Origin of the sequence: Undibacterium sp. Tian12W, assembly GCF_049339405.1 — a bacterium.
Lineage (GTDB): Bacteria > Pseudomonadota > Gammaproteobacteria > Burkholderiales > Burkholderiaceae_D > Undibacterium.
This window is the reverse complement of sequence record NZ_JBMPPK010000002.1, coordinates 346,029-461,371: the sequence shown is the minus strand read 5'-3', so window position 1 is coordinate 461,371 and position 115,343 is coordinate 346,029. Positions and strand designations below refer to the sequence as shown.

Genomic DNA, 115,343 nt, shown 5'->3' with positions numbered 1-115,343 from the left:
AACAACATTTCACCGGGCCGCAAGCGCAAATGTTCACATGCGGCTAACATGGTCTTGCGGTCTGCTAACGGCAAGCTGGCGAACCAGGAGTCGGCCAGCAGGATAGCCATTGAATTTGCTTGTGACACCATAAAGGATGCTCGCGTGATCAGATATGGTCAATTGTAAAAGATTTGACAGTTTAAGGTGAAACACGCGTAGTAAGGTACAGGAATGCAAAACTTCAGGGAGTAGCTAAATGCAACATCGTGCGCAATTTGTCCGCATGGAGGACAGTACCCAGCAAGACTGGCAATTGATCGGCGGTGAGTTCAAGGAGTTTGCCAAGGCTTTGCCAGACCGCGTCATGAAACACTTGCGCCTGCTTGAAGGGGATTATGGCGGCTTCCCGATAGATCGCTTCACCCATTCGCTGCAAACCGCCACACGTGCGCTGCGCGATGGCCGTGATGATGAATATGTGTGCTGCGCCTTGTTGCATGACATAGGTGACACACTGGGCTCATTCAATCACCCGGATATTGCGGCTGCCATTTTGAAGCCTTTTGTCAGTGAGGAGAACCTGTGGATGGTGCAACATCATGGCATATTCCAGGGCAATTATTTTTTCCACCACATAGGCATGGACAGGGATATGCGCGAGCAATTCCGGGCACACCCGCATTTTGAACGCACGGCAGAATTTTGCGCGCTGTACGACAACCCGTCTTTTGATGCGCATGCAGAAACTTTCCCGCTGGTGGAATTTGAACCCATGCTGACCAAGCTGTTCAGCCAGCCGCGCAATACCATCTATAAAGCTGCTGTCAGCGCCAACAACGACAAGTAATCACAAACCCGAGTCACAAAAAAACAACACCGGAGACATTATGCATATCCCCTCAGTCAAAGATCAAGTCAGCGCAGAAGAATGGCAAGTACGCGTCGACCTGGCCGCCTGTTACCGCCTTGTCGCATTGTATGGCTGGAGCGACTTGGTATTTACCCATATCAGTGCACGCATACCTGGGCCTGAGCATCATTTCCTCATCAACCCCTATGGTTTGATGTTTGATGAAATCACGGCGTCCTCTCTGGTCAAGGTCGATCAGCAGTGCAACAAGGTGATTGATTCACCGTTTCCGGTGAATCCGGCTGGCTTTGTCATTCATAGTGCAGTACATGCCGCAAGGGAAGATGTGCAATGTGTTTTGCATACGCATACACGTGCCGGTGTTGCTGTCAGCGCACAAAAATGTGGGGTGCTGCCGCTGTCGCAGCAATCGACTTTTGTGCTGGCTTCGCTGGCTTATCATGATTATGAGGGCGTTGCATTCAGGGAAGATGAAAAGCCGCGCTTGCAAGCTGACATGGGACAGGCTAACTTCCTGATGTTGCGCAATCATGGCTTATTGACAGCAGGCAAGTCGATCGCCGATGCCTTCCTGTCGATGTATACCTTTGAAGCAACTTGCCAGATACAGCTGGCAGCGCAGGCTGGGGGTGAGTTGGTGCATGTGAACCCGCTTATCGTCAAAGGGGTGGCAGAGGCCATGCGCGTACAGACTGGTGGTTTGGGTGGCGCCTTTGTCTGGCCTTCCCTGATACGCAAACTTGACCGAACGGATGAAAGCTACAAACTATGAAGGCAAAGCACAAGGTCGTTGTCATTACTGGCAGTTCAGATGGGATAGGGGCAGAAATCGCGCGTCAACTGGCTAAAAAATATGGCCCCAGCCTGGCATTGGTGCTGGCGGCGCGCAATGAAGAAGCACTCAAGAAAGTGGCAGCAGAATGCAAGGCCTTTGGTGCTGTGTCACACGTAGTAAAAACCGATGTCGGCATGGAAGCCAATTGCCGTCACTTGATAGAAGCAGCAGTGGAACAGTTTGGCAGTATCGATGTGCTCATCAATAATGCGGGTAAATCTGCCCAGGCCCTGCTCGAAGAAGTGGATAACCTGGGCTGGTACCAGGAGCTCATGCGTATCAATTTCTGGGGCAGTGTCTGGTGCACGCATGCAGCACTGCCCCATCTCAAACGATCACGCGGCACTATCGTCGCGGTATCTTCCCTGGCTGGCCTGATCGGTGTACCGGGACGCACCGCGTACAGCGCGAGCAAGTTTGCCATGGGCGGTTTTTTTGAGAGCCTGCGTTCAGAACTGAAAGAGGCTGGCGTCAGGGTGACTGTGGCCTACCCTGGCGTAGTGGCGACCCAGATACGCTATCACGGTTATAACGCGGCTGGAGAAGCAGCGGGCAAGAGTGGCTTGAAAGAAGATGATGCGATGTCGATAGAAGAATGTGCATCGCTGATCATACGTGGCTATGAACGTGGTGACCGTGACGTCGTCATGAGCTTCAAGGGCAAGCTGGGACGCTGGCTGAAACTGATCGCACCTGGTCTGGTCGAAAAGATGGCAATGGCGGCTTTGAAGAAAGACGTCAGGCCGCATTGAAGCAACCACATCGAAACACAAAAGCCCTGAACTGTATGACAGCTCAGGGCTTTTGGTTTTTACAGCATCACGCGATACGATTAAAAGCGGTGCTGGATACCAACAGTTGCGGATGTCTGATTCGTCGCGAAACCTGCATCATCACGAGAGACGCCAGTCAGCTTGTTATTGCTGGCCTTGGCATAGCCGGTGGCGACATAGATGTCAGTGCGTTTTGACAGCGCATATCTGGCGCGCAGCACCAGCAAACCCGGGTCAGCATCTGCGCCTGGCGCGACATTCTTGATGTCTTGATAGTAGTAGATACCGGTCAAAGTCCATGCAGGTGCGATCGCATAATTGGCACCCAGCCACAGTGTGTCACTGCGCTGGTCTGCTGCACCTGTTGCCAGGGTTTTCTTGAAGTTGCGGTAACCGGCAAACAGCTTGACGTCACCCAGTTCGTAAGAGCCAGCCAGATGCAAGACCTTGGCCTGGTCGTAAGAACCATTGGCTATCGGTGCGCTATTGTTTTGCTCATAGGTGATAACGGCAGCCCATGGCCCGTCGAATGCGCTGGCAGCAACAATGTATTTGGCATTGCCTGAAGTATTGCCTGCCACTTCACCAAAGCCATAGGTCGCACCAAGTTTGTAACCTTTACCGTCATACTGATATTTAACCAGATTGGAAATGGTGGTCAGCATGCCGTCTTTGCGGTTGCCAGTGGCACCAGCAGATGTTGCCCAGGAATATTGCGGCGCATAACCCATAGGGTCAAATGGCAAAATGAAATCATAGGTAGTGCTGTAAGAGCGGCCTGCAACGATGCGGCCAAAATCACCTTGCAGGCCGACATTGGCCTGACGGCCAAAGATGTCACCATCAGAAGCACCGGTGTCGAGCAGGATACCGCCTTCGAGTTGCATGATGGCTTTCAAACCGCCGCCCAGGTCTTCACTGCCACGCAGGCCAAAACGAGAGGTATTCATGCCCCCGCTATTGAGTTTGAACTGGCTGCCTTTATTGGCATCTGCATTATTGTTGTAAGTAATGTTGGCATCAATGAGGCCATAAATGGTGACGCTGGTTTGGGCATGCGCTGCTGTTGCCATGCAGGCCAGCGTGGCTGCGCCGAGTAACTTCTTCATCGGTGATCTCCTGTAGATTTTTTGTTGTGCAGACAACATGCGTGTCATGTAGTCAGGTCACATGCTAAGGAGTACAAGCTTTCAGTTGCCTTTCTAAGCCCGGTTCACTTATCAAACCGGCATCATACTGTTGTGAAATTGCCTCCCGGTGCACTCTTCGCAACTCTCATACACCATAGGCAGAAATTTTCTGTTTTGCCAGAACTCATTTCACGCCAGTTTTTTCAGGCTTCACACCAGATTCCTGCCACTGATCTCATACCGGTGGTGACTTGCGCGACCAGCCCTTAATCTGACATTGCCGTACCGAACAACAAACAAGCACACAGCTTATTAACTTACTGAATAACTTACTGGAGTCCATCATGAAAAACCTCTTTACTACAACTACCATCAAAACTCTTTTGCTTACCGCCGGCATCGCCACCCTGACGGCCAGCAATGCCATGGCTTTCTCGGAAACTGAATTCAAAACTGCCGTCAAACAACTGGTCAGTACACCGACCATCAGCCAGGAACAATATGTCGCCAATACTGTTACTGCATGGTTGAATCAGGATTACATCAACTCACTCGCCCAGGCTGAAATAGATGCCAGCAGAACAGAGAATTTACAAGCAGCAAACACCTTCAACAATTTGCTGAAACAAGAACCAGGCAATCCTTTGCTGATGTCTTATGCCGGTGCAGCAACTGCCAAGTCTTCACTCGACAAATTCGCCAAAGGTGAAAAAACTACGGCACTGGAAGATGGCACGGCGATGGTAGAACAGGCTTTGCAACTGGCTGACAATAGCCCCGCCATGCATGGCAGCGTGCCTGTGGCACTGGAAGTACGTTTTGTCGCTGCCAGCACTTATCTGGCCGTACCAAAAATAATGAACCGCCACGACAAGGGTGAGCAATTGCTGAAAGATATTATTGATGCCCTGCAGTTTGCCCAGACTGATATAAATTTCCGTGGTGCGGTGTGGATGCGTGCGGCGACTTTGGCAGCAGAGAAAAACCATGCAGATGAAGCAAAAAAATACTTGAACGAAATAGTCAAAAACAATGCGCCGCAAGCCCAGAAAGCTGCGCAGTTATTGCAAACATTGTCCTGATTTTTGATGTGTATTACTGTGTAGCGGCCAGCCGAGATAATTGACACAGCTGACCGCTACACCATGAATGTTTACTTCTTGATTTTGACTGGCCGTTGCCAGCCATCTATCGTGATTTGTTTTGCGCGTGAGACGGTGAGCTTGCCTTCCGGTGCATCCTTGGTCAGTGTGGTACCTGCGCCCAAAGTCGCGCCCCTGCCTACCCGCACTGGTGCCACCAGTTGTGTATCACTGCCGATAAAGGCATCGTCCTCGATGATGGTACGCGATTTGTTCACACCGTCATAATTGCAGGTGATCGTGCCGGCACCAATATTGACGCGGCTGCCTATAGTGGCGTCACCAATATAAGCCAGGTGATTGGCCTTGCTGTGTGCGGCGATCTGGCTATTTTTTATTTCAACAAAATTACCGATGTGCACATCCTCTGCCAGCTCTGTACCCGGGCGTAATCTTGCATAAGGGCCTATCTGTGATTTGGCACCGACGATGGCATCTTCAATGTGACAAAAGGCCTTGATCACACTGCCTGCCGCAATGCGCGCATTATTGATGACGCAGTTCGGGCCTATCGTGACGCCATCTCCGAGTTGCACGTCACCGATAAAGACGCAGCCTACATCAATCGATACATCACGCCCGCATTGCAGGCTGCCGCGTACGTCGATGCGCGCCGGGTCGTACAAGCCCACACCTTGTTCCAGTAATTTGAGAGCGATATTTTTTTGATGCGTGCGTTCGAGCTCGGCCAGTTGTACCTTGCTGTTGACACCCAGGGTTTCCCAGACAGCATCGGGCTGGGCCGAGACAACTTCCACGCCATCGGCCACTGCCTGGGCGACGATGTCGGTCAGATAATATTCGCCCTGTGCATTCTTGTTGGATAAATTGCCCAGCCATTTTTGCAGGTGAGCAGTTGGTATGGACATGATGCCGGTATTGGTTTCTGTGATCTGACGCTCAGCCTCATTCGCATCTTTTTGTTCGACGATGCGTTTGATGATGCCATCTTCCCTGACGATGCGGCCAAGACCAGTGGGGTCTGCCATGTCCACCGTCAATATACCGAGCTTGTCTTTACCCGCAACCGCAATCAGGCGTGTCAGGCTGGCTTGCGTTGTCAGTGGCACATCGCCGTACAAGACCAGCGTGGGTTGATTGATATTCAGCACAGGCAAAGCCTGGGCGACGGCGTGGCCTGTACCCAGTTGCGGCTCTTGTAGTGCAAAGCGCAAATCTTCCGCGGCAACGGTTGTTGGTACTTGTTCACCACCATGGCCATAGATCACGCAGATAGTGCTGGCCTGCAGTTGCCGCGCCGTGGTGATCACATGGTTCAGTAAAGGCTTGCCTGCCAGCGCATGTAAAACCTTGGGCAGGGAAGACTGCATGCGTTTGCCCATGCCTGCAGCAAGAATGACGACGTTCATAATGGGTGAATATAAGTTGAAATCCTCAAAAGTTTATCACGTGCGGCTTTGCTGAATTGTATGAAAGTCTTAGCAAAGACTCATCAAAGACTTGTCAAATTGTTTATCGCTCTCTATACAGGAAACAAAAATGTACAATTCCCAGTGCTTTTCCGGCACGACTCCATGTACAATTGAGAATAGTTATCATTTAGAATGAACAAGAATAAATTCATGCAAGCAGGTACGGACAATTTATCGCAACAACAAAGCCGGGCTTTCTGGTTGCGCCATTTACATCAATGGCACTGGATCAGTTCAGCACTTTGTCTGATTGCGATGATCCTGTTTGCCGCGACAGGCATCACCCTGAATCATTCGGCCCAGATAGAAGCGCATCCTGTGGTTAGCAAGAAAGAAGGCAAGCTGCCATTTGCCTTGTTGTCGCAGTTGAATGCTTTGAAAAATATCGATGATGCCGCCATACCCCGCGATGTCAGTGAATGGCTGGCACAGGATATGGGAGTAAAACTGGGTGACCAGGCACCGGAATGGTCACCGGAAGAAGTCTATATAGGCTTGCCCCGACCCGGTGGCGATGCCTGGTTGCGCATAGAACTGGACAATGGGGAAGTGGAATATGAGCTGACCAGCCGTGGCTGGATTGCCTATTTCAATGACTTGCATAAAGGCCGTAATACCGGCACAGCATGGAACTGGTTTATCGATGCCTTTGCCGTGGTCTGCCTGATTTTTTGTGTGACTGGTCTGTTCCTGCTGAAGATGCATGCAGGCAAACGGCCAAGTACCTGGCCGGTGGTGGTGTTTGGACTTGTGCTGCCTCTGATACTTGCCCTGATGTTTATCCATTAATTATCTAAAACCGTTCATTCTTTGTTCTTACTTTGTTCTCAATAAGGTTGTCTATCCATGCGTAAATTGCTCCCGTTTGCCATCACCAGTCTGCTGGGCGTCCCGGCCATGAATGCTGTCGCGGCTGACCTGACTTTGAAAGTCGAAGTACCGCGTCTGAATGTGGCTGAATATCACAAGCCCTATGTTGCCATCTGGCTGGAAAAACCAGACCAGACATTTGCTGGCAACCTGGCTGTCTGGTATGACTTGAAGAAAAAGGACAATGAAGGTACGAAGTGGCTCAAGGACATGCGCCAGTGGTGGCGTCGTAGTGGCCGTGAATTACAAATGCCGGTCGAAGGCGTCAGTGGTGCTACCCGTACTACCGGTGAACAAACCCTGAGTTTTGCGGGTGACAAAGGTATATTGGCGAAACTGCCAGCAGGTGACTATCAGCTTATCGTTGAAGCTGCACGTGAAGGCGGTGGCCGTGAAGTGGTTAAAGTACCGTTCCAGTGGCAAGCCAAAGGCGAGCAAAACCTCAAAGCCCAGGGCAGCCATGAGCTGGGAACTATTGCTGTGACGATCAAATAAGACTGGCTCAAGGATAATCATGAAAAATTTTAAAAAAATCGCTCTGTTCTCGGCACTGGCTTGCGCAGCATTCACGGCGCAGGCGCACCGCGCCTTCCTGGTACCGTCCTCAACTGTGGTGGCAGGCAATACCCCATGGGTGACCGTCGATGCAGCTGCTGCTACCGATGTGTTTGTGTTTGATCACAATGCGCTGAAACTTGATAATCTGTTTATCACAGCACCAGACGGCACTGCGCTGAAACCGGAAAATGCCAATACCGGCAAATACCGCAGCAGTTTCGATGTCAAGCTCAGCCAGATTGGCAGCTATAAAATTGGTCTGTTGAATGAAGGCCTGTTCGCCAGTTACAAGGAAGAAGGCAAGGTCAAGCGCTGGCGCGGTACGGCAGAAACTTTTGCCAAAGAAGTGCCAGCCAATGCAGAAGAACTGCAAGTCACACAACGCAGTGGCCGCGTTGAAACCTTCGTCACGAATGGCAAACCCGGCGGTAAAGCGATGGAAATTACCGGCAGCGGCCTGGAACTTAGTGGTGCCACTCACCCGAATGATCTGGTCGCCGGTGAAACAGCACAATTCCGCCTGACCCTGGATGGCAAACCGGCAGCCAAGGTTAGTGTCACCCTGATAGCTGGTGGCGTACGTTACCGTCAGAAGCTTGATGAAAAAACTTTCGTCACTGATAGCGATGGCAAGTTCAGCGTGACCTGGGCAAATGCAGGCCTGTACTGGATGGAAGCAGAAATCAAGGACGACAAGCAAGTCAAGGCCCCGGCCAAATCCAGGATAGCCAGCTATGTAGCCACACTGGAAGTGTTGCCGCAATAATAGTCATCAATACTAAGCAATAATACTAAGTAATACATACTGAGCAATATGCGTCGTGTTTTTATACCGCTGGATGTGGCGGAACCGCAAATCCCGCCTGCCCATGCGATCAGCCATACACTCAGTGGGCTGAGCATGGGCACCAGCTGGACTGTGCAGCTACTCTGCCTGCCAGCCCACGATGTGCACGAATTGCAGGCGGGTATAGAAGCCGAGCTGAACCAGGTCGTCATGCAGATGAGTACCTGGGACACAGCGTCACATCTATGCGAGTTCAATCGCACAGCGGCCAATGACTGGCAATCCTTGCCAGCAGAATTTTTCAAGCTGGTCGATTACAGTTTGTATCTTTCCCAGCAAACAGCCGGAGCTTACGACATTACCGCAGGCAAGCTGGTTGATCTGTGGGGCTTTGGTCCTGCGGGCAAACGCGAAGACGTTCCCTCACAAACCGAGATCGACCTTGCCCTGAGCTGTGGCAACTGGAAATCACTGGAGTTGGATCACCTGAACCAGCGCATACGCCAGACTGGCACGGGCACCAGCAGCGTTGCGCTGGACTTATCCTCAATTGCCAAGGGCTTTGCGCTGGACCAGATTGCCCGTTATCTCGATGCGAATAAAATCAGCAGTTACCTGATAGAACTCGGTGGAGAATTACGCGGACTCGGCATGAAAAAAGACCAGTCACCCTGGTGGGTCAGGATAGAAAGCCCTGCAGAAAATACAAAAAAACTGGACAAGGAATATCTGGTCGCCCTGCATGGCCTGTCGATTGCGACTTCTGGCGATTACCGCCAGTATTTTGAACAGGATGGCCGCCGCTATGCGCATACGCTTGATCCGCGCACTGGTTATCCGGTAGAGAATGATCTTGCCTCGGTCACGGTGCTGCACCCTGAATGCATGGTGGCAGATGCCATGGCTACTGCGCTGACGGTGCTGGGTTGCGCTGCCGGTCTGGAGTATGCCGAACAACATCAGATCGCGGCCCTGTTCCTGCAAAGAACCGCGTCTGGTTTTGAAGAAAAAATGAGCAAGGCCTTGCGTGCCATGCTGGATTAATCGCGTATGCGCCTGCCCTCTTTAAGCTGGATGAACCGTATCTGCCTGGCCTTGACGCTCTTGTGCCTGGCCAGCTTTTTTCTTCCTTCTCCAGCACAAAAACAATACAGCACTGCACTGGTCGCTATCAGCTACCTGAGTTTTTGTCTGCAAACCCTGCGCAGGCATAAAGATGAACTGGCCACACAACACCATGGTTTTGGTGCTGAACCAAATCAGGCAAATGCACAGAACGTCCTGATCGCCTATGCGAGCCAGACTGGTTTTGCAGAACAAATCGCCGTCAAGACTGCACAGCATTTGCAGGATGCCGGTATGAGTGTTGCTGTGAGCAGCCTGGCCGCTATCAAGGCAGAAACTTTAAGCAAGACCAGCCGCATTTTATTCATACTCAGCACTACTGGCGAAGGTGATGCGCCTGACAATGCAGCGTCATTCACACGTCTGCTCATGAGCCAGAAAATCGATTTATCGCATTTGCATTTCGCCGTACTGGCACTCGGTGACAGGCATTATCAGCAATTCTGCGCATTTGCCCACAGGGTAGATCTGTGGCTCAAGCACCAGCACGCACATAGCCTGTTTGACATGATAGAAGTCGATAATGGCGATGAAGCAGCCTTGCGACACTGGCAGCATTATCTGGGCTTGCTCAGCGGCCATACAGAAATGGCTGACTGGAGCAAACCGGCTTATCAGGAATGGATACTGACTGAGAGAGAATTGCTCAATCCTGGCAGCCTCGGTGGGCCCGCTTACCGCATCGCCTGTGTTCCAGAGCAAGACGCAGGTAGCGGTGAATATATCTGGCAGGCCGGTGATATCGCAGAAATTGGCCCTGACTATCCGCCCCAGACAGCGAATGAAAATACCTCTGAAGAACGCCCTGCCCTGCCACATCGTGAATATTCGATTTCTTCCCTGCCTGCCGATGGCAAGCTGGAATTGCTGGTGCGGCAAATGCGCCGCCCGGATGGCAGCCTGGGCATAGGTTCGGGCTGGCTGACAGCCCATGCAGAAATAGGACAAAGCATCAAACTGCGCATACGCGAAAACCGTAACTTCCACACGCCATCGCAAGACCATCCCCTGATACTGATAGGCAACGGCACAGGCCTGGCAGGCTTGCGTGCCCATATCAAAGCGCGCGCTGCCCGTGGTCATTTACGCAACTGGTTGTTTTTTGGTGAAAGAAACGAGGCGCATGATTTTTTCCATAGTCAGGAAATACAGGACTGGCAAGCCAGTGGTGTGCTTAACAAACTGAACCTGTGCTTTTCCCGCGACCAGGCCCAACGCCGGTATGTACAGCATACCTTGCAAGAGCAACAGGCAGACATAGTGGCATGGGTAGAAGAGGGCGCAGCCATTCTGGTGTGCGGTAGCCTGCAAGGAATGGCAGAAGATGTGCACCAGACCTTGAGTAATATGCTGGGTCTGGATAAACTGGAACAGATGGCTGAGTCGGGATTGTACAAACGGGATGTCTATTAACAGCTGGACATGCTTGTTTGCGCAGACCGCCAGCGCCAGAAAATGAACCGTCAATGCCGCCGTTCAATTTTGCAACACTTGTTGCAAATCCCTACATGAAATACGTGTCTTTTTACATAGACATTGTTGTACGATAGCGTTTGCCTGTTTTTGGTTAATATATTTACGGGCTTATTCTTGACCTGGCGACGCACTTATCCGTGTCGCTGAAAAACTCGCTACTATCTACAAGGCTCACCCATCATGGCAGACGTCACCCCCTTACTGAATACCGGCAGCAGCAAAAACCGCGTTGATATCGTCTTCGTTGCCGAAGGTTATACGGCTGCGGAGCGCGCCAAGTTTTTGGCAGATGCGCAAAAATTTCTCGACAATATGCTGGGTGATTCGAATGCCAAACTGAATGCGCCATTCTCGCCATACAAAAACCTGTTCAATGCCAGTGCCATTTTTGTCGCCTCAACCCAATCAGGAACTGACCAGCCCAACCAGAATATCAGCGTCAATACCTATTTTGATGCGAGCCAGCATGGCAGTGATGGGCGTTTGCTGTATGGTGATATTTCCAAGGTCACTTCTTACGTCAACAGCGCCGTCGCCAGTGATGCGCATGAGTTGGTCGTGGTGCTGGTCAATACGGCGCTGTATGGTGGCGCCGGCGGTTCCATCGCCTGGGCATCTGCCGGAAATATTTCATCGGCTGAAGTCGTACTGCATGAGATAGGCCACAGCTTTGCCGGTTTGCAGGATGAATATGTAGATACATCCATTGCCAGTAATTACCCAACGACAGATCCCGGCTTTCTGGCCAGCCCGCATGTGACCGATTCGCTGAACCGCATACCATGGTCTGCATGGCTGGGTTTTCAGGATGGTGATCTTGGCGTGGTGGGTACTTACCAGGGCGGCTATTACCGCAACACTGGCATATGGCGTGCGACCCAGGATTCAAAAATGAATCATCTGGGTGTCGCCTTCAGCGCGCCTGAAAAAGAAGCCTTTGCCCTCAAATATTATGCTGCCATTGGCGACTACCTCGACCTGTATTCCAGCATACCTGGCATTTACCAGCCATCAGTGCCTGATGCCAGCCTGCTGGCTTACACCTGGAAGATCGCTGGCAACACGGTCAATACCACAGACAAGCTCTACTTTGATGCCTATGGCTCCGGTGCCTACAAGGCTGGGGCCAGCCTGAGCCTGACGACCATAGACAATACCGGCTATATACGCAAAAACCTGAACACCACGCAGCAAACAGAAACCACCACGCTGGACAAAACCATCATCAATGTCAGTGGTGCCAGCAGCAGTCTGAATGCCAATAACACTATTTACCAGTTTGATGGCAGCAATAATACGATAGGTCTGAGTGCGCCTCAGTCCGTACGCTATGATTACATTGATGGAGGTGCGGGCACAGATACCCTGGTCATCAACGCCAAACTGGGTACAGGTGGCGGCAGTTATTTTGTCTGGGAAATCGGCAACAACACCATGTTGCTAGGTAACCAGAATGCGGCTTACTGGGCTGCCCACAATGTAGAAAAAATTCAATTCACTGACTACATCGTCAACACCACGGTGTATGACAATGCGCATACCATTAAGACCGGTGAATTGAAGGCGCTGGAAGAATTGTATGTAGCCTATTTCAACCGTGTGCCTGATGCGGATGGCCTGGATTACTGGATCACACAATTCAAGTCTGGCATGAGCTTCAAACAGATAGGCGATGCCTTCTTCCTGGCGGCTGCGCAGTTCCCGGCACAGACCGGTTACAGCGCCAGCCTCAGCAATACTGATTTTATCAATATCATTTACAAGAATGCCATGGGCAGGGCAGATGGTGCGGATGCAGCGGGCCTCAAATACTGGCTCAATGAACTCGATACCGGCATACAGAGCCGTGGCTCCATGGTCAGCGCAGTGCTGGCAGGCGCGCGTGCCTTCACGGGCGACGCGACCTGGGGCTGGGTCGTCAATCTGCTCGATAATAAAATCAAGGTCGCCAATCAGTTCGCTGTGGAATGGGGCTTGAATTTCCTGACGCCTGAGGCCTCCATCACGAATGGCATCGCGATTGCATCTGCTGTGACAGCCACTGATACTTCTGCAGCGATTACACTGGTAGGCATTTACGATGGGCAGATACAATTTGCCTGATAAGCACCTTGCATTTGGCCAGACACGTCTGGCCTTATAGCGCAATAACAAAGCCCCCCAGGGTGGCTTTGTTATTTGACGATACCTGCATGTATCGCCGTCTGGCCATCACTCCAGAACACTTTCTGGACGATGAAATTGATCAGCCATTGCCCACTGGATTTACTCAAGCCAAATTGATACAGGCAATGCGTGTGCAGGGTCTGGCCATCTGCATTCTTGCGAAAAATAATGGTGGAGACTTTTGCATTTGCAGCAGCATCGTTCAATTCAATTTCAGTATTGCCGCTCAGATGATGGGTCTGCAAGTCTTGCAGGGCGATGCGGCGTAATTCTGCATAATGCTGATTGCTCATCTGCTCAGGCGGTGTGCCGCGCAAATCTGAGTAATCAGTATGGATGGAACTGGCAAGGCAGGCGCTCAAGGCATCCCAGTCTTTCAGGTCAAAGCTATTGGCAAACCTCGCAAGCAGGTTTTGTATGGCATGCAAATCAGCAGTCATAGAATTTCATTTCGAACTTAATCTTCAAACTTAGTTTCAAACTTATTTTTCAAACTTATTTTTCAAGCTTCATTTCAGCATAGACGTAACAACACCGACCAGTTCCCAACCCAGGATAAGGTGCTGGTCAGCATCCAGGTGCACGCCATCGTATTCACTGCATGTCACGACACTGCCAGCATCAAAGAAATGGCAGCCAGCAGCGGCCGCTACTTCTTTATAAGCTTCGGCCAGGCCTTCACACTTTTCTTCGCAACCGACAAACTTGGGCGCTATCATGCCCTTGGGGTCATATGGCATAGGTGGTGCAACGATAAGTATCGGCGGGATTTGCATGCCGGGTTCTACCGGCGCCTGGCGTATGGTATTGATGATGACGGCCAGCCCCTGTGCAGACAGCCAGGCATTATTCTGGTGCATGGACTGGAAATCATTCACACCGAGCATGACGATGACAAGAGACAAAGGCGTCAGGGTTTCTATGCGCTGCGCCAGGCCTTGCGAGCCATTGCGGCCCGGTTTGAAGGGATCTTCCCAGACAGTGCGGCGGCCATTCAGGCAATCTTCGACCACGCGCACATGCTGGTCGGCGCTATTCAAGCCTATCTCCAGCACACCGGGCCAGCGCTCTTCAAAATTCAGGCGTTTGCGCGTTGTCGGGATCAAGCCCCAGGACATGGAATCGCCATAAACCAATATGTGCCGCATGCTTTGCTCCCGATTAGATGTATGTTTAACCCGTGTATGTTTAACCCGTGTCAGACTTTTTTCAGATAACAGGCTTTCAACATGAAATTACCTGCATCCATTTTACAATCGACTTCATGATCGCCGCTGACCAGGCGTATGCTTTTTACCTTGCTCCCCATCTTCAGGGTGGTCGATGAGCCTTTGACTTTGAGGTCCTTGATGAGGACAACAGCGTCGCCGTCTGCCAGTACATTGCCATTTGAATCCCTGATTATGCGCTCATCATTGTCGTCAGCGCTGGTGGCAGCCTGCATGGGCCATTCATGTGCACAATCGGCACAAATATAATTATCGCCATCCGGATAAGTGTTTTCCATCGAACAAACCGGGCAGGCGGGAGATTGAGACATGTGATGCTTTCCTGGTGCAAAAAGAAAAGCAGTATAGCCGACCACCTGCCTGAAACCGGCAATACCCGAGTAGCTTAGTCAGCGGGGTCGGTATCGGGGTCAGTATCGGGGTCTGTGTCGTTAACGGTCGCGACCAGGGGGATTTGCATGATGAAACTGGTGCCCGCCCCCTCCTCACTTTCTATACGGATATCACCTCCGAGCAGGCTGGTGACGATGTTATAGACTATATTCATGCCCAGTCCGGTGCCGCCCTGACCGAGTTTGGTGGTGAAGAAGGGATCAAATACACGCCCAAGGTTTTCTGCTGGTATGCCGACACCATTATCATCAAAACGCAGCTCCACCCTGTCCTGGCCCAGCATAGTGGCACTGATCCAGATCTGGCCATCAGATTTGCCTTCAAAGGCGTGCAGGATGGCATTGTCAATCAGGTTACAGATCACCTGGTCTAGTGGTCCCGGGAAACTGTCTAGCTCTATCTGCTCAGGAATATCCACGCTGATCTGCAGGCCCGCCTGACGTATCTTGGCCATCATGGTGGCAATCACGTCATGGCAAACCTTGTTGAGCTGGAAGCGGCGGCGCTTGGAACTGGCCTGATCTACTGCCACCTGCTTGAAGCTGGCCACCAGGTCAGCCGCATTGTTCAAGCCATGCTCGATGAGCTCACTGGCATGTTGCGCGGCCTGCAGATAGGCAGTCAGGTCCGAGCGGCGGATATTGCCATCGCTAATCTTTTGCGCAAATTCCTGGGTCTTGGCTTGCAGGGTACTGGCCGTCAGCAGGCTGTTGCCGATGGGGGTATTGAGTTCGTGGGCCACACCCGCTACCAGAGAACCCAGCGCAGCCAGCTTTTCACTGCGCATCAGATCATCCTGGGTATGGCGCAATTCGGTCGTGCGCTCGGCGATATTCTGTTCCAGCAGCGCATTGGCTTTCGACAAGGCAGTCTGCACTTTTTTAAGTTCAGTGATATCGGTATAGGTGGTGACAAAGCCCTGCAGCTTGCCGTTTTCATGGATGGGCCTGCCCTGCACAAGATGGGTGTGGGCATTTGGCCTTACGCGCTCAAACTGGTGGGCCTGAAACTGTCTTGCCAGGCTCAGGCGGGAATTGATGAGCTCTTCTATATCACCTTCACCATACTCACCACGCGTAGCCATGATGCGCAATAAATCTTCAAATGGCACGCCCTCGTAGATCGCATCAGGATGATAGTCGAGCACATCGAGAAAACCCTGGTTCCATAAATACAGTTTCAGTTGTTCATCAAACACACTCAAGCCCTGGGGCATGTGTTCCAGCACTGCCTTGAGGAATAATGACTGTTTGTGGAATTCGATTTCTATACGGCGTTTGGCTGTCACATCCAGACAGGTAGTAACCACGCCACCACCATCTACCGGGACACCCCGCACTTCAATGATGCTGCCGTCAGAACGTATACGCTCATAGGAATAGGGCTTGTCACTTTGTATGATGGCCATGAGCTTGGCCAGCTTATCTTCATCGCTGGCGCTACTGAATTCACCATATTCTCCGCGCCTGATATTGGCCTCGAATATCTCGCTGACCAGCGGCTGCCTGCCCTCGAACAGCGCTGCGGGCAAGTCCAGCATGCGCAATAATTCTTCATTCCAGGCGACGAACCTGAGATTTTCATCAATCAGGGAGACGCCGCCGGGGAAATTTTCAAGTAAAACACGCAGCTTTTCATTTTTCTTGCGCGCCGTCAGCTCGGCCTGCTTGCGTTCAGAAATATCACGTACCGCAGCAATAATGCATCGCCTGCCATGGTCTTCAAGAAGGTTAAGAGCAACTTCAGAAGTGAATAAATTACCATCAGCCCGGCGTGAAGCCCATTCAAAGCGTTGTGGCTTACCAGCAAGGGTCAGCTCGATGTAACGGTTGGCCGCAGTCACTGAATCCTGACCATCAAATTGCGTGGCGGCAGACAAATGCACAGGCGAACTGGACAGCAACTGCTCTCTTGAAAAACCAAACATTTTCTCAGCACTGGGATTGCAGTCAATGAAAACACCACCTTCCATGACCAGCAACGCATCCAGAGCTTGCTCTACCATGGCGCGGTATAGGGCAATTCTGGATAATTCCACTTGGCCTGGCATAGGCATCCCTGACTGATTTGAAAACAGTACCAACAGTGTTTTTAGAAAATACAGCGCATATTCGAGTATTCATCAAACCCGCCCAGACTACAAGCAGCAAATCCTGTGGGCAACAGAATAACAGCATCTTCAGCAATCGTGCTATCTGGCAACATGAATCTTGCTATATCCATAACGCTTCATAGTCAAACAAATTGAAGCAAGTAATAAGAACCGTCTTCTCCTGTCCCCATCTCCAGTTCGCGCCAGCCCAGGTGACGGTAAAACGCAATGGCAGCATGATTGCTTGCTACACATTTGAGTTGCCATGGAAATGCCAGGTGCGCCTGCAGATGCTGCAATAAAGCCCGCCCTGCTCCCTGGCCTTGCACCATGGGGTGCACATATAAATGGTGGATGTAGGCATGTTCTTCTTGCACAGCCAGCAAAGCCAGCACCTGGTCGCTGCTATCTACCGCGACCCAGATGGTTTCACCGCCGGAAACCGCCGCAAAATCAGGAATAGTCCCAGGCGGGCGGATTTGCCATGTGGCTTCGATGATGCAGAGCCGGTAGATTTCCTGCAATGCGGCGGCATCTTTTTCACTGGCAAGCCGTATTGCCATCAAGGCTTATCCACAGCCTGGCGGCTTAAAAATACCGTCAAGGTGTCTTTTGGCGGTTGTTTGCCAGTCTGAAACAAGATGCGACCCACTGCACCCCGGTGATAATTACCATGAGTCGCTACGTGCAATAACATCTCGCCACGTGACATGCAGCCAGGGGTACCGTCGACAAAGCTAAAACGTATGTCGTCTGCAAACCTGGTTTCAGGTTGTGCTGCGACATAGTCTATATACCAGCGGTCAACATGCTGCACACCATGCTGCAAATCAGCCAGTGTGGGTGTTTCTTTGGTGTTCAAGGCAGTAAAGCCATGCTGCTCACTTTGCAGATTGGCGATGAAAATCTGATCCACCACGTAGATATGATTGAGTATTCTTATTGCATCATGCAGCTCACGCGCATGTTCGGCTGGCGATACAGTTCCCATGAGTTGATACAAGTCAGTATTAGCCCAGGCTTTGTATTCAAACAAATTCAGTAAAAGTTTTTTGGTATGCATATGATTCCGATGAGACATGCTTGTACATGCAACGCTATGTGAATGCCATGTGAGTGCTATTTGAACACTCAGTGACCTGTAAATGAATGATATGTGCCACCAAATGACAGCACACAGATTGCAGCTATTTTAGCCATTAATGTATTTATGTGTTGGACGCCCGTCACCGAAAGCGGGCAAAAAAAAAGCCTGTCATCTGGACAGGCATTGATAATGAAACTTAGGGCTGAAACTGCTAGCGCAGCTTATTTCGTCGCTTCCGTCGAGGCAGTCAGTAAATGCAGGGGACGCACTTCTTGCGATTTTGTTTTTACCTCATTGATGGAAATTGTTCTGCCATCAAGGAACACCTGATAAGTCGAAGCAGAACCGCCTGAATTTTGCCTTAGCGACATGCGTGTCTTGCCATTGAGCTGATAATCCACACCTGAGCCGCCATGTACTGCGCGGTATTTGATGGTCTTGCCATCGATACCGGCATTGAATGCCGCAGCCCCCTTCATCTTCAGCAAAATATCATACAAGCCATCAGGATTTCTGCCAGCAAATTGCGCCATTTCCACTTCCACATCCTCACCTTCGAGGTATTTACCGTAAGGATTCACGACGACGGTCTCAGCCATGGCAAACCCCGCCATGGCGAATAAAAAAGACGCAGCAATCAATGGCTTTGGTAGTTTCAATTTTATTTACCTTTGGATGTAAGTGGCTTATAGACTGGCAATCAGCGATTCATAGCAATGCATACGCTGAAATTGGGGTCTGGCAATCTTACATAAATAAAATCAAAACTTGGATATAGGTAGAAATATTTACAAAATTTACATTTTTTACAAACTCATCCGGCATAGGCTTTATCCAAGTCGGCAATGATGATTTTCTTCATCTGGAACATGGCCATCATGACTCTTTGTGACTTTTCCTGGTCGGCATCACTGAGATAACGGATCAATGCTTGGGGTACAACTTGCCAGGACAGGCCATATTTGTCAGTGAGCCAGGCACACTGGCTTTCCTGACCACCGCCCGCCAACAATTTGTCCCAGTAATAATCCACCTCTTCCTGCGTTTCACAATCGATGACGAAGGAAATGGCAGGAGTAAAACTATACACAGGCCCACCATTCAGGGCGACGAATTCTTGCCCGGCCATGGTGAACTTGATCGTCAACACCGTGTCCTTGGGCAGAGGGGCACCTTCGCCATAGCGGACTACATCCAGGATTTTTGCATCCTTGAAGATGTCGAGGTAAAAATGTACTGCTTCTTCAGCCTGATGATCAAACCAGAGGGTAGGGGTGATTTTTTGCATGATGCCGTCTCCATTTTAAATATAGATTCAAGAGGATTTACAAGCTACAGCCAAAACTCAATTCTGCATTGCTGCAATGCTGCATTATTGATCAATAATAATCAGGGTACCCCTGCTACCCGCCGCAACCGCATGCGGCGTATGCGCAGGCACCAGATACAGCTCACCCGCTTTGATAGCGACAATCTCGCCGTGAATATCAAGATTCATTTGCCCATCGAGCACCAGCAAGGCCTCAGTAAAATCATGCGTTTCATCAGGATAATCGCATTCATCCATGCGCAAGACCTTGACTTGCGCACCACCAGCCTTGCCCAGGATGGCAGACCGCCAGGCGCTGGGCAAAGATGCCGCCTCTGAAATCAAATTTTTATGCAACATCTGTCTGCAAACCTCTCAATGACTGTCTTTTAAAGCCGGGTCCAAGTGCTCTGCAATCTTGCCATTCTCTATGCGGAACATGTCAAACCAGGTCGTCGTGTATTTCTTGTTAGCATCTTTGGGATCTGGCACGGTACTGACAAAGCTCAAAATCACTTTATCGCCCTCGGCAGTAATCGCCACCAGCGGCGCCTTGACCTTAGCCTGTATGTCCTTGGGTTTGACGAATTTGCTGAACAACTCGACAAATGCCGCACGCCCTGTCCCTACTCCGGGGTTGTGCTGCATATAGGACTCGGCCAGATATTTGTCCGCCAGCTCCATATGCCCGCCTTCAAACACTTCCCGCCAAAAGTCATACACCAGCCGCTTATTCGCAGCCAGCCGCGCATCCGCACTGTCCAGCATGGCCTCATGATCAGGATTGGCCTGCACAGGCAATTGCGCATGAGCAAGTAAAGGCAGGCTAAGACAGGAAACCAGGGCAAGACGACGAAAAGAAATCAACATGAATGCTCCCTAAAGGAAAAACACATACCGCTTACCAACCGCGAAGTGCCTCACAAACAGTATTACTTGCCCGCATCACCTTTCGCAGGCTTGGCAACAGCCCCACCCGTTTGGACCTCAACAATCGCCCTTTGTTCATCCGCCTTCTGCTGCATCAACTGCGCCGCCTCTTTCGCCTTATCCAGCTGCGCTTTCTGCTCGGAAAGAAAATTAGCCGAAGCACTAGGCTCCACCTTGGGTTCTGGAGGTTTGTTGCAGGCAGCAAGAATAGAGATGCTAGCTAAAACAAGAATGGTACGCATGAAATACTCCTGAAAGCCGCAGACCGCAGCCATGACCAGATTAAATGTAGATAGGTATTCTAGCAATAAATAGCGCCGAGCAAAAAACAAAGAAGCCCGGAAGTTCCGGGCTTTGATGAATCACACGTATTGTTTGTTGCTACTAGCATTTAACACTCGCGCGTAAGAATTATTGCGACTGCCACAAAAGTGATAGGTCACCATCTAAAAAACCAACACCTACAGCTCGACTATCCAACAAGGCTTTAGCTGCCGCCTCATGCTTGAGATACGCGCTGACAAGGATTTCAATCCTAGATAAACAGGTTTCCCATTCGGAACCTGAAAAAGACAAAGGTATATCAATTGCCCTTGTTTCTGGCTGCCACACTTCATCGCATGCCCAGTCGGCGTCAGTAGAATCAAAACTACCGGCACCAATCAATTCAATGCCAAATTTTGAATTCTGATTTTTGGCATTTTCAAACAAATTAAATGAGTATGCTTTGATTTCAGGCGAAGTCGTTTCTGCAAGAGATAATCCCAACCACGTTTTGAAAACCGATTCGAAATCCATATAGGAATCCTCAAAATCTCATATTTTAAACGAATGAAATTTCTCTGAACTTCGAGGGACATCAAGAAATTCAATAGGCATCAAGTTTTACACCGGCACGCGCAGCGTCGCCAGCCAACCGTATCCGTGGCACGCTGAGAAATTCAATTCGCGGGATGCAGAGCAAGGCGCAAAGCACAGCAATACGTCGGTATTGCGCGCATTTGCAACGCAGCTATGCGCCCGCTAATTGGATTTATCAGCGTGACACATTATCGGCGTGACTCAGCTACATGTTGCGACGATATTGTCCTCCAACCTCGAAAAGCGCAGTAGTAATCTGCCCCAAAGAACAAACCCTTGCCGCATCCATCAACCTGGCAAACACATTCTCATTATTGATCGCCGCCTGCTGCAAGGCTGCCAGCGCCTTCGGTGCCACATCCGCATGACGTCCATGGAAATCCGCCAGGCGTTGCAATTGCGATTGCTTTTCTTCTTCGGTAGAACGCGCCAGTTCTATCTTTTGCGGCGTGTCATTGGCTTTAGGATTGCGGAAGGTATTCACACCGATGATGGGCAAGGTGCCGTCATGTTTCAGGTGTTCATAGTGCATGGATTCTTCCTGTATCTTGCCGCGCTGGTAACCGGTTTCCATGGCACCCAGTACACCACCGCGTTCGGCGATGCGCTCAAACTCCTGCATCACGGCTTCTTCTACCATGTCGGTCAGTTCTTCGATGATGAAGCTGCCCTGTATAGGGTTTTCATTTTTCGCCAGACCCCATTCACGGTTGATGATGAGCTGGATCGCCAGGGCACGGCGCACTGATTCATCAGTAGGCGTGGTGATCGCCTCATCATAGGCATTGGTGTGCAGGCTGTTGCAGTTGTCGTAGATCGCGATCAGGGCTTGCAATGTTGTGCGGATATCGTTGAAATCGATCTCTTGTGCATGCAGGGAACGGCCACTGGTCTGGATATGATATTTGAGTTTCTGGCTGCGATCATTCGCACCATATTTGTCACGCATTGCCACTGCCCAGATACGGCGGGCCACGCGGCCCAGCACCGTGTATTCAGGGTCCATGCCGTTGCTGAAGAAGAAGGACAGGTTGGCCGCAAAATCATCGATATGCATGCCGCGTGCCAGATAGGCTTCGACAAAGGTGAAGCCATTTGACAGCGTGAACGCCAGTTGAGAAATCGGGTTCGCACCTGCTTCGGCAATATGGTAGCCGGAGATGGAAACAGAATAGAAATTGCGCACCTGGTGATGGACGAAATATTCCTGTATGTCACCCATGACCTTCAAGGAGAATTCTGTCGAGAAGATGCAGGTGTTCTGGCCCTGGTCTTCTTTCAGGATATCTGCCTGCACGGTGCCGCGCACGTTCTGCAATACCCAGGCGCGTATCTTGGCGGATTCATCTGCGGTGGGTTCACGCTTGTTATCGATGCGGAATTTTTCCATCTGCTGGTCGATGGCAGTATTCATGAAGAAAGCCAGTATCGTCGGTGCAGGGCCGTTGATGGTCATGGATACCGATGTGGCCGGGTCGCACAGATCAAAGCCATCATACAAGACCTTCATGTCTTCCAGCGTTGCAACGGAAACGCCAGAGTTACCGACCTTGCCGTAGATGTCAGGACGTATGGCCGGGTCCGCGCCGTACAGGGTCACTGAGTCAAATGCAGTCGATAGGCGTTTCGCATCCATGCCTTGCGACACCAGCTTGAAACGGCGGTTAGTACGGAAAGGATCACCCTCACCGGCAAACATGCGGGTAGGGTCTTCGCCTTCGCGTTTGAAGGCGAACACACCAGCGGTGAAAGGGAATGAGCCAGGCACGTTTTCCAGCATCAACCAGCGCAGGATTTCACCGTGATCGACAAAGCGCGGTAAAGCCACCTTGCGTATCTTGGTGCCAGAAAGAGATTGCTGTACCAGGCGGGTGCGGATTTCCTTGTCGCGGATTTTGACGACATATTCATCACCGGCATAAGCAGCCTGCATGTCTGGCCACATGCTGATGAGTTTTTTGGATTCGCCATCCAAACGGTTTTCACGCTCGGTAATCAAGTCATCAAAATCAGCAGACTTGCCTGCCACTGACAGCATGCGTTTGGTCTCTTGCAGTTGCTGGCGTTCACGGGCGATCAAGACCTGCTTGCCGGTATTCTTGTGATAGGCGCGTACCGTATCGGCAATCTCGGCGAGGTAACGGCTGCGGGCTGGAGGCACAATCACATTTTTGGCACTGGAATATTTGACGCTGATCGCTGCCAGCTTGCTGGGTTTGGCCAGCAAACCACGCTGCACCAATGCGGGCAAAATGCCTTGGTAAAGCGCAGTCACGCCATCATCATTGAAGCGTGAAGCTTGTGTGCCATAGACTGGCATTTCATCTGGCTTCTGTGTCCACAGTTCGCGGTTGCGTTGGTATTGTTTGGCGACATCGCGCAGGGCATCCTGTGCACCTTTGCGGTCAAATTTATTGATGGCGACAAAATCGGCAAAATCCAGCATGTCGATTTTTTCGAGCTGCGATGCAGCACCAAATTCTGGCGTCATGACATACATCGATACATCAACATGCGGCACGATCGCCGCATCACCCTGGCCTATGCCTGAAGTCTCGACGATGACCAGATCGAAACCGGCGACCTTGCAGGCAGCGATGACGTCTGGCAGAGCTTGTGAAATTTCTGAACCCGCTTCACGCGTTGCCAGCGAACGCATGAAAACCTTGAGTTTGCCCTTCCAGGGATTGATGGCATTCATGCGTATGCGGTCACCCAGCAAAGCACCGCCAGATTTGCGGCGCGATGGGTCTATGGAAATCAGGGCGATATTCAGGTGATCGTCCTGGTCCAGACGTATGCGGCGTATCAATTCATCTGTAAGTGAAGATTTACCCGCACCACCAGTACCCGTGATACCCAGGGTAGGTGTCTTGCTCACCTTTGCCGCATCCATCAATTGCGTGCGTAATTCCGGCGCGACCTTGTCGTTTTCCAGCGCGGTAATCAATTGCGCCAGCGGACGATGCTTGTCGGCGATATCGCCTTGCTGCAATACTGCCAGCGTTGTTGGTGCATAGCCGGACAGGTCACTGTCACAAGCCTGTATCATTGACAAAATCATGCCCACCAGTCCCATGCGCTGGCCATCTTCAGGGCTGAAAATACGCGTTACGCCATAGGCATGCAGGTCGGCGATTTCTTCCGGCACGATGACACCACCGCCACCGCCAAATACCTTGATATGCGCACCGCCGCGTTGCTTGAGCAGGTCTATCATGTATTTGAAGTATTCGACATGGCCCCCCTGATAACTGGAAATAGCGATGCCCTGGGCATCTTCCTGCAGGGCGGCAGTGACGATTTCTTCTACCGAGCGGTTATGACCCAGATGGATCACTTCTGCACCATTCGCCATCAAAATACGGCGCATGATATTGATCGAGGCATCATGGCCATCGAACAGGGAAGCGGCGGTAACAAAGCGCACTTTATTGGCAGGTTTGTATTCAGTCAGGTTCTGGGCAACGGACAGGTCAGTCATGTCTTCCTCATCGGTCTTGTTTTATCACAATGACTATTGCTATTTAGCAATAATTATCGTGTTTGGGTTAGGCTAAGTTATATGACGTTAACGTAAACGTCAATTAAAAATTGAAATCATGTTTTTCATGCAATTCATCGATTGCATGCATTCATTCATATTAGTTGATTGGCAATTCTTGCATTAAGTACCCCGCTTGAATATTTGCTTAATTGCACCGTTCATTTGCGCAATTGCAATTCACGCCCTGACAATTGGTATTCCTTGCGTCTGTCACCTGTTTCGGTGACAAGCACCACACTCAAGTCCTTGCAGCTAGCATGAGCACCTGCTATGCGTACTACCCCATTCCATGCGCGCACATCAAACAGACTGGAAGCACCATGACCTGCGCTGGCATGCAAGACCGCAGTGCCAGAACTCGGGCTGATAATTTCCACACTCCAGTCTTTAGGGATGCCTGCCAAGCTCCAGAATTCTCCGCAGGCTTGCGTCAGTTTCAATTCAGTAAGCCGTTCGCCATCTTCCCTCGCCAGCGCCAGCCGGGGTAAGTAGAGGCGCAAAATTGAGGCTGGTGCAGCATTGGCAGTTGCCATGCACAGGCCAGATGCGGCTATTGATATCACCAAGAGTTTTTTGAACATACGGAACAGGATAAAGTTTTGGTCAGCTTGCTCTGCAACATTCAGCAAGGCTCACTTTTGTCAAAGTGAGCCTTGTCTGATCATCGTTCACGCTACGCGCGACACTTCCTTGATCACTGTTGTATTTTGAGGCTTCAGCAAAACCGTTTTCTCCTCATGATACGCCTGCATCGCCTTTTCTTTGACATGGCCGTAACCGCGTATCTTTTCAGGCAGGCCCGCGAGAGCAATAGCCTGTTCCAGATTATCCGCATTCAAACCTGCAGCCAGTTTTTCCATCAGCGCAGTGTATTCAACAATGAGAGCGCGCTCGGCCTTGCGTTCTTCAGTCTTGCCAAAGATATCCAGTGCCGTACCACGCAAGCCCTTGAGCTTGGCCAGCAGTTTGAATGCCTGCCAGACCCAAGAACCGTATTGCGCCTTGACCAGATGACCCTGTCCATCTTTCTTTGAGAAGATAGGCGGAGCCAGATTGAATTTAAGGCTGAAGTCGCCTTCAAACTGTTGTTTGAGTTTTGCGGTGAAATCGCCATTGGTATATAGGCGTGCGACTTCATATTCATCCTTGTAGGCCATGAGTTTGAACGCATATTTGGCGACTGCCATACTGAACTTGTTACCGGCATTCAATACAGATTCCGCCTTGCGCACTTTATCGACGAGATCAGCATATTGCTGGGCATAGGCGGCGTTCTGGTAATCCGTCAATACCGCAATGCGGCGTTTGATGAGGGCATCCAGGCTTTGCGGCATCTGGATGACGACAGGCTGGCCGGGGATGGCGATTTTTTCCACGCGGGCAAAATCCACCGCAGCACGGCGGCCCCAGAGGAAGGCTTTCTTGTTGGCCTCGATCGCCACGCCATTCAGTTCTATTGCGCGCAGCAAGGCGGTTTCAGATACGGGTATAGCGCCCTTCTGGTAAGCAAAGCCGAGCATGAACAAATTGGTGGCGATGGAGTCACCCATCAAGGCAGTTGCCAGTTTGGTGGCATTGATGAAATCAACATTGCCACCGACTGATTCAGAAATCAGGTGTTCAACTGACTCCAGCGGGAATTGCCAGTCAGGGTTCCTGGCGAACGGGCCGGTCGGTTGTTCATGAGTATTGATGACGGCACGGGTACGGTCTGCACGCATTTTGGAAATGGCATCATGTGCACCAGCGGTCAGGATATCGCAGCCCAAAATCAGATCAGCTTCGCCCGTTGCTATACGTTGTGCACGCAATTTGCCAGCCTGATTGACTATGCGTATGTGCGAAGTCACCGAGCCATTTTTTTGCGACATGCCCGTCATGTCTAGTACTGATGCACCCTTGCCTTCCAGATGCGCGGCCATGCCCAGCAAGGCACCGACCGTGATCACACCTGTGCCGCCTATGCCGTTCAACAGGATGTTGTAAGAGCTTTCACAGGCTGGCAATTGTGGCTCTGGAAGCGCGCCGAAATCATCAGTCTTTGCCGTGCCAGTCTTGGACTTGACCAGCTTGCCGCCTTCTACCGTGACAAAGCTCGGGCAGAAACCCTTGACGCAGGAATAATCCTTGTTGCAAGACGACTGGTCTATGCTGCGCTTGCGGCCAAATTCTGTTTCCACCGGCATGATGGACGTACAGTTGGATTGCACGCCACAGTCGCCACAGCCTTCACAAACTGCTTCATTGATGAACATGCGCTGGTTAGGGTCAGGGAATTCACCTTTTTTGCGACGACGACGTTTTTCTGCAGCACAGGTCTGGTCGTAAATAAGAACGGTCGCGCCAGGGATGTCGCGCAATTCACGTTGCACCGCATCCATATCCTTGCGGTCATGCAGAGTTAAAAAGCTGGGCAGGTTGGAGCGGTCTGTGTAACGTGACAAATCCTCAGTCACCAGGGCGATGCGCTTGACACCTTCTGCTGCCATTTGCTGCGCCATCATCGGTACGCTGATAATGCCATCGACGGGTTGTCCGCCCGTCATCGCCACTGCATCGTTATACAAAATCTTGTAGGTGATATTGACCTTGGCAGCCACGGCTGCGCGTATTGCCAGATAACCGGAATGGAAGTAAGTACCGTCACCGAGGTTCTGGAACACATGCGGCAAAGTCGAGAATGCGGCCTGGCCTATCCACGGTGCACCTTCACCACCCATGTGGGTAGTCAGCTTATTGAATTCGGGGTAAATCGCGGTCGCCATGACGTGGCAACCTATGCCTGCCAGTGCCAGGCTGCCTTCTGGCACCTTGGTCGAAGTATTGTGCGGGCAACCTGAGCAATAGTAAGCCGGGCGTGCAGGTGTATTGACCTGCTTGCTGAGCACGACATCCTTGGCTTCCAAAAATGCCAGGCGTGCCTTGATCAGATCGCTGGTATGGAAGCGGGCGATGCGGGAAGAAATCACGCGGGCAATTTGCGCTACCGAAAAGTCAGCCTTCGAAGTCAGCAACCATTCACCACGCGGATGTACCCATTCGCCTTTTTCATCGAACTTGCCAATGACGCGCGGGCGTACATCGTCGCGCCAGTTATATAGTTGTTCCTTGAGCTGGTACTCGACCATCTGGCGTTTTTCTTCAACGACCAGAATTTCATCGAGACCCTGGGCGAATTCGCGCACGCCATCCGGCTCAAGTGGCCAGGGCATGGATACCTTGAACAGGCGTATGCCTATCTCGGCAGCAAATTTTTCATCTATACCCAGTTCTTCCAGCGCTTCCAGCACGTCCAGGTAAGACTTTCCGGAGGCAACGATGCCCAGACGCGCCGTCGGGCTGTCTATGGTGACATGATTGAGTTTATTGATGCGGGCATACGCCAGGGCTGCATAGATTTTGTAATCCTGCATCAGGGCTTCCTGCTTGCGTGCCTGTATGCCCAGGGTATCCAGAGACAAACGCGTGTTCAGGCCACCTTCGGGCATGACAAAATCTTGCGGAATTTTGATTTGCAGGCGGAAAGGGTCAGCATCCACCGATGAAGTGGATTCCACGGTATCCGCCAACGCCTTGAAGCCAACGGCACAGCCTGAGAAACGTGACATGGCCCAGGCATGCAAGCCCAGGTCCAGGTATTCCTGCACATTGCTGGGGTAGAGCATAGGGATCATGCAGGCAGAGAATATATGGTCAGACTGGTGTGGCAATGTTGATGAATACGCACCATGGTCATCACCGGCCACCAGCAATACACCGCCGTGTTTGGATGTGCCAGCATGGTTCATGTGCTTGAATACGTCAGCACTACGGTCCACGCCAGGGCCTTTGCCGTACCACATGCCAAATACACCATCGTATTTGGCCGGGCCTATCAGGTCTACCGTTTGCGAGCCCCATACTGCAGTTGCGGCCAGGTCTTCATTAACGCCGGGCACGAACTGCACATGGTTTTGCTCCAGCAGTTTTTTGGTTTTCCACAATGTTTCATCCAGACCACCCAGCGGAGAGCCGCGATAGCCGGAAATAAATCCCGCCGTATTCAAGCCCGCAGCCAAGTCGCGCTGGCGCTGCATCATCGGCAGTCTTACCAGGGCTTGTATGCCTGACAAAAAGATCGTGCCGCTATTCGACGTATATTTATCGTCAAGTTGCACATCATTCAATTGCGGGGGGCTGGTGATCTGGCTGGCTTCAAGCGCATCACTGGATGCTTCTTGATTTCTATTGCCTGTTCTGGCAAGGGACGAGAGTCCAGCAGACTCCATGGTGGTGTCGGATGACATAAGGTGGCTCCAAAATTTGTGATTTAGATCGCAAAGAGCATGCGTTGTATCCGGTAAGACACAATTTTGCTCGGAGCCTATAGCGAGGTATCAGAGATAGGCTCTCGTTGCGTTGGTAGTGATAACTACCATTTTATTCGAATCCTGGACAAAATTCGATGTCAAGACACTACGCCTGTCGTATTTGATTATGTCAAATACAACGGCCATGCCTGCATTTTCTTTTTATCCGGACCAAAGAGACATCAAAAGAAGCTTTCGAAATTTCGCTGCAGCGCTTCTTCGACTTCCTTTGAAATCTGCTGTGTTCACAGTGTAGATTGAATACGCGCTGGTGGAAAATATGGAATTAAAATAGGGGTATCATGAAAAATGATAGCTCTTACATTGTGGAAAAAATTGTGGACAAAAAATTATGGGCAAAAAAAAGCGGGATCATGTAGCTCCCGCAATCTCCTGTAACGAAGAAAAAACCAGACTGAGTTTTACTTCCACCTATTTGCTGGAATACATGCCCGCATACCGTATGCCGAAATACAGGATGAAGGTATAGCAGGCTGCAGGCACATAGAAAGACATATGCAGGCCTATGCTGTCAGCCAGATAGCCTTGCAGGAAAGGCACCAGCGCACCACCGACGATGGCCATGCACAAAATACCAGAGCCCTGACCTGTCAAAGGCCCCAGCTTGTTCAGGGCCATGCTGAAGATGGTCGGGAACATAATGGAATTGCACAGTCCCACTGCCAGTATCGCCCACATCGCCAGCGAGCCATGGCTATAGATGGCCGTCAGGATCAGGATGATGGCAGCGGCAGAATTAAACGCCAGGGTCTTGCCCGGGCTGACCTTGCGCATGACGGCAAAACCAATGAAGCGGCCTACCATGGCACCACCCCAGTAAAAACTCACATAGTGCGCTGCGACTGCTGGTGGCAAGCCACCGACATCTGCCTCACCCAGGAAATTAATGAGGAAGCTGCCTATGCTGACCTCACCACCGACATACAAAAATATACCAATCGCCCCCATGAGCAGATGGCCGTGTGACAACACCGATGTCCTGCTGCTGCTGACGCTGTTGACATTAGTGTTGCTTTCTTGTGCATGTGTAATCTTGGGCAGGCGGGCAAAGGCGAACAGGACTGCCAGTAGCAACAAGGCACCAGCCAGCATCAGATAGGGCATTTGTACGGCAGCACCAGCGCTGGCGCGATAAGTGATTTGCTCTGCTGCGGGCAATTGATTGATTTCTACCGCTGTCAATGCAGCACCAGACAAAATCAATATGCCGCCGAGGATAGGCGCTACCGTGGTACCCAGGGAATTGAAAGCTTGCGTCAAGGTCAGACGGCTGGAGGCTGTTTTTGCTTCCCCCAATACCGTGACATAGGGATTGGCAGCAACTTGCAAAATCGTGATGCCAGATGCCAGTACAAAAAAAGCCAGTAAGAACAGTGCATAGCTGCCCATGGATGCAGGATAAAACATGGCGCAACCAGTGGCGGCAATGACAAGGCCAGTCACTGCGCCATGCTGATAACCAATTTTTTTGATCAGCATACCGGCAGGCAGGGACACAATAAAGTAGGCACCAAAAAAACAAAACTGTACCAATGTCGCCTGCACATAACTGAGTGTGTAAATTGATTTCAGATGCGGGATCAGCACATCATTGAGTGAAGTCAGAAAACCCCACATGAAAAACAAAATCGTCACGATGACGAGAGAGCTGGTCTGGCTTCTGGCATTGCCGTCAGATGTGACGGCAGCGGTTGTCGGTAATGAAGTTTCCAAGATGTAGCTCCTTATTAAATTTTTTCTTGCTTGCCAAGATGATCTGCCAGCATGGCTGATACACCGAGAAAGGCTGGATATTCTTCAGTGATCAGATAAGTCGGTATCTGCGCCAGAAAACTGCTGAGCCGCCCCTTGGCTTCAAAACGCTGACGAAACGTCGAGGCAGCAAACAAGCGACCCAGCCTGGGGACGATGCCCCCACCTATATACATGCCGCCAGTCGCCCCAAGGGTCAGCGCGACATTGCCTGCCATACTGCCCAGGATGGCGCAGAAGTGTTCAACCGTGCGCAGGCAATCTGTGCAACTGCCATCAAGTGCACGGCGCGTGATATCTGCGGCATCCATCGTCTTGCCAGAGATGGCAGTACAGATTAATTCCAGCCCCTTGCCTGACAACAGGCGTTCTGCCGAGACATGTTCATATTGCTGCCATAGCGTTTCCAATATGCGCATTTCTTCACGGTTGGCTGGTGCAAAGCTGGCATGCCCGCCTTCACTGGACAAAGCTGCCCAGGAATTGCCCGCGGGAATAATGCCAGACACACCCAGCCCCGTTCCAGCACCGATCAAACCTATGGTGCCGCCCGGCATCTCCGCACCACCACCAATTTTTTGCAACTGGCTAGCGTCAAGATAAGGCAAGGCCATCGCGAGTGCCGTGAAATCATTGATGACCAGCAGGCTGCTGAAATCGAGTTGCGCACGCACAGCAGAGATGGAAAAACTCCAGTGATGGTTGGTCATGCGCACGCTATCGCCATCGATGGGGTTGGCGATAGCGATGGCTGCATGGCTTATACGTGCTTCATGCCTGATCTGTACTTGCCTGACCGCGTCGCTGGCGAGATAGCTTTTCATTGCATCAGGCAAACCAGGATAGTCAGCGCAAGCCAGCACGCTGACCGCCTCAAACTGACGCTCTGCGGTTTCCAGCGCAAAGCGGGCATTAGTGCCGCCTATATCAGCCAGCAGGCGCGGGTAAATCGGGGTGATCTTTTGACTGGACATCATTTCAGCTCTGCGCAATTCAAAGCGTCCGGTTCTTTGGCTGCGCCACCGACTATCTGTATATTCGTGAAGGCAGCGCTGAAAGCGGCTGTACTGCTGATGCTGAATGGCACATCCACGCTATTGAGCTTGACGCCTTTGGTCGTGAAACAGGACAAGGGAACTTTGATAGTCTGTTTTTCTTTTTTGCCAGCCAGGTGTTTGAAGGCTTCGGTCACATCCACACTGGCGCTGCAGTGATTACCACAGTGCATGGACAAACTGACCGTGCCTGCAGGTGCAGTAGCCACGATAGTGTCAAAACTCAATGCACCATCTTTGGTGGCGAAGGCAGGTATGGCTTTGCCTTGCGCCGCGCGGGCTTCCACGCGCGCTGCACCACTCCAGCTCACGAGCTTGGCATCTTGTTGGCTATTCACTTGTGAGGTTTGTACGCTGATACCTTTCATATTCAATACACGGTTCAGGTCTGATCCCACTGCCTGCTGCTCATTGCCACTGACAACATACAGAGGATAAGTCGCACGGTCAGCCTGATTGAATACTGGGTATGCATTTGTCACGCCGCAACCACCGGATGGGTATTTGCTATCGAGCTTTCCTGTTTTTGTCTTGCTGGAATAATTGAGACCATAGCCGAGCTTGAACAAAGGCGAGTAATTCGCATCATCAAAATTCAGGCTGGCCTGGCATACAGACTTGGGCCACGAGAATGACAGCGTGCCCTTGAAGTCATGCGCCACTTTGCCATCTGCAGCGCGGAACAAGACATCGGCCACGCCCTTGCCTTCTGAACCTGGCAACCAGGCGGCGACAAAGCTGTCAGACAGGTTCAACAGATCATTGACGTACAGCGGGCGGCCAGAGACAAACAAGGTTACTACCGGCTTGCCCTTGCCAGACACTGCTTGCAGCACCGCCAGGTCTTCCGGGTAGCGGCTGCTATGACGCAAATTACCAGAGGGGCCAATATCGCCATACATTTCCGCATACGGTGTTTCACCGATGACGGCAATCACGGCATCAAAGCGGCTGACATCAACACCCTTGGCATCGGCACTGAACTCAACATTGGCATCACCGACTGCCGCCTTGATACCTGTCAGTATCGAGTCAGCATTCGGGAAGTCTGCATTCTTGTTATCCGTGCCCTGCCAGGTCAACGACCAGCCTCCAGTTTGGTTTGAGATATCGTCTGCAGTCTTGCCGACCACCAGGATTTTCTTGTTGCTTGCCAGTGGCAAAGTCGCGCCATCGTTCTTCAACAAGACCAGAGACTCACGCACGGCCTGCCTGGCCAGCTCGCGGTCTTGCAGGGCATCCTGCTTGCCAGCATAGCTATTGTCAGAAGGTTTTTTGCCGAACAGGCCTGTGCGTAATTTGACACGGATGATGCGGGTCACTGCATCATCTATCCTGCTCATGGGTATCTCGCCAGACTTGACTTGGGCAATGGTGTTGCTGATGAAAGCTTTCCAGTCATCCGGTACCATGACCATGTCTATACCGGCATTGATCGCTTGCGCGCAACTGTCATTGCGGCAGCCGGGTACTTCTGCTATGCCATTCCAGTCAGTGACGATAAAACCATCAAAGCCCATTTTTGTTTTAAGTACATCTGTCAGCAGCGCCTTGCTGCCGTGCATTTTGCCGTAATCTGCGCCTGAGGCTTTATCGTTCCAGCTATTGTAGGATGCCATGACGGTTTGCGCGCCTGCTGCCAGTGCTGTCAGATAGCCTTGCCCATGTGTATTGAGCATCTGCGCATTGGTAGATAGATTCACACCCCTGTCCTTGCCCTGGTCAGTACCGCCATCGCCCATGAAATGCTTGGCAGTGGCAATGACATTGCCATCATCCATGAAGGAGCCCTGCAAGCCTTTGACATATTCACCCGCATACTGGCGCACCAGTGCACCGTCTTCAGAAAAACTTTCATAAGTGCGCCCCCATCTGTCATCACGCACTACCGCCAGCGTAGGGCCAAACACCCAGGCGATGCCGGTGGCACGCACAGACTTGCCCATGGAGCGGCCTATCTGCGCCGCCAGTTGCGGATTGTGCGCAGCACCCAGACCGATATTATGCGGGAACAGGGTAGCGCCATATACATTGCTATTGCCATGTATCGCATCAATACCCCAGACCACGGGCACTTTGACTGCCATGTCAGTCGCCATCGAAGCTTCATAATATTTATCTGCCAGCGCGACCCAGTCAGCCGCCGTACCATGCTTGTTATTGCGGTCTGGCCAGCTGCCGCCGCCATTCAGGACCGAGCCCAGGTAATAGCGGCGTACATCATCCGGTGTAATAGCCTTGATTTCTGGTTGCGTCATCTGGCCTATTTTTTGTTCCAGCGTCATGCCTGCAACGATGGCAGCTACCTTTGCCTCGATAGCCGGGTCTTTGCTGATGACGCTCTGGACTTGCGGCCACGCTGCCAGATTCTTGTCAGGCATTTTGCCCGGTCCGTACTGGTTTGCCGTGTCCGCCGCAAAGGCGTGGCTTGCTCCATATGCCAGCAGGATGGCAGAACTGATCTGTATGCTCTTATGCTTCAATTTCATCATGGTGTGCTCTTTATTATGGAAGGAATCTGCTGATTCGCTTTTGTCTCTTTATTGATGGTACTTGGTTTATACGTCGAATTTTTGCGTTCATGTTTTTCTTTTATATACGCGCACATAATCTACCAGCATCTGTTGCGGGAACCTGGTATTTGCATCCGGCGCGCCTGGCCATTCACCACCTATGGCGAGATTCAGGATGATGAAAAATCCATGGTCAAATACCCACTTGCCCGGCACGTTCGTAGGGCTGGCCTGATGATATAGCTGACCATCAAGATACCAGCGTATCTGCGTCGCATCCCACTCGACGGAATAAATGTGAAAGTCATCAGCCAGTTTGCCCTGCGCAAGTTTTTTTGAACCACCAAAGCCAGTGGCTCCGTAATAACCCGGCCCATGCAGGGTAGCGTAGCTGGTCGCTGCTTCCTTGCCTATGTTTTCCATAATGTCGATTTCGCCGCGCTCTGGCCAGCCAACAGCACTAGCCTCCGCGCCCAGCAGCCAGAATGCAGGCCAGACACCCTGGCCTGCCGGTATTTTGATACGTGCCTCGAAACGGCCATAAGTGAATTCACGCAAACCAGCGGTCTTAATACGTGCCGAGGTATAGTCACTGCCAGCAAATTTTTCTTGCCTGGCTTCGATGACCAGCATGCCATTTTCCAGCCTGAGATTTTCCTTGCGGGCTGTGTAGTTTTCCAGTTCATGATTACCCCAGCCATGCCCGCCAGTTTCTATCTGCCAGCTTTGCAAGTCCAGTTTATCAGCGGCAAATTCATCGGCCCAGACCAATTCCCAGCCGTGCTGCAAACTGGGCACGACTTGGGTTTGCACGAGATTGCTGCTGCCCCCGCAAGCGGTGAGCAGCAATAAACTCAGGTAAGTCAGACATGCTGGCAAGGAAAATCGTTTTTTCATGTTGTCTGCCGTTTTTGTTCATTGCAAAATCAAAAAACCTGATGGATACATGCATCCATCAGGTCTTCATTGCTTAATAACTTGCACCAACCTTGATACCAAAAGAGCGCTGGTCTATATAACTCGCTCCCATTTTTCCACCACCTGCATTCCAGCCATTGGTCTTGGCCTTGGCATCGCTGAAGTTACGTACATAGGCTTCGACAAACCATTTGTCGTTTGGCGCTACCAACTTCAATGACAAATCGCCTTTGGCATAAGCTTTTTGCGTCAGACCGATATGGGCGTTATCGAAATTGCGCAAATCAAAATACACCTTGTCTTGCCAGCGCACGCCTATCCATGGTGTCAGCGTGTAACCATTGTCGAGTGCAAACTCTTGCGAGAAGTTCATGCCAAAGGTGAACTTGGGTGCATTCGGCATTTGATTGCCTTCGAGGTTATAGGCACGGCGACCACGCAACCTGTCATCGGTACCCAGATAAACTGCCGGGCAAGGAACCGCACCAAACTCTGCACGCTGATCACAGGCATAACCATCATCATAAGAATCATAATCATGGATCACGCTTTTCAGGTAACTGAAGAAGCCGCCGAGTTTGGCACCCGGCCATGGACGATAATCCCACTCGGTTTCTATGCCTGACAAATTGACCTTGGCAACGTTGACGGTTTGCCACGCGGTTGCCACGTCGCAAGTTGGTGCCCATGAAGGACAAGGCAGGTTGTCTGGCGTAGTAACCTTTGCCAGGAAGTTGCTGCCAGTCTGCTGCATGTCCTTGTACTGCATGGCGAACAGAACCACGGACAAGGCCAGACGGTTATCCAGCAATTTTCCTTTGTAACCCAATTCAAAATTGGTGACAGTTTCTGGCTTATAGGTCAGGTAGGTGATCTGCTCTTTCTTGTTGTCACCATACACGCAGGTAGTCTGGCCGCACTTGTTGGTGCGGTCACCAAAGCCGCCGGATTTATAGCCGGTTGCCAAAGCTGCATACACCATGTCGCTTGGTGTCAGTTGTGCCTGCAGGCCAAGGCGGTAAGTACCTTTGCTCCAGCTGTCGCTATGGTCATTATTGGTGCCAGGACCATAACCTGCGTAGGCGGCTGCACCACCCAGCGTACCCATTTGCGGCGTGATCTGGTTGCCGTTAGGTGTGCGGTAACTGTCAGTACCCGGGGTGCCATAGTCAAACAGGCCATTGTAGTAGCCATAGCTTTGGCCGCCCCAGCTATTGCCGCCATAGTTCATACCGCCGACGTCGGTCTTGGTATCACGTGTGTAGCGTGCGCCTACGGTAGCGGTCCAAACTGGTGTAAATTTCCAGTCAGCCTGTGCGAACAGGGCTTTGGAATCTATCTGACGGTCAGGCTGGGCGTAGAACTGGCTGATAGGGATATTGTTGGGACCATAGTGCATCTGTTCCTGGCCAAAATTGATGGCATTTTTTTCATGCATCCAGAAAGCACCTGCCACATACTGCCAGTTGTCAAAGTTCTGCTTCAGTTGCAGTTCATGTACGGTGGACAGATATTTGGAATTCAGGGTACGCGTGAGGTTATCCGAGATAGGCCAGACTGACCAGTTGCCATCTACCGGATTGCGACCCGTAACTTCAAAATCATAAGGCGAGACACCACCGTCATCATCATGCACCTGGCTGCGTTTCTGGTTCGCATAGACGAAGCCATATTCCAGCGAAGTGTTCTTGTTCACGTTCCACAACGCTTTGGAACGCACTGTGTCTATCGACATATCTACTTTGCCCGGCACATTGATGAGCACATCATATTGACCGCGCACACAGGCCCAGCGCGTGCCAGCGGACTGGTCACAATCTCGCATGCCTATGTAGCCAGCGCCAGAATCCTGGAAATGTTCATACGCGAGTTGCCATTCGAGGTCACTGTTGACTTTCAGCCTGGCTGCCAGACGACCTGCCCACTGGTTCTGGTTGTTGTAGCCATCTGCCTTGGATACTTTGCTGTTGAAGCGCTGGGTAACGTCAGGTATGCCATCGGGCTTCCAGCCCAGTGCCGGGATATTCGCTTCCGAGAAATCCTGCATCTGATTGAACGGGCTGTCCCTGGTGACTTTCATCAAGGTAGCACGCAGGGCCAGATTGTCACCGACTGCAATATTCTGTATGACATTGAGATTGCGCAGATTCAGGCTGCCGGTTTCAAAAGATGCGCTGCCGTAGGTAGAACCAAATTCCGGCTTGGCCGGGATGATGTTGATACTGCCTGCAGTCGAATTACGGCCAAACAAAGTACCTTGCGGACCACGCAGGACTTCTACCTGGTCCAGGTCAAACATCAGGGCCTGTGCACCTTGTGGGCGTGGCGAATACAGGCCATCAATATGCAGGCCTGCCGAGGGGTCACCAATCTCGGTAAAGTTGGTCGCGGTAATACCGCGTATAGTGATCTTGACTGCTGAGTCATTGGCCTGACCATCCATCTGCACGTTCGGCAATTCGCCAGAGATGCCAGACAAATTGGTGATACCTTGCTTGCTCAGTTTTTCCTGGCTGAAGGCGGTGACGGCCAATGGTGTTTTCAATAATGATGTGGCGCGACGTGTAGCGGTAACTGTGATTTCTTGTACTTCAGACTTATCCGCATCTGATTTTTTTGCTTTGGACTTGCTTTCTACTTCTGCCGTTTTGCTGCTTTCCTGATCTTGTGCCCATGTATAAGTTGTCAGTTGCGCGCAGGCGCTGGCGACAGCCAGGCTGATCAGGGTACGCTTGGTTATTTGATGAAACATCATGTCTCCCATATTTTTTTCAGTTATCGGTTGACGGTAGTGAAGCTCACTAGCGGTCGCCGTGGTCCGCACATGATCTTGCATGCGCGTCTTACTGGTATTTTTTGTTTTGGCTGGCGTCTTTGCGCCATGCACATATACTGCTGAAAACACTGTCCTGCATTACCCAAGATGAAATATTCGCAATCAAATATTTTCAATGGGAAGGTTTCCAATTTTATCGAAAAAACATAGTGCTACCCCCGTTTCTTTTTGTCAATGAAAATGTAATTCAGATACAGAGCGCTTTATCCTGCAAGATGGCAGGCATATTGATCGCGTCTGTCTTTTTGTCTGTTTTCTGGTCTGTCTTTTTTCTACTTATGCCGCTGAAGATTCCTGGCTTTGCTGCGTTGCGGCAGTTGCTGCCTTCGCTGTGGTCGTTGCGTCTTTTGCTTTTTCTGTTTCCAGCAAGAAGTCGCGGTACCAACGCGCACTCAGTTTTGGCGTGCGTTTTTGCGTGATGAAATCGACATATACGATGCCGAATCTGCGCGAACAGCCCTCTGCCCATTCGAAGTTATCCAGCAAGCTCCACAGGAAATAACCTTTGACCTGGCAACCCAGACGTATTGCCTCTTTGACAGCCAGCAGATGGCGTATCAGATAATCGCGGCGCAATTCATCCCTGACCTCGCCATCATCATCAAGATAGTCATCATAGGTCGCGCCGTTCTCGGTGATGTACATGGCATGCGGCTGGTAATCGTCCTGTATGCGCTTGAGCAAACTGGTCATGCCTTCCGGTGCAATCTCCCAGCCGAATGCCGTACGTTCTACCCCTACAGCATCAACCAGACGCGTGTTCAGTGGCGAAGCACCGGGTGCGTGTTCTATGATTTCAGGGAAGTAGAAATTCACACCTAAAAAGTCCGTGGAAACTGCCATGGCCTGCAGATCGCCTTCGTGCACCACCGGGGCGTAATCTCCCAGCGCCTGCCATACATCCTGAGGGTAACCACGGCCATACAGCGGATCGAGATACCAGCGGTTGCGCAAGCCATCATGCAGGCGCGCGGCGGCAAAATCCTCAGGCTTGTCACTGGCGGCAGAGATAGGATGCAGATTCAATGCCAGACCTATCCTGGCATCCGCAACATTGGCCCGTATGACGGGTGTTGCCAGTCCGTGCGACAGCAAGACATGATGGCAAACCTGGATTGCTGTCTTGAAGTCCTTGATACCCGGCGCATGGATGCCATCAGCATGACCCAGCATGGCTGTACACCATGGTTCATTGTGGGTGATCCAGTGCTTGACCCTGTCACCCAGATGTTCAGTGATGACATCGGCAAATTCGACAAAGGCATGCACGGTATCGCGTGATGCCCAGCCGCCCTGGTCTTGCAGGTATTGTGGCAAATCCCAGTGATACAAAGTAGCCCAGGGTTGCAGGCCGCGTTCCAGCATGCCATCGACCAGACGCGAATAAAATGCCAGCCCTTCAGAATTTGGCTTGCTGTCTGGCCCGGAAAATATGCGTGGCCAGGAAATAGAGAAGCGGTAGGCATTGCTGCCAAGGCTCTGAGCAATATCCAGATCTTCAGCCCAGTGATGGTAATGGTCAGAGGCTACCGCACCGCTGCTGCCATCACGTATGGTCCCTGCTTGCTCACAAAAACTATCCCAGATAGATGGAACGCGACCATCTGTCGCTGCTGCGCCTTCTATCTGATAGGCAGAAGTTGCCGTACCCCATAAAAAGTCGCTGTTAAAATCTGTGCGCTGCAACTGCGTAGCAAGTGACGGAACTGCATGAAGAAGATTTTTGCTCATATTTTGCTTGCTCAATCTAAAGTTGATTCAAATTAAAATTATTTGGAAAGGTTTCCAATTGTGATTAAAAAATTTTGAGTATTTGCTACTCAGAATTTTTATACTCGCTTATTGCGAACTCTTTCCTGCGTCCCCACCAACTGCTGTCTGCTCCATGGATCAAGGTGGATGAGCTGACTAGTCGGCCGCATGCCCAGGCTATTTGCAGACATTAGCCAGAACATCTACAGCATCCACAGAATCCCTTAGCCATGCCCCCGCGTGCGCTTTGCATCAGCCCAAGCTTAAATCATTGAAGCACTACTGCTCTGCTATCCTACAGGCTGCAAGCTATCTGAATTTCAGCATCTACCATTCACCAATATTTGATACGGCTATTCAGATACGAGTGAAATAATATTTCAGCTTTCAATTTCATGGAAAGGTTTCCATAATTTCATAAAAAAAATGAATAGTCAAGAAAACCATTCATTCTTTTTACACTTATTTGCGCTATTTCTACAACAGACTTTCACACCATAAATTGCAGCAGACGCCAGCACATTCAAACACATTCAAAAGATTCTTCTGGCGCTTTGTCTGAATTTCAAAATTAAATAATCATCACGATAATCAGCCAGCCTTGCTCCGTTGCTGCGCAGGTTTCGCGAGGGATGCGCGCATCGTCACCTTGATCGGGTAATCACGTGTGACTGGTCTTCTCAGCCCATAGCAACGGTTCAATAATTCATTCAATGCACTGAGCGTGACATCACGCCAGGGAATATGTACGGAAGTCAGGGGCGGCGCGGCATAGGCTGCGCTCATGGTGTCATCGTAACCGATGACGGAAACATCGTGTGGCACGGAAATACCAGCTTGCTGGAAGAAGGATAAGGCTCCCAGTGCCATTTCATCATTCGCGCAAAACAGAGCAGTGAAGGGACGGCCTGATTCCAATAATTCCTTGGCACAATTCCAGCCACCTTCGGGTGAAAAATCACTCTCGGCTATCCACATCTTTCCTGTGTCAAGTCCTGCATGACTGAGTTCACCAAGGAAACCATTAATGCGTTCCACATTATCCGGAGCGGTCGATGGGCCGGCGATGACGGCGATATGTTTATGCTTGTATTCAAGCAGGGCGCGCGCAGCCATGACACCGCCTTGCACATGGTCAGCAGCAAAGCACTGGTCAGCGATGGTTTTTGAATCATGATTCAAAACAACCAGACGATCACGTTTTGGGCCAAGAATAGAGAAATCTTCATCAGTCAACACATTGCTCATGACGATGAGGCCATCGCAACCACGTTCCATCAAAAATTCTATCCCCTCCACACCTTGCCGCCGTTCATCACCTATACCAACGCCGAACGCGACCACCATGTGCAAACCAGCCAGGCGCAATTCTGTATCGATAGACTGCAGGATGGGCATGTAAAAAGTACCCTTGAGCACAGGGATATACACGCCTATCATCTGTGAATTGCCCGACAGCAGGCTGCGTGCCGCATGGGATGGGCGGAAATCCAGTTCAGCAATCGCCTTGCGCACACGCTCCTGCGTCTTTAAAGACACCGACCCTTTGCCGCTGACCACGCGTGAAGCCGTGCCCAGTCCTACACCCGCCAGGCGGGCCACATCCTTGATAGTCGCCACTTGATTCTTTTCCATATTTATCATCCGGCCAGTATATTAAAAATTTGCCCCGACTATCGTGAATTATCTTCTTCAATCACAAACGTGACTCTGTTTTTGCATCGAACAGGGAAACCCTGTCGGTGTGAATGTCAAAGCGCACTGTCTCGCCCAGCTTAAACTGCCGGTTCTCATGGTCCAGCAAGCACAACTGCTGCTTACCCATAGCCAACCATAAGAGTTGATGATTACCCATGGGCTCCAATAGACTTAGCTCGCCGCCGTATGCGCCATTTGCATGCACCTGCATATATTCTGGCCGGATACCCAAAATCACATCTTGCACTGACGATGTCGCCTGAGACGCATAAGCCGATAAATCCAGCTTGATCACTTCATTATCAAACTGCTTGTCTTCATTGAGCTTGCCGGCAATAAAGTTCATGGCTGGCGCACCCAGGAACCCTGCGACAAACAGGTTTGCCGGTCGCTCATATACTTCAGACGGCGTACCGAGTTGCTGTATCTTACCAGCCCGCATGACGACGATGCGGCTCGCCAGGGTCATGGCTTCTACCTGGTCGTGTGTTACATACAGCATGGTAGAGCCAAGGTTCTGATGCAGCAGCTTGAGTTCACGCCGCAATTCTGTACGCAACTTGGCATCCAGGTTTGATAGTGGCTCATCAAACAAAAACACCCTGGCTTCCCTGACCAGGGCGCGGCCTATTGCCACCCTCTGCCTTTGTCCACCGGATAGCTGCGCTGGCTTGCGCTGTAACAGCGTCTGCAATTGCAGCATCTCTGCCACTCTGGTGATGCGTGCCTGTATTTCTGGCTTGGCGATACCATTGATGCGCAAGCCGAAAGACATATTTTTTTCCACCGTCATGGTCGGGTAGAGTGCATAGGACTGAAACACCATGCCTATCTGCCTCTCGCTGGGTTCGGCATAGCTGACATCCTTGCCTGCGATTTCTATACTACCTGCCGCGATATCGATGAGACCAGCTATGCTGTGCAACAGAGTTGATTTGCCACAGCCGGACGGCCCAAGCAAGACCAGGAATTCGCCCTCTTCCACATCCAGATCCAGTTGATCGATGATCTTTTGTCCACCCAGCTGTATACCCAGATTCTTGAGACTTACATATGCCATGCACCCGTCCTTAGCCTAAACCTAAACCTAAACTTAATCTTTAACCTTTGACCGCACCAGCGGCAATGCCACGCACAAACCAGCGGCCTGAAATAAAATAGATAGCCAGCGGCAGCAAGGCCGTCAATATGGTTGCTGCCATATTGACGTTATACATCCTGGTACCGGTCGTCGTATTAATGACATTATTCAGTTGCGCCGTCATGGGTAAATGTTCACGCCCCGCAAATACCAGGCCGAGAATGTAATCATTCCACACTCCCGTGACCTGCATGATGGCGGCCACGACTATCATGGGCAGGGACATGGGGAGCATCAATTGCACAAAGATGCGGAAAAATCCGCCGCCGTCTATGCGTGCCGCATGAAACAGTTCTTGCGGTATGCCCAGATAATAATTGCGAAACAGCAGAGTCATAATAGGCATGCCAAAGATCACATGCACAAGGACGATGCCAGGCAGGGTGCTGAAAATATTCAGGGCTGCCAGCACCCGCACCAGCGGGAACATCATCACTTGCACAGGAATGAAAGCGCCCGCCAGCAAAATACCAAACAGGAGTTGTGAGCCACGGGGCCGCCAGAATGACAATGCATAGCCATTCAGCGCACCCAGAAAAATCGCCAGCACGGTGCTGGGTAAAGTAATCGCCACTGAGTTCCAGAAGCCGCTACTGATACCTTCACAGGCCACGCCTGTACAGGCTGTGCTCCAGGCTTGCCGCCATGGTTCCACCGTCATTTGCATGGGCAAGGCAAAGATATTACCCAGACGAATTTCTTCCATCGATTTGAAAGAGGTCACCAACATGATATACAGCGGCAGTAAAAAGAACGCCGCCGCAGTCAGCAAAAAGGCATAGATGCCTATGCGTGCCGGCGTCCATGTGCGTTTTATGTTTGCCCTCATATTTTTCCCTTGCGGGCTCTTGCATACGCATAGGGTATCAACAGTGCCAGCACGGGCAACAACATCATGATGGCACCGGCAGATGCCAGTGACAGGTTGGCGCGACCAAACAAATGGTCCATGATGAATTTTGCCGGTACTTCGCTGGCAGTGCCGGGGCCGCCCTGCGTCATCGCTTCGACCGCATCAAACAGTTTGACGACAGCCGTTGACAGCAACAAAAAGACGGTGGCGAAATTAGGCGCCAGCATGGGGATGATGATGGACAGATAAACCCGCCATGCGGGTATGCCATCCATGCGCGCAGCTTTCCAGATATCTTCATCTATGCCGCGCAAACCCGCCAGCAGCATAGCCATGACCAGGCCGGAAGCCTGCCACACGGTCGCGATGACGATGGTATAGATCACCATGTCCTGATCGACTATCCAGTCAAACTGAAAATCCTTGAAACCCAGTTGCCGTATGCCTTCTTGTATCCCCACACCCGGCGTCAGCATCCATTGCCACACCAGGCCGGTGGCGACGAATGACATGGCATAGGGATACAGGAAGATGGTGCGCAGTACGCCTTCACCCGTGACATTCTGGTCTATGAATACGGCAAGCAAAAATCCAATGATGACGCAGGCCAGGATAAACAGTACGCCATAAATAGCCAGGTTATTCAGTGACAATAGCCAACGCTCATTGTCAAACAGACGCTCATACTGACTGAGGCCGACAAAGTTATTGACGGGCAGAGTGCGCGAGCTGCTCAGCGAAATTTTCAGTGTCCATAACAGCGTCGCCAGATAGCCAAATACCACGGTCAGGCTCATGGGCAGCAATGCCGCATGAGGGATGAGCCTGGTATGCAGCTTGCCTTTATATCTGGCGCTGGGTGAATTGGTTGGCATGTACGGTGGCGCTTGGCAGGATATCAGTAGGGCACTTAGTTCTTCAATGCTGCGATGATATTTTTTTGCGCTTTTTCTACTGCCATATTGGTATTCCAATAGGCTGTCAGCACATCAGTCAAAGCACCGTTCTGGTCTGGCGTAAGATAAATTTCGCCTATGCCGGCATGGCGGCTTTTGTCTTTCATGATTTCCAGACCCATCTGGGCACACAGGTTCAGTTGCGTCACATCCAGATCATTACGTATGGGGATGGAACCCTTGAGTTTATTGAACTCCAGTTGCGGTCCGGGTGCCACCACAATGCTGGCCAGCAGCTTTTGCGCTTTGATGGTTTCTGGATTGCTGGTTTTTGGAAAAACAAAGGCATCGCCCTGTATCAGGTAAGGTGCTTTTGGCCCCAGTCCAGGCATGCAGCCATATTCGCGGCCAGCGACTTGTTTGGCCGCGACGAACTCACCCAAAGCCCAGTCACCCATGATTTGCATGCCGGCCGTGCCTTTGATGAGCAAGGCGGTAGTGTCATTCCAGTTGCGGCCAGGTGACGCTGTATCAATATAGGAACGCAAGCGCTTGAAGCTTAGCAACACCTTGCGAAAGGCTTCTGAATTCATGGCGGTGACATTACGGTCACGCATCACGCTCAGGTAGAGATCCTTGCCACCTACATTGGCCAGCATGGCCATGAAGACGATAGTCTCTTGCCAGGCCTGGCCACCATGTGCCAGCGGTATCAGGCCGGCTGCCTTGAGTTTATCCAGAGCAGCAAACAGTTCATCTGGCGTCACTGGTTCTTTGTCTATGCCGGCTTTTTTGAATGCAGATTTTGAATACCATATCCAGGCTGGCATGTGGATATTCACCGGTACGGCATAGTAATGTCCCTTGATCTTCAAGACATTGCGTATGGGTTCTGGCAGGGTCTTGTCCCAGTTCTCTTTGGCGGCGACATCATCGACATTATTGAGCATGTCTTGTTCAACGACATCCTGGAATTGTCTGGAAATATTGAATTGCGCAGCAGTGGGCGGGTTACCACCTACCATACGGTTGATGGCGACGGAACGCGCCTGGTCACCACCGGCAATGGCAGTATCTGTCCACACGCCACCTGCAGCACGATAAGCATCGGCAAATTTGGCGACAGCAGCCGATTCACCACCGGATGTCCACCAGTGCATGACTTCGGCTTTGGGCCCTGCGGCATGCGCGGACATACTCGCGGCTACCAGGCCGCCCAGGCCACCCAACAACAGGGCAAGCACCGGTTTATTGGTTTTATACATTTTGTCTCCGCCTAAGTTTCCACGGGTGCAGATGGCAGATCATGGTCTGCAATTTTTCTGCTTTCTTCTGTTTTTTTATCGTTATACCTGTTACTGCATACATGGAAATTCCCGCCTCTCATCATGCCCAGTCACATCGGCTGAATACAATTGGAAACGTTCCCATAAATCCAGGCAAAATATAACACCCTGGGTTTTCCAGTGTCAACATATTGTCAATATGAAAAACAACAGGGTAAGCAACCCTACTGGCTTTCATCACACATCTCCCCCAGGAATTCAATGCTGCACCATGGCTGCACGCAACTGCGCAACGATGAGATCGACAAAACTCCTGACCTTGGCATTTGCATAGCGGCCTTCCCTGTGTACTACATGCACGGGCAATGGGGCAGTCTCGTATGCCTGCATGATGCGGCATAGCTGCCCATCATCAAAATACTTACCCACCTGGTAAGACAACAGGCGGCTGATGCCCAGACCTGCCAGGCTGGCTTCTATGGCCGCATCATTGCTGCTGACCGTGAGACGTGGCTTGACCTTGATTGCCATATTCTGCCCTGCATGGGCAAAGCGCCATTCGACCATGGGTGTGACACCCGTGGCGGCAATGATGCTGTGCCCGCTTAATTCATGCGGGCTGGCCGGCGTACCATGCGCTTGCAGATAAGCGGGCGAGGCACACAACAGGCGGCGTATCTGCCCTACCCTTATTGCCTTCATGCTGGAATCTGGCAATTCGCCTATGCGCACACCGACATCAATGCCTTCTTCCAGCAAATTGACGACACGGTCAAGGAACAGTGCGGACACATCCATCGCCGGATAGCGTTGCAAATATTCGACGATACCAGGCATGACAAACATTTTGCCAAACATGACGGGAGCAGTGACGGCCAGATGCCCACGCGGCTCGGCATTGATGCCCGCCGTGGCTTCATCGGCAGCCTCGACATCGGCAATGATGCGGCGGGCATCTTCCAGATAGCGCTGGCCGGCTTCTGTGACCCTGACAAAACGGGTGCTGCGATTCAGCAGCTTGACGCCCAGCCTGGCCTCCAGCGATGCGATAGCGCGGGTCACTGCTGGCGGCGACATGGCCAGACGACGGGCGGCAGCGGCAAAGCCCTCATCCTCGGCAACGGCTACAAATACAGTCATCAGATGCAGCTTGTCCATGGCACTCCGGTGATTATTCCGCTATTTACAATAATTAATTGTAAATCATGGCTATTCTTGAGACAAACGATATTGCGTAAATTTGAGTATCGATAACTCAACTCACGATATTTACTTAAGGACAAATACAAATGGATAAGTCATTGGAAATTGCACGCCCACCCTTGCCACCCTTTACGCTGGAGACGGCAATACAAAAAGTACGCATGGCAGAAGATGGCTGGAACACCCGCGACCCTGACAAGGTGGTACTGGCTTATACCGTAGATACTGTCTGGCGCAACCGTCATGAATTCCCGCGGGGACGTGAGCAAGTCAGGGATTTTTTACAGCGCAAGTGGGCGGCTGAACGTGAATACCGCCTCATCAAGGAAATCTGGGCATTTAGCGAGAACCGCATTGCCGTGCGTTTTGCCTATGAGAGTTGCGATCATGAGGATAACTGGACGCGTTCTTACGGCAATGAGAACTGGGAATTTGCTGAGAATGGCCTCATGCATAAACGATTTGCCAGCATCAATGATCTGCGCATCAGCGCAGATCAGCGTTTATTCCACTGGCCCCAGGGTCGCAGGCCAGATGATCATCCCGGGCTCAGTGCTCTTGGTTTATAAGTCAGACCAAGATCCAGCCCGAACAGGGGTCGCAGGAAAAACACCCGGCGTATGATCTCGTAACTGAGAAAGCAAGTCGCTGCTGTCAGCGCCACCAGCAAGATGCCTTCTGGCAGGGCAGGCAAGGCCAGCGGCTTCATGCTGTGCGCCATGATGACGATGTAAGTCTGATGCAAGATATACACAGGAAACACTGCCTGCGTCAGATAGCGCCTTGCAGGGCTGTCAAAGTTCAGATACTGCTTCGCATAACCACAGGCTGCAATAATCGCTGACCAGGCCATGCAAACCCATACGCCGCGCTGGAGCATGATGAACCACTGTGGTGTTGCATCATATTCGAAGCTGAAATAGATAATCAAAAACAACCAGCCACATGCAGCTATTCTGAGGGCCAGCCAGCGCATGCTGGCAAGCTCTTGCCAGAATGCCTGGGAATTGGCGATCAGGGCACCGAATGTAAAGATAAACAAATAGCAGGCATGGTTATACCAGTCAGCCACCAGGCCATTATTCGGCGGGTAAGAACTGAACAAACCCATACGTACCAGCGCCAGGTAAGCAACAGGCAAAACCAGGATGCGCCAACCCTTCATCTGCTTTTGCAGCCAGTTGCGGGCAGCCTGGAACCATGCAGGTTTGAAAGCCAGCCAGAACCACAGCAGCACACTATATACCCACAGGTAGGCAACAAACCACAGGTGATTCCAGGTGGGCAGATCCAGCACACCTCCCCCTATCTTGAAGCCGCGGTAATGATGCAGGTAGAGCTGCATGAATTCGCCGTAGCTGCCTGCATAAGCGAGTTTTTCTACCACTTCAAGATAAGCCTGCGGCGGTACGATCACAAACATGCCGAAGATCAACGGCAGCAAAAGACGCAGGCTGCGGCTGCGCAGGAATTTACCGGTGGCGATTTTTTCCAGCATGAAGGCAGATGCCACACCTGAGATAAAAAACAGCAGGCTCAGACGCCATGGGCTGGTCAGCATCATCAACGGTTGTATCGCGCTATTCGCATGCGGGCTTTTGACATGCCAGCCCCACTCTACATAGTACATGCCTACGTGATACAAGATCAGCAGGAAGAAAGCGATGATCCTGACCCAGTCGAGAAAATATAAACGCTGGGACGGCAAACCTGGCACTGCTATGCTTGAATTTGACATGGCTCTTTTTTCTGGTCATTGATGAACACAGACGCGATACTAAAAGCATGGTCAAATTCACTCCAGAAAAATGTGGCGGACTGGATGTGAGCAGGGGTGAAATGGAAATCAGCCCTGACTCAGTTGGCAAGCGCCTGCACAACCTCGTCTCTGTGCTGACGGCTGCATGGCAGGCGCAGGCCATCTTGCAGCAGCAGTTCAGCATCGCCCTTTTGCGCTGGCAAAACCTGGGTAATCTGGTCCAGCCTGACGATATGGCTGCGGTGGCAACGCACAAAGTCCTGCCCCAGCCTGTCCTGCAAACCCGACAAGGTTTGCCGCATCATGTGCTGTTGTTGCGCGGTATGGATCATCACATAATTATCAGCAGCTTCCAGTCGTATGATGTCGGCCAGTCTGATGACAGTGACACGGCCTTTTTCGCTCAGCAGCAAATGCTGTTCTGCCTGGATTTTCTTCGCGCTGCTCCTGCGCTCACTCACTCTTTGCAGGGCACGCAAGAACCTCGCCTCATCATAAGGCTTGAGCAGGTAATCTATTGCATTCGCATCAAAAGCCTGCAGGGCGAACTGGTCATAAGCGGTGACAAAAACGATCAGTGGCACAGGCGCTGCCAGTTGACTGGCGACGGTAATGCCGTCCATCTCCGGTATTTGTATGTCGAGGAAAACCAGATCGGGCTGTTGTTTATGTATGCATTCCAGCGCTTCTTTGCCATCTCTGGCTTCTGCTACGACGGCATCTGCCACATGTTCGGCTACCAGACGCCTGAGTTTATCCCTGGCATAGGCTTCATCATCGACGATGAGGATTTTCATGAAGCTATGCTCCCGGCATCAATGGGCAGGCGCAGTTCTGTCATAACGCCTGAAGGCTTCAGATCGGTCAATTGCAGGCTGGCTTTATCCTGATAAAGAACTTGCAGGCGCTGGCGCAAATTACTGATGCCTACGCCTGAGCCTTCCGCGTTCTCCTGCAAATGGCCTGCGTCATCCTCGATGCGCAAGATGACTTGTCCTGCCTCCTTGTATGCGCTGATCTTGATGTGAGTAAGCTGGCTGCGTTTTTCGACGGTATGCTTGAAACTGTTTTCCAGTATGGTTTGCAGGCTCATGACCGGTACTTTACTGGTCAGCACCTCATCAGCAATGTCCCAGTTGATCTCTACCCTGTCGATAAAGCGCAGGCTCATGAGTTTTGCGTAGGTCTGCAGCAGCTTCAACTCATCTGCGAGGCTGGTTTCGCTGTGCTGACCCAGGTCCATGCTGGCGCGCAAGAGTGCGGCGATCTCGCTCAGGGCAGTGTCGGCCAGTTTGACATCGGTATACATCAGCGATGAAATGGTGTTGAGTACATTGAACAGGAAATGCGGTTGCATCTGTTGCGTCAGCCTGTGCAATTGCGCATCGCGTAACAGCGCCTGGGATTTTTCTGCATTCTCTTTTTCTTCGAGCAAAGAAGCATAGGCTTGGAGGCCAAAAATCACGACATAAAACATGCCAAAAAACATGAATATCTTGCTGCACTCATAAAAATACACTTTGATCCAGCCATCATGCTGATAGCTGAGTCCCAGCAAGGCGTATACCGAATGACGCAGGCTATATACCATCACCACAAATACAGTGCTGAACAAAGGCAGGGGCAGGATTTGCTGCCAGAACCATTTGGCTGGTGTCTGCAATAAACGCCTGTCGGTCAGCTTACGCCTTTGTAGCAAGAGCAGCAGTGTGCCGACAAGGGCAGAGGAACTTTCCCAGAAGATGGGTTCCCAGATATGCTTGCCGCCACCTTTCAGATGATCTTGCACGGCTACCGCCACCATCAATAGCCAGAACAAGAACCAGCCGGCGAAGACTGGTTTTTTGATTTTGTCCCAATACACCAGTCCATCCATTATTGCGCCACCAGATTGCTGGTGCCCAGCCACTTACCACTCGTGCTCAAATCGCGGGTCAGTTCCAGCACCAGTTTTTCTACTGCCATAGCTGCATTCGTCAGCGGGATATTTTTTGAGGCGCACAGGGTTACGGTACGAAACAGTTGTACATCACTGATAGGGCAGGCACGCATTTCGCCACGTTCAATTTCTGCCAGCATCGGTGATACAGGCAAGATGGTCGCTCCCATGTCGGCCATCAACGCAGATTTTAAAATCGCTATCGAGGTGATGTCGATGACATTCTCTATGTGCTTGCCCTGCTCCCTGACCACCTGTTCTATGCGTGGGCGCACGCCATGTTGTATGCTGGGTAAAATCAGGGTCGCCTGCAAGGCTTGCGCCAGCGTGATCGATTTGCGCTTGCAGGCAAATTGCGAATCTGAGCGTGTGATATACATCATTTCTTCTTCTACCAGTGGCTTGCTGGCAAAGCCGCCCAGTTGGCCATCATCAAACAGTATCGCCAGGTTCAAACGGCCTGAGCGTAACTGCTCGGTCAGGTTGCCAGTCAATTCTTCTGTCAGCTGAAAAACGATATCGGGATAAGCTGCACGCACCGCTTTTAACAAGGGGAAGGCCAGCGCGCCAGAGGCACTTTGCGGTATGCCCAAAGCAACCGTGCCGCTGGGTTTGTCGGTTGATTGGGCGACAGCTGATCTGGCATCGCTGACTTGCTTCAAAATCGCCAGCGCATGTTCATAGAATATTTTTCCGGCGTCGGTCGCCTGCATGCCTTGTGCAGAACGATGCAGCAAAGTCGCACCGAGTTCTTCTTCTAGTTGCTGCAATTGCTGTGTCAGTGCCGGTTGCACGATATGCAGCACGCGCGCTGCGCGTGACAGCGAGCCGTGATCGACGATGGCGACAAAATAACGTAGCTGGCGCAATTCCATTTTTTTATTCCACGGGCTTGATGGCCCGTCTTTCTATCGATGAAGACAAGATCAGGGAAGTCGAAGTGACACCACAACGGGCGAGGCTGGTGATCACACGCTCCAGCTCACGCACCGAAGGTGCGACCACTTTGACAATCACGCAATCTTCGCCTGTTATGGCATGGCATTCAACCACTTCTGGTACTTGTTCGGCAATTTTTAAAACTGGCGTATCGGTTCCACGGCTGGCGATACGGACAAAAGCGGTGATGCCATAACCCAGCGCTTCTGGATCAACCCTGGCATGATAGCCAGTGATGACATTGGCCGCTTCCATGCGCTTGACCCTTTCAGTCACGGCAGGCTGGCTCAGATGTATGCGACGGCCTATCTCGGCCATGGTGACCCTGGCATCAGCCTGCAAAATCTCGAGGATTTTGCCATCCATCATATCCAATTCTATTTTCACGGAGAAACCCTGCTTTTTCGTTGAGATTAAAAGAAATGTACCTGATTTACCTTTGATTATCCATTCAATATTCAAACTGACTAACATACACTGATTACCTGAAATCAATTTAAGCTAGCCCTGCCATGCGCCATTTGCCACGTAAAGTTTTACTCGCCCTGCTTACCGTCTATATAGTCTGGGGCTCCACTTACTTTGCCATACAGGTGGCCTTAAAGGCTTTCCCGCCTTTCATGATGATAGGTACGCGCTTTCTGGTGGCAGGCGCTATCTTGTATGCCTGGCAAAAATCACGCGGCGCGCCCAACCCGACTTTGCGCGAATGGCGCGATGGCGGCATAGTCGGCATCCTGATGCTGGGTGGTGGCACTGGTTTGACAGCGGTGGCGCAGCAATATGTGTCTTCCGGCTTGACTGCCGTGTTTATTGCCTGCTCACCGATGATACTGTCTGGCTTGTCGGGCATGTTTGGTGACTGGCCCAAGCGTCGTGAATGGGCGGGCATATTCTGCGGTTTTGCTGGTGCCATGTTGCTGGCGTCTGACGGCCAGTTTTCGGCACAACCTTTGGGCATACTATTTTTGCTGGGTGCGATATTGTGCTGGGATGTGGGTTCGATTTTGTCGCAAAAGAAACTCAAGATGGCGGCTGGCGGCATGGGCTTTGCGAGTGAAATGCTGGTCGGTGGCTTGTTCCTGTTTATCATCAGCCTGGGTAAGGGTGAGCAACTGACAGGGGAAGTAACCCTCAATGCGGTGGCTGCCTGGGCCTATCTGGTGGTGGCTGGATCGCTGCTGGCATTTACTGCCTATATGTATTTGCTGTCAAAAGTACCGGCTGGCCTGGCTGCGAGTTATGCCTATGTCAATCCTGTCATCGCAGTAGGTCTTGGTGTGGTGTTTGGTGGCGAGCACTTGTCCATGCGCGAGATGCTGGCGATGAGTATCATTCTTGGCAGCGTGATAGTGCTGACCAGCGCGCACAAGCATAAAGAACAGACTGCCAGTTGATAAATTGATCGTTGCCTGACAACTGTCCCGCACAAAAAATAATGGCGCTGCAACACTGCAGCGCCATTTTATTAATTAATTCATCAATTCATCAATCAACGCATTCATCAATTGCGCTATCAAACAAGAGCAGGTCAGGCTCAGTCTTAAAAGAATTCAGCGGTATCGTTGGACACTTCAGTCTTCAAATCGCCGCTGGACACCAGTTCATCATAAAAACACGTGCGGTTGCGGCCATTGGACTTGGCGAAATACAGCGCCTGGTCAGCCCGGCCCACGATGGCGACGGCAGGTTCAAATGGATCTATGCGGGCATAGCCTATGCTGATGGTGACCGTGCCAACCTGTGGGAAATAATGCTGTTCCACATTCTGACGGAAACGCTCGAAAATGGTATTGGCATCTTCCTGCGAAGTCGAGCGCAGCAAGATGACGAATTCTTCACCGCCAAAACGGAACAGGCGGTCTGAGGGACGGAAAGAACTACGCAAGAGATTGGCGATGAGAATCAGCACTTCATCACCATACAAATGCCCGAACTGGTCATTCACACGCTTGAAGTGATCAATATCAAGCACAGCCAGCCAATGCTGGCGTTCAGGCTCATGGCTGCGGCGTTCTTCTTCTGCCCGCTCAGCTTCTGTGCTGGCTTGCTGTTGCAAGGCACTGCTTCGCAAAACCTTGGAAAAATTATCGTCGAAAGTCTTGCGGTTCAGCAAACCTGTCAGTGAGTCGCGCTCGCTGTAATCAAGCAGGTTCTGGAAATTGCGATAGACAATCAGCATGCCGTTGACGACTTCCATCGCCGTCGTGGTGTAATTGGCGGGCTTGTAAATTTCGAGACAAGTATGCAATTTGTCATTGATCCAGATCGGCAGCCAAATGATTTTGCCGCCTTCTATGACTTGCTCTATGATTTGCTGCTTCTGCGCAATACCCTCTTTCAATTGAGGATAAAGTTCGATGGAATCATGAGAAGCAGGGGATGCCTGGGTTTCGTCAGCAATCGCGACATTGTCGTTTTCTATGCTGATATGGGGTTTGATGAAGACTTGCTGACCAACAGAAACAACATCCAGCACCCGCGCCGACTCCGCGTTGGTCAATTGACGCAGCGCAGTAATTACTGAAATATTCAGTAAGTCATGATCGCGATGCCCGGTAATTTCTACCAGGTGTTTAATGATTGATTCCATGCCCCGTATTCCTGCATCTTCCTGCCGATTCCAGCCGATCCTTGCATAAATTACCAGTACGAACTCGCCAGCTACAATTCACCACACGCAAGCACTGTGCGCAAATTGCCCTTATACAATAGTATAACAATTCAGGGCTGGCTTTACCTGATATTCTGCAAACAATTCATCCAGAGACATATTTTTACAAAATTGCACGAAATATGCGTCAAGCCCTATTTGCAAATAGTGTAGGCATTCATGCAGGTATCGAACTAAAGTAATCGAACTAAAGTAATATAAGCAAAACTCATTTCAATCATTTTTTGCCAGGGTGTAGCCATGAAACGTTCGCATACCAATTCCTGCATCCTCACCCTGGTCTGTATCGCAAGCAGCCTGATCATGGCTGGAACTGCACATGCCAATTCAAGCATCCAGGTCACAGATGCCAGCGGACAGGCTGTGCCGGATGCGGTGGTCTATGCAGAACTTGTTGGCAGCCCGCAGATTACCAAGTCAGCCACTGCGGAGATTCAGCAAAAAGACAAGAAGTTCATGCCCTTCGTGACGGTGATACAAACCGGCACTTCGGTTTCCTTTCCCAACAACGACACGGTCAGGCATCACGCCTATTCATTTTCCCCGGCCAAGCCTTTTGAATTGAAGCTGTATTCAGGCAAGCCTGCTGCACCTGTAGTATTCGACAAGGCAGGTACCGTTGTGGTTGGCTGCAATATCCACGACCAGATGGTTGCCTATATCCATATCGTCGATACACCCTATTTTGCCAAGACCGATGCTAACGGCAATGCTCGCCTGCCAGCCATTCCCGCTGGTAAATATGTATTGAAAACCTGGCATCCCAAACAACCATCGACGGCAACGGTACAAGAGCAAAATATACAAATCGACAGCAATGGTCCCAGCCTGACGGTAAAATTGAATTACAAGGCGGGTTAATTACAAGGCTGGGTCAGCAGGAGATACTTTTCCCACGCACACCAAGAGGAAAGTTCATGCGTTTGCATAGTTTGGAAAACCGGGTTGTCACTCTTTTCATAGGCTTGCTGTTGACGGTACAACTGGCAGCCTATTTCGCCATCGGCAGTGCCATAGACAGGAACGCCCGTACCTCCGTTGAAGAGAATCTGAAAATCAATGAAAAATTCTTGCAGCGCCTGCTGGATCAGAATGCACAAAAACTCATACAAGGTGCCATCGTCCTCGCCAAGGATTACGCTTTCCGTGAAGCCATAGGTACGCATGATACTGAAACTATCGTCTCTACCCTGTCCAATCACGGCAACCGCATAGGCTCAGACCTGACCATGCTGGTCGGGCTGGACAAAAAAATTACTGCCTATTCGAATACCAGTAAAGCCAGCCGCAATAACAGTGCAAACACTGAACTGAGCAGCAGCCTGCAACAATCGGTTTCTGCACTGATACAAACCGCAGAAAAAACCGGTAGCGCAGCCAGCACCGCGATAGTCGATGGCAAACCTTATCAAATGGTGGTCGTGCCCATCGAAGCACCAGTCACTATCAGTTGGGTCGTCATGGCGATCCCCATAGGCAAGGCTCTGGTGACCGACATGCATGAATTGTCACGCATGCAAATCAGTTTGCTGACCTCTGAAAAACAGGGGAGCTGGCTCGCCAATGTTTCCAGTCTCAGTGATGACAACGCCAACAAGCTGGCCCAGCAATTACCGAGCTCAGACAAACTGGTCAACTACCTGCCCGCCCTGCAAATCGATGAAGACCAGTATAGTGCCCGCATACTCAAACTGGCACAGAATGAACAGTTCAACACCATCGCCGTATTGCAACTGTCTATCAGCCAGGCAGTTGCTCCTTACAAGGAATTGCAGCGCAATCTCTTGCTACTGACGGTACTTGCTGCCGTCGTCGCCAGCATCATCAGTGCCATCACTGCGCGCCGCATTACCGGGCCGGTAAGGCAACTGGCAGAAACTGCACGCAGCCTGGGTGCCGGTGATTACACGGCCACCATCAACGTCAAACAAAAAGATGAGATTGGCGACCTGGCACGTACCTTCATGACCATGCGTGATGGTATTGCCCAGCGTGAAAAAGAAATCAGCCGTCTGGCTTACTGGGACACCCTGACCAATCTGCCGAACCGGGCACTGTTTACCGACATGCTGGAAGAGGCGATTGCCAGCGCACGCTCTCATGAAAAATCCTGCTACGTGCTAATGATGGACCTCGACCGCTTCAAGCATGTGAATGACGTCATGGGACACCGCTTTGGTGATGTCCTGCTGAACCAGGTTGCCATACGCCTATCTGCAGAACTCGGCGCTGGCGGTACCAAACCAGCCCGCCTCGGCGGTGATGAATTTGCCATATTGCTGCCAAATAGCGCGAAGGAAGATGCGCTGGAACTGGCAAACCGCATCTTGCGCTCACTGGAAAAACCCATCTCCATAGAAGACCAGACTGTCGATCTGGGGGCTGGCATCGGCATCGCCGGTTTTCCTGAACATGCGGGGGATGCTCAGAGTTTGCTGAGCCGGGTTGAAGTTGCCATGTATGCAGCAAAACTGAGGCATAGTGGTGCTATCATTTATTCACCCGATATCGACAAATCCAGCCAGCAAAGCCTGTCACTGCTCAGTGAATTGCGGGCAGCGCTGGAACAGCAAGCGTTTCGTCTATATGTTCAACCCAAGGTCGAGCTCGATCATGGTCAGGTGATTGCGGTTGAAGCACTGGTGCGCTGGATACACCCTGAGCGTGGTTTTATTTTTCCCGATCAGTTCATTCCTTTTGCCGAACAGTCTGGCTTCATACGTCAGTTGACGCACTGGGTCATGAACGAGGCAGCGCGGGTTTGTCACATGTGGGATCAGCAAGGCATGCACCTGAAAATCTCGGTGAACATTTCCACCCGTGATTTGCTGGACCAGGATTTGCCGGGCAAGTTTGCCCAGATATTGCAAGACCATGAAGTAAAAGCGGCTTCATTTTGTCTGGAAATCACTGAGAGTGCCATCATGGATGACCCGGTACGGGCTTTCCAGACGCTGGACAAATTGCATGCCATGGGTTTTGAATTGTCTATCGATGATTTTGGCACAGGCTATTCATCACTGGCCTACCTGAAACGCCTGCCGGTTCATGAACTGAAGATAGACAAATCTTTTGTACTCAAGATGGAAAAAGATATCGACGACACCAAGATCGTCAAATCCACCATAGACCTGGGACACAATATGGGTCTCCGGGTCGTTGCCGAGGGAGTGGAAAATATAGAAGTCATGCATTTGCTGAAAGAGATGGGTTGCGACCAAGCCCAGGGTTATTACATCAGCAAACCCATGCCTTCAACCGACATGCCTGCCTGGCTGGCCAAATGGCAAGAGCAAAACCAGCAAACTACCCAGGCCTGAGTCGGAATTCAAAAGAATCAAAGAACAATCAGGCCAGATGCACGAACTGGCCTGATTTGCGGTCACGCTTGCGGTTATACATGCGGCTGTCGGCGATCTTGATGAGTCGCACATAATCACTACCATCCTCAGGGAAGCTGGCCCAGCCTACCGACACACCAACACTGACAACGATGTCTTCCAGCGCAATTGGTTGCTCGACTATATTGCAGATTTTTTCCACGGTATTGTTGATATCAATAGAGCTCTTGGTATCTTTCAGCAGCAGCACGAATTCATCTCCGCCATAGCGCGCGACTTCATCCGTCTCACGTATGGCAGAACGCAAACGCGCAGCAATCACAACCAGGGCCTTGTCACCAGCATCATGACCATGGTTGTCATTGATGTATTTGAAGCGGTCCAGGTCTATGAATAACAGGGTAAAACCTTCACTGGCACCAGGATTTTCCAGGGCCTGCTTTTGCAGGTAATTGATCTGTGTGAACAGGGATTCACGGTTCGCCACCTGCGTCAGCTTGTCGTAGCGCAGCTTGTTTTCCATCTCCATGAAAGTCTGCGCCAGTGTGCCTATCTCATCCGTGCGGCGAATTTGCATGCTGGGCATGGGTTCACCATTACCAAATTTTTCAGCAGCAGAAGTCAGTTTTCGTATATCTCGTATCACGCGCTCGACGATGGTCAAGCCTATGGTGAGAGCAAAGATCACACAGGCCAGGGCAATCACCATACTCTGCATGAAGCCCTGGTTGATACTGCTCATGAAGTCAGCACGTGGCACGGCAACCACGGTCAGCCAGTTCAAGCCCTGCTTGTTACCCAGTGGAGAGATCGCCACATCAATGGTGCCGTTGCTGAGCTCCATGGATTGCGTCTGGGTAGACTGCAATTTCATGCCGCCTACTCTTTGAAAAGTCTCGCTGATCAGCGGTGTTTTCATGTCGATGGCACGCATGCGTTCAGGCACGCCATTCACCGTGCGCTCAGGCAGTTCCTGTCCAGAGGTGGCGACGATATAGCCATCTGCATCAACGATATAGGCGACGCTGTTCTTGCTGATCTCGAGTTTGCGCAGGAAATTCGATAATTCCTTGAGCGTCAGATCGGTTGCCATGACACCGGCAAACTCATGGTTCTTGTTAAAGACCGATTTTGCCAGCGTGATAGTCGGATAGTGGAAAGAGAAATTATTATAGATTTTTGACCAGACTGGTCTTTCCGAGGTCTGTGCAATCTTGTACCAGGGGCGCAAACGCGGATCAAAATCGTCACTGCGCAAGATGTTCGAGCGGTCACCGACATGACTGACGCGGAAGACCGTGCGTTTGTCACCATCTGGTTCACGCCAGAACAATTGCACCATTTCCCTGGAAATTCGGTAAACACCGACAAAGCGCCCGTCGCTACCGCCGAAATACACGTAGTTGTTAACATCCATGAACAAGCCACTGGCCGCCCAGAATTTTTCTTCCAAGGCTTTCATGTCCGCAGAAAAATTCTGCTCTTTGGGCAAATTGCTGGGGCTGGGTGCGACTGACTCCAGCGCAATCAGGGCGCCATCAAGGTGTTTTTCGGTCGCGAGGTTGATACGGTTGACCATATCGCCAAGTATGCGCTGCGTCAGGGTATAGACGGCATCTGTCCCGGCCTTCATGGAGACCCAGCCTATGGCGGCAGACACCCCTATCACCAGGACGATGATGGGTATCACCAATTCTCGACGCAAAGAAGAACGACTCATACTTGGGCTCAATCAGGCTCAAAAAAAGCGATCGGAAATTCCTGTCCGGTATCCTGCGCTGCTCTACCCCTGCTATTTCAGGCCATACAAGGCGGCAAAATACATGAAGAAAAAATCAGGGGGCTTTAGTATATACCGTTAAAAATTGTTAAAACCAACTTATGTGGCAACACAGAGATTAAATCTTGCGTATTGTGGTAATTGGACTGGCCAAATCAAAGCAAAATACAAAGGCCAGCTTAAATTTCTTCCATTTCTTTTATAAAACGAATCGGTTACTCTGATGAAAAATTTCTTTTGAGCAACCAACATACCATGGACTTATACGCCACCGATAGCGAAGTTACGCAGTTAGAGCAACGCTTGACCGGAACGGTGGTGCAAGAACAACTCGACGAATTGCTGACACTTGCCTGGCACTTGCGTCAGCGCGACAGTAGCCGCGCCCTGAACCTGTGCGAGCAAGTCAGCAAACTGCTAAATACCTCAAGCAGGATGGATACCGACAAAGCCCTGGTCTATCTGCGCCTGCAATTGATCAGGGCAGAAGAAAAGTGGTTGCATGCTGATCTCGACAGCGCGGCAGCCATCATCCAGGCCATATTGCGCCATCCTGACGTGCATCTCGACCCGGCCGCCCTCAGCGATGCCCACCGCATACTGGGCTTTATCTTCTCTGACCAGGGCAAGCATGTCGAATGTGACATCGAAATGGCCATCTCCATAGATGAAGCCAGCAAGGGTGATGATGTCTTGCGCAAGCAATGTACTGCCGCTGCACTGGCCAGGGTTGCTGTCTTGCGTGATGATAAATTAGCCAAATCTTACTTCGACCGCTATTTTGCCTCGAGGAATAGCCCAAAAGAAATCCACCCCGGCCTGGCCGCCCTGATGGATGATTTTCTTGGTTTGTATACTGGCCTGAATGGGCAGCTCGACGAATCGGTTGCCTACCTGAGCAAGGCTTATCAGGCCTGTCTCGATTCTGGTCAGATACGCCGCGCCATCCTGACCGCAGCGAATATAGGTTATAGCTATAGCAAGGCGAGTGATTTTGAAACTGCGCTGGAATGGCTGCAAAAAGCACTGCAACTGGCCAAACCCACAGGCTGGGCACCCAGCATAGGCAATTGCCTGATGCAAATAGGCGACACTTTGCGCAAGATGGGTTCACTCGAGGCGGCAGACCAGATGCTGCATGAAGCACTGGAACAGTTATCACGGCTGACTGGCTCACGCAATTATGCATTGACCATCAGTGTCCTCGCCGACGTTGCGCTGGACAGGCGTGACTATCAGTTGGCCTACAATTTGTTCAGTCAGCTGGCGATGCTGCAAGGTGCGCAGGAGCAGGCTGATTTACAGGAAGCCGCCAGACAGGGGCAGGCAAAAGCACAAGCCAGACTCAAACCCGCGAGCACAGAAGCAATAATTCACAAATCTGACACACTTGTTGCAAAGCGTTAATTGGTCTTGTGCAACATCTGACTAACTTGTATAAAGAAACCGGACGCCAGACGCGGGTCCGATTACCTTTACAAGCCTGGAAAAATTGCATTCATGCCTTACCTGAAACCTCTACTCATTGCTGCTCTGCTGACCAGCTGCATCGCATGCGCCAGTGATGTAATTGCACAAGCCCTGCCCATGCCTGACAAAGGCAAACTGCTGGCTACCGGGGGCGTGATACAACTGGAAGGCGCAGGCGGTGGTGGTCTGACACCATGGGCGACGATTAGCGGTTATGGCAGTGAAGACAGCTATGGCGTCAATGCCCATATCACCCAAGTCAGCACCCAGGACTATCGCCTGCAAACTGCTGGCGTCGCTATCGGTATTGCCGATAAACTGGAAATGTCACTGGCGACACAAAAATTTACAGGCAGCCTGGCACCTCTCGACAAACTCGAATTGCAACAGGATGTCGTCGGCATCAAACTCAAAGTTGCTGGTGATCTGGTCACGGATCAGGACACCTGGCAACCCCAGGTCGCCATCGGTGCCATGTACAAACGCAATCATGCTGTCAAAGGGCTGGAGGCACTGGGTATCACCAACGTCAAGCAACTGGGTGCTGTCGATGACAGCGGCATTGATTATTATCTGTCGGCCACCAAGCTGATACTCGATCATAGCCTGCTACTGAATGGCACTTTACGTCTTAGCAAAGCCAACCAGATGGGCTTGCTGGGATTTGGCGGCGACAAGCGCAACCATTACCAGTTATTGCCAGAAGTGTCGGTCGCTTACCTGCTCAACCGCAAGCTCGTCGCTGGCGTCGAATACCGCAGCAAACCGCAAAATCTGGCGGTCGATAATGAAAAGGCTTATTACGATGCCTTCCTCGCGTGGTTCCCCAGCAGATCAGTTTCACTGACACTGGCCTATGCAAATCTGGGTGACATTACCATCTTCAATCCAAAGAACCAGCGTGGCTGGTACTTGTCACTGCAAATCGGCAATTGAGAATAAGCGCATGAAATTCATATCACCCATTCCATCCATTCCGGCACTTGCCTGTTTGCTGTTTGCAGTAATGGCAAACACCTCTGCAGTACAGGCCCAGACTACACCACCAACCCTGTATCAGGCGCTGGGTAGTGAAAGCGGCATCAGCCAGATCGTTGATGAAGCAGTCAGCATCATTTTGCAGGATGAACGCATCAAGGCCAGCTTCAAGGAAACCAATATCCCCAGGCTGGCGCAATTACTGAAAGAGCAGTTCTGCGTCATCAGTGCAGGCCCCTGCAAATACAGCGGTGATGACATGAAAACCGTGCATCAGGGTCTGGGTATCAATGCTGCACAATTCTATGCCCTGGCAGAAGATGTACAGATCGCCATGGACAAACTGGCCATTCCATCCGCCACACAAAACCGCCTGATGGCCTTGCTGGCACCAATGAAACGCGATATCGTTTTCCCCAAGACGCAACCCTGATATTTTTATTTTTTTTTTGCATTAAATCTGAATCTGATTTTCAGTAGTCTCCGTACAAATAGCAGATACACGGTTCCCGTGTGAAATTGCCGCTTGATCAAGAGGAAATATAATGCAAATGAAGAGAAAATTCGTCGCCCTGGCCTTGTCAGGCAGTAGCGCCTTCTGCATGCAGGCCAGTCTGGCCCAGGACATGCTGAAACCTGATATGGGCAAACTGACAGCCACCGGCGGCGTCAGCCAACTTGAAGGTGCAGGCGGCGGTGGCCTGACCCCATGGGCATTAATTACAGGTTATGGTACACGTGACAGTTATGGTGCCAATGCCCATTACACACAAGTCAACACTCAGGACTACAGTCTGAAAACCTATGGCGTCGCGGTCGGCATTGCCGACCGTGTAGAGCTGTCCCTCGCTAGCCAGGAATTCACAGGTTCGCTGGCCCCTTTGAATGCGCTGAATATCAAACAGGATATTTTTGGCGTCAAAGTCAAAGTTGCCGGTGATGCGGTGTATGACCAGGACAGCTGGATGCCACAAATCGCCGTTGGTGCCATGTACAAGCGCAACAAAGGCATAGGCGGTCTCGGTGCACTCGGCATCACCAACGTGAAACAACTCGGCGCCAAGGATGACAGCGGCGTTGATTACTATGTTTCTGCGACCAAGATCCTGCTCGAACAAAGTCTGCTGCTGAACGGTACGGTGCGCATGACCAAGGCCAACCAGATGGGCATACTGGGTTTTGGTGGCGACAAAAAAGACAGCTATAAACCCATGCTGGAAACCTCAGTTGCTTATCTGATCAACCGCAAGCTGGCAGTTGGTGCTGAATACCGCATGAAGCCGCGTAATCTGGGCGTCGATAATGAAAAAGATTATTACGACGTGTTTGTTGCCTGGTTCCCAACCAAGAATGTGTCTGTCACGGCGGCTTATGCAACGCTGGGTGACATCACCATCTTCAATCCAAAAAATCAGCGTGGCTGGTACTTGTCCCTGCAAGCAGGATTTTGAGCGCCCACTGACTATCTATAAAAAAGACCTATCATGAATATTCTCTCCCGCCTGTGCAAAACCATAGCCGCTTCCACTCTGTTTGTCAGTTTGTTTGCCAGCCTGCCTGCGCATGCGCAAACCGGCAATGACGCCCTGTATCAAAGTCTGGGTGGCAAAACCGGCATCAGTACCTTCGTCAATTCCTTCGTCGCCATCGTGCTCGATGATGTACGCATCAACAAGGCTTTCAAGGAAACAGATACAGAAAGACTGGCCAGCCTGCTGACCGAACAATTCTGTGAACTCAGTGGTGGCCCTTGCAAATACAGCGGCCGCAGCATGGCAGAAGCACACAAGGATATGCAAGTCACGAATGCCCATTTCAATGCACTGGCAGAAGACTTGCAGATCGCCATGGAAAAACATGATGTCCCATCTTCAGCGCAAAACAAGCTGATCGCCAAGCTGGCCCCCATGCAACGCCCCATCGTGACCAAGTAAGCAATCTAAAGGCGATAAAAAAGATGAAGCTATTATTTTTGCAAAAGTATCGTACCTTGCTCACCCTGGCGCTGACGGTGACACTGATGCTGGTGGCAAGTTCACCCATGCTGGCACAGGCGGCAAAACTGAATTTCCAGGCAGTCGACAAAAATGGCAATGCCATGAGCGATGTCGTCGTGTATGCGACACCAATAGGCGCGCCCTTGCCAGTCTCAGAAAAAGCCGAGGCCACCATATCGCAAAACGATATGCAGTTTTCACCGTATGTGACGGCGATACGCACAGGCTCACAAGTCAAATTCCCCAACTATGACAAGATGGAACATCATGTGAAGTCTTTTTCGGCAACCAAGGAATTCGAGATCAAGACTTATGAACGTGGCGTGATGCCACCACCCGTGATCTTCGACAAACCCGGCATCGTCATCGTCTATTGCCTCTTGCATAACTGGATGCGTGCCTATGTGCTAGTACTGGATACGCCCTACTTCGTCAAGACGGATCAGAACGGTGCTGCCACGCTGGATAAACTGCCAGATGGTAATTACGAAATCAAGGCCTGGCATCCAAATCTTGGCAGCATCAAGCCGCCACTGAGCCAGACTGTCAAAGTCAATGATCAGGCAACGCCGGTCAAATGGCAGTTTGATTTTGTGCCTGTTCCAAGAAAATCGAAATCTGCTGGCTACTGAGATCTAGCTGCTTGAAAAATGAAGCCGGGCGCGAGTGCCCGGCTTCATCCCAACTACGCTTTAGCCAAGGCTATCCAGCCAGGCGGCAAACTCTTTATCCATGCCTGTACCCCATGATCTGACCAGAGATTGATAGCGCGGGTAGTCACCACTGCGTGTGAACACCAGCATCTGCTCTATCTCTGGCCTGTGCTTTTCCATCATGAAGCGCACTGCCAGATAACCCCAGCTATAAATCCTGCCTATGCCATTATTGTTTTCATAGCCGGTATCGAATAACTGGCTCAGTGCATAAGTCTTTTCTCCCGCAGCTTTGATCGCAGCCGGATTATCCTTGCCTCTGGAAATATACTCAGCAATGCCCTCAGTCCACCACACCAGATAAGGTGTCAGTGGCGCAGGCTTGGCGCAGTTTTCTGGCGGCGCGTGCGAGTCATGCAGATTCGCGCAAAAGTCGCCATACAGATTGAAACGGCCATCGAGGTAATGCACATATTCATGGCCGAGATTGAGTATGCTGCCATCTTTTTTCTGGTTGGCGACAAACTCGGCCTGGTTGCCTGGTCGATCCGGATAACCCTCCAGATACATGCCACCATTATTGGTCGGCATATCAAAATGCTGGGTCGCGTATTTGATGAAGTCTTCCTTGGACTGGTAGATATTGGCTCTGAGGCTACCGTTATGATCATCCTTTACCGGCTTGCCTGCGGTACCGAAAATGCCATGAAACTGTTGTTCAAGCGCGCCCAGCATCTCGCAAGACTTGCGTTCATCTTCCGGCGTCAATGCCTGTGAACGCAGGCTCAGCGTAGGGCTGCACTGATGCACATGCGTCAGTACTTTTTGTATTTCCTGGTCACGCGCAAGATCACGCGAATCACGTGCCTGCTGTGGGTTGCTGCTGCAAGCGACCAGGCCCAGAGCCAGCAAAGGCAAGGCCAGCATCCCATTATTTCTGAATTTCAACTCCGTCTCCTTTTTTCATTTCTCTACTGCAAAACAAGATTGCATCTTGATATCAGCGCGTTGTAAATACGCCGCAAATATTTTATAAATATACCTTAAATATATTTATATTGGTACATTTGAGTCCCGCCGGAATATGGATTTCTTTTTCCCCGTCCTGATTCTGGTGGCAAATGGCCAGCTCATATCCTTGGCAAACCTCACTGCTGTCAGAGGCTAAGCAGTGTGAACACCGGACGTGAGCTGGTAGCAAATAAAGAGAAGGCTGGCCTTGCCCTGTCACAAAAAGGCGAGAACCAGACCCGGAAGATATCCATACACATGCAGATGCAAAGTGAATTGGAAATGGCTGTTCATTCGAGGGATTGAATAGTGAGACAGAGGGCAACCTCAAAACTATGGAGCATATGTTGAAAACTTTACCCAATATGAAAAAATCCGCACTGGCCATTTCCCTGGCATTGATCGGACTACAAAGCAGCTATGCACAAGATGCTGCACCGGTACAAAAAGTGGTTGTAACCGGTTCGAATATCAAACGTCTGGACAGCGAAACTGCGTCGCCAGTGCAAGTCCTGACCCGTCAGGAAATCATGGACAGCGGTGCCAATACGGTCAAGGACATTCTCGACAATCTTAGCAATAATGACCGCAGTGCCATCAGCGACCTTGGTGGTGCCAACTCCTGGGCCAGTGGTGCATCGGGTGTATCGCTGCGCAATCTCGGTTTGTCTGCAACGCTGACTTTGCTGAATGGCCGCCGCCTGCCCAGCTATGGTTTTGCTGACGGCTTGCAAGCCACCTTCGTGAATATCGATGCGATACCGGCGAATGCGATAGAACGCATAGAAATCCTCAAGGACGGTGCCTCAGCGATTTATGGTTCTGATGCGGTGGCGGGCGTCATCAACATCATTACGCGCAAAGACTTCAAGGGCGTGACCCTGAATGCCAGCGCCCAGCAATCACTGCGCAACAGCATGCTGAACAAATCCCAGACAGCCTCCATCACGGTAGGTGCTGGCGACATGGAGAAAGATGGCTACAATGTCTTTGGTCATCTGGAAGCCTATCACCGTGGCGCTTACAAAGACCGTGACATTTTTCCGCAACTGCCGGACTGGTACCTGAAAATGAATCCGGACCGCGCCGCGCTGTCGACCGGCTCTTACCCCGGCAACTATACCGGGCGTTATCCAGCCAATTATGCAGACGCAAGTCTGGCGGGTAAATCCTTCACCACTGCCGCCCCCGGTTGCGCACCCGAATTGCTGATCGGCGGCCTGTGCCGTTATGACTACTGGAAAGACAGCGATGCCAATCCCGCAGCCGACCGCATTGCCTTCTTCAGCATGGGCAGGAAAAAGCTGGGTGACAACCTGACCGGTTTTGCCGAAGTCAATTTCTCGAACACCAAGAGTACTTACTATACCTCAGTCCCGCGCTCGAATATCACTGGCGTTCCGCTGACCTGGTATGACTCCATCAAGGGGCAGATGCAGTATTTCACTGACCCGCAATTACCGGTTGGTCACCCTTTCAATCCTTATTCTTTCCCGGTAGGTTTGAATTATCGCTTTGCCGATAATCCCGAGATGTTCAAGAACGTCGGTGAGGCAAAACAATACCGCGTACTCGTTGGACTGGAAGGCACGCATCTGGGCTGGGAATGGGATGGAGCGATAGGCCGCATGAGTTCTACCGCAACCCAAAAGCAGCATCTGTACCGCGACCGCTATGCTTACTACGATGCCATCGTCAAGGGTGAATATAAATTTGGCGCAACAAACTCACAAGCGGTACTCGACAAGATGTTCCCGGAAATGGGTTCGCACGGCACTTCTACTCAAACCTTTTTGGACTTCAAGGCCTCACGTGAATTGATGGCCCTGGGTGGCGGCCCTTTGCAACTGGCCACCGGCTTTGATTTGCGTCATGAAACTTTTGAACAGGCCAGCAGTGATAATGTATTGAATGCACAAATCGTGCAATTCAGCGGTGTCTCCATACAAGGCTCACGCAATGTCGGCGCCGCATTTGCTGAATTGAACGCACCGTTCACCAAACAGCTGGAGGGCAGTTTCGCCCTGCGCGCTGACAAATCCGGCACGACAGAAGCAGCGGTAGTTCCAAAACTGGGTCTGTCGTACAAAGCCACGGATTTTCTGATGTTGCGCGGTACCGCAGCGGAAGGCTTCCGCGCACCGAGCTTGCCAGAGACAGGCAACGGCGGCGCATCCTGGTTCAACAATGGTTACCTCGATCCCAAACGCTGCGCCATGGCGACGCAAATGTCTGATGCCCTGAAAAAAGGCAATTCCATTGATCAGGCCAATGCCAGTGTTGCTTATAACCTGGGTTGTTCAGTCAGTTTTCCTGCACGCGTATTGCCGAACAAAGATTTGAAACCAGAAAAATCCAACAGCTTCACACTCGGTCTGGTCTTGCAGGCGACCAAAGACACCAGCATCACCATCGACTATTACAACATCAAACGCCGTGATGAAATCTCTGTACTCGGTGTGGATGAGACTCTGGCGAATGAAGACAAAAAAGCCGGTCTGGTTGAACGTGGCGTGATGACAACCCAGGATATTGACCTGGCCCAGCGCGCATCTGAACTGGCAGGCAAACCCCTGGGCTTTGCCATCGGCCCTATCGCCACCATTGGTGCGCAATATGCGAATCTGACCAAGACCAAAGTTGCCGGTGTCGATGTTGATGTCAACAGTAAATGGAACCTGGGTGGCGCAGGCAAGCTCAGTACCGGTCTGGAAATGAATTACCAGACTGATTACCGTAGCTGGAGTTCATTCACCAATGACTATAGCGAAAACTACGTAGGCCGTCGTGGCGTACCAAAAATCCGCGCCATCGCCAAACTCGGCTGGGCCAACGGTGACTGGAACGCAGGCACCCGCATCTACTACACCAGCGGCACCACATTAAGCTGGGGCGACCTCGACAGTGCCAACACTGAACAGGGTTGTATAGACCGTGGCGTCGCCGTCGATCAGTGCAAGGTTGCTGCCGACACCACGGTGGATTTCTCGCTCAATTACAAAGGCTGGAAAAACACGCTACTGACCATGAACCTGTTCAACGCCTTCAACCGCGACACCGTCATGCAAATGCGCCCAGGCAGCCCATTGCCTTTGCGTGGCCGCGTGTTGAAATTGTCGTTTGAGCATAAGTTTTAAGAGCAGGGCTAAGGAGAGATCAAAGGCAATCGCATTAAGGTCCAGAAAGGTAAATCAACCGGTTTTGACCTTGGGTTGTCTTTGATTTTGCTTAGTAGTTGATTTTGATTTTTCGCAGTTCCCCATGTGTCGACGCCGTTTGTGCAGTACAGAAAATGGATTAAGAAGGACCGCTGTTTGAGCGGAGCGAGTTTCGGGCCTTCCCATTTTTTGTACTGCACAAACGGGCACCCCCTTCAGGGGGGCGACGACGCCTGGGTCGCCTTTTTGGCCCACCTTTTTGGCGAAGCAAAAAGGTGGGTAGCCGCCGGTCTACCACCGGCCGGCAATCTAAAAAATACGTGTGCAGGCATTTGAAAATCAGATACGAAAACAATTCGAATCTGAAATTAATATACCTAACAGTATGCAACGAACGCCACTGGATTCCAGCTAAAACCACGCTGGAATGACGTAAATAAGTTTACGGTTCAATATAGATTAAGCCAGCTTATTAACTTGATCCAGAAACCAGCGATTGCCTCGCAAACTCAACCACTATGCCGATTTCGTCAAAACCCCAAGCACAAACCATCAAGACCCAAGCCCCCGCCTTATACTATCCTCCCCCGCATCCATAAAACCCCATCAGGAGTTCCAGCATGACATCAGGCATAGGCGGTTCCACAGCAGCCCTAGAATTAGCCAGCATCCAGACAGACTTCAGCGATGTCACCCCCATCAGTGCGGCTGAACGTCAGGCCAGGGTAGAAAAGGCGGCCAGGCTGATGGAGCAAAATGGTGTGGATGCCATGATCATGCCAGCTGGCAGCAGTCTGTATTATTTTACTGGCCTGCGCTGGTATCCAAGTGAACGCCTGACAGCAGCAATATTGACGCCAGATGCGAAGCTGACTTATGTCTGCCCCTACTTTGAAGAGTCCAAACTGCGTGAAACTCTGGGTACAGATGCTGACATCCGCCTGTGGCAAGAAGAAGATGACCCTTGCCTGCTGATCAAAACATTCCTGCAAGATTCGGGTTATAAAAGCACTACCATCGCACTTGATGAAAATGCTGCCTTTTTTATTTTTGACGGGCTGCGCCGCGCCTTGCCGCTGGCACAGATCGTCAATGCCATCAGCATCACGGCAGAGTGCCGCATGCATAAGTCAGCAGCCGAACTGGCCATCATGCAACAGGTCAAGAACCTGACGCTGGAAGTGCAAAAAAAGGCAGCGAAGATTTTGCATGAAGGGATTTCTTCTTTTGAAGTTGCCCGCTTCATTGACCAGGCACACCGCGCCTATGGCGGCAGCGCATCAACATTTTGTATTGTCAGCTTTGGTGAAGCGACTGCCATGCCGCATGGCCCGGATGCCGAGCAGTTCCTGCGTGAAGGTGACATGGTGCTCATCGATACCGGCTGCAAGCTGCATGGCTATAACTCGGACATTACCCGCAGCTATGTGTTTGGCAAATCCAGCCAGCGCCAGCGTGATATCTGGGAACTGGAGAAAGCCGCGCAGGCAGCCGCGTTTGATGCAGCACAGCCAGGTGTGCCTTGCGAACAGGTGGATGCAGCCGCGAGAAAAATATTGGCAGCAGCCGGTTTTGGTCCTGACTATCAGTTACCTGGCCTGCCACACCGTACCGGTCATGGCATAGGCCTGGACATTCATGAATGGACTTACCTGGTCAAGGGTAATCAGCGTCCGCTGGCGGCTGGCATGTGTTTCAGCAATGAACCCATGATTTGTATAGAAGGCGAATTTGGCATACGCCTGGAAGATCATTTCTACATGACAGAACAAGGGCCACGCTGGTTCACGGGCCAAAGCCATGCAGTTGATACACCGTTTGGCCGAGACTGATATCTGCTACCGGCATCTTCCATGCCGGTAGTATTTACTCACCTATCTGCTCACTTATCTGCGTACTTAGTACTAACTTACTTGCTAACGGCAGTACTTTCTTTTTTCTTGGCTGGGGCTGGTGCCTTGACGGCATTCCTGGATTTGAGGAATACCGGTCCCCAGACAGGGTGACCAATTTCAGCGGCTGACAGATTGAAAGTGGGGTCCAGCTTCAGGGCCTTGTCAAATTGCTGGCGGCACAATTGCGTGCGGGAAGTCACGCAGTAACTGAAGGCCATGATTTTCAAGGCGCCCAGTTGCACATCCTTGTTATGACCGCTCCAGATTTCATTACCACCCAGTTTTTTGATGGCGCCATTGTAGTCGCCGCCATCATATAGAGCCGTACCATCTTTCAATGCCTGCACGTCCGGACTCAGCGCAGGAACTGTGGGCTCTACAGGCGGAGGTGGTGGCGGTGGCGGTGGTTCTTTTGGCTTTACGACAGGCTTGGGAGCCGGTGCCTGCTTGGGCGCCGTTTCACAACCCTGCATGAGCACACATGCCACCATCAGGCCAGCCACAGACAGCGTTTGGGCTAATTTATTCATTTTTCTTACACTTTACTTATTCGTGAACTCATGTTCTATGGTTGCAGTAGTGGTTTTCCCGGCTTCGACTTCGGTAATGAAGTCGGGGAAGCCAGGGTTAGTCACTCTGATCTTATGCTTGCCTGCAGCCAGACTTAAATGCTTGAGAGGCGGGCTGGCCCCTTGCTGTACACCATCCACAAAAACTGTGCCCCAGGGCTTGATGGCCAGCTTGAGGTTAAGCTTGCTGGCCGCCGCAGCCTTGGCTGCCTTGACTTCTTTGAGGCGTGCCTGTGCAGCCTCGGTAAATTTGCCTTGCGGATATTGCTGCAAGTAGGCGTTCAGGACCTCAGGCGTCACTGTATTATCGTCTTTGAGCTTGTCCCATGCCAGTTTTTCCGGATCTGGTTTGTCGGCAGCTTCTGCCACGCTTGCAGGGGCAGCCGCGGTATTGCTGACCGCTGTCGCAGTTTTTTCAACCGGCGCTGTTGCAGCCACTGCTGCAGCCGCAGATGCCGGAGTGGGCACTGACTGCGCTGTAGATGCAGCAGTGGAAGCAGGGCTTGGAGCAGCAAGCAAAGTTTGCCCCGGCTTGTTGGCACCCTGACGACTGGCCAGATAAGCGATCACCACAACTAATACGGCGGCTAGCGCCAGCAGGGGCACTAAAAGCTTGCCGGACTTTACTGACACTGCTGTACCACTTTCTGCAGTTTTGGCTTCCGGCCTATGTGTTTTGACGGCGGAGGTATCTTTGACGGGCAAGACATGCACCTGGTCTTGTCCCTCTGCCATGCCTGCAGCATGCTCTTCCCTGCCCTTGCGCGATTTGCGCACAGAAGCAAACGAGCTGATACCGAGCAGCTGACGGAATTCATCCATGCTTTGCGGGCGGTCTTGCGGCTGTATTGCCAGTGCATGGTCTATGCCTTTGAGGAACTTGGCACTGAAACCTGCATGCTCACCATCCTGCAGGGGCAGCATGGTGTCTTTGACGACCCGGCCCACCGAGATCGGCGGCGGTGATTTCATGATCGCAAAATACATGACCGCAGCCAGGGCATAGATGTCAGTCCATGAGCCCTGGGGCATTTCTACATCATCGGCATATTGTTCTATCGGTGCATAACCGGGCTTGAGGATGACCGTCATGCCTTGCGTCATGTCACCAATGATCTGACGGGCAGAACCAAAATCCAGCAAAACCGCTACGCCATTCTTTTGCACGATGATATTGTCAGGTGAAATATCCCTATGCAAAATCTTAGAACGGTAAAGGGTATCGAGCGCTTCCAGTATCTGCTTGAAGATAAACCGCAACCAGGCCTCGGTCACCAGCTTGGGGCGTTTATTGACGATTTGCTTTAGGGTATGACCATCGTAATGGCGCATGACCATGTAAGCAGTCTTGTTTTCTTCCCAGAAACGATAGACCTTGACCAGCGAAGGGTGGTCAAATTGGGCCAGCAAACGCGCTTCATTGATAAAGCTCTTCAAGCCGGCTTCAAAGGTAGCCTTGTGCCGCTCTGACCTGACGGTCACGCTGGTATCGGCAGAACGACCGGCCAGGGAACCTGGCATGTATTCCTTGATAGCAACTGTACGTTGCAGGGAATGGTCAAAGGCCAGATACACAATACCAAAGCCACCCTCACCCAATACCCCGGTGATTTCAAAGTCATTTAGCCGCGTGCCAACAGCGAGACAATTCTCGGTACCTGCATGGAATGCAGTTGGTGCTGCAGCGGCGAGTACTTTTTCTGTGTTCAAGGCTGACTCGGATCTTAGTTTCTTTATAGAAGCAGAAGCCATGTGTCGATCACATTCGTGGCTTCCGGTTCGGGTTAATTCAGCGTTTTACCTGCTCATCATGCAGACAAATTGCAAAAGCCGAGAAATTATCCCTGTTAATTGCCTTTGACGTACTAATATTTTTTTCTGCAATGGCATTCATTTTACTCAACCATGCCTCACTACTGTTGGTCGTTGCCAGGCAAAATTCCATTTCATGCTCAAGTACCCACTCCCAAAAGCCGTCTGTACACATGAGAAAAGCATCGCCATGACGTAATTCTAGGGCATCTGCCGTCACTTCGGGGGTGCTATCGCCTTCTGCACCGATGGCTGCAAACAAACGGTTGCGATGAGGATGCTGGCGTATGCGCGAATAATCGGCCATACCGGCATCGACCAGGCGCTGGGCCTGGCTATGGTCTTTCGAGACTGCCTTGAGCCGCCCCTGGCGAAACTGATAAATCCTGGTGTCTCCCATGTGCGCCCACAAGGCGCAACGGTTGGTCTGGTCTATCAAGATAGCGGCTATGGTGGTGCTCATATGCCGCTGGCTAACATGGTCGCGCTTGCTTTGTGCCACTTTCAGGATGGCCCAGTCCAGATAAGAGCGCAAGGCCCGGGAACTGAACGAGGCTTCGCGCACAAATTTTTCTATGACAGCATCAATCGCCAGTCTGGCCGCAATTTCACCACCAGAATGGCCACCAGTACCGTCAGCCAGCACAAAACAGGCAAGTTCATCCTCATTTGCCCATGCCAGCGCATCTTCATTGGTTTCCCGGGTACCGATGGCAGTAAATTGTGCAATGTCCAGACGCATGGCTATGCTTAAGTTAGGGTTATGCACAAAAAACTAGCGGTTTGACTCTGCTTTTTCTACTTCTTTTTCATAGGCAAGCAAAAATTCCTTGCCAAACATTGCCTGGAATTCATCCTTTTTGCCCGATGCAATACCCTCATACAAGACATTAAACTGATCCCACATGGCCGCCTTGCGGCGTCCGGGGTTGATCTGGTCCATCAGGCCAGGCGTACCCAGTTGCGCTTCCACATGGCCGGGTTGCAAGGTCTTTAGGATGGCATCGGTCACTGCGCGAGTACCTGCAGCTACCCCCATCTGGTGAGTCCGTATGTCAAAAAAAGCATCTTCCATCGCCTCAGCCGGTGCCATAAAGCCTGGCATCTTTTTACGCAGCATCTGGGTCAGCACGGTTTTACTGTCAGGGAAAAATTTTAAGGGATTGTTTTCCCTTAAGACAACCATGGTTACTTCTGCTTTCACTTCACGCTTGAGCAGCGCGCGCTGGGACAGCTCTTCCATCGCCCCTTGTACTGAGGTTGCCATGAATTTGCCCAGGGTTTCCATTAATTCCACTGTCAGGCCAGAAGCGAGGTTCAATTGCTGCAAACCTGCGCCCTGCAAAAAGGCTTGCATGAGTTCATTGGCGTTGCCTGCAGCATGGCTGGAGGTGGCAGCAGCTGTTGCCATGCCGGGCACACTTGCAGGCTTGGCAACTTCAGCTTTCACTGCACTTGCTTGCACAGGCGGGACATCAGCGATTGTAGCTTCAGCCTGGCCAGAGGGCTTGCTGTCGGTACCAGCAACATCTGCCTGCGCACCGGCTACTTCCGGACGCAACAGGAATTGTGGCGGCTGGGAAGGGGGAATGTCTTTGCCTGAAGGCAAACGTGTCACCGCCGGGCTGGCAGGCAAGGCTTCGGCCTGGTCATTTGCGGTTACTTCATCGCTTTGCACTTCAACGACAGTTTCGTCCTGCGCCTGCGCTTCACCAGGCACGGTATCAGCGGCAGCTTCAACTGCTTGCTCTTCTCCTGCATGTTCTACGGCATGTTCTACAGCTTCTGCACGCAATACATACAAGCCTACCTGTAGCTGGTCCCCGGCCTGAAATTCAACATCAGTTTCTGCCACTATTTCCTTGCCATTGATAGAAACGGGATTGGCGAGGCTGAGGTTATGGATAAAGTGCCGGCTACCAGTACTCCAGATATTGGCCTGGGTACGGGAAACAAAGTGTTTGGGGTCTGGCAGTGCGAGGAAATTTTCTACATTTCGTCCCATCGTAGCTGGTTCCGGGCCAAATACAGCAGAAACCGGATCGGCTGGTGCTTCGTTATTGTAAGAAACAACGGCAATTTTAATCATTAGTGGCACTCCAAAACCATTTTGTATCGCCTATAAAATAAGTATCCTGAACAGGCAGTTTGAGATAATCTTACGACAGTGCTTTTTATGCTGAACCTGGCAACATTGATGGCAGTAATGCGCAAATGCATGATTATTTGCCGCAATGACCACCAAGTTAATATCTTGCCATGTCAACATGAACTCGCAGCTTACCCGATTATCATCAAATCGGCGACTCGGCGAGGCCAAGTTTTGCTGTTTGCAGCATACATTGCGACAAAGTACGACACTTGATATCAATTAAATATCGGTTTCTACCTTGGCGAAGCAGAGCACCACCAGCACGAACTTGAGCACGATCTGCTCGGTTCATTGTTATAGTTTGCTGCCATTTAAGCAATGGCTTGCATTGGCGTCATTGTTTTGGAAGATAATTGTTATGTATATGAGGCGAGGGTAATGAAAGATTCTGAGCATAGTCAGCCTGCTCTGTCAGAAAGTACAGGTACATTTCATTATCAGGAATTGATTGAATCCCGCCTGGGCCAACCTATTGCCTCTGACTTGCTTGAGGCCGAAGCACAAAGATTGGCAGCCTCTCCCGGTGCCAAACTGGCAGCGGCACGGCTTGCCCTGGGCTGGTCAGTGGAAAAGGTGGCATCTCAGTTGCGATTGGCACCACGCCAGATCATTGCACTGGAAAAAGACGACTATCCCGCCCTGCCAGAGGCGGCGATAGTCAAAGGCTTCACACGCGCCTATGCGAAGCTGGTCAAACTCGATCCCGAACCTGTCCTGGCTTTGATAGCTGCGGATACAGACCAAAAAAGGCTGGCACCAGGCAAACTTGAAAAGCCACGGCGTCCTGGCAATCCGGCGCAAAACCAAGGTTCTGCGCTCGGTATTTATATCTGTTTGTTCATCGTGGCCGCTCTGGCTTATGCTTATTTCAACCTGCATTAAAGCCATGCATGTTTAGCCTGAACCGGGCGTTTTGCCGATTAAAAGTTATACGACCCCGTCATGTAGAAAGTCCTGCCCAGCGCATCGGTATAACGGCCATCGTAACCAACCTGGTCACCATTGCCTTCTTTCAGTGACAAAGGCGGATTGACATTGAACAGATTGCGTACCCCTACCGTCAGGGCCAGGTTTTTGCGCAATTGCGCCCGGGTCTGCCAGTCGAACGTCGTGTAAGACGCCACATCGCGCTTGACCGTGACAAAATCACCAAAGCTGCCATTCGCATTCACTTCACGCACAGAGGGGGAGGCATCTTGATAGCCGGAACGGTAATTCATCGTCAGTGCATGGGTGAACATGTCTGAAGTCTTCAACGTCGTCACCAGTTTGCTGATGACGCGGAAAGCCACCGCGTTATTCTCATCATAGCGACCAACACTGTGCACCGTCGGGCTGCCTGGAATATCAAAGTCTGACATCAGCATATAAGTCCCCGTCCAGTTCAAGGCCAGCTTGCCCAAAGGCGTCGCTGTCTTGAAACTGTGGTCCCAGTCTATGCCGCGATAATGGGCATTGGCGATATTGTACGAAGGCAGGGTACCAACCAGGATATTGCCGCCCTGGCCCGGTTCATAGAAAGTCGAAAACAGGTTTTGATAACGCTCAGGATGACCAAAGACGATAGCCTCGGGCAACTGCGCGATCTGGTTAGACATTTTCACATCCCACAAATCCAGTCCAAGAGACAGGCTGGCTGTTGGCTCTATGCGTATGCCCATGCTAGCTTGTTTGGATTCTTCTGGCTTCAGCCCGTTTTCACCGGTCAGACGGTTACCACCAGTCAGCACATCGTATTGGGTAGAACCCATACAGTTCACAGCACGCGGATCAGGTGACTTCACCGGGCAAGGATAAGTGCCACCGGTATTGCCACTATGCGTCAGCGGTGAAGTGATGTCGCTCATGCTGGCCATCTTGAAACCCGTGCCATACGAAGCACGCAGCAGGAGATTATCAAAAGCTCGGTAGGCGGCAGACAATTTGTATGTCAGCTTGTCAGCCTTGTTGCCCTGCGTGGCAGATGCGATCGGTTTGCCCTGTTCATCAAAATTGGCGGTATTGGTGACGGCGCTGTAATCATCGTAACGCAAGGCGGCAGTCACATCGAATTGCTTGCTGATCGGCAGCAAGAGCTCAGCGAAACTACCCCAGTTCTTGCGGCTGGCCGCAATCGGCAAATCACCGGGAGAGTCCCCCAAAGGTGCATCGGTATAATTTGGTTGCAGCGCATTGGTGCCCATGCCTATAGACGTGGCGAAGTAGTCATAGCGTTGTTTGCTGAAATCGACACCCAGGCCCAGTTGCGATTTACCACTGCCGATAGCGAACAGTTCACGTGAGCCACGCAGGCTTAATACATCCAGCGTACTTTTTGAGCTTGACCAGTTTTCATGCAGGACAGCGGGAGCGAGGATAGCTGCAGAAGAGCCCGCAGGTGCAAAAGGATCATATTTACCGCTATCGACTATGGCGTAGAACTTGTCCTTACTCAAAAAGCCTCCGGCAAAATCGCGGCTGCGCTTGGAGATGGAATGTGTATATGACAGGTTATAGTCAAAACCAAAGGCATTGCCTTCTGTACCGAGTACCAGATGTTGTGCTTCTGTCGTGTAGGCGGTATTGCGTCCACCTGCATCCGAAATACGCAGACGCATCCGGGCAGAATCAAGATCAGCGGGATTGACACCAAGGCCCGCCAAATATGGCGTGACGTATTTGGCGAACAGCGGGCTGTCCAGACCGAGGCTCAAGGGTTGCGCAGCTGCCGCATAACGACCGGTTTGCTTGAATTTGGATACCACTGCCTCCGCAAAAATAGTGCTGTCGCTATTGAGTTTGTAGTTCAGCGAAGAAAACAGGCTGTCGCGTTTTGATTCGGGTATCAATTGCACGGTCGATGCATAATCGTAACGACAACGGTTTTCTACCTGGAAGGTATTTGGCCCACAGGATTTGTCTTTCAAGTAATTCGGAGAAAACAGGATGGGGTCAGCACCGTTCTTGAAATTCAGTTGTGCAATTGAGGGACTGGAATTGTCTGATAAAAACCAGGTCGCATAGTTTTTTCCATTGGCAGAAAATCTTCTGACACCGGTATCTGCGAATGAACGCTGGTTCGCATTGAGCATGCTTTGCTCATCATGACTGTAAGACAGCAAAACGTTGTAGCCGTCTTTATCCAGATCGCCAAAGCCTTTTGAAATTCCAATGCGATATGATTTGCCACCTGACTCTTGTGGCTGGGTATAGCTGAAGTCAACTGCAGCATCCGTCTGGTTCTTGCGCAAGATGAAATTGACGACACCGGCAATCGCATCCGAGCCATACAAGGTCGATGCACCGTCAGTCAGTATCTCTACGCGTTCAACCGCAGACAAGGGAATACTGGCCAGGTTAACAGTACTACCCGCACCGTAGGAAGCCAGCCTGTGGCCATTCAACAAGACCAGGGTATAAGCAGCGCCAATATTATGGATGGACGCAGTCTGCAAACCGCCACCACCGCCATTGATGGTTTGATTGGCTGTGCTAAAACCCTGCATGCTGGGCAATGCAGCGATGAGGCTTTCTACATTGGTTGCGCCACTTTTTTCTATGTCAGCGCGTGACAGGGTCTGCACTGGCAAGGCAGTTTCCTGATTAATGCGTTTGATGGATGAACCTGTCACTTCCACGCGCTGCATGGGCACGCTGGTGTCTTGCGCGTGACTGCTGCCCGCCATGATACTGAGGCCCAGGCCTAGTCCGCTGGCGAACATCAGTCTCAGCGAATGGGATAATACTTTTTCTTTCATTTGTCTGCTCCGGATCTGGATAATTTTTTTGATTTTCTTGCGTGGTGATTGGGGTATTTCCGGGATTGTGAAACTAGTCCCGCAGTCTTCGTTTCTGCGTTTGTTCAGCAATGCCGGTTTTTACTTTTTTTTTTGATCCCTTGTGCGAATCAATCGATGTAACTCCAAACCGCCTGGATCGCAGACAGCCTGTCATTCAGGGTGATGTGGTGACATCAGGAGCGACATCCTCGTTAACCTGCCTGCTTCCAGACAAAGCCTGTTCTTCGCATGACGTCAAACCCACAGGAGATTTCTGCGTCTTTCTTGTCGAGTTACTCATGTCATTTTTTAATATATCATAAATATATTTTAAATATACGTAAACTTTCGCGGAAATTTTAAGCAGATAAAAATAGTTTTTTGCTGTGCCAATTTCCATGCGAGAGCTCATGCAAACCGTCAAGACAGGCGGACCCACGCGCTCTAAGCTGGCGTGTTTTAAACAGAATTTAAAGCAGAATTTAAAGCAGAATTTAAAGCAGAATTTTTTAAGCAAAATTTTGAGCAAAAACATGACCATGCCAAGTGCAACACTAGCCAGTGCTTTCTCGGGCTGGCGACCATCACCAGACATCTTGCAGATCAGCAGCCTGGACTGTCATACCGGCGGTGAGCCCCTGCGTATCATCACTAGCGGTTTCCCCGTTCTACCCGGCAAGCGCATACTAGATAAACGTGAATACTGCAAAACACATTATGATCATTTGCGTACGGCGCTGATGTTTGAACCGCGTGGCCATGCCGATATGTATGGCTGCCTCATCGTCGCAGCAGAGCGCGAGGACAGCGATTTCGGTGCGCTGTTCCTGCACAATGAAGGCTATAGCACCATGTGCGGCCATGCCATCATCGCCCTGACCCGGGTCGCGCTGGAAGCTGGTGTCGTTGCCAGCACTGGCCCCATGACTACCATCAAGATCGATGTACCTGCAGGACAGATCACAGCTTATGCCGAGATGTGCAACAACAAGGTCACACGCACTTATTTTGACAACGTACCATCCTTTGTTGCTGCGCTTGACGTCGCCGTGGATGTGCCAGAACTGGGCAAGGTGAATGTCACCCTGGCGTATGGTGGTGCTTATTACGCCTATGTCGATGCGCCCAGCCTAGGCCTGTCACTGGCGGCAGACAATCACCGCCAGATCATCGCCATGGGGCGCAGCATCAAGGTTGCGGTACAGAAGAAAATCCCTATACATCATCCGTTTGATAAAGAGCTCAGCTTTCTGTATGGCTGCATTTTCTCTGCGCCATCAACCACGCCGGGTGTGCATAGACGCAATGTCTGCATCTTTGCCGATGGCGAGCTGGACCGCAGCCCAACCGGCAGCGGGGTGTCCGGCCAGGCTGCCATCCTGCATGCACGTGGAGCTTTGCGTGTGGGTGAAAACATCGTCATAGAAAGCATACTAGGCAGCCAGTTCAAAGTGGCTGCTTATCATCCACACAGCTATGGTTACCACAGCGCGATTATCCCGCGTGTGGAAGGCAGCGCCCATATCACAGGGCGCAGCACTTTTTATCTGGACCCGCATGACCCTTTGATACAAGGATTCATATTCCGATGACAGCAGGATTTGAACAAAGACTGGCGAAACTGCGTCAACGCATGTCGGCAGATGACCAGCAGGCACTGCTGGTTTTTTCATTGGATAATCTGCGCTATCTCGCCAATTATTCTGGTGAAGCTGCATACGGCATCGTCACGATGGATCAGGTATTTTTGATTACCGATTATCGTTTTATCGAACAGGCAGAAGAAGAATGTTTTGATTGCCGACTCATTTGCCGCAACCGCGACCGGCAAAGCCTGGGGCAGGCAATAAGGGAAGTGCTGGACGCAGAACATATCAGCAACTTGTTGTTTGAAGCAGGACATATCAATTTGCAGATGTGGTCAGGCATAGCGCAAGATTTGAATGGCATTGCATGTCTGGCCAGCACTGGCCTGGTAGAGGAATTACGCAAGATCAAGGATGAGTGGGAGATAGCGCAAATTCGTAAAGCAGCAGCAATTGCCGATCAGGCCTTGAATGACAGCCTGCCTCTGCTACGCACAGGCGTCAGCGAACGCGACTTTGCTCTGGAGCTTGAATACCGCATGCAAAAACTGGGATCTGAAGGTCTGTCTTTCCCCAGCATAGTCGGTTTTGGCCCACGCTCTGCGCTGCCACATTGCATACCCTCAGAAAAAAAACTTACTGAGGGCGATCTCATCGTCATCGATTTTGGTGCGGTCGTCAACGGCTATCGCTCGGACATGACGCGCAGCTTTGTTGCGGGCAAGGCCAGTACGCAGCAAAGAAAGATGTATGACACCGTGCTGCATGCACAACAGGCTGCACTCGATAGCCTGCATGCCGGTCAGCCAGCCATTATCACCAGCGCCGCAGCCAGCGATATCTTGCAAGCTTCAGAATTTTCCGCCTACACCAGCACCGGTCTCGGCCATGGCGTAGGCATACAGTTGCACGAGCAGCCGTTTATCAGCCCTGTCTGCCAGGACGTATTTCAAGCCAACTATGTTGTCACCATAGAACCCGGCATTTACATACCCGGCTACGGCGGTGTGCGTATCGAAGATGATGTCCTCATCCTTGAAGACGGCTATAGCTTTATTAGCCATGCTTCAAAGGTTTTTGAGCTGCCAATTTAATTCATCCTATGTCCACAAATACATCCGCAACGGGCCGCAGCCCCTTCCATAAAAATTTCTATGTCGCCAACAGCATGGAAATTTTTGAACGCCTGGCCTGGTATGGTTTTTTTACCCTGTCGTCCTTATACATGACCAGCCCGGTCTCGCAAGGTGGTCTTGGTTTGAATGACCAGGAGCGTGGTTTCTTGCAGGGCATCATCCCTTTCCTGCTGTATCTGCTGCCCGTGATTACTGGCGCGCTGGCTGATCGCTATGGTTACCGGCGCATGTTCCTGATTGCGTTTTGCATCATGTGCCCGGCTTATTTCCTGCTGGGTCAGGTGCATGATTTCTGGGGTTTTTGCGCAGCCTTCCTGGCCGTCGCTGTCGGTGCTGCCTGCTTCAAGCCCGTCGTAGTCGGTACCATAGGTCGCACGACTGATGACACAAATCGTGGCCTGGGATTTGGCGTGTTTTATACCATGGTGAATGTCGGTGGTTTCCTCGGGCCACTGGTAGCTGGCTATGTGCGCGCCATCAGTTGGGACATGGTATTTCTGATGTCCTCATTCTGGATCTTGTTGAATTTCATACCGGCGATTTTCCTGTACAAGGATGGTGATCATCACGAAGCCGGCACCGACCAGCGCGGCTTACGCCAGGTCTTGCTGGAAACCCAGGAAGTACTAGGCAATGGCAGGCTGGCGCTGCTGGTCGTACCAGCCATCATAGGCATCATGGTCGCAGCCAAAGGTGGTATCAGTTATGCGCAATACTTCATGGCGATGGCGGGCTGGATAGGTATCAACCTGATCTGGAGTATGCTGAATAAATCTGGCAACCAGCAACACTGGTACCAGCAAGGCATACGCATAGGCAATGCACAATTCGTTATTTACCTGCTCATCATGACAGGCTTCTGGACCATCTATAACCAGCTCTTCATCACCCTGCCCTTGTACATACGTGACTTTGTCGATACCGGCGATCTGGTGCAGATGATAGAAAAATTCAGCCCGTCTGCACTGAACTTTCTGGCAGCGGTGAATGTAGAACAACTGGCTAAGGTCTTGCCAGCCATGGCTGCCAAACTCAGCACTGGCATTGATAGCCAGATGCTGGAACACTTGCGGCTGGAACTGGTGAACTACAAGGTCATGCCACCGCTGGAAGAATTACAGTCTGGTTTGCAGGCCTTGCAGGCAGGCCATATCAGTGCGGCTAATCTAGCCATCGACTGGAGCCAGGCTTACCGCCAGGTTAATCCTGAATACATCGTCAAGCTGGATTTTGGTGCTGTCGTACTTTTGCAAATCGCGATCAGCACGTATGTACAACGCTGGAAAGCCTTGCCCGTACCGGTCATGGGCACGCTGGTATTGAGCCTCAGCCTGTGGATGGCAGGGCTGTCAAATGCCTTGCTGTTTGGCGGCGTCAGTGTCTGCATGGCTGTGTTTGTATTTGCTTTGGGCGAGATGATTGCTTCACCCAAGAGTCAGGAATATGTGGCAGCGATTGCACCAAAAAGAAAAACCGCAATGTTCATGGGCTATTACTTTGTCTCCATGGCACTGGGCAATTTGTTTGCAGGGCTGTTGTCGGGATGGTCGTATACCGTACTCGCAAGACAGATGCATCAACCGATGTTGATGTGGAGTTTGTTTGGCGGGATAGGGGTGATTACTTCGATTGCGTTGCTGGTGTTTAATTTGCGGCTGAAGAAGACTGCGCAGGGTTTTGCAGTGGCGGCATAAAAACGGCATGCAGGCTTGGGGCGTAGGTTGGGCTACGGGGTATCAGCCCAACACTGGGCCTTTGATAAACGAATACGTTATTGTAACGCCGAGTGTTGGGCCGGGCCTCGCTAGGCTGATGAAACGTAGCCCAACCTACAGAATTGCTTACATCCGACGAATTAACGTAGACCCATAAAATCTTTTTTACCAATTTCCACACCATTGTGACGGAACAAGGCATACGCCGTCGTCACATGGAAAAAGAATTGCGGCAAGCCGTAGTTCAACAAATAAGCCTGGCCAGTGAAAGTCTGTTCTTTTGGTGTACCTGGGCGCAAGACTATGTTGCGGGTTTCGCTGCCTTCAAATTTGGATTCATCCAGTGTCGCAATAAAAGCCTTGGTTTTGGCAATACGCTCTTGCAGTTCTGCAAAAGTCTGTTCATTGTCTTCGTATGCTGGCAATTCAGCTTGTGCCAGACGGCCTGTTACACCCTTGGCGAAGTCGGCGGCGATCTGTACCTGACGTGTCAATGCCAGCATGTCAGGGAACAAACGTGCCTGCAAGAAATTCTCTGCGGGGATATTCTTGGCTGTCGCATGTGCTTCAGCTTTTTTCAGGACATCGCTGAGGCTATCAAGCATCTGGTTAAACACGGGAACAGAGGCAGCGTACATGGAAATGGACATGGAAATCTCCTAAAAAGTTGGCACAATGCGCCGAATGGAGCTGCATTATAGGATGGATAGAAGATTTGCGTATGAGCTTAGAATTTTCCTGATTTTGCCTGGCTTTTCCCTGTCTCAGTCATTGATGAAGATGTCAAAACTGGTCTCACCCTGCTCATTTCCCGTGAGTTTATGACTATAGCCATGCCGGTTCAAGACCTCACGCACAAACATCAGGCCTATGCCCTGGCCGCCTTTCTTGGTCGTGAAGAAAGGCGTGAACAGTTGCCCATGTGGCACATCCGACAAGAGATTGGCAGAATCCCTGATGGATAACAGTATGCCCTGCGTATCTGCGTCACGCCTGAGTTCGAGCTTGACATAGCCAGGCTTTTCTTGCCCCTGTCTGATGGACACTTCAACAGCTTCAATTGCATTCTTGACGATGTTCAATAAAGCCTGTTCCATCAAATGCCCATCCAGCATTTGCAATGGCAGTTCTTCACGCACTACCCAGTTGAAACTGATGCCCAGCTCGCTGCATTCCTGGCGGTATAAATAAACAATACCATCCAGCATGGCGGCCAGGTCATGCGGCTTCAATTCAGGTTCCGGCATTTTGACGACGCGGGTAAAGCGCTCTATGAATTCACCGAGATTGCCATTACGTTTTCTAACTGCGGTGATGGCGGTAATAAAATCATGCGCATCCTCAGCCTGCAATTGCCCGCTATAGAACAGCAATGATTCGAGTACAGACCCGGTTGCTGCCACGGTATTATTGACTTCATGTGCCAGCACCCGTATGAGTTTTTCATAAGTGGCTTTTTCTGAATTGGCGAGTTCTGCCGTGATCTCGTCGATCAATAAAAAATCGCGTTTGAAGCCACGGTCTGTGAATTGATTTCTCTGGCAGCGATAACGCCTGCCCTCGGTATCACCATACACTGCGCTTTCACCAGGCAACAGGTCTTGCAACTGCTGCAGTTGTTGCAGCAGCCCGTTATTGCTGGAAATATCGCTGTCCAGCATCAACTGTGACAAGCTGCTTCCTGCCAGGTCCTTGCTACCCAACAAGATCTGGGCACTGGCATTCATCAGGCTGATCTTGTCGTCAAAATCAAATACGATGACTGCAGTTGGTGTCGCTTCCAGCAAGCGGTCCAGAAAACCACGTTGCTCGCCGAGTTCCAGCCTTTCTTTATACAGCGCTTCGAGCATACGGTTGAACAGCATGACCAGCTCATTGATTTCCTTGTTACTGTCCGGTTTGATGCGGCTGGCATAATTCTCATCTTGCAAAAGATCATGGAATTGTTGGGCAAAATCCAGGGGTTGCAAAACCTTGTTGACCAGATAAATGCCCAGGGCAAGACTGCAAGCCAGACCCAGTTCAAAACAGATAATGAGCAAGGGCTGGCTCAGGTAAAAGCTGAAAGCCAGGCCCAGAAAAATACCATGGACTATGAATAGATAAGCCAGCAAGCGCCGCTTCAGGCTCATTGCTTTGCCTCATTACCATCATCATCTTCAGTAACGGTGATCTGATGTTTTTCCAGCCTGCGGTACAGTGAAAATCTGCTCAGGCCCAATGCCTTGGCGACGCGAGTGATATTGCCATGATGCTGTTCCATGGCTTTTTCTATCATCAGTTTTTCTACCTGATCGAGTGTCATGCCCGCCATGCTCATACCCATGCCCTGGCCTTGTGCTTCTTCATGCTGTTCGGCAAACAGGAAGTCATGCTGTTCGAGCACAGGCTTGCCCACCAGCAGCAAGGTGCGCTCCAGACATTGCCTGAGCTGGCGTATATTGCCTGGCCATGCCCTGCTACTCAGCCAGTTCAATGCGGATGGTGCAAGGCTGACTGGCTGCATGCCATAGCTATGCACCAGGCCTGCCATCATACGGTTTGCCAGCAGTGGGATATCACTACGGCGCTCGCGCAAAGGCGGCAGGCGTATGGTGATCAGGTTCAGGCGGTAATACAGGTCTTCACGAAATTCATTGCTGGCAACCAGTTCTGCGAGTTCGCGGTTGGTGGCAGAGATGATGCGCACGTCAGCCTGCTCAGTTTTGCTGGCACCGACTGCCTGATAGCTTTGATTTTGCAATACCCGCAATAGCTTGACCTGGTCGTTGCGGTTCAGTTCACCGATTTCATCGAGGAACAGACTACCCTGGCTGGCCATAGCGAAGTGACCCTTGCGGTCACTTTTTGCATCCGTGAACGCGCCCCTGACATGGCCAAACATTTCACTCTCAAACAGGCTCGTCGTCACTGCGCCCATGTTTACCTTGACGATGGCTTTGCCAGCGCGCGGGCTGTTGCGGTGTATTGCATCGGCGATGAGCTCCTTGCCAGTACCACTCTCGCCTAGTATCAGGACAGAGGCATTGGTTTTGGCAACCCGGCTTATGGTCGCCAGTACCTTCAGCAATTCAACATGCTCGCCTATAATGTCGCTGAAATCAAACTGCCTGTCCAGCGCCTGGCGGTCTGCATTAGCGGGCATGGCAATTTGCGCCATCTCCAGCGTGCTGCGTATCAGTTCCTGCAACTGGGTGTTATCCCAGGGTTTGGTAAAAAAATCTGTGGCACCGAGTTTGACGCCGCGTACCGCCAGCGCAATCGAACCCCAGGCCGTCATCAGCAACACTGGCAAGGCAGGATACAGGCGCTTGATATCGGCCAGTAAAGCGAGGCCTTCTTCCCCCGTAGTTTGCAGGGAAAAATTCATGTCCTGCAAGACCAGGTCTATCTCTTGCGTTGCCAGTACCTGCATGGCCTGCTGCGCATCGTCACAACTGATGCTGGTGTAGCCAGCTTGCTTCAACAGCAAAGCCAGCGACACCAGTACCGAGTTGTCGTCATCTATGATCAGGATGCGTTGATTTGCTAATGCTGCTGGCATGGCCTTCAATTACCAATGAGTGAAAACAGGCTGACTATCTTATACGCTTTAAGCTTTGGCAAGCATATATTATTCATAGTGCAAGGCCTCGGTCGGGCTGAGCCTGCTGGCACGCCATGCAGGGTACAAGGAGCACAATGTGGAAATCGCATAGATCAGTGTCATGGATATGACCGTGGCGGTGATGAATACTGTCCAGTTGATCGCCTCACCCAAAACACCGGTCAGTGGCAGTTGTATCAGCAACACCATACCTGCCAGCATGGCAATCGAACTCAACAGTAATTGCTCGGTGACGATTTGCTGATAGATATGCCTGCTACTGGCACCAATGGCACGCCGCAAACCGATCTCGGGGATACGTTGCGTAGTATTTTGCCAGAGCACGCCAAACAGGCCAAAACCAACCATGATGAGCAAGAAAACTGCAATAACTGCGATGACCATCAATGGGACGGTATCTTCAGTCATTTTGGATTTACGCATCTCGGCCAGGGGTGAAATTCTGTAACCCCAGTCACTGCGTATGAGTTTCAATTGCTGGTTCAGTTTTTCTTCAAAGGCGCGTGAGGTACCTGGTTTTACTTTAATCAGTACCACCTCCATACGCTCGTCTGTCGCAGCCCGGGAAGCACGCCTGATGAAAAAATTGGTGGGTGCCATGAATTCTCCTTTATTTCGGAAATCTTCAAATACACCGGTGATACGTAAGAACCTGGTTTCTTTTGATCCCGGTTCAGTATCGGTCACCAGTTGTCCCACTGCACTTTTGCCAGGGAACATGCTGTCGGCCAGCTTTTTATTGATGACGATGGCTTTTTCTGCCCTGCCTTCATCTTCACTGGAAAACCAGCGGCCTTCCAGCAATTTCATTCCCAACAGCCCGGGAGTTTCATCGGCCATGTCTGTCAAGTTGACCTTAAAACCTGCTTTATTGTCAGGCAAAAACAAGTCCGAGCGCCAGGTAGAATTGCTATAGGGTGAATAGTTGATGAAACCAACTTGTTCCACCTCTGGCAGGGCAGACAGACTACGCTGGAAATTTTCGGCCACGACAGGATCATTTTTTTTGTCAGTGTCGCCTGAACTCAGCATCTTGACGGACCACACGTCCTGATAGACAAAGCCTGTGGGTAAATGATATAGCTGGTAGTAACGGGCACTCATCAAGGCCAGGCCAAAGACAACACAAAAGGCCAGCAGGATTTCCAGGCTCAGTAATAAATTCTTGAACTTGCGTTTCCAGATAGGCTTGAGTATATGAAAAAACATTATGCAGCTCCTTTCAAGGCAAGCACAGGATCAAGGCGCGACATTTTCCAGGCCGGGATAACACCGGACAAAACACCAAACACGATGGCGATCACAAAGCCATAGGCAAACACGGCAAAACTCAAATCGACTTTCAGGTAAGGAATCAGGTCTGCATTGCTGAGCCAGACCAGGGTCAGTTTGGTGAATATCAAGCCCAGAAGCGCACCAAACAGGCAGAGCAGGATGTTTTCCATGACGAATTGCTTGACCAGTTCACGATTACTGGCACCAAAGGCTTTGCGCACGCCTATCTCGGCTGCTCTTTCCATGATGCGGCCAGAATTCAGATTGACCAGGTTCAAGGCGGGTAAAAGCATGAAAAGCAACATGAAAAATACCACGCCTGCCAGCAACTGTACTGCTCCTGAATCGGCTACTTCATCATGGCTCAATATGCCTCTGGCGAAAAAGTCCAGTTTGCTGTCCGCCCACATGTAGGTGTGATCCCAGTGCGTGGGTTCATCGGCATTGATTTGTTTGACGACCTGGATAAGTTCATCTCTGATCAGAGGCAAGTCGGCAGCACTTTTACCCATCAGCATGGCATTGAAATTACCCGTATATTGCTCACGGTACTGTGACGAAGGAAAGGTCGTAATGGGAACCCAGATGTCTGCAAAAGCATTCATATGTATAACGTCTTCGACCACACCGATGATTTCAAACTGTTGTCCACCGGCGTTGATTTTTTGACCGACGACTTTTTGACTCACTACTGCTGTGCTGCCGAATATTTTTTTTGCTGTACTTTCATTGATGACTGCAACGAAGCGCCCCAGCTTGACATCTTCTTCCGTCGGTACACGCCCGGACAAGAGTTTGAAATCCAGTATCTGCCAATACTCAGCATCAGCGCGGCGCATCATGATTTCATTGACGCTGTCTTTTTGATAGACAGACACAGATTCCGGGCCAGTGACAGCAGCCACTTTTTCCACGGTCTTCATCTTGCGCAAATATTGATCAATGACTTTGTAGCCTAGCGGGCTTCGCCTCGTACTGTTTTTGCTGACCTGAGTGACCGTACCGATCTGTAAAAACCGTTCGCTCTTGCCTTCCACACCGATAGGAAAAAACGTGGCTTGCAAAAGTGCTGTCACCACCAGCAAGACCACCATGGTCAAAACGATGCAGAGCAGGTTGATGGCCGTGAAGAGCTTGCGCCGCATATACACCTTGCAGGCAATCTGGAAATAATTCTTTAACATTGCTTGCTCCTAGGCCACCAGTTGGCCGTCAAATACCCGCACTATGCGGCCACTCTGTTTGGCCTGGCGCTCATCATGGGTAACCATGACGACAGTCGTCCCTTCATGACTGAGCTTGAGCAGGATATCCATGACTTCGGCTCCCATCTGGCTATCGAGATTGCCGGTCGGTTCATCTGCCAGCAAGATGCTGGGGCGACCGACCATGGCGCGGGCAATCGCCACCCTCTGCTGCTGGCCGCCAGACAATTGATTCGGATAATGATCCATGCGTGCCGACAAACCTACCCTGGCCAGCGCTTCTTCTGCCAGACGGCGGCGTTCTTTGGCGCTGCAAGAGCGGTATAGCAAGGGCAGCTCTACATTATCAATAACACGCAGATCATTGATCAAGTGGAAGCTCTGAAAAATAAAACCAAAGGTACGGTTGCGCATGCTGGCCAGTTCCTTGTCGCGCCAGGATTTCAACTCTGCACCATCAACAGCAATCTTGCCCTTGCCAGGTCTGTCGAGCAGACCAATCAAATTCAACAACGTACTTTTGCCGCAACCACTGGGGCCCATAATGGAAACAAATTCGCCTTTTTTGACATGCAAATTAATGTCGCGCAAAGCCAGGGTTTCGACTTTATCGGTCTGATAGGTTTTGCTGACGTTTTCCAGCTTGATCATGATCGTTTCCTTTTTTATTGAATTTTTATGCTTGAGGTTTATTGCGACACCCTGAAACTGTTTAAGTGCTTGAGGCTGCTGATATCAGAAATCACCAGCCTGTCTCCTGCTTTTGCGCCCTGCAAAACTTCCACCATCTTGCTGTCACCCAGGCCGATCTCCACGCTGCGTTTTACTGCCTTGCCATCTTCCAGTACATACACATCCTGCCTGCCCTTGCCACTGATGGCCGGGCCATTTTCAACAATCAGGCTACGCGCTTTTTGTTCTGTGATGATATTCACTTCTACCCGCAGTTTATGCCGCAGTGAAGGATGGTTTGACTGGTCCATTACGACGATGAGCTTGACTGTGCCATTTTGTATTTCAGGCAAAATGGTTTGCACTTCACCGGGCATGATTTGCCCACTGTATTCGACCCGCACTTTTTGACCGGGACTGAGGTAACGCGCATAAAAATCAGAGACCGTGGCTTCTACCTTGAAATTGTTTAGCTCAGACACCTTGGCGATCAGTTGCCCGGTATTCAGGCTGGCACCTTCGTCGGCCAGCATCCATGTCAGCAAGCCGTCAAACGGTGCTTTGACCTGGGTTTGTTCCAGCAGCCTTTGCTGCGCTTCCATCTGCTTCTGGTAAATGGACTTTTGCAGGCGTGCTGCCTCTACATTGCTTTGCGTGGTACGTCGGGTATCGTTCAAACTCTCTTTATGCTGGCGCAATTGCACTTCATTGCGTTTGACGGCCAGTTCTGCCGCCTGCAAATCAACGGCTGAGGTAATGCCTATAGCCCCCAGTTTTTGATAGCGTGCAAGTTTGACTTTATTGCTCTGCAAATCCAGTTCCAGCAATTCAATTTCACTGGTAATTTTTTTGAGATTGGATTCCATCTCCATCGCCAGCAATTGTCCCTTGATGTCTTGCTGGGAAACCTGCTCACGCAAATTGTCGATTGCCAGGCGTATGCTGTGGTCATCCAGCACCATCATTAATTCACCGGCGCGCACTTGTTGGCCAGCCTTGGCAATGACTTTGCTGATACGTGACTGGTTGGGGCTGGATAGTTGTTCTTCATGAACAGGGATGACGACGCCTGCCGCGTTGATGGTATTGTCGATAGCCCCTACACGCACCTCGCCCACGCGTATCTCACCCAGGCTGACACCGGGGCTGATAAGCCGGTTCACAGTCCATGCCGCACCTGTGACAGAAATCGCAGCAGCAACAAGCAGCAAGATAGTCTTGCGCCTGCGATTTTTGAGTGTGTCCTGGCTGAGAGCCTGATCCATGTTAAAACCTGAAATGAGTAAATTGCCAGATCAGGTTTGCAAGGGCCGTGCCTGCTTCATGAGTTTTAATTTAACTATTTAAAATCAACTACTTGGAAGATTTCAACAGCAAGAAAAGGAAAGAGTAGTGCAGCGGCATCGTTCGCCAGCGAACGATGGTGTGCGAATTAGCACAGTGATGGCGGGGAAAATCTTTTGCCCAAATGAAAATCCCCTTCATGGAAGGGGATCACATCATTACCGGCAATTATTCTGGCTTAGAAACGGTAACCTACGCCGACACCTACCAACCAGGGATCAACTTTTACTGCACTGACTTTGGCACCGCTGATCGTCACATCACTGCGTATCTGCACTTTTTTGATATCCAGATTCAAAGACCAGTTTTTGTCGAGTTTGAAATCGACACCGGCCTGTATCGCCAAGCCAAAGCTGTTGCTGTCCAGACTCCCAGCACCTTTGAGCAGGTTCACATCAGAGATGCGGGTGTAATTAACACCGGCACCAACATAAGGGCTGATTTTTGAACCAGGTGCAAAATGATATTGCGCTGTCAAAGTCGGTGGCAGATGTTTGAAGGTACCGATGATGGCACCATCAAGCATGACATCATGTTTTTGCGGATAAGTCAGTATCAATTCAGCCGCCCAGTTTGGTGTGAAAAAATAAGTGATATCGACTTCAGGGATTTCTTTACTGCTGACTGTGATACGGTCTGCAGCACCTACTCCAGCCACAGGGTCAGAACTATTGGCAGGGTCGATATTGACAACACGGGCACGCACTTGCCATGGACTTTGTTCCTGGGCCATTGCCTGACTGGTCGTAAAACCGATAGCGACGAGTGAGAGAGCAATTACTAATTTTTTCATTTTTATTTCCTTTTCTTGACAGTCAACAGGGATGAATAAAGTGTAAATCCACACTGACTACAGGGACTTGAGCTAGCTCAACTCTTGTTGCGGAGCACAAAAATGAGAATAAGGCCTGGGGCTGTCTGGCTCTCTCACTTGCAAAGCAGCCTGACTTATATTGGATGAAATATTCCGTCCTGCGCCTGCTTGAGGTATCCTTGCAGGCATTCTTATTCCCATGAAAATTCAAGAAAAATGGCCAATTACGTCTATACCATGAATCGCGTCGGCAAAATCGTCCCGCCGAAACGCCAGATTCTCAAAGATATTTCCCTCTCCTTTTTCCCTGGCGCCAAGATAGGTGTGCTGGGTCTGAATGGTTCAGGCAAGTCTTCCCTGCTCAAAATCATGGCAGGCATAGATAAGGACATACAGGGCGAAGCAGTGCCCATGCCTAACCTGAACATTGGTTACCTGCCGCAAGAACCGCAACTGGACCCGGAACAAACCGTGCGTCAGGCCGTTGAATCTGCCCTGGGTGAAGTGTTTGAAGCCAAGGCCAAGCTCGAAGAAGTGTATGCCGCTTACGCAGAAGAAGACGCTGACTTTGATGCCCTGGCCAATGAGCAGGCACGTCTGGAAGCGATTATTTCTACATCCGCAGGCGACAATGTAGAACTGCAACTGGAAATGGCTGCCGATGCGCTGCGCCTGCCGCCATGGGATGCCAAGATAGGGGTCTTGTCCGGTGGTGAAAAACGCCGTGTCGCCCTGTGCCAATTGTTGCTGTCCAAGCCTGACATGCTCTTGCTTGACGAACCAACCAACCATCTGGATGCTGAATCGGTTGATTGGCTGGAACAATTCCTGTTGCGCTTCCCTGGCACCGTCGTCGCGATTACCCATGACCGCTACTTCCTTGACAATGCGGCTGAATGGATTTTGGAACTGGATCGTGGTCATGGTATTCCATGGAAAGGCAATTACTCTTCCTGGCTGGATCAAAAGCAAGCCCGCCTGAAGCAGGAAGAAGCGACAGAATCTGCGCGCCAGAAAGCGCTGCAAAAAGAATTGGAATGGTCGCGTCAGAATCCGAAAGCGCGTCAGGCCAAGAGCAAGGCGCGTCTGGCCCGCTTTAATGAGATGAGCGAACACGAATACCAGAAGCGCAATGAAACCCAGGAGATTTTCATCCCTGTGGCCGAGCGCCTGGGTAATGAAGTCATCGAATTCAAGAACGTCAGCAAAGCCTTTGGTGACCGCCTGCTGATCGACAACCTGAGCTTCAAGATCCCTCCTGGTGCTATCGTCGGTATCATCGGCCCTAACGGTGCGGGTAAATCAACCCTGTTCAAGATGATCAAGGGTCTGGAAACACCGGACAGTGGCGAAGTAGTACTGGGCCAGACAGCAAAAATCTCACTGGTAGATCAATCGCGTGAAGACCTTGGCAATACCAAGACCGTGTTTGAAGACGTGGCAAACGGCGCCGACATTCTGACCGTAGGCCGTTTTGAAATGCCATCCCGCGCTTATCTGGGCCGCTTCAACTTCAAGGGCGGTGACCAGCAAAAGATCGTTGGCAACCTGTCTGGTGGTGAGCGTGGCCGTTTGCATCTGGCCAAAACCCTGCTGCAAGGCGGCAATGTCTTGCTGCTGGATGAACCGTCAAATGATCTGGACGTGGAAACCCTGCGTGCGCTGGAAGATGCCTTGCTGGAATTTGCCGGTAGCGTCATGGTGATTTCGCATGACCGCTGGTTCCTCGACCGTATCGCCACCCACATCCTGGCGTTTGAAGGCAACTCTCAAGTCAGCTTCTTTGATGGTAACTATCAGGAATATGAAGCCGACAAGAAAAAACGTCTGGGTGAAGAAGGTGCAAAACCAAAACGCATCCGTTACAAGCCTTTGAGCGTATAAACTATCAGACGGCCAAGGCCGACCAACACCCGGTATGTAATTTGCATAAGCCTGTTTGTTATTCAGACAGGCTTATTGCAAATAAAACTACTGTAACTATCTACCTGGCGGCTTCAAGTTGTTTAACAGTATGTTTTATTGCATTGCGGTAAGCTATTGAAAAATAGTGATTTTTCCTGAGCAAACATTTGCAAAAGATAAGCCATCATGCTGAAAAAACATTTATACCCATTCCTGCTTTGCCTCGTACTCAGCCTGTCTTCTGGCATGGCTTTGGCCAATTCTGGCGGCAGTGCCAGCGCTTCTGGTGGCGGCTCCACTGCCAAACTGGAGGCATTTGTGGTTAACCTCTCCACTACCGAGCGCTACCTGCAACTTAGCATGGCCTTGCAAATCGCCAATGCAGAAGTCAACGACAAGATCAAATTATTCATGCCCAAGGTCAGGCATACCCTGATCCTGCTGCTTAGTAGCAAGGACGGCGAACAATTGCAAAGCCTGGAAGGCAAGCACCAGTTGATGGAAGAAATCAAGAATGGTGTCAATAAAACCCTGGATCTCAAAGAACACGATGGCGTGACTGACGTATTTTTTGAAAACTTCGTCATCCAGTAGGGCTTGCAAGTTCATCAATCGCAGGCATAACAGCTTTCGAGCGCAATTTCCACCATGTCGCTGTAACTGTTTTGCCTTTGCTCTGGGGTCATGCCAGCACCGCTGCGCAAATGATCTCCCACCGTCAACAAACCCAGGGCATGCACGCCATGTTCGGCGGCTACTGAATACAGGCCTGCCAGCTCCATCTCCACCGCCAGTATCTTCATTTTTTCCATGATGTCAAAAAACTGCGGCTGCACGCTGTAAAACAGATCAGCAGAAAATACATTGCCCACCTTGACAGGCTTTTGCAGGCAATGCGCAGTCTGCATTACCTTGGCCAGCAAACCATAATCAGCAAGCGCTGCAAAATCATGCTCCATGAAGCGCATGCGGTTGACCTTGCTGTCGGTACTGGCGCCCATGGCGACAATGACATCACCGAGTTGCATGTCTGCCCGCAGCGCACCACATGATCCCAGTCGTATGAGTTTCCTGACGCCATAGTGGCGTATCAGCTCGGTCGCATAAATACTGATCGAGGGTATGCCCATGCCATGCGCGAGTACAGAAATTTTCCTGTCGCGGTACCAGCCGGTATAGCCCAGCATATTGCGCACGGTATTGACCAGCAAAGCATCGCTAAGCCAGTGGTCAGCAATCATCTTGGCGTGCAGAGGGTCGCCAGACATCAGGACAATGTCAGCAAAGTCACCAGGGATAGCGTTTAAATGGGGAGTAGACATGCAGCTGCTCCGGTATGAAATACCCAAAGCTGAAAGATAAAGCGCATGTGGACAAAGCTGCTTGATGTATATCAGACATCCCGAGTATTTCAAGTTAACGAAAGAACGGTTTATGCAGTTTATCCAGTTTATGTATACCCAAGTCCGATTAGCCGCCAAAATAGCGGCTTTCCCCCATCCAGCACCCCATGTACCAGCTCGCCGCCCCTGCTTTTGCCGAGATCGAAATCAAGAAAAGCCGTTTTCTGGGGCAGTTGTACCCACTCAACAGTCGCGCAGAAGCACGCCAGCAACTGGCACAGATACGGGCACAACACCCGGACGCCGTGCATGTCTGCTGGGCACTGATCTGTACGGGTGATTCTGGACTCGATGATGACGGCGAGCCATCGGGCACCGCCGCCAAGCCCATGTATAACGTACTGGTACACAAGGACGTCACCAATGTGCTGGCCGTAGTCGTGCGCTACTGGGGTGGCATCAAGCTCGGTGCAGGCGGCCTGACCCGTGCCTATGGCCAGGCCATCTCCGACGCCTTCAAGCTCGCAGAATTGACCGAAGTTGAATACATGCTTGAATGGGACATCGTCTGCGCCTATGCCGACGAATCCCATGTACGCCGCCTGTGCGACAAATTCACCGCCAGCGTCACCGGGCTTGCCTATACCGAGTCAGCCACCGTCAGCATCAGCCTTAAACAAAAACTTGCTGCCAGCTTTGAAGCTGAATTGATAGAAATGCTCAAAGGGCAAGTCAGCATCATCAAGCCAGAACAAACAATTTAATTTCCACTCCACCGTTCCTGCCCCGTAGCGACTGTGCAAGCGGGATTTTTACATGTAAATTACTATCAATTAACATGTCATTTACATATAAAATAGATTGGCTTGTCACTGTGAGTACACAGTTTTGTAATAAAGTTCGCTATATTATTGCCGTTACATCTTGTTACGACTAGCAACTATCTTGCATGGATAGATAGCTGCACTTCGAACAATTGCGGCAAAAAATAATAACCATGCAAGAAACCCATGCAAAATACCAATCTGGCTAGCAACGACAATACTGGAGTAGAGGAAGTAAGCGTCAGCCTCAGACACTACGAATTCAAAAAACGTCTGGGTGAAGGCGGCTTTGGGCAAGTCCATGAAGCCTGGGACAGCAAACTCTGCCGCCCTGTCGCCATCAAACAGCTCAAAGCAACAGAAGGTGTAGGAAGCGCAATCCAGACCAGTAGCCTGCTCAAGGAAGCACGCCTGGCTGCGTCGCTGAAGCACCCGGCCTTCGTCAAGATCTTTGCGATTGAAGATGAAGATAATAGCCATTCCATCGTAATGGAACTGGTGCCCGGCCTGACTCTCAAGCAATTGCTGCAACAACACTCACAACAAGCACTGCAGCCGCTACCAGAGCAGCAGGCCATCAACATCATCTGCCAGGTCGCCGAAGCCATGCAAGAGGCCCACGCCAGTGGCCTCATCCATGGCGACCTGAAACCGTCGAACCTCATGGTCGAACCCGACGGCAAAGTCCGCATACTCGACTTTGGCCTCGCATCAAAAACCGATGCACAAGCCACCACATCCATGAGCCAGCTCGACCCCCAAGGCACGATAGCCTACATGGCCCCGGAACGCATGATGGGCAACCCGGCCAGCGCCCAGAGCGACATCTACGCCCTCGGCGTCATCCTCTACGAAACCCTGACCGGCCAACGCCCCTTCGCCAACGCCAGCGGCCTGGCCCTGGCCGCCGCCCTGATGCAATCGAATTCTGACACTTGGGAATTCCCACGAGGATGCAAACCAGAGTTGATCAAGCTGGTGCTGGGAATGACGGCGCGGCAGACGGACAAACGTTTGGGTAGCATGCAGCAGGTGTATGAGCAATTGCGTGGGCTGGTGAGTGGGCCGGTGCTTGTGGCCGCAGGAGGTGCTGGGAATGTAAGCAGCATTCCGGACAAAGGATGGAAGGCGCTGAGTGCGCCGAAACGCTTTGCTATCGTCAGTGCCATCGTTGTCGCTCTGGGGTATGGGGCTTGGCAGGCTGTGCCTTATCTTGAAATGGACAAGATGTCTTTAAAGCCGTTTTCGGAAGCTTTGACAATGAAGCAGGGGCTAGAAGCACTAAAACAGTTTGACAGACCTGGTAGTCTTGATGCAGCGGAAGCAAACTTCGAAGCGATTTTGAAACGTAACCCCATGCATGCCGCTGCAGTTGCGGGCCTATCGATTATTTACACATATAGGTATGACAGTGATAAGCAGGATGAAGTGTTACTGCAAAAAGCTGGAGCCAGCGCACAACAAGCTTTGAAGCTCAATGATAAGTTAGCTCTCAGTCACATTGCGATTGCTCGTGTGCAGGCTCAATCAGGTAAAAAAGAACTAGCTTTAAATACTTATGAAAAAGCATTAACGCTTGATCCCGACAATATTTTTGCCATTTACGGAAGAGTTAATGTCCTAAGAAAAATGAAACGATTTGACGAGGCAAAAAAATATGCTTCATCAGGACTTGATAAATTCCCACATGAAAGGCTGTTCGCTGAAGAATTAGGCATTGCCAATTATGAGCAAGGCAAATACACAGAGGCAGAGCATTTTTTTAGATTGAGTATAAAAATACAGCCTGACTCTGTCATTCCGTATGCGAATCTTAGTAATGTTTTAGTTAAGCAAAACCGTGATGTTGAGGCGATGGAGATTCTTCAGCAAGGACTATTAATCCGGCCAAGTGCGTATCTATATTCAAATTTAGGCCTCGCATTATTCAAAAATGGTAAATATGTCGAAGCAGCAGAAGCATTTGAGGCAGCTATATCCCCCGATAAAGGTAATCCAGAAATATATTGGGCATGGGCTAACTTAGGAGATACTTTACGTTGGATCCCCGGAAAAGAAAGTGAAGCAAAAAAAACATACGAAAAGGCCCGTGATTTACTTGCACCACGTGTACAAGCTAGTCCAAATGATATTTCTCTAGCCTCTCGCTTTAGTCTCTATTCAGCTCGAATTGGTGACAAAGAAAAATCAACAGAATATATGCAACGTGCTCTCAAGCTTGGTCCCAAAGATTCAAATGTACATTTTCGTGCAGGTATGACTTATGAGCTTTTTGGTCAAAGAGATGCAGCAATTGAGGAAATAGGCAAAGCAATAGAGTATGGTTATTCGATAAAATCATTAGAATCCGAGCCCGACCTAATCAGTTTAAGACGAGATCCTAGATACACAAAAATAATAAATAACCAGTCAAAATAACCTGGAACAGATTTTGCTGACGTGTTTACGAAGTAAAATTTTCTTTAATCTATTGTGCTCGATTATGGAAATGGCCTGCATGTATATCATGGGTAAGCATGCTTATTTGTTTTGTTCAATCATTTGAAAGTTTGAATATGAGTGATCCAGTCCCACCAGTAAATTACATCTTTACAACGCTCTTTAATCAAGGTGACCCGCAAAGTCGTGCCACTGTTTCAGCCATAGGAAAATTCACTCCAGAGCCACCAAGAAGTCAAATCAACAATAAACGCATCCTTAAAGTTGGAGATACCGTAACGTTCAATTTCCAAGGAAAGCCGAGCGATCCAAATAATACGGTAACTGTTACGGCTAGCGCCTTCATTGCAATTTGCAAGGGCATATTAAGTGATGGCAAAGAAGCTCCCGTCGGTACAGCAAAAACTTTATGTCCCGTAGATGGCGTAACAATTGCCATATCTGACGACAGTCTTGGTTTTTGGGGTTTTACCATTTCATTTACCGCGGACTTTATAGATCCTTCTGGCAATGTCGTAAGCTCAGAGTTTTTCTACCTGCCCGATCCTGAGGTTGATGTAACTGCAGGAGGCGGTGGTGGATAATGTGAGTTTACAACTTACCCATCACCTTCAAATACCGCCTCAACGCCTCGCTAGGCGTTTTCAATAAAGCAGCACAAGCCTCTACATCGCCAGCACTGGTTTCCAGTGACTGGCGAATTTCTTCTGTGGGTATCTGCTCAGCCCGGCGTATCTGGCTGTGGTTGTCGAGCAGCTTGTACATCGACGGGCGTGAGACGCCGAGTTCTTGTGCTGCTCCCTGTATATACCAGTCGTTGTTTTCCATCGCGCGCAGGACGTCTTCATCGCTGAGTTCGGCCAATTTTTTGCGGGGTGTCGCTGGCTGCAGGATTTTGCTGTCTGTGCTTATGCTGGCCTGTGCCACGCTGGATTGCGCCTGGTGGGTGGTTTTGACGAGGCTGGCGAGTTGTGGCACCTCACCGAGTTGCAGGGCCAGCAGAGCGCGGCGCAGGACGTGGGACAACTGGCGGATATTGCCTGGCCAGTCGTAATTGGCAAATTCGCTGACCAGTGCCACCGGCAGGCTGGTGCCTATGTCATTTTGCAGTTTGCTATTGCTGAGCAGGTGCAGTAGCAAGACACCTATGTCTTCACGGCGGGCGCGTAGCGGTGGCAGGTGGATGATGAAGCTTTCCAGGCGGCGCAGCAGAGCCTGGTTAAAGCCTTCGCTATATAAATCCTGGTCGGTCGCGGCAATCAGGCGGGCGCTGGACTTTTGATCTTGCTGGGCACCGAGCGGGCGGTAGTCGCCGCTTTCGAGTACGCGCAAGAGCATGGGTTGTATGCTGGCAGGGGTATTGCCTATTTCATCGAGGAAGAGGGTTGCGCCTTCTGCCTCGGCAAACAGGCCTTTGCGGGCGTTTTGTGCGCCTGTGTAGGCGCCTTTGACGGCACCGAACAAATCGGCAGCGGCCAGGGCTTCATTCAAGGCTGCCATGTTGACACTGACCAGTTCTGCATTGGCACGCTTGCTATAGGCGTGGATGGCGCGGGCGGCAATTTCTTTGCCGGTGCCGGTTTTACCCAGCAGCAGGACAGGCAGCTCAGTGCCTGCGACCTGGCGTATCTGGTCGCGGGCGACGATGGCGGCGCTGCCTACGCCGATGAAGCCCAGCGCGGGATTGTGCTTGGGCAGGCAGCGCATCCAGTGCAGGCAAATCACAATGGCGCGGCCCAGGCCGAGGATGACGCCTGCCTCTATCTGCTCACGGCTGAGTGCCACGGGTGCGCTGATCTCTGCTCCATTGACCTCAACCACCATGCGGCTGGCAGGTGGTGTGATGAGGACGTTGTCACCGGCATCGCGGCTGATACGCACAGGATCACGCGAGATGCCGCCATAACCTAGCGGCAGGCCGTCTTTACCGGGATGACGGAATAGCGGCAGGAAACGGTTGATCTCGACCTGGCCATCAGGGTTGCTGGCCATGAACTGTTCACCTATGCGCTGGCTGTCTGGGTGCCAGATGATAGTCAGACCCAGCAGGGCAGACGCATTGTCGGCCAGCTTGGCCAGGGGTGAGGTCAGGGTGTAGTCGGTATCGGTCATTGTGTTTGCAGCGTAGCTCTTACTTGAATGTAAGCGACAGTGTAAAGCGCCAATGTAAATTTGTATGCTTTACATGTCAATTGGGTCTGAAAAACAGACTTCCCCCTAGGGAAGGCATGCTGGCACGGCGTTTGCAAATAGGCATGCATTGCGCAAGTGAACGTACTTGCCCCTTGAAGGAGATCGCCATGCCCACGACTGAAATCTTGTTAGTTGCTCTTAATCTGCTGTTATTCATGCTGCTCAGCAAAATGGCCTTGAAGGCCAGGCTGGCGCGCAATATTGCCATGCGCCTGCTGACAGACGATGTTTATTACAATGAAACCCGCGGTGTACTGATACAAAAAAATGTAGAACGCGCCAGGCTTAGCTGGGGCTGGTCCAGCATAGGGACGGTGACACAGCTACCAGTCACCCGCCCACAAGACCCGCATGCCGCCTGGTCGGCAGCTGTGCACACTTCTACCCACTTGCGTTTGCGCCCTTTGCCAGAACCGGCACCCTCAGTGCTGGAAGTGCCATATGCCTTGTGGGCCACGACCTGGGCATCAAAAGATACACCCTGGTCCACCACAGTCAGCCTGAAACCAGAAAAGAAAAACGACACCGTGGCCGAAGCACAGTCAGCAGCCCCGGCCACACCAATCACACCAATCACACCAGCCACACCCATCACACCGGCCCGCAAATCTGCTGTCAAGCCCGGCAGGACCGCGCAAGACATGCTGGACCTGGGGATGATGCAGCACGCCCTGTTTTGCAAATAATCCGGAGCAACCAGCCATGCCTATATTCTTCCAGGAGTCACGTATGAAGCCCGCACAGCAATTCGTGAATGCAGAGATGTTATTGAAACTTGATCCTGTTGCAGACTTTGCGCTTTTCCAGGATTGTCTGCCACCGATGCTGAGGTTGCAAGCAAATCTGTTTGGCGAACATACGCCTAGCGAGGCTGAGGAGGAGGCTGCTGTAGAGAGTTTCCGCAATCTTTTTTCTGGTGCCAGAAACGGCTTTGACAGACGCAAATTGGACAAGCCAGCACCAGTGGCAGCAGGGATGAAAACGCATTATCACCGCCGCAAGAGTGATGGCAATGCAAGTTGATGGCACGAGTGCTTTGAGGTGAAGCACGATAAAAAAATAATGCAGGCATCTGACAAAATCAGGATAAAAAATGATGACAGAAAAAAAATTACTCGCCTCTGATGACATTGATCCTCTGGTTATTTTTGCGCCAGAAGAACCCGGCCTGCAATGGCAGCGTATCAGCGGCATGGCGGTGCTTGATGAAGCCAGCCAGGAGCTGGAAGTCTGCCGCATGTCTTGCATGACGCTGGCAGAAGCCAAGGCATTTGCGGCAACAGATGACCGCATCAGTTTTTTCTTTTACGTCAAACATTACGCCATCATGTATCACCATCATGTTTTGCATGCGGGCGATGTAATCTTCTTTTCCGGGACACCTGTATTGCATGCAGAGCCAGGAGCCGACTGCTTTGAAAAACCGGCAGCGCCGGACAGCAAACTGAGTATTACCGCCGCGCCAGGGAATAACTGGATTTCAGTACAGGCACAGCTACAAGTCCCTTTTCTGAGCAGTGAACAGGCACATGCCTATCTGTGGCCATGCCTGCGGCCTGGTCAGGATAATAATGTTGAAAACATGGATGGTGGCTTGCAGGCAGTGCTCAGCTACAACCCGGCCAGCTCCGCATCTGGCCCTGGTGACCATGCGGGATGGTGGGTGTGTGGTCAGTATGTGCATGCAGGCGGCCAACAAAAAACTGCGCAAACCTGCTTTGGTGGGCCCAGCATGCCCGTCAAACCTGGCGATATCCTGAGCTGCCGCATTGTGTATGATGCGGCTAACCGTAGCTGGCTGCAAACCATCACCAATACCGAGAATAATAATAGTGTCTCTTTCCCGGTATCGGTAAAACAGAAACCGGGACAGGCACACGACAGAAACACGGTCAGCTTCAGCCTGGAAAATCTCTCACAGGCAAGGCACCGTCACTTGCACCAGTGCCTTAGCCTGTTCAATGTCATCATCAAGACCAAATACCCGCAAAGCAATCTGGGGCAGGGTTTGAATAACCTGCCCTATGTGGATCACGCCAGGCTATGTGAAAACCAGAGCAGCCTGCATATCAGCCGCATCATCCTGTACAGCCCGATGCTGGATGTCAGATAGACGATACGCTGTGATGCTTGCTGAAGTAAGCCTGGAATACAGACAGCACTTTATCAATGTCAGCAGCCGAGACATCGAGATGGGTGACCATGCGCATATGTGGGGTCACCCTGGCGAGGATACCATTTTCGTGCAAGAGTTCTGCCAGCCCGGCACAGGCTGCAACGGGCAGGTCGGCATAGACGATATTGGTTTGCGGCGTCTGCACTTGCAAGGCGCTGATCTGGCGCAGGCCATTCGCCAGGCGTTCTGCATTGGCATGGTCTTCTGCCAGGCGTGGGATATGATGTTCCAGCGCATACAAACCGGCAGCAGCGAGCATGCCGGCCTGGCGCATGCCGCCACCCAGCATCTTGCGCCAGCGTTTGGCCTGATTGATCAAGTCATGACTGCCACAGAGTACAGAACCTATGGGTGCACCCAGACCCTTGGAAAGACAGACCGAGACACTGTCAAAACCCTGTACCGCCTGCCTGGGGCTGATGCCAAGCTTGACGATGGCATTGCATATGCGTGCGCCATCCAGATGGGTGGCCAGGCCGCGCTCATGGGCGAGGCTGGTGGCAGCTTGTATGTAGTCAGGTGGCAGTACCTTGCCGCCTATGGTGTTTTCCAGCGCCAGCAAACGGCTACGGGCAAAGTGGAAGTCATCAGGCTTTATGGCATTGGCAATATCGTCCAGGGCTATGCTGCCGTCTGCCTGGTTAGTCAGGGGCTGTGGTTGTATGCTGCCCAGCACGGCAGCACCACCGCCCTCATATTTATAGGTGTGTGCCTCCTGCCCGACGATGTATTCATCACCGCGGGCGCAATGCGCGAGCAGGGCCAGCAAATTGCTTTGTGTGCCGGATGGCGCGAACAGGGCAGCTTCATAGCCAAACAGGTCGGCGGCATAAGCCTGCAGACGATTGACAGTGGGATCATCCCCATACACATCATCACCGAGTTCGGCGGTATGCATGAGTTCACGCATGGCAGGGGTAGGTCGGGTGACGGTGTCACTGCGTAAATCTATCCAGTTTTGCTGGCTTTCTGACATGGTTTTTCCTTGAGGAGGGAGATGATCTATTCTAACAATTTTCATCTGACAATTTTTAAAGCCACAAATCCGGGTATTGCGGCACTAGAAACAGCTACACTGTTGCTCTTGTTCATGCTTACCAGATCAACCACCCATGCGCAGTAAGGATGCGAAAATCGCTGCAAGCCTGTTTTTACTGCTGGGCCTCATGAGCCCGGCAGTGGTATCTGGTTTGGTGGATTTTTCGCAAGGCCTGATTGAGCATGTGCACAAACGCTTTGGCGCTGAAGGGCCGCGTCGGCTGACGCAAATGCAAATTGCTGTCAACAAGATCAAAGCCACTGCGGGCAAGGACTTTGCCAAAAATGCAGCACGCTCTGCCGACGGGCTTTATGAAATGCCGGTCTTGCGGCAGGTGAATGATTTTTATAACCGAGTTCCCTACTTCAGCGATCAGGAACACTGGGGCGTCAATGATTACTGGGCGACCCCGGTAGAATTTATCGCTTCCTGGGGTGGCGATTGTGAAGACTATGCAATTGCCAAATACATGACGCTGAAAGATCTGGGCATACCTGCTGAACGCCTGCGCATTACCTATGTCAGGGCGACCCGCATAGGTGAGACCCATATGGTGCTGGCCTATTATCCAACGCCTGCCGCCGAGCCCTGGATACTCGACAATCTCGTCGATGAGATACAGCCGGGCTCTGCCCGCAGTGACCTGGTACCTGTGTATAGCTTTAATGATGAAGACCTGTGGCTGGCCAGCGGCAATACCCGCAAGGGCGGCGCATCGACTGTGCGCCTGTGGAAGGAGTTGATAGAGAAAATGGAAAAAGAAAAACGCATGTGAGCGGCTTTCAGTTTCAGTGAGGCCTGACGATACTCTCCACTTACCCTGCTTCAGCCATGACGATCTTTTCTGGCGCGCCAAAATAAAAGCCCTGTCCACATTCGACCTGATCTGCGATCAGTAATTGCAGCGATGCTTCGCTTTCCACATTCTGGGCTATCAGGGGTATGCCCAGGGATTGCGCGAATTTGACGATGGCGCGCAAGTGGGCATGGCTGTTGTCGTTCGTGGCAACTTCCTGTACCAGGCCGCCATCAAGCTTGATATAGTCTGGCGGTACTTCGCGGATAAAGTTCAGGGCATGCGGGTCTAGGCCAAAATGATCGACACCAAAACGTACACCCAGATCACGCAAGACGCTGACAAATTTCCTGGTCACGGCATGGTCTCTGGCGCAGGCAAACTCACTGATCTCGACTGACAGCAAAGCCGCCAGCTCTGGCGAGTATTTCAGGCGCGCCTGCAACCATTCACAGAACTCTTTGCTCTCCATCGATTGCAGCGACACATTGATGGCGATATTTTTATAGGTGCCGCGATTTTTTTGCAGCATCTCCATGACCAGGGTAACTACCGCCTGATCTATTTCAGGCATAAGCTGGTGACGCAAGGCCATGGGTAAAAACTGGTTGGCCGGCACCAGGTTGCCCTGGGTGTCAAGCAAACGCGAAAATACTTCATGATGCACAAGCTGGCGCAATTGCAGGCGCATAACGGGTTGGGCAAACAAGACCCAGCGATGGTCTGCCAGAGCATCGTGAATCAGGGTACGCCAGCCATGCGAACCGGCGATCACGGCTTCGCTGTCTTCCATAGGGGTCAAGCTGATCTGTCCATTGCCAGCCTGACGCATGACTTCTATCGCCAGGTCAGCCCGGGAGAAAATGTCGCCACGCGTTTGCGCAGGGCCAAACACCAGTGCGCCGGCAGCCAGGCTGACCTGGCGCGAGGCGCGCAGCAATACCTGGTTCAGACGGTACTGCAATGCATCTACCAGCAACTGCATGGTCTTTTGATCGACATCGATACAAACCGCTGCGATAGAGGCACCGCCTATGCGACCGAGGATATTGCTATATTTGCTGAAGACTTCTGTGACCACCGTCGCCACATCGGCCAGCAGGATATCGCCTTGCTGATAACCGTGCTGGTGGTTATATTCTTTGAGGCCATCAAATTCCAGCACAAAGATGACGGCAGTTTCAAAGCGCCCTTCTTCTGACAGCAAATGATTGAAGCGCAAGTCAAAACCATGACGGTTTTCCAGACCACTGACTTTGTCGATGAAAGCTTCGCGCCTGAAATTTTCTGCCCTGGCGATTTCTTCATCGAGCAGGCTGGAAATACGCTCGGTCATGTGATTCATGGCGACCACCACGCGCTGCAGCTCGCGGGTCTGAGGCACAACTTCAATACGGCGAAAATTCTTGGCCTGTATGGCAATCGCAACTTCTTCGATTTTTTCCAGCGGCCCCAGGATAATCCTCAGCAAGACCACGGTCAGGCCCCAGACCACCAGATACATGGCAAACATCCACAAAGCCATTTCCCGCATAGAGCGCCACAGGTAATCGTAAGCATAGGCCGGGTGGCTGACCACGACAACCTTGCCCAATTGACGCCAGCCAGAAGAAATGAAGGCCTCGCCCGGCGGAGTCTGCAGGTCAAACAAGGCAGGTAGCCAGGCAGGCACATTGTCTTTGCCAGCTCCCAGCTCCATGTGCAGCAAGACTTTGCCAGCGGGATCAAGAACCACGATTTTTTTATAATAACCACGGTCAAACAGGGTGGATATCTGGATATTCGCCAGCGTCTGGTCATTCTTGGCCAGTGCTTCTTCGAGCGGACGTGACAAGGCAGTGGCCGCATCCTGGGCATGCGAGGCCAGCTGCTGCTGCAAATAATCCCGCATCGTCAGGACTGACAGGATTTGCAATCCAAGAAACACGGCAAAAAAGATAATGGATATGGCAAGAAGGAGTTGGCGTCTCAGCGTCATAAGGTCTCTTTGAGTGTTTTCATTCCCTGGAACTCATTTCTGTCTGCAATTTTCTATATTGATAAGTCATGCCTATGGCGACTTTAACAAGAAAACAGCCCTTCCCGCTTATTTCTTCCGCTTTATTTCAGGATTTGCATAGAATTATGGATGTGGTCTCGCGTTTGCCGCCCCAGTTCAATATATTTTAATTAAATTTCATGTCCAATACCGATATTTTACGTAGCAAGATCAATCTCGAAACTGCAGCTTACCCCTGGAGTGAACTATTACGTCATTTTGCCAGTGGCACGGTGCTGGTTGTCCAGCCAGGTCTGGACCTGGTCGAAGTTGCCATGCATATGGCAGAAGACCATGCAGCTGTGATCTCTGCCCTGCTTGAGCATGGCCAGATAGGCAAGGTCAGCGATGAGCAGGCCCAGGCATGGCTGGAGCGGGATGCCCAGCACTGGACCGTGGTCGTCAAGCCCTGGATACTGGTGCAGGAAAGGCAAAAATGACACTGCCGGTGGGATTGCGCTTCGGCATGAACTTTTAACAAGCAGGGGCTGTCTGAGTCAAGATACCGGAACGGCAGTTTGGGAAAGGCATGATGCAATTTTCTCTGGCAACTACACATTCAACAGCAAATCATGGGCTCAGCAAACCTGGCTTCCCGGCAATGACCGTCTTGCTGGTCGTTCTTGCCCACCTGCTTTTCTGGCAACTACTGCGTTATCAACACGCCACTACGAGGGCGGGTGAGAGCCATCCCTTGATGCAGTACCTGCAATTATTGACGATAGCCCCCAAACCTGTCTCTCCAAAGGCAAGCCAGCCTGTGGAGGTACCTGCCAAACCTGAAAAGCCAGCGAGGAAGGAAGCCAGCAGGCCCATCACGACGAACAAACCTGCCAGATCACTGACCCGCCCAGAGCGGCCAGCGGCAGAAATCGTAACTGACACCGTCAGCCAGCCTACATCTCAGACAAGCATCAGCCCCGAAAGCCCGATTGGCCTGGGCCTGAACCTGGAGTCTGTGCGCAAGTCAGCCATGGCCATGAAGCCCACAGAAATTGAACAGATACAGGCCAGCCACAGGCGGGGCGACAGTCTGGAAAAGCGGCTAGGCGAAGGCACCAGACGGGCAGAAAAGAAAGAATGCCTGAAGGCATATTCGGGCATAGGCATACTGGCTGTCATCCCGCTGGCAGTGAGCGCCGTTGTGGACACAGGCTGCAAATGGTAATGCTGGCAAGAGCTCGGCTATAATGCCGGATTCCGTACTGTGAAACGGGCTTGCATGGAACGGCCAGGGCATAAGCAGCGATGAAGGCCGGTACTACGCCTGTTGTCATTTGTATTATTGATGTGTTTTGATTGATTGTTGCGTGGTGTTTTTGCATTATTGCAATAATTTTCATTTTTTATCTGGATCATTCATGAAAAAAACTTCTTACCTGTTCGCCGCCATGATGCTGGCAGCACTTGGCTCTGGCTTCTCTCCCGTGACTGTGAATGCCGTTCAGGCACAAGAAGCGGCTGATCCTGCGAAACAGCAGACAGTACGCCAGGAAATGGCCAAGCCACTTAATGAAATCCAGGACTTGCTGACCGCCAAGCAATATCCTCAGGCATTGGAAAAAATTAATGCCATGGATGCCTCTCTGGAAAAGAAAACGCCTTTCGAGCTGTTTACCATTAACCGTTTGCGCGCCGTGGTTGCATCCAGTATCAATGACTCTGCGCTGATGGCAAGCTCCTTCGAATATATGATTTCGACTGATTTTCTGAAAGATCCAGAAAAACAGCGTTTGATGGAAGCCATGGCAAGTACTCTGTTTGGTGAAAAGAAATATGCTGATTCCAGGGTATGGGGTAATCGCTTCCTGGTGAAAGCACCAGGCAATGAAGTCATGATCTATCTGATCGCCCGTTCCTATTATCTGGAAAACGACTTTGCCAATGTCGTCAAAGTCTTGAATACCCAAATAGCATTCGATGAAAACGCCAAACGCAATACCAGTTCTGACAACCTCAAGTTGCTGGCTCTTGCTTACCAACAGCTCAAGGAATGGGATAACTATGCCGTTGCGCTGGAACGCCTGGTTGCGCTGTACCCAACACCAGAATTCTGGACAGACCTGATTTACCGCGTTATGAAAAAACCTGGTTTTTCTGACCGCTTGCTGCTCGACTACTATCGTCTGCAATTCCTGAACGGCAAATTAGAAGATGCCACGGATTTTGTTGATATGGCAGAGTTGGCCTTGCTGGCAGGTTTGCCAGCAGAAGCCAAAACCGCGATTGAAGCAGGCTACGCAGCCAACGTGCTGGGCACCGGCAAGGAAGCGACCAAGCACAAGCAATTGCGCGACCGCGTCAACAAGCAAGCCGCTGACGATATCAAGAGCCTCGATGCTGGTGAAGCCGCTGCCAAAAATGCCAAGACCGGTATCGGCATGGTCAATATTGGTTACAACTACGTCATTAACGGCCAGTACGACAAAGGCCTGGGATTGATGGAACAAGGTATCGCCAAAGGTGGCTTGAAGTCTCCAGATGAAGCAAAACTGCATCTGGGTATGGCTTACCTGAGAGCAGGCAAACGCGACAAGGCTGTTGAAACACTGAAGTCGGTACAAGGCCGTGATGGCTCTGCTGACTTTGCACGTTTGTGGCTGCTGGTACCTGCCAATAAATTTGCACCTGAGGCAAAATAAGCTGACGGATATCTTCTCAGTTTACAAACCGTTTTAAGAAATACGCCACCTGCGGGTGGCGTATTTTTTTGACCAGTACTTGTGCAGATGTTCAGATGTAGACTCGCCGCCAGATAAAAAAAGGCTGTTTTGCGCAATGCAAAACAGCCTGTCAAATTCAGGACCGCAAGCTCTGATTACGGTACTGACGGTACACCTTTGGATACTCTTTACTGCCCCAGCCTGATCGAAGGATCAGATACAGGCTGGGCAAAACTTGTTACTCAGATAGCGTTCAAATCGACAACCGAATCAAGAGTGGTAGGCAGACTCACCATGGCTGGTGATGTCCAGACCTTCACGTTCTTCATCTTCCGGTACACGCAGGCCAACTACCAGATCAACCAGTTTGTAAGCCACGAAGGATACGACGCCTGACCAGATGATGGTCGTGCCGACTGCAGTCGCCTGTGTCATGACCTGACCGAAGATGTCGTATGGATCAGCCGACATTTTGTTGGTGATATAGTCAAATATGCCCTGGCCGCCAAGGGATGGTGCAGCAAACACACCAGTCAGCAACGCACCCAGGATACCCCCCACGCCATGCACACCAAAGACGTCGAGGGAATCATCTGCACCCAACAAACGCTTGAGGCCATTGACACCCCACAAGCAGACGATACCCGCCAGCAAGCCGATGACCAGGGCACCCATAGGGCCGACGAAACCGCAAGCTGGCGTAATCGCTACCAGACCGGCTACCGCACCGGATGCGCCACCCAGCATGGAAGGTTTGCCTTTGGACATCCATTCACCAAACACCCATGACACTGTTGCTGCAGCCGTTGCCAGCAAAGTATTGATGAAAGCCAGTGCTGCGACATCGCCCGCTTCCAGCGCGGAACCGGCATTGAAACCAAACCAGCCCACCCACAACAGCGACGCGCCTATCATCGTCATTGTCAGGGAATGAGGCGCCATGGATTCTTTACCATAGCCTACACGTTTGCCTATCAGGTAAGCACCGACCAGGCCAGCGACTGCGGCATTGATATGCACAACCGTACCACCAGCGAAGTCCAGCGCGGTTTTTTGTTGCAAGAAGCCGCCTTTGGCCAATTCAGTTGCCGCAGTAGCTGCATCCTTGATCGCGTCAGGGCCAGTCCAGAACCAGACCATGTGAGCAATAGGCAGGTAGCTGAACGTGAACCACAAGACGACGAACAACAGTACAGCAGTGAATTTTGCGCGTTCTGCAAAAGCACCGATGATCAGGCCGCAAGTGATCGCTGCAAAGGTCGCCTGGAAGGCTACATAAGCAAACTCAGGTATCACCACGCCTTTGCTGAATGTCGCTGCCGTAGCAAATGTTGCCTTGGCCGGGTCCCAGATACCTTTCAGGAACAGACGGTCAAACGAACCGATGAACCTGCCACCTTCAGTAAATGCCAGTGAATAACCATAGATACACCACAGAACAATAATCACGGCGAAGATCATGAAGACCTGCATCAGGACGGACAACATGTTCTTGGAACGGACCAGGCCGCCGTAGAAAAGTGCCAGGCCAGGTATGGTCATCAAAATAACCAGCAGGGTGGCAACCATCATCCAGGCAGTGTCGCCTTTATTTGGCGTTGGTGCAGGTGCGGCAGCACTGGCTGCCGCAGGGTCAGCCGCGGCTGCCGGGGCAGAAGCAGGCGCCACAACAGCAGTGGAAGCCGGGGCCGGGACGGGTGCCGCTGCAGGTGCAGAAGCGCTGGCCGACGCAGTAACCGAGGCAGCAGAAGCTGCCGCAGGTTCAGCTTTAGCTGACGCATCTTGCGCCGATGCGACAGAGGTGAAACCGACAGTGACCAGCAAAGCAGCCCCCGCCAGCATGTTCTTCAACAGTTTTTTCATGTGAACTCCCTGGTTAGCTATCAGAGTGCGTCGTTGCCGGTTTCACCGGTACGAATACGCACAACTTGTTGCAAGTCATAGACAAAAATCTTGCCGTCACCAATCTTGCCAGTGCGGGCTGCGGTTTCTATTGCTTCAATGGCGCGCTCAACAATCGCGTCATCTACAGCCGCTTCAATTTTTGTCTTGGGCAGGAAGTCGACCACATACTCTGCACCACGGTACAGTTCAGTGTGACCTTTCTGACGGCCAAAGCCTTTCACCTCAGTCACGGTAATGCCCTGTACACCAATGGTGGACAACGCTTCGCGGACTTCATCGAGTTTAAAAGGCTTGATAATTGCAGTAATCAGTTTCATGCTCGCCTCGAATATTAGAATGTTTTAACTGCAGACAATACCAGTGTCGTTTTGCCTGTGAATTTGCCTGCTGGCGTGACATACAGTTTTTTCTCTGCATTCGTGCCCAGCGCTGCAATACCAAAATTCACACCAAAAAACTCTTTATTCACACCAATTTTCCAATCGGAATAAGAATAGGCACCATTGTTCTTGATGGTCTGATGGCCAGCATGCAGGGCCAGCGTGTAACCTTCAGGCAGCTCAATGTTTGCACCCAGGTCCAGGTAACCACTGTTCTTGCTGTCGACAAAACCGAACAGATTGGTAACAGAGTGTGAATACTTGATATAGGCAGGGCCCATACCTACCTGGCCGTAGATTTCTGTTGTGTTGGCATCAGCAAAACCGGCAACCTTGTTCAGGCCATTGGATGGGTATACATAAGACAGAACACCAACGTCATAACTCACATCCTTGGTGATCTCGCCTTTTTTACCGGCATACAAATCCCATTCAAGATCGCCACCACCACCTGCGTCCTTGGTCCATTTGATCGTAGATAACCATGTACCGGCGTAAAAACCGCTGGGGTTGTGGACATAGTCAGCGCCACCCTGCAACGCAGGGTCAAGGCGTGATTGCGCAATCGCACGATAGCGGTACTCGCTGACGACGCCAATATTGAAGCTGACTTCATTGTCTGGCTTGGCTTCAGGCTTGGCATCTTCTGCATGGGCAAAACCACCAAAGAATGTTGTGGCTACAGCAGCGGCGATTACTAGTTTTTTCATTGCGCTTCCCCCTATTGATTAAGATTTGATTAGATTGAACCCTGGACAGAATCTGTGTTCAGCTCGTAGCAGCACGCATAGACACTTATGACCATTTGCGTACCCACTGCTTGCATCAGGCAAACTCTTAAATTCTTATTTCCCTTCTCTGTTAGCAGGAGTCGTGCCAACCAGGATCAGCCCATCATTGAATTGGAGACAAGGCACAGAACCCAGAGTGTATTAATATGCATACAGCCCGCTAAACCCTGAGCACAGCCTGATTTTTATATTGCGCTGCAATACCAGTAGCAGCTTGGGCAAGATGCGCTATCATTGCCACATAGGTAAATCTGCAAGCAAAAAAACAGCTTTGTGCACCAATTGCGGGCAAGAACAAATTCGCACAAAAAGTGGCAATGCCTAATTCGCACCAAAAATGTGCAATTACAAGATAGAGGGTAAAAATGGATAAGCAAAATTTCTTTAATGACATGCATGCCAAGATCAGCCAGGCAATCGAAAACTCGCCAGCCAAGGACATAGAAAAAAACGTCAAGGCCATGATGAGCCAGGGGTTTTCCAAGCTGGATCTGGTGACGCGCGAAGAATTTGATATCCAGGCACAAGTGCTGGCCAAGACCCGCGCCAAACTCGAAGCCCTGGAGGCACGCGTAGCCGCACTCGAAACACCGCAAAAAGCCGACTAAAAAAAGACAACTAAACCGCAGACCGCATGTCCCTAGCCGTACTCAAAAGCCGCGCCCTGAATGGCATGGATGCACCACAGGTGACTGTAGAAGTGCATCTGGCCAATGGCCTGCCCGCCTTCACTATCGTTGGCTTGCCCGAAACCGAAGTCAAGGAATCCAAGGACAGGGTCAGGGCCGCCCTGCAAAATGCCCGCTTTGAGTTCCCGAACAAGCGCATCACAGTGAATTTGGCACCGGCTGATTTGCCGAAGGAATCTGGCCGCTTTGATTTGCCTATCGCGCTGGGTATTCTGGCGGCATCCGGGCAAATCCCTGGAGATGCTCTGGAACAATATGAGTTTGCCGGAGAGTTATCACTGTCAGGCGAACTGCGGCCGATACGCGGCGCACTGGCAATGACGTTTGCGATATGCAAAAGCCAGCAACACTCGGCACAGGAACCCGCCTTTATCTTGCCACGCGCGAACGCGGATGAAGCGGCGCTGGTCAGCGATGCTGCGATTTACCCTGCAGATTCACTACTACAGGTATGCGCTCACTTCGCTGGGGTCGATGGTGAGCAAAGACTGGCACGTCACCGTCCAGCCTCCAGACCCAGTCGCCCCAAATATGCTGACTTTGCAGAGGTAAAAGGCCAGTTACAGGCCAAACGCGCACTGGAAGTAGCAGCAGCAGGCTCACATTCGGTACTCCTGATGGGGCCGCCAGGCACCGGCAAATCCATGCTGGCCGCCCGCTTCCCCGGCATTTTGCCGACCATGACCGATCAGGAAGCACTGGAATCAGCCGCAGTGCAATCCCTGACATCAGGCTTTTCCATAGAAAAATGGAAGGCGAGACCCTATAGGGCGCCCCATCACACAGCATCTGCCGTTGCATTGGTGGGTGGAGGTGGAACACCGCGTCCAGGAGAGATTTCTCTGGCTCACAGAGGCGTGCTCTTCCTTGACGAACTTCCGGAATTCGATAGAAAAGTGCTGGAAGTTTTACGTGAACCTCTGGAATCTGGTCACATTACCATCTCACGCGCGGCGCGTCAGGCTGATTTCCCGGCGCGCTTTCAATTGATAGCAGCCATGAACCCTTGTCCTTGCGGCTACTTCGGTCACAGCAATGGCAAGTGTCGTTGTACACCGGACATCATTGCCCGTTATCAGGACAGAATCTCCGGCCCGCTGCTGGACCGCATAGACATGCAAATACAAGTCGGCGCACTGCCGCATGCGGACTTGCTCAAGCAGGCCGATGGTGAGGCAAGTGCCAGTATCCATGCGCGGGTAGAAACTGCTTTTGACAGACAACAACAGCGCCAGGGCAAGGCGAATAATCTGTTATCGACCACAGAAATTGACCTGCACTGCCAACCGGATGAACAAGCTGGACAACTCTTGCGCAATGCCATGACCAAACTCAACTGGTCAGCCCGCGCCTATCACCGCGTATTAAAGGTCGCCCGCACGATAGCCGACCTGGCTGGTTCAGCCCATATCTCGACGCCGCATGTAGCTGAGGCGATACAGTACCGGCGTGCACTCCGGGATCAGTAAAGCTGGTCACGGCATTGAAATTACCATTGCCATGACCAGATAGGGGACAGCATTAATGTATCTCTCAACAGGAGTTGATCATGTCCCCGCAAGAAACCCAGGTTTTACAAAACTTTCTCGACCAATTGGTGAAAGTGCAAGACAGCAATAAAGATGCGCAGGCGCTGGCGATGATCAATGAGGCCGTCAGCAAGCAGCCAGATGCCCATTATCTGCTGGTACAGCGAGCCTTGTTGCTGGATCAGGCTTTGGCCAATGCCAATCAGCAAATTACCAGTCTGCAAACCCAGTTGCGTGAGTTACAGGCGCAAAGAAACCCGGCACCGGCAGGCAACTTCCTTGACCCCGCTACGACAGGCTGGGGCAATAGTGCCAGCAGCCGTGCCCAGCCTGCAAGCAGCTACAGCGTCAGCGGGCAGGCATTGCCACCGCCTCTCCCGGCAAGCTATATGAACGCGGCGGCACCAGTGGCGGCACCGGCATCAGGCTTTTTCGGTGGTGGCGCTGGCAATGTGCTGGGTACAGTTGCTGCCACTGCGGCAGGTGTCGCTGCGGGTGCCTTTCTATTCCAGGGCATAGGGCATT

The 115,343-nt window shown here is 51.3% G+C and carries 100 protein-coding genes (2 of these 100 cut by a window edge); 41 read left to right on the top strand and 59 right to left on the bottom strand.

Going from position 1 to position 115,343, the window contains the following annotated elements:
• Positions 1-110 carry the beginning of a Crp/Fnr family transcriptional regulator gene (locus tag ACO0LI_RS04085; protein WP_422949163.1) on the bottom strand. 559 nt of this gene lie to the left of the window's left edge, so the window shows 110 of its 669 coding nt (coding positions 1-110); it begins with the start codon at positions 108-110; its stop codon lies off the left edge, out of view.
• A 128-nt stretch (positions 111-238) separates the two neighbouring features.
• Between ACO0LI_RS04085 and ACO0LI_RS04080 the strand changes: the two genes are divergently transcribed.
• The 3 genes from ACO0LI_RS04080 to ACO0LI_RS04070 are packed head-to-tail and all read left to right on the top strand — an operon-like array spanning position 239 to position 2,440.
• Positions 239-829: an HD domain-containing protein gene (locus ACO0LI_RS04080; RefSeq protein ID WP_423031050.1), complete on the top strand. Its 591-nt coding sequence runs from the start codon at positions 239-241 to the stop codon at positions 827-829.
• Positions 830-869: 40 nt separating this feature from the next.
• Positions 870-1,625: a class II aldolase/adducin family protein gene (locus ACO0LI_RS04075; protein ID WP_423023583.1), complete on the top strand. Its 756-nt coding sequence runs from the start codon at positions 870-872 to the stop codon at positions 1,623-1,625.
• Entirely contained in the window at positions 1,622-2,440 is an 819-nt protein-coding gene (locus ACO0LI_RS04070) for an SDR family oxidoreductase (protein WP_423031048.1), read from the top strand. The genes ACO0LI_RS04075 and ACO0LI_RS04070 overlap by 4 nt, the downstream gene beginning before the upstream one ends.
• Positions 2,441-2,520: 80 nt before the next feature.
• On the opposite strand, the gene ACO0LI_RS04065 is transcribed toward ACO0LI_RS04070, so the two are convergent.
• Complete coding sequence (locus ACO0LI_RS04065) at positions 2,521-3,570, bottom strand: porin (RefSeq protein ID WP_423031046.1); 1,050 nt, start codon at positions 3,568-3,570, stop codon at positions 2,521-2,523.
• Positions 3,571-3,935: 365 nt separating this feature from the next.
• On the opposite strand from ACO0LI_RS04065, the gene ACO0LI_RS04060 reads away from it, so the two are divergent.
• Positions 3,936-4,673 (top strand): hypothetical protein, encoded by a 738-nt coding sequence (locus tag ACO0LI_RS04060; protein WP_423031044.1) that lies wholly within the window; start codon positions 3,936-3,938, stop codon positions 4,671-4,673.
• 71 nt (positions 4,674-4,744) lie between these two features.
• Here ACO0LI_RS04060 and glmU read toward each other — a convergent pair whose 3' ends face one another.
• Positions 4,745-6,103: a bifunctional UDP-N-acetylglucosamine diphosphorylase/glucosamine-1-phosphate N-acetyltransferase GlmU gene (gene glmU, locus ACO0LI_RS04055; RefSeq protein ID WP_423031042.1), complete on the bottom strand. Its 1,359-nt coding sequence runs from the start codon at positions 6,101-6,103 to the stop codon at positions 4,745-4,747.
• A 195-nt stretch (positions 6,104-6,298) separates the two neighbouring features.
• Here glmU and ACO0LI_RS04050 point away from each other — a divergent pair, with 195 nt between their 5' ends.
• The 6 genes from ACO0LI_RS04050 to ACO0LI_RS04025 all read left to right on the top strand — a co-directional run bounded on the left by ACO0LI_RS04050 (position 6,299) and on the right by ACO0LI_RS04025 (position 13,085).
• On the top strand, positions 6,299-6,955 hold the full coding sequence (locus ACO0LI_RS04050; RefSeq protein WP_423031040.1) for a PepSY-associated TM helix domain-containing protein: 657 nt from the start codon (positions 6,299-6,301) through the stop codon (positions 6,953-6,955).
• A gap of 57 nt (positions 6,956-7,012) precedes the next feature.
• A complete protein-coding gene (locus tag ACO0LI_RS04045) occupies positions 7,013-7,531 on the top strand; it encodes a DUF2271 domain-containing protein (protein WP_422949171.1) in 519 nt (172 codons plus the stop codon).
• Between the two features lie 19 nt (positions 7,532-7,550).
• Positions 7,551-8,360 carry a DUF4198 domain-containing protein gene (locus ACO0LI_RS04040; protein ID WP_423031038.1) on the top strand — a complete coding sequence of 270 codons (810 nt, stop codon included), beginning with the start codon at positions 7,551-7,553 and terminating at the stop codon, positions 8,358-8,360.
• A 48-nt stretch (positions 8,361-8,408) separates the two neighbouring features.
• Complete coding sequence (locus ACO0LI_RS04035) at positions 8,409-9,425, top strand: FAD:protein FMN transferase (protein ID WP_423031036.1); 1,017 nt, start codon at positions 8,409-8,411, stop codon at positions 9,423-9,425.
• Between the two features lie 30 nt (positions 9,426-9,455).
• Positions 9,456-10,919: a sulfite reductase subunit alpha gene (locus tag ACO0LI_RS04030; RefSeq protein WP_423031066.1), complete on the top strand. Its 1,464-nt coding sequence runs from the start codon at positions 9,456-9,458 to the stop codon at positions 10,917-10,919.
• A gap of 243 nt (positions 10,920-11,162) precedes the next feature.
• Positions 11,163-13,085, top strand: coding sequence for a M64 family metallopeptidase (locus ACO0LI_RS04025; RefSeq protein WP_423031034.1), 1,923 nt, complete (start codon positions 11,163-11,165; stop codon positions 13,083-13,085).
• A gap of 71 nt (positions 13,086-13,156) precedes the next feature.
• On the opposite strand, the gene ACO0LI_RS04020 is transcribed toward ACO0LI_RS04025, so the two are convergent.
• From ACO0LI_RS04020 to ACO0LI_RS03890, 27 genes are all read right to left on the bottom strand, one after another.
• The gene (locus tag ACO0LI_RS04020) at positions 13,157-13,588 is read right to left on the bottom strand and encodes a nuclear transport factor 2 family protein (protein WP_423031032.1); all 432 of its coding nucleotides are present in this window, start codon (positions 13,586-13,588) and stop codon (positions 13,157-13,159) included.
• A gap of 69 nt (positions 13,589-13,657) precedes the next feature.
• Positions 13,658-14,296, bottom strand: a complete 639-nt coding sequence (locus ACO0LI_RS04015; RefSeq protein ID WP_422949176.1) for an SGNH/GDSL hydrolase family protein — start codon at positions 14,294-14,296, stop codon at positions 13,658-13,660.
• A gap of 50 nt (positions 14,297-14,346) precedes the next feature.
• Positions 14,347-14,688 carry a zinc ribbon domain-containing protein YjdM gene (locus ACO0LI_RS04010; protein ID WP_423031030.1) on the bottom strand — a complete coding sequence of 114 codons (342 nt, stop codon included), beginning with the start codon at positions 14,686-14,688 and terminating at the stop codon, positions 14,347-14,349.
• Positions 14,689-14,762: 74 nt separating this feature from the next.
• Complete coding sequence (locus tag ACO0LI_RS04005) at positions 14,763-16,820, bottom strand: PAS-domain containing protein (protein ID WP_423031028.1); 2,058 nt, start codon at positions 16,818-16,820, stop codon at positions 14,763-14,765.
• A gap of 185 nt (positions 16,821-17,005) precedes the next feature.
• Complete coding sequence (locus tag ACO0LI_RS04000; RefSeq protein ID WP_423031026.1) at positions 17,006-17,425, bottom strand: GNAT family N-acetyltransferase; 420 nt, start codon at positions 17,423-17,425, stop codon at positions 17,006-17,008.
• Positions 17,425-17,925: a DinB family protein gene (locus tag ACO0LI_RS03995; RefSeq protein ID WP_423031023.1), complete on the bottom strand. Its 501-nt coding sequence runs from the start codon at positions 17,923-17,925 to the stop codon at positions 17,425-17,427. The genes ACO0LI_RS04000 and ACO0LI_RS03995 overlap by 1 nt, the downstream gene beginning before the upstream one ends.
• A gap of 245 nt (positions 17,926-18,170) precedes the next feature.
• Complete coding sequence (locus tag ACO0LI_RS03990) at positions 18,171-18,608, bottom strand: hypothetical protein (protein WP_422974656.1); 438 nt, start codon at positions 18,606-18,608, stop codon at positions 18,171-18,173.
• A gap of 155 nt (positions 18,609-18,763) precedes the next feature.
• Positions 18,764-19,237, bottom strand: coding sequence for a VOC family protein (locus tag ACO0LI_RS03985; protein WP_423031021.1), 474 nt, complete (start codon positions 19,235-19,237; stop codon positions 18,764-18,766).
• Between the two features lie 84 nt (positions 19,238-19,321).
• Positions 19,322-19,618, bottom strand: a complete 297-nt coding sequence (locus ACO0LI_RS03980; protein ID WP_423031019.1) for a cupin domain-containing protein — start codon at positions 19,616-19,618, stop codon at positions 19,322-19,324.
• 15 nt (positions 19,619-19,633) lie between these two features.
• Positions 19,634-20,128 (bottom strand): nuclear transport factor 2 family protein, encoded by a 495-nt coding sequence (locus ACO0LI_RS03975; RefSeq protein WP_423031017.1) that lies wholly within the window; start codon positions 20,126-20,128, stop codon positions 19,634-19,636.
• Positions 20,129-20,190: 62 nt separating this feature from the next.
• The gene (locus tag ACO0LI_RS03970; RefSeq protein ID WP_423031015.1) at positions 20,191-20,430 is read right to left on the bottom strand and encodes a hypothetical protein; all 240 of its coding nucleotides are present in this window, start codon (positions 20,428-20,430) and stop codon (positions 20,191-20,193) included.
• A 169-nt stretch (positions 20,431-20,599) separates the two neighbouring features.
• Entirely contained in the window at positions 20,600-20,986 is a 387-nt protein-coding gene (locus ACO0LI_RS03965; RefSeq protein WP_423031013.1) for a hypothetical protein, read from the bottom strand.
• 268 nt (positions 20,987-21,254) lie between these two features.
• A complete protein-coding gene (gene icmF / locus ACO0LI_RS03960; RefSeq protein WP_423031011.1) occupies positions 21,255-24,533 on the bottom strand; it encodes a fused isobutyryl-CoA mutase/GTPase IcmF in 3,279 nt (1,092 codons plus the stop codon).
• Between the two features lie 221 nt (positions 24,534-24,754).
• Positions 24,755-25,225 (bottom strand): hypothetical protein, encoded by a 471-nt coding sequence (locus tag ACO0LI_RS03955; protein WP_423031009.1) that lies wholly within the window; start codon positions 25,223-25,225, stop codon positions 24,755-24,757.
• A 39-nt stretch (positions 25,226-25,264) separates the two neighbouring features.
• Positions 25,265-28,882 carry an indolepyruvate ferredoxin oxidoreductase family protein gene (locus ACO0LI_RS03950; RefSeq protein ID WP_423031007.1) on the bottom strand — a complete coding sequence of 1,206 codons (3,618 nt, stop codon included), beginning with the start codon at positions 28,880-28,882 and terminating at the stop codon, positions 25,265-25,267.
• A gap of 495 nt (positions 28,883-29,377) precedes the next feature.
• Complete coding sequence (locus tag ACO0LI_RS03945) at positions 29,378-30,679, bottom strand: sugar MFS transporter (RefSeq protein WP_423031005.1); 1,302 nt, start codon at positions 30,677-30,679, stop codon at positions 29,378-29,380.
• A gap of 14 nt (positions 30,680-30,693) precedes the next feature.
• Positions 30,694-31,695, bottom strand: a complete 1,002-nt coding sequence (locus ACO0LI_RS03940; protein ID WP_423031003.1) for a glucokinase — start codon at positions 31,693-31,695, stop codon at positions 30,694-30,696.
• Positions 31,692-34,265 (bottom strand): glycoside hydrolase family 3 protein, encoded by a 2,574-nt coding sequence (locus ACO0LI_RS03935; RefSeq protein WP_423031001.1) that lies wholly within the window; start codon positions 34,263-34,265, stop codon positions 31,692-31,694. The genes ACO0LI_RS03940 and ACO0LI_RS03935 overlap by 4 nt, the downstream gene beginning before the upstream one ends.
• An 87-nt stretch (positions 34,266-34,352) precedes the next feature.
• A complete protein-coding gene (locus tag ACO0LI_RS03930) occupies positions 34,353-35,183 on the bottom strand; it encodes a glycoside hydrolase family 16 protein (RefSeq protein WP_423030999.1) in 831 nt (276 codons plus the stop codon).
• A 73-nt stretch (positions 35,184-35,256) separates the two neighbouring features.
• Complete coding sequence (locus ACO0LI_RS03925; protein ID WP_423030997.1) at positions 35,257-37,956, bottom strand: TonB-dependent receptor; 2,700 nt, start codon at positions 37,954-37,956, stop codon at positions 35,257-35,259.
• 360 nt (positions 37,957-38,316) lie between these two features.
• Complete coding sequence (locus ACO0LI_RS03920; protein ID WP_423030995.1) at positions 38,317-39,771, bottom strand: GH1 family beta-glucosidase; 1,455 nt, start codon at positions 39,769-39,771, stop codon at positions 38,317-38,319.
• Positions 39,772-40,383: 612 nt separating this feature from the next.
• Positions 40,384-41,412 (bottom strand): LacI family DNA-binding transcriptional regulator, encoded by a 1,029-nt coding sequence (locus tag ACO0LI_RS03915; RefSeq protein WP_423031064.1) that lies wholly within the window; start codon positions 41,410-41,412, stop codon positions 40,384-40,386.
• A 76-nt stretch (positions 41,413-41,488) separates the two neighbouring features.
• Positions 41,489-42,550: an ABC transporter ATP-binding protein gene (locus ACO0LI_RS03910; RefSeq protein WP_423030993.1), complete on the bottom strand. Its 1,062-nt coding sequence runs from the start codon at positions 42,548-42,550 to the stop codon at positions 41,489-41,491.
• 40 nt (positions 42,551-42,590) lie between these two features.
• The gene (locus ACO0LI_RS03905) at positions 42,591-43,460 is read right to left on the bottom strand and encodes a carbohydrate ABC transporter permease (RefSeq protein WP_423030991.1); all 870 of its coding nucleotides are present in this window, start codon (positions 43,458-43,460) and stop codon (positions 42,591-42,593) included.
• On the bottom strand, positions 43,457-44,359 hold the full coding sequence (locus ACO0LI_RS03900) for a carbohydrate ABC transporter permease (protein WP_423030989.1): 903 nt from the start codon (positions 44,357-44,359) through the stop codon (positions 43,457-43,459). The genes ACO0LI_RS03905 and ACO0LI_RS03900 overlap by 4 nt, the downstream gene beginning before the upstream one ends.
• 35 nt (positions 44,360-44,394) lie before the next feature.
• Positions 44,395-45,645, bottom strand: a complete 1,251-nt coding sequence (locus tag ACO0LI_RS03895; protein ID WP_422949199.1) for an ABC transporter substrate-binding protein — start codon at positions 45,643-45,645, stop codon at positions 44,395-44,397.
• 279 nt (positions 45,646-45,924) lie between these two features.
• Positions 45,925-46,824: a LysR family transcriptional regulator gene (locus ACO0LI_RS03890; protein ID WP_422949200.1), complete on the bottom strand. Its 900-nt coding sequence runs from the start codon at positions 46,822-46,824 to the stop codon at positions 45,925-45,927.
• A 131-nt stretch (positions 46,825-46,955) separates the two neighbouring features.
• On the opposite strand from ACO0LI_RS03890, the gene ACO0LI_RS03885 reads away from it, so the two are divergent.
• Positions 46,956-47,438, top strand: a complete 483-nt coding sequence (locus ACO0LI_RS03885) for a DUF1348 family protein (protein ID WP_423030987.1) — start codon at positions 46,956-46,958, stop codon at positions 47,436-47,438.
• On the opposite strand, the gene ACO0LI_RS03880 is transcribed toward ACO0LI_RS03885, so the two are convergent.
• The 5 genes from ACO0LI_RS03880 to ACO0LI_RS03860 form a co-directional block, all read right to left on the bottom strand.
• Positions 47,408-48,607 carry an acyltransferase family protein gene (locus ACO0LI_RS03880; protein ID WP_423030985.1) on the bottom strand — a complete coding sequence of 400 codons (1,200 nt, stop codon included), beginning with the start codon at positions 48,605-48,607 and terminating at the stop codon, positions 47,408-47,410. The genes ACO0LI_RS03885 and ACO0LI_RS03880 overlap by 31 nt on opposite strands.
• Before the next feature lie 119 nt (positions 48,608-48,726).
• A complete protein-coding gene (locus ACO0LI_RS03875) occupies positions 48,727-49,425 on the bottom strand; it encodes a LytR/AlgR family response regulator transcription factor (RefSeq protein ID WP_423030983.1) in 699 nt (232 codons plus the stop codon).
• Complete coding sequence (locus ACO0LI_RS03870) at positions 49,422-50,504, bottom strand: sensor histidine kinase (protein ID WP_423030981.1); 1,083 nt, start codon at positions 50,502-50,504, stop codon at positions 49,422-49,424. Before ACO0LI_RS03870 ends, ACO0LI_RS03875 begins: the two co-directional genes overlap by 4 nt.
• Positions 50,504-51,442, bottom strand: coding sequence for a LysR substrate-binding domain-containing protein (locus ACO0LI_RS03865; protein ID WP_423030979.1), 939 nt, complete (start codon positions 51,440-51,442; stop codon positions 50,504-50,506). Before ACO0LI_RS03865 ends, ACO0LI_RS03870 begins: the two co-directional genes overlap by 1 nt.
• 4 nt (positions 51,443-51,446) lie before the next feature.
• Complete coding sequence (locus ACO0LI_RS03860) at positions 51,447-51,893, bottom strand: Lrp/AsnC family transcriptional regulator (RefSeq protein WP_422949206.1); 447 nt, start codon at positions 51,891-51,893, stop codon at positions 51,447-51,449.
• Between the two features lie 125 nt (positions 51,894-52,018).
• Between ACO0LI_RS03860 and yedA the strand changes: the two genes are divergently transcribed.
• Positions 52,019-52,903 carry a drug/metabolite exporter YedA gene (yedA, locus tag ACO0LI_RS03855; RefSeq protein WP_423030977.1) on the top strand — a complete coding sequence of 295 codons (885 nt, stop codon included), beginning with the start codon at positions 52,019-52,021 and terminating at the stop codon, positions 52,901-52,903.
• Positions 52,904-53,049: 146 nt separating this feature from the next.
• Here the strand turns inward: yedA and ACO0LI_RS03850 are convergent, their stop codons facing one another.
• On the bottom strand, positions 53,050-54,099 hold the full coding sequence (locus ACO0LI_RS03850; RefSeq protein ID WP_422949208.1) for a GGDEF domain-containing protein: 1,050 nt from the start codon (positions 54,097-54,099) through the stop codon (positions 53,050-53,052).
• A 321-nt stretch (positions 54,100-54,420) separates the two neighbouring features.
• On the opposite strand from ACO0LI_RS03850, the gene ACO0LI_RS03845 reads away from it, so the two are divergent.
• Together ACO0LI_RS03845 and ACO0LI_RS03840 are read left to right on the top strand one after the other, a co-directional pair.
• Positions 54,421-55,041 carry a methylamine utilization protein gene (locus ACO0LI_RS03845; protein ID WP_422949209.1) on the top strand — a complete coding sequence of 207 codons (621 nt, stop codon included), beginning with the start codon at positions 54,421-54,423 and terminating at the stop codon, positions 55,039-55,041.
• A gap of 56 nt (positions 55,042-55,097) precedes the next feature.
• On the top strand, positions 55,098-57,500 hold the full coding sequence (locus ACO0LI_RS03840) for an EAL domain-containing protein (RefSeq protein ID WP_423030975.1): 2,403 nt from the start codon (positions 55,098-55,100) through the stop codon (positions 57,498-57,500).
• Between the two features lie 28 nt (positions 57,501-57,528).
• Here the strand turns inward: ACO0LI_RS03840 and ACO0LI_RS03835 are convergent, their stop codons facing one another.
• Positions 57,529-59,241 (bottom strand): diguanylate cyclase domain-containing protein, encoded by a 1,713-nt coding sequence (locus ACO0LI_RS03835; protein ID WP_422949211.1) that lies wholly within the window; start codon positions 59,239-59,241, stop codon positions 57,529-57,531.
• Between the two features lie 315 nt (positions 59,242-59,556).
• Between ACO0LI_RS03835 and ACO0LI_RS03830 the strand changes: the two genes are divergently transcribed.
• From ACO0LI_RS03830 to ACO0LI_RS03805, 6 genes are all read left to right on the top strand, one after another.
• On the top strand, positions 59,557-60,708 hold the full coding sequence (locus tag ACO0LI_RS03830) for a tetratricopeptide repeat protein (protein WP_423030973.1): 1,152 nt from the start codon (positions 59,557-59,559) through the stop codon (positions 60,706-60,708).
• 93 nt (positions 60,709-60,801) lie between these two features.
• Complete coding sequence (locus ACO0LI_RS03825; protein ID WP_423030971.1) at positions 60,802-61,707, top strand: DUF3034 family protein; 906 nt, start codon at positions 60,802-60,804, stop codon at positions 61,705-61,707.
• Between the two features lie 10 nt (positions 61,708-61,717).
• Entirely contained in the window at positions 61,718-62,182 is a 465-nt protein-coding gene (locus ACO0LI_RS03820) for a group I truncated hemoglobin (RefSeq protein WP_423030969.1), read from the top strand.
• Between the two features lie 169 nt (positions 62,183-62,351).
• Positions 62,352-63,200, top strand: a complete 849-nt coding sequence (locus ACO0LI_RS03815) for a DUF3034 family protein (RefSeq protein WP_422949328.1) — start codon at positions 62,352-62,354, stop codon at positions 63,198-63,200.
• Positions 63,201-63,233: 33 nt separating this feature from the next.
• Positions 63,234-63,683, top strand: coding sequence for a group I truncated hemoglobin (locus ACO0LI_RS03810; RefSeq protein ID WP_422949215.1), 450 nt, complete (start codon positions 63,234-63,236; stop codon positions 63,681-63,683).
• Positions 63,684-63,706: 23 nt separating this feature from the next.
• On the top strand, positions 63,707-64,378 hold the full coding sequence (locus ACO0LI_RS03805) for a methylamine utilization protein (protein ID WP_422949216.1): 672 nt from the start codon (positions 63,707-63,709) through the stop codon (positions 64,376-64,378).
• 60 nt (positions 64,379-64,438) lie between these two features.
• Here ACO0LI_RS03805 and ACO0LI_RS03800 read toward each other — a convergent pair whose 3' ends face one another.
• Entirely contained in the window at positions 64,439-65,347 is a 909-nt protein-coding gene (locus ACO0LI_RS03800; protein ID WP_423030967.1) for a collagenase, read from the bottom strand.
• Positions 65,348-65,757: 410 nt separating this feature from the next.
• Between ACO0LI_RS03800 and ACO0LI_RS03795 the strand changes: the two genes are divergently transcribed.
• Together ACO0LI_RS03795 and ACO0LI_RS03790 are read left to right on the top strand one after the other, a co-directional pair.
• A complete protein-coding gene (locus tag ACO0LI_RS03795; RefSeq protein ID WP_423030965.1) occupies positions 65,758-68,547 on the top strand; it encodes a TonB-dependent receptor plug domain-containing protein in 2,790 nt (929 codons plus the stop codon).
• A 641-nt stretch (positions 68,548-69,188) separates the two neighbouring features.
• The gene (locus ACO0LI_RS03790; protein WP_423030963.1) at positions 69,189-70,400 is read left to right on the top strand and encodes a M24 family metallopeptidase; all 1,212 of its coding nucleotides are present in this window, start codon (positions 69,189-69,191) and stop codon (positions 70,398-70,400) included.
• A 77-nt stretch (positions 70,401-70,477) separates the two neighbouring features.
• Here ACO0LI_RS03790 and ACO0LI_RS03785 read toward each other — a convergent pair whose 3' ends face one another.
• The 4 genes from ACO0LI_RS03785 to tagH all read right to left on the bottom strand — a co-directional run bounded on the left by ACO0LI_RS03785 (position 70,478) and on the right by tagH (position 74,933).
• Positions 70,478-70,993, bottom strand: a complete 516-nt coding sequence (locus ACO0LI_RS03785; RefSeq protein WP_423030961.1) for a TssQ family T6SS-associated lipoprotein — start codon at positions 70,991-70,993, stop codon at positions 70,478-70,480.
• Positions 70,994-71,005: 12 nt separating this feature from the next.
• Positions 71,006-72,742: a protein kinase domain-containing protein gene (locus tag ACO0LI_RS03780; RefSeq protein WP_423030959.1), complete on the bottom strand. Its 1,737-nt coding sequence runs from the start codon at positions 72,740-72,742 to the stop codon at positions 71,006-71,008.
• Positions 72,743-72,821: 79 nt separating this feature from the next.
• Positions 72,822-73,586 (bottom strand): PP2C family protein-serine/threonine phosphatase, encoded by a 765-nt coding sequence (locus ACO0LI_RS03775; protein WP_423030956.1) that lies wholly within the window; start codon positions 73,584-73,586, stop codon positions 72,822-72,824.
• A gap of 33 nt (positions 73,587-73,619) precedes the next feature.
• A complete protein-coding gene (gene tagH, locus ACO0LI_RS03770) occupies positions 73,620-74,933 on the bottom strand; it encodes a type VI secretion system-associated FHA domain protein TagH (RefSeq protein ID WP_423030954.1) in 1,314 nt (437 codons plus the stop codon).
• Positions 74,934-75,374: 441 nt separating this feature from the next.
• Here tagH and ACO0LI_RS03765 point away from each other — a divergent pair, with 441 nt between their 5' ends.
• Entirely contained in the window at positions 75,375-75,878 is a 504-nt protein-coding gene (locus ACO0LI_RS03765; protein ID WP_422949224.1) for a helix-turn-helix domain-containing protein, read from the top strand.
• A 38-nt stretch (positions 75,879-75,916) separates the two neighbouring features.
• On the opposite strand, the gene ACO0LI_RS03760 is transcribed toward ACO0LI_RS03765, so the two are convergent.
• Together ACO0LI_RS03760 and ACO0LI_RS03755 are read right to left on the bottom strand one after the other, a co-directional pair.
• Positions 75,917-78,733, bottom strand: coding sequence for a TonB-dependent receptor (locus tag ACO0LI_RS03760; protein ID WP_423030952.1), 2,817 nt, complete (start codon positions 78,731-78,733; stop codon positions 75,917-75,919).
• Positions 78,734-78,929: 196 nt separating this feature from the next.
• The gene (locus tag ACO0LI_RS03755; protein WP_422949226.1) at positions 78,930-79,154 is read right to left on the bottom strand and encodes a hypothetical protein; all 225 of its coding nucleotides are present in this window, start codon (positions 79,152-79,154) and stop codon (positions 78,930-78,932) included.
• Between the two features lie 133 nt (positions 79,155-79,287).
• Here ACO0LI_RS03755 and ACO0LI_RS03750 point away from each other — a divergent pair, with 133 nt between their 5' ends.
• From ACO0LI_RS03750 to ACO0LI_RS03740, 3 genes are read left to right on the top strand one after another with little or no spacing between them, the layout of a single operon-like run.
• Positions 79,288-80,346, top strand: coding sequence for a proline racemase family protein (locus ACO0LI_RS03750; protein WP_423030950.1), 1,059 nt, complete (start codon positions 79,288-79,290; stop codon positions 80,344-80,346).
• Positions 80,343-81,434 carry a M24 family metallopeptidase gene (locus ACO0LI_RS03745; protein WP_423030948.1) on the top strand — a complete coding sequence of 364 codons (1,092 nt, stop codon included), beginning with the start codon at positions 80,343-80,345 and terminating at the stop codon, positions 81,432-81,434. The genes ACO0LI_RS03750 and ACO0LI_RS03745 overlap by 4 nt, the downstream gene beginning before the upstream one ends.
• Before the next feature lie 8 nt (positions 81,435-81,442).
• A complete protein-coding gene (locus tag ACO0LI_RS03740; RefSeq protein ID WP_423030946.1) occupies positions 81,443-83,170 on the top strand; it encodes an MFS transporter in 1,728 nt (575 codons plus the stop codon).
• Positions 83,171-83,331: 161 nt separating this feature from the next.
• On the opposite strand, the gene ACO0LI_RS03735 is transcribed toward ACO0LI_RS03740, so the two are convergent.
• The 8 genes from ACO0LI_RS03735 to ACO0LI_RS03700 all read right to left on the bottom strand — a co-directional run bounded on the left by ACO0LI_RS03735 (position 83,332) and on the right by ACO0LI_RS03700 (position 92,087).
• Positions 83,332-83,841 (bottom strand): DUF1993 domain-containing protein, encoded by a 510-nt coding sequence (locus tag ACO0LI_RS03735; RefSeq protein ID WP_110254785.1) that lies wholly within the window; start codon positions 83,839-83,841, stop codon positions 83,332-83,334.
• Positions 83,842-83,955: 114 nt separating this feature from the next.
• A complete protein-coding gene (locus ACO0LI_RS03730) occupies positions 83,956-85,323 on the bottom strand; it encodes a sensor histidine kinase (RefSeq protein WP_423030944.1) in 1,368 nt (455 codons plus the stop codon).
• Positions 85,320-86,735: a sigma-54-dependent transcriptional regulator gene (locus ACO0LI_RS03725; RefSeq protein WP_423030942.1), complete on the bottom strand. Its 1,416-nt coding sequence runs from the start codon at positions 86,733-86,735 to the stop codon at positions 85,320-85,322. The genes ACO0LI_RS03730 and ACO0LI_RS03725 overlap by 4 nt, the downstream gene beginning before the upstream one ends.
• A 69-nt stretch (positions 86,736-86,804) precedes the next feature.
• Positions 86,805-88,007 carry an ABC transporter permease gene (locus tag ACO0LI_RS03720; protein WP_423030940.1) on the bottom strand — a complete coding sequence of 401 codons (1,203 nt, stop codon included), beginning with the start codon at positions 88,005-88,007 and terminating at the stop codon, positions 86,805-86,807.
• Positions 88,007-89,257: an ABC transporter permease gene (locus ACO0LI_RS03715; RefSeq protein ID WP_423030938.1), complete on the bottom strand. Its 1,251-nt coding sequence runs from the start codon at positions 89,255-89,257 to the stop codon at positions 88,007-88,009. The genes ACO0LI_RS03720 and ACO0LI_RS03715 overlap by 1 nt, the downstream gene beginning before the upstream one ends.
• A gap of 9 nt (positions 89,258-89,266) precedes the next feature.
• A complete protein-coding gene (locus ACO0LI_RS03710) occupies positions 89,267-89,929 on the bottom strand; it encodes an ABC transporter ATP-binding protein (protein WP_423030936.1) in 663 nt (220 codons plus the stop codon).
• Between the two features lie 38 nt (positions 89,930-89,967).
• On the bottom strand, positions 89,968-91,215 hold the full coding sequence (locus ACO0LI_RS03705) for an efflux RND transporter periplasmic adaptor subunit (protein WP_423030934.1): 1,248 nt from the start codon (positions 91,213-91,215) through the stop codon (positions 89,968-89,970).
• A 257-nt stretch (positions 91,216-91,472) separates the two neighbouring features.
• Complete coding sequence (locus ACO0LI_RS03700; protein ID WP_423030932.1) at positions 91,473-92,087, bottom strand: OmpW/AlkL family protein; 615 nt, start codon at positions 92,085-92,087, stop codon at positions 91,473-91,475.
• A gap of 237 nt (positions 92,088-92,324) precedes the next feature.
• Between ACO0LI_RS03700 and ettA the strand changes: the two genes are divergently transcribed.
• Together ettA and ACO0LI_RS03690 are read left to right on the top strand one after the other, a co-directional pair.
• Positions 92,325-93,992: an energy-dependent translational throttle protein EttA gene (gene ettA, locus ACO0LI_RS03695; protein ID WP_423030930.1), complete on the top strand. Its 1,668-nt coding sequence runs from the start codon at positions 92,325-92,327 to the stop codon at positions 93,990-93,992.
• Positions 93,993-94,199: 207 nt separating this feature from the next.
• Positions 94,200-94,607 (top strand): flagellar basal body-associated FliL family protein, encoded by a 408-nt coding sequence (locus ACO0LI_RS03690; RefSeq protein ID WP_422949238.1) that lies wholly within the window; start codon positions 94,200-94,202, stop codon positions 94,605-94,607.
• Between the two features lie 14 nt (positions 94,608-94,621).
• Here the strand turns inward: ACO0LI_RS03690 and deoD are convergent, their stop codons facing one another.
• Positions 94,622-95,335 carry a purine-nucleoside phosphorylase gene (deoD, locus tag ACO0LI_RS03685; RefSeq protein WP_423030928.1) on the bottom strand — a complete coding sequence of 238 codons (714 nt, stop codon included), beginning with the start codon at positions 95,333-95,335 and terminating at the stop codon, positions 94,622-94,624.
• A gap of 188 nt (positions 95,336-95,523) precedes the next feature.
• Here deoD and ACO0LI_RS03680 point away from each other — a divergent pair, with 188 nt between their 5' ends.
• The 3 genes from ACO0LI_RS03680 to ACO0LI_RS03670 all read left to right on the top strand — a co-directional run bounded on the left by ACO0LI_RS03680 (position 95,524) and on the right by ACO0LI_RS03670 (position 99,203).
• On the top strand, positions 95,524-96,120 hold the full coding sequence (locus ACO0LI_RS03680) for an IMPACT family protein (RefSeq protein ID WP_423030926.1): 597 nt from the start codon (positions 95,524-95,526) through the stop codon (positions 96,118-96,120).
• A gap of 246 nt (positions 96,121-96,366) precedes the next feature.
• On the top strand, positions 96,367-98,598 hold the full coding sequence (locus tag ACO0LI_RS03675) for a protein kinase domain-containing protein (RefSeq protein WP_423030924.1): 2,232 nt from the start codon (positions 96,367-96,369) through the stop codon (positions 98,596-98,598).
• Positions 98,599-98,735: 137 nt separating this feature from the next.
• Positions 98,736-99,203: a hypothetical protein gene (locus ACO0LI_RS03670; RefSeq protein ID WP_422949242.1), complete on the top strand. Its 468-nt coding sequence runs from the start codon at positions 98,736-98,738 to the stop codon at positions 99,201-99,203.
• A 7-nt stretch (positions 99,204-99,210) separates the two neighbouring features.
• Here the strand turns inward: ACO0LI_RS03670 and ACO0LI_RS03665 are convergent, their stop codons facing one another.
• Positions 99,211-100,731, bottom strand: coding sequence for a sigma-54-dependent transcriptional regulator (locus ACO0LI_RS03665; protein WP_423030922.1), 1,521 nt, complete (start codon positions 100,729-100,731; stop codon positions 99,211-99,213).
• 188 nt (positions 100,732-100,919) lie between these two features.
• Here ACO0LI_RS03665 and ACO0LI_RS03660 point away from each other — a divergent pair, with 188 nt between their 5' ends.
• The 3 genes from ACO0LI_RS03660 to ACO0LI_RS03650 all read left to right on the top strand — a co-directional run bounded on the left by ACO0LI_RS03660 (position 100,920) and on the right by ACO0LI_RS03650 (position 102,925).
• Positions 100,920-101,498, top strand: a complete 579-nt coding sequence (locus ACO0LI_RS03660; RefSeq protein ID WP_423030920.1) for a hypothetical protein — start codon at positions 100,920-100,922, stop codon at positions 101,496-101,498.
• A gap of 43 nt (positions 101,499-101,541) precedes the next feature.
• Positions 101,542-101,835: a hypothetical protein gene (locus tag ACO0LI_RS03655; protein WP_423030918.1), complete on the top strand. Its 294-nt coding sequence runs from the start codon at positions 101,542-101,544 to the stop codon at positions 101,833-101,835.
• 70 nt (positions 101,836-101,905) lie between these two features.
• Positions 101,906-102,925, top strand: coding sequence for a hypothetical protein (locus ACO0LI_RS03650; RefSeq protein ID WP_423030916.1), 1,020 nt, complete (start codon positions 101,906-101,908; stop codon positions 102,923-102,925).
• Here the strand turns inward: ACO0LI_RS03650 and ltaE are convergent.
• Positions 102,918-103,964, bottom strand: coding sequence for a low-specificity L-threonine aldolase (gene ltaE, locus ACO0LI_RS03645; protein ID WP_423030914.1), 1,047 nt, complete (start codon positions 103,962-103,964; stop codon positions 102,918-102,920). The genes ACO0LI_RS03650 and ltaE overlap by 8 nt on opposite strands.
• Positions 103,965-104,100: 136 nt before the next feature.
• On the opposite strand from ltaE, the gene ACO0LI_RS03640 reads away from it, so the two are divergent.
• The gene (locus ACO0LI_RS03640) at positions 104,101-104,802 is read left to right on the top strand and encodes a transglutaminase-like cysteine peptidase (RefSeq protein WP_422949248.1); all 702 of its coding nucleotides are present in this window, start codon (positions 104,101-104,103) and stop codon (positions 104,800-104,802) included.
• Between the two features lie 40 nt (positions 104,803-104,842).
• On the opposite strand, the gene ACO0LI_RS03635 is transcribed toward ACO0LI_RS03640, so the two are convergent.
• Positions 104,843-106,801: a bifunctional diguanylate cyclase/phosphodiesterase gene (locus ACO0LI_RS03635; RefSeq protein WP_423030912.1), complete on the bottom strand. Its 1,959-nt coding sequence runs from the start codon at positions 106,799-106,801 to the stop codon at positions 104,843-104,845.
• Between the two features lie 200 nt (positions 106,802-107,001).
• Between ACO0LI_RS03635 and ACO0LI_RS03630 the strand changes: the two genes are divergently transcribed.
• The 3 genes from ACO0LI_RS03630 to ACO0LI_RS03620 all read left to right on the top strand — a co-directional run bounded on the left by ACO0LI_RS03630 (position 107,002) and on the right by ACO0LI_RS03620 (position 109,503).
• A complete protein-coding gene (locus tag ACO0LI_RS03630; protein ID WP_422949250.1) occupies positions 107,002-107,301 on the top strand; it encodes a DUF2288 domain-containing protein in 300 nt (99 codons plus the stop codon).
• Between the two features lie 92 nt (positions 107,302-107,393).
• Positions 107,394-108,029 (top strand): hypothetical protein, encoded by a 636-nt coding sequence (locus tag ACO0LI_RS03625; protein WP_423030909.1) that lies wholly within the window; start codon positions 107,394-107,396, stop codon positions 108,027-108,029.
• A 193-nt stretch (positions 108,030-108,222) separates the two neighbouring features.
• On the top strand, positions 108,223-109,503 hold the full coding sequence (locus tag ACO0LI_RS03620) for a tetratricopeptide repeat protein (RefSeq protein WP_422949252.1): 1,281 nt from the start codon (positions 108,223-108,225) through the stop codon (positions 109,501-109,503).
• A 291-nt stretch (positions 109,504-109,794) separates the two neighbouring features.
• On the opposite strand, the gene ACO0LI_RS03615 is transcribed toward ACO0LI_RS03620, so the two are convergent.
• The 3 genes from ACO0LI_RS03615 to ACO0LI_RS03605 are packed head-to-tail and all read right to left on the bottom strand — an operon-like array spanning position 109,795 to position 112,519.
• On the bottom strand, positions 109,795-111,387 hold the full coding sequence (locus ACO0LI_RS03615; RefSeq protein WP_423030907.1) for an ammonium transporter: 1,593 nt from the start codon (positions 111,385-111,387) through the stop codon (positions 109,795-109,797).
• Between the two features lie 20 nt (positions 111,388-111,407).
• Positions 111,408-111,746, bottom strand: a complete 339-nt coding sequence (locus tag ACO0LI_RS03610; protein ID WP_422949254.1) for a P-II family nitrogen regulator — start codon at positions 111,744-111,746, stop codon at positions 111,408-111,410.
• 14 nt (positions 111,747-111,760) lie between these two features.
• On the bottom strand, positions 111,761-112,519 hold the full coding sequence (locus ACO0LI_RS03605) for a TorF family putative porin (RefSeq protein WP_423030905.1): 759 nt from the start codon (positions 112,517-112,519) through the stop codon (positions 111,761-111,763).
• A gap of 446 nt (positions 112,520-112,965) precedes the next feature.
• On the opposite strand from ACO0LI_RS03605, the gene ACO0LI_RS03600 reads away from it, so the two are divergent.
• The 3 genes from ACO0LI_RS03600 to ACO0LI_RS03590 form a co-directional block, all read left to right on the top strand.
• Complete coding sequence (locus ACO0LI_RS03600; RefSeq protein WP_423030903.1) at positions 112,966-113,208, top strand: accessory factor UbiK family protein; 243 nt, start codon at positions 112,966-112,968, stop codon at positions 113,206-113,208.
• Positions 113,209-113,234: 26 nt separating this feature from the next.
• Positions 113,235-114,758, top strand: a complete 1,524-nt coding sequence (locus ACO0LI_RS03595) for a YifB family Mg chelatase-like AAA ATPase (protein ID WP_423030901.1) — start codon at positions 113,235-113,237, stop codon at positions 114,756-114,758.
• Positions 114,759-114,838: 80 nt separating this feature from the next.
• On the top strand, positions 114,839-115,343 hold the 5' portion of the coding sequence (locus ACO0LI_RS03590; RefSeq protein WP_423030899.1) for a DUF2076 family protein. Its footprint extends 257 nt past the window's final position; the window shows 505 of its 762 coding nt (coding positions 1-505); the start codon lies at positions 114,839-114,841; the stop codon falls past the right edge of the window.

Bases quoted from the DNA above. Each gene is read 5' to 3' on its own strand.
- ACO0LI_RS04080 (WP_423031050.1), top strand. From the start codon at position 239: ATGCAACATCGTGCGCAATTTGTCCGCATGGAGGACAGTACCCAGCAA.
- ACO0LI_RS04075 (WP_423023583.1), top strand. From the start codon at position 870: ATGCATATCCCCTCAGTCAAAGATCAAGTCAGCGCAGAAGAATGGCAA.
- ACO0LI_RS04070 (WP_423031048.1), top strand. From the start codon at position 1,622: ATGAAGGCAAAGCACAAGGTCGTTGTCATTACTGGCAGTTCAGATGGG.
- ACO0LI_RS04065 (WP_423031046.1), bottom strand. From the start codon at position 3,570: ATGAAGAAGTTACTCGGCGCAGCCACGCTGGCCTGCATGGCAACAGCA.
- ACO0LI_RS04060 (WP_423031044.1), top strand. From the start codon at position 3,936: ATGAAAAACCTCTTTACTACAACTACCATCAAAACTCTTTTGCTTACC.
- glmU (WP_423031042.1), bottom strand. From the start codon at position 6,103: ATGAACGTCGTCATTCTTGCTGCAGGCATGGGCAAACGCATGCAGTCT.
- ACO0LI_RS04050 (WP_423031040.1), top strand. From the start codon at position 6,299: ATGAACAAGAATAAATTCATGCAAGCAGGTACGGACAATTTATCGCAA.
- ACO0LI_RS04045 (WP_422949171.1), top strand. From the start codon at position 7,013: ATGCGTAAATTGCTCCCGTTTGCCATCACCAGTCTGCTGGGCGTCCCG.
- ACO0LI_RS04040 (WP_423031038.1), top strand. From the start codon at position 7,551: ATGAAAAATTTTAAAAAAATCGCTCTGTTCTCGGCACTGGCTTGCGCA.
- ACO0LI_RS04035 (WP_423031036.1), top strand. From the start codon at position 8,409: ATGCGTCGTGTTTTTATACCGCTGGATGTGGCGGAACCGCAAATCCCG.
- ACO0LI_RS04030 (WP_423031066.1), top strand. From the start codon at position 9,456: ATGAACCGTATCTGCCTGGCCTTGACGCTCTTGTGCCTGGCCAGCTTT.
- ACO0LI_RS04025 (WP_423031034.1), top strand. From the start codon at position 11,163: ATGGCAGACGTCACCCCCTTACTGAATACCGGCAGCAGCAAAAACCGC.
- ACO0LI_RS04020 (WP_423031032.1), bottom strand. From the start codon at position 13,588: ATGACTGCTGATTTGCATGCCATACAAAACCTGCTTGCGAGGTTTGCC.
- ACO0LI_RS04015 (WP_422949176.1), bottom strand. From the start codon at position 14,296: ATGCGGCACATATTGGTTTATGGCGATTCCATGTCCTGGGGCTTGATC.
- ACO0LI_RS04010 (WP_423031030.1), bottom strand. From the start codon at position 14,688: ATGTCTCAATCTCCCGCCTGCCCGGTTTGTTCGATGGAAAACACTTAT.
- ACO0LI_RS04005 (WP_423031028.1), bottom strand. From the start codon at position 16,820: ATGCCAGGCCAAGTGGAATTATCCAGAATTGCCCTATACCGCGCCATG.
- ACO0LI_RS04000 (WP_423031026.1), bottom strand. From the start codon at position 17,425: ATGGCAATACGGCTTGCCAGTGAAAAAGATGCCGCCGCATTGCAGGAA.
- ACO0LI_RS03995 (WP_423031023.1), bottom strand. From the start codon at position 17,925: ATGCATACCAAAAAACTTTTACTGAATTTGTTTGAATACAAAGCCTGG.
- ACO0LI_RS03985 (WP_423031021.1), bottom strand. From the start codon at position 19,237: ATGCAAAAAATCACCCCTACCCTCTGGTTTGATCATCAGGCTGAAGAA.
- ACO0LI_RS03980 (WP_423031019.1), bottom strand. From the start codon at position 19,618: ATGTTGCATAAAAATTTGATTTCAGAGGCGGCATCTTTGCCCAGCGCC.
- ACO0LI_RS03975 (WP_423031017.1), bottom strand. From the start codon at position 20,128: ATGTTGATTTCTTTTCGTCGTCTTGCCCTGGTTTCCTGTCTTAGCCTG.
- ACO0LI_RS03970 (WP_423031015.1), bottom strand. From the start codon at position 20,430: ATGCGTACCATTCTTGTTTTAGCTAGCATCTCTATTCTTGCTGCCTGC.
- ACO0LI_RS03965 (WP_423031013.1), bottom strand. From the start codon at position 20,986: ATGGATTTCGAATCGGTTTTCAAAACGTGGTTGGGATTATCTCTTGCA.
- icmF (WP_423031011.1), bottom strand. From the start codon at position 24,533: ATGACTGACCTGTCCGTTGCCCAGAACCTGACTGAATACAAACCTGCC.
- ACO0LI_RS03950 (WP_423031007.1), bottom strand. From the start codon at position 28,882: ATGTCATCCGACACCACCATGGAGTCTGCTGGACTCTCGTCCCTTGCC.
- ACO0LI_RS03940 (WP_423031003.1), bottom strand. From the start codon at position 31,695: ATGATGTCCAGTCAAAAGATCACCCCGATTTACCCGCGCCTGCTGGCT.
- ACO0LI_RS03935 (WP_423031001.1), bottom strand. From the start codon at position 34,265: ATGATGAAATTGAAGCATAAGAGCATACAGATCAGTTCTGCCATCCTG.
- ACO0LI_RS03930 (WP_423030999.1), bottom strand. From the start codon at position 35,183: ATGAAAAAACGATTTTCCTTGCCAGCATGTCTGACTTACCTGAGTTTA.
- ACO0LI_RS03925 (WP_423030997.1), bottom strand. From the start codon at position 37,956: ATGTTTCATCAAATAACCAAGCGTACCCTGATCAGCCTGGCTGTCGCC.
- ACO0LI_RS03920 (WP_423030995.1), bottom strand. From the start codon at position 39,771: ATGAGCAAAAATCTTCTTCATGCAGTTCCGTCACTTGCTACGCAGTTG.
- ACO0LI_RS03910 (WP_423030993.1), bottom strand. From the start codon at position 42,550: ATGGCATATGTAAGTCTCAAGAATCTGGGTATACAGCTGGGTGGACAA.
- ACO0LI_RS03905 (WP_423030991.1), bottom strand. From the start codon at position 43,460: ATGAGGGCAAACATAAAACGCACATGGACGCCGGCACGCATAGGCATC.
- ACO0LI_RS03900 (WP_423030989.1), bottom strand. From the start codon at position 44,359: ATGCCAACCAATTCACCCAGCGCCAGATATAAAGGCAAGCTGCATACC.
- ACO0LI_RS03895 (WP_422949199.1), bottom strand. From the start codon at position 45,645: ATGTATAAAACCAATAAACCGGTGCTTGCCCTGTTGTTGGGTGGCCTG.
- ACO0LI_RS03890 (WP_422949200.1), bottom strand. From the start codon at position 46,824: ATGGACAAGCTGCATCTGATGACTGTATTTGTAGCCGTTGCCGAGGAT.
- ACO0LI_RS03885 (WP_423030987.1), top strand. From the start codon at position 46,956: ATGGATAAGTCATTGGAAATTGCACGCCCACCCTTGCCACCCTTTACG.
- ACO0LI_RS03880 (WP_423030985.1), bottom strand. From the start codon at position 48,607: ATGTCAAATTCAAGCATAGCAGTGCCAGGTTTGCCGTCCCAGCGTTTA.
- ACO0LI_RS03875 (WP_423030983.1), bottom strand. From the start codon at position 49,425: ATGAAAATCCTCATCGTCGATGATGAAGCCTATGCCAGGGATAAACTC.
- ACO0LI_RS03870 (WP_423030981.1), bottom strand. From the start codon at position 50,504: ATGGATGGACTGGTGTATTGGGACAAAATCAAAAAACCAGTCTTCGCC.
- ACO0LI_RS03865 (WP_423030979.1), bottom strand. From the start codon at position 51,442: ATGGAATTGCGCCAGCTACGTTATTTTGTCGCCATCGTCGATCACGGC.
- yedA (WP_423030977.1), top strand. From the start codon at position 52,019: ATGCGCCATTTGCCACGTAAAGTTTTACTCGCCCTGCTTACCGTCTAT.
- ACO0LI_RS03850 (WP_422949208.1), bottom strand. From the start codon at position 54,099: ATGGAATCAATCATTAAACACCTGGTAGAAATTACCGGGCATCGCGAT.
- ACO0LI_RS03845 (WP_422949209.1), top strand. From the start codon at position 54,421: ATGAAACGTTCGCATACCAATTCCTGCATCCTCACCCTGGTCTGTATC.
- ACO0LI_RS03840 (WP_423030975.1), top strand. From the start codon at position 55,098: ATGCGTTTGCATAGTTTGGAAAACCGGGTTGTCACTCTTTTCATAGGC.
- ACO0LI_RS03835 (WP_422949211.1), bottom strand. From the start codon at position 59,241: ATGAGTCGTTCTTCTTTGCGTCGAGAATTGGTGATACCCATCATCGTC.
- ACO0LI_RS03830 (WP_423030973.1), top strand. From the start codon at position 59,557: ATGGACTTATACGCCACCGATAGCGAAGTTACGCAGTTAGAGCAACGC.
- ACO0LI_RS03825 (WP_423030971.1), top strand. From the start codon at position 60,802: ATGCCTTACCTGAAACCTCTACTCATTGCTGCTCTGCTGACCAGCTGC.
- ACO0LI_RS03820 (WP_423030969.1), top strand. From the start codon at position 61,718: ATGAAATTCATATCACCCATTCCATCCATTCCGGCACTTGCCTGTTTG.
- ACO0LI_RS03815 (WP_422949328.1), top strand. From the start codon at position 62,352: ATGCAGGCCAGTCTGGCCCAGGACATGCTGAAACCTGATATGGGCAAA.
- ACO0LI_RS03810 (WP_422949215.1), top strand. From the start codon at position 63,234: ATGAATATTCTCTCCCGCCTGTGCAAAACCATAGCCGCTTCCACTCTG.
- ACO0LI_RS03805 (WP_422949216.1), top strand. From the start codon at position 63,707: ATGAAGCTATTATTTTTGCAAAAGTATCGTACCTTGCTCACCCTGGCG.
- ACO0LI_RS03790 (WP_423030963.1), top strand. From the start codon at position 69,189: ATGACATCAGGCATAGGCGGTTCCACAGCAGCCCTAGAATTAGCCAGC.
- ACO0LI_RS03785 (WP_423030961.1), bottom strand. From the start codon at position 70,993: ATGAATAAATTAGCCCAAACGCTGTCTGTGGCTGGCCTGATGGTGGCA.
- ACO0LI_RS03775 (WP_423030956.1), bottom strand. From the start codon at position 73,586: ATGCGTCTGGACATTGCACAATTTACTGCCATCGGTACCCGGGAAACC.
- tagH (WP_423030954.1), bottom strand. From the start codon at position 74,933: ATGATTAAAATTGCCGTTGTTTCTTACAATAACGAAGCACCAGCCGAT.
- ACO0LI_RS03765 (WP_422949224.1), top strand. From the start codon at position 75,375: ATGAAAGATTCTGAGCATAGTCAGCCTGCTCTGTCAGAAAGTACAGGT.
- ACO0LI_RS03760 (WP_423030952.1), bottom strand. From the start codon at position 78,733: ATGAAAGAAAAAGTATTATCCCATTCGCTGAGACTGATGTTCGCCAGC.
- ACO0LI_RS03755 (WP_422949226.1), bottom strand. From the start codon at position 79,154: ATGGAAATTGGCACAGCAAAAAACTATTTTTATCTGCTTAAAATTTCC.
- ACO0LI_RS03750 (WP_423030950.1), top strand. From the start codon at position 79,288: ATGACCATGCCAAGTGCAACACTAGCCAGTGCTTTCTCGGGCTGGCGA.
- ACO0LI_RS03745 (WP_423030948.1), top strand. From the start codon at position 80,343: ATGACAGCAGGATTTGAACAAAGACTGGCGAAACTGCGTCAACGCATG.
- ACO0LI_RS03740 (WP_423030946.1), top strand. From the start codon at position 81,443: ATGTCCACAAATACATCCGCAACGGGCCGCAGCCCCTTCCATAAAAAT.
- ACO0LI_RS03735 (WP_110254785.1), bottom strand. From the start codon at position 83,841: ATGTCCATTTCCATGTACGCTGCCTCTGTTCCCGTGTTTAACCAGATG.
- ACO0LI_RS03730 (WP_423030944.1), bottom strand. From the start codon at position 85,323: ATGAGCCTGAAGCGGCGCTTGCTGGCTTATCTATTCATAGTCCATGGT.
- ACO0LI_RS03725 (WP_423030942.1), bottom strand. From the start codon at position 86,735: ATGCCAGCAGCATTAGCAAATCAACGCATCCTGATCATAGATGACGAC.
- ACO0LI_RS03720 (WP_423030940.1), bottom strand. From the start codon at position 88,007: ATGTTTTTTCATATACTCAAGCCTATCTGGAAACGCAAGTTCAAGAAT.
- ACO0LI_RS03715 (WP_423030938.1), bottom strand. From the start codon at position 89,257: ATGTTAAAGAATTATTTCCAGATTGCCTGCAAGGTGTATATGCGGCGC.
- ACO0LI_RS03710 (WP_423030936.1), bottom strand. From the start codon at position 89,929: ATGATCAAGCTGGAAAACGTCAGCAAAACCTATCAGACCGATAAAGTC.
- ACO0LI_RS03705 (WP_423030934.1), bottom strand. From the start codon at position 91,215: ATGGATCAGGCTCTCAGCCAGGACACACTCAAAAATCGCAGGCGCAAG.
- ACO0LI_RS03700 (WP_423030932.1), bottom strand. From the start codon at position 92,087: ATGAAAAAATTAGTAATTGCTCTCTCACTCGTCGCTATCGGTTTTACG.
- ettA (WP_423030930.1), top strand. From the start codon at position 92,325: ATGGCCAATTACGTCTATACCATGAATCGCGTCGGCAAAATCGTCCCG.
- ACO0LI_RS03690 (WP_422949238.1), top strand. From the start codon at position 94,200: ATGCTGAAAAAACATTTATACCCATTCCTGCTTTGCCTCGTACTCAGC.
- deoD (WP_423030928.1), bottom strand. From the start codon at position 95,335: ATGTCTACTCCCCATTTAAACGCTATCCCTGGTGACTTTGCTGACATT.
- ACO0LI_RS03680 (WP_423030926.1), top strand. From the start codon at position 95,524: ATGTACCAGCTCGCCGCCCCTGCTTTTGCCGAGATCGAAATCAAGAAA.
- ACO0LI_RS03675 (WP_423030924.1), top strand. From the start codon at position 96,367: ATGCAAAATACCAATCTGGCTAGCAACGACAATACTGGAGTAGAGGAA.
- ACO0LI_RS03670 (WP_422949242.1), top strand. From the start codon at position 98,736: ATGAGTGATCCAGTCCCACCAGTAAATTACATCTTTACAACGCTCTTT.
- ACO0LI_RS03665 (WP_423030922.1), bottom strand. From the start codon at position 100,731: ATGACCGATACCGACTACACCCTGACCTCACCCCTGGCCAAGCTGGCC.
- ACO0LI_RS03660 (WP_423030920.1), top strand. From the start codon at position 100,920: ATGCCCACGACTGAAATCTTGTTAGTTGCTCTTAATCTGCTGTTATTC.
- ACO0LI_RS03655 (WP_423030918.1), top strand. From the start codon at position 101,542: ATGAAGCCCGCACAGCAATTCGTGAATGCAGAGATGTTATTGAAACTT.
- ACO0LI_RS03650 (WP_423030916.1), top strand. From the start codon at position 101,906: ATGATGACAGAAAAAAAATTACTCGCCTCTGATGACATTGATCCTCTG.
- ltaE (WP_423030914.1), bottom strand. From the start codon at position 103,964: ATGTCAGAAAGCCAGCAAAACTGGATAGATTTACGCAGTGACACCGTC.
- ACO0LI_RS03640 (WP_422949248.1), top strand. From the start codon at position 104,101: ATGCGCAGTAAGGATGCGAAAATCGCTGCAAGCCTGTTTTTACTGCTG.
- ACO0LI_RS03635 (WP_423030912.1), bottom strand. From the start codon at position 106,801: ATGACGCTGAGACGCCAACTCCTTCTTGCCATATCCATTATCTTTTTT.
- ACO0LI_RS03630 (WP_422949250.1), top strand. From the start codon at position 107,002: ATGTCCAATACCGATATTTTACGTAGCAAGATCAATCTCGAAACTGCA.
- ACO0LI_RS03625 (WP_423030909.1), top strand. From the start codon at position 107,394: ATGCAATTTTCTCTGGCAACTACACATTCAACAGCAAATCATGGGCTC.
- ACO0LI_RS03620 (WP_422949252.1), top strand. From the start codon at position 108,223: ATGAAAAAAACTTCTTACCTGTTCGCCGCCATGATGCTGGCAGCACTT.
- ACO0LI_RS03615 (WP_423030907.1), bottom strand. From the start codon at position 111,387: ATGAAAAAACTGTTGAAGAACATGCTGGCGGGGGCTGCTTTGCTGGTC.
- ACO0LI_RS03610 (WP_422949254.1), bottom strand. From the start codon at position 111,746: ATGAAACTGATTACTGCAATTATCAAGCCTTTTAAACTCGATGAAGTC.
- ACO0LI_RS03605 (WP_423030905.1), bottom strand. From the start codon at position 112,519: ATGAAAAAACTAGTAATCGCCGCTGCTGTAGCCACAACATTCTTTGGT.
- ACO0LI_RS03600 (WP_423030903.1), top strand. From the start codon at position 112,966: ATGGATAAGCAAAATTTCTTTAATGACATGCATGCCAAGATCAGCCAG.
- ACO0LI_RS03595 (WP_423030901.1), top strand. From the start codon at position 113,235: ATGTCCCTAGCCGTACTCAAAAGCCGCGCCCTGAATGGCATGGATGCA.